127 protein-coding genes and 2 tRNA genes (1 of these 129 running past the window's edge) are annotated in these 115343 nt (G+C 28.6%); 31 read left to right on the forward strand and 98 right to left on the reverse strand.

The genetic code is table 11. The features are described from left to right. From X274_RS04685 to X274_RS04885, 41 genes are all read right to left on the reverse strand, one after another. Nucleotides 1-1445, reverse strand: a 1445-nt coding sequence (locus tag X274_RS04685; RefSeq protein ID WP_047265657.1) for a cache domain-containing protein, incomplete at its 3' end; no start/stop codon positions are given. A 24-nt stretch (nucleotides 1446-1469) separates the two neighbouring features. Beyond that, nucleotides 1470-2213, reverse strand: coding sequence for an alpha/beta fold hydrolase (locus X274_RS04690; RefSeq protein WP_047265658.1), 744 nt, complete (start codon nucleotides 2211-2213; stop codon nucleotides 1470-1472). A gap of 43 nt (nucleotides 2214-2256) precedes the next feature. Next, nucleotides 2257-3513, reverse strand: a complete 1257-nt coding sequence (gene rho / locus X274_RS04695) for a transcription termination factor Rho (protein ID WP_047265789.1) — start codon at nucleotides 3511-3513, stop codon at nucleotides 2257-2259. 363 nt (nucleotides 3514-3876) lie between these two features. Next, on the reverse strand, nucleotides 3877-4287 hold the full coding sequence (gene rplQ / locus X274_RS04700; RefSeq protein ID WP_047265659.1) for a 50S ribosomal protein L17: 411 nt from the start codon (nucleotides 4285-4287) through the stop codon (nucleotides 3877-3879). A 5-nt stretch (nucleotides 4288-4292) separates the two neighbouring features. Continuing rightward, the gene (locus tag X274_RS04705) at nucleotides 4293-5342 is read right to left on the reverse strand and encodes a DNA-directed RNA polymerase subunit alpha (protein ID WP_047265660.1); all 1050 of its coding nucleotides are present in this window, start codon (nucleotides 5340-5342) and stop codon (nucleotides 4293-4295) included. Between the two features lie 98 nt (nucleotides 5343-5440). After that, nucleotides 5441-6070: a 30S ribosomal protein S4 gene (gene rpsD / locus X274_RS04710; RefSeq protein WP_047265661.1), complete on the reverse strand. Its 630-nt coding sequence runs from the start codon at nucleotides 6068-6070 to the stop codon at nucleotides 5441-5443. A 21-nt stretch (nucleotides 6071-6091) separates the two neighbouring features. Next, on the reverse strand, nucleotides 6092-6475 hold the full coding sequence (rpsK, locus tag X274_RS04715) for a 30S ribosomal protein S11 (protein ID WP_047265662.1): 384 nt from the start codon (nucleotides 6473-6475) through the stop codon (nucleotides 6092-6094). 15 nt (nucleotides 6476-6490) lie between these two features. Beyond that, a complete protein-coding gene (rpsM, locus tag X274_RS04720; protein WP_047265663.1) occupies nucleotides 6491-6859 on the reverse strand; it encodes a 30S ribosomal protein S13 in 369 nt (122 codons plus the stop codon). 22 nt (nucleotides 6860-6881) lie between these two features. Then, nucleotides 6882-6998, reverse strand: a complete 117-nt coding sequence (gene rpmJ, locus X274_RS04725) for a 50S ribosomal protein L36 (protein ID WP_047265664.1) — start codon at nucleotides 6996-6998, stop codon at nucleotides 6882-6884. A gap of 4 nt (nucleotides 6999-7002) precedes the next feature. Continuing rightward, nucleotides 7003-7254: a translation initiation factor IF-1 gene (infA, locus tag X274_RS04730; protein WP_084822634.1), complete on the reverse strand. Its 252-nt coding sequence runs from the start codon at nucleotides 7252-7254 to the stop codon at nucleotides 7003-7005. Nucleotides 7255-7271: 17 nt separating this feature from the next. Beyond that, the gene (map, locus tag X274_RS04735; RefSeq protein ID WP_047265665.1) at nucleotides 7272-8024 is read right to left on the reverse strand and encodes a type I methionyl aminopeptidase; all 753 of its coding nucleotides are present in this window, start codon (nucleotides 8022-8024) and stop codon (nucleotides 7272-7274) included. Then, the gene (locus tag X274_RS04740; RefSeq protein ID WP_047265666.1) at nucleotides 8021-8680 is read right to left on the reverse strand and encodes an adenylate kinase; all 660 of its coding nucleotides are present in this window, start codon (nucleotides 8678-8680) and stop codon (nucleotides 8021-8023) included. The genes map and X274_RS04740 overlap by 4 nt, the downstream gene beginning before the upstream one ends. A 2-nt stretch (nucleotides 8681-8682) precedes the next feature. Then, entirely contained in the window at nucleotides 8683-9960 is a 1278-nt protein-coding gene (gene secY / locus X274_RS04745) for a preprotein translocase subunit SecY (RefSeq protein WP_047265667.1), read from the reverse strand. Then, nucleotides 9960-10415 (reverse strand): 50S ribosomal protein L15, encoded by a 456-nt coding sequence (gene rplO, locus X274_RS04750; protein ID WP_047265668.1) that lies wholly within the window; start codon nucleotides 10413-10415, stop codon nucleotides 9960-9962. Before rplO ends, secY begins: the two co-directional genes overlap by 1 nt. 13 nt (nucleotides 10416-10428) lie before the next feature. Continuing rightward, nucleotides 10429-10614: a 50S ribosomal protein L30 gene (gene rpmD / locus X274_RS04755; RefSeq protein ID WP_047265669.1), complete on the reverse strand. Its 186-nt coding sequence runs from the start codon at nucleotides 10612-10614 to the stop codon at nucleotides 10429-10431. Between the two features lie 3 nt (nucleotides 10615-10617). After that, on the reverse strand, nucleotides 10618-11151 hold the full coding sequence (gene rpsE / locus X274_RS04760; protein WP_156166138.1) for a 30S ribosomal protein S5: 534 nt from the start codon (nucleotides 11149-11151) through the stop codon (nucleotides 10618-10620). 17 nt (nucleotides 11152-11168) lie between these two features. Next, on the reverse strand, nucleotides 11169-11531 hold the full coding sequence (rplR, locus tag X274_RS04765) for a 50S ribosomal protein L18 (protein WP_047265670.1): 363 nt from the start codon (nucleotides 11529-11531) through the stop codon (nucleotides 11169-11171). Nucleotides 11532-11545: 14 nt separating this feature from the next. Then, entirely contained in the window at nucleotides 11546-12100 is a 555-nt protein-coding gene (rplF, locus tag X274_RS04770) for a 50S ribosomal protein L6 (RefSeq protein WP_047265671.1), read from the reverse strand. Between the two features lie 14 nt (nucleotides 12101-12114). Further along, nucleotides 12115-12519 carry a 30S ribosomal protein S8 gene (gene rpsH / locus X274_RS04775; RefSeq protein WP_047265672.1) on the reverse strand — a complete coding sequence of 135 codons (405 nt, stop codon included), beginning with the start codon at nucleotides 12517-12519 and terminating at the stop codon, nucleotides 12115-12117. A gap of 13 nt (nucleotides 12520-12532) precedes the next feature. After that, on the reverse strand, nucleotides 12533-12718 hold the full coding sequence (locus tag X274_RS04780; RefSeq protein WP_047265673.1) for a type Z 30S ribosomal protein S14: 186 nt from the start codon (nucleotides 12716-12718) through the stop codon (nucleotides 12533-12535). Nucleotides 12719-12732: 14 nt separating this feature from the next. After that, nucleotides 12733-13287 (reverse strand): 50S ribosomal protein L5, encoded by a 555-nt coding sequence (gene rplE, locus X274_RS04785; protein ID WP_047265674.1) that lies wholly within the window; start codon nucleotides 13285-13287, stop codon nucleotides 12733-12735. A gap of 17 nt (nucleotides 13288-13304) precedes the next feature. Next, entirely contained in the window at nucleotides 13305-13622 is a 318-nt protein-coding gene (gene rplX, locus X274_RS04790; RefSeq protein WP_047265675.1) for a 50S ribosomal protein L24, read from the reverse strand. 9 nt (nucleotides 13623-13631) lie between these two features. Continuing rightward, a complete protein-coding gene (gene rplN, locus X274_RS04795; protein ID WP_047265676.1) occupies nucleotides 13632-14000 on the reverse strand; it encodes a 50S ribosomal protein L14 in 369 nt (122 codons plus the stop codon). Beyond that, nucleotides 14000-14302 carry a 30S ribosomal protein S17 gene (gene rpsQ / locus X274_RS04800; RefSeq protein ID WP_047265677.1) on the reverse strand — a complete coding sequence of 101 codons (303 nt, stop codon included), beginning with the start codon at nucleotides 14300-14302 and terminating at the stop codon, nucleotides 14000-14002. The genes rplN and rpsQ overlap by 1 nt, the downstream gene beginning before the upstream one ends. 6 nt (nucleotides 14303-14308) lie before the next feature. Continuing rightward, nucleotides 14309-14515, reverse strand: coding sequence for a 50S ribosomal protein L29 (rpmC, locus tag X274_RS04805; RefSeq protein ID WP_047265678.1), 207 nt, complete (start codon nucleotides 14513-14515; stop codon nucleotides 14309-14311). After that, nucleotides 14512-14940: a 50S ribosomal protein L16 gene (rplP, locus tag X274_RS04810; protein WP_047265679.1), complete on the reverse strand. Its 429-nt coding sequence runs from the start codon at nucleotides 14938-14940 to the stop codon at nucleotides 14512-14514. The genes rpmC and rplP overlap by 4 nt, the downstream gene beginning before the upstream one ends. Nucleotides 14941-14962: 22 nt before the next feature. After that, the gene (gene rpsC / locus X274_RS04815; protein WP_047265680.1) at nucleotides 14963-15595 is read right to left on the reverse strand and encodes a 30S ribosomal protein S3; all 633 of its coding nucleotides are present in this window, start codon (nucleotides 15593-15595) and stop codon (nucleotides 14963-14965) included. Nucleotides 15596-15607: 12 nt separating this feature from the next. Further along, nucleotides 15608-16060 (reverse strand): 50S ribosomal protein L22, encoded by a 453-nt coding sequence (gene rplV / locus X274_RS04820; protein ID WP_047265681.1) that lies wholly within the window; start codon nucleotides 16058-16060, stop codon nucleotides 15608-15610. Nucleotides 16061-16074: 14 nt separating this feature from the next. Further along, entirely contained in the window at nucleotides 16075-16359 is a 285-nt protein-coding gene (rpsS, locus tag X274_RS04825) for a 30S ribosomal protein S19 (RefSeq protein WP_047265682.1), read from the reverse strand. 17 nt (nucleotides 16360-16376) lie between these two features. After that, complete coding sequence (gene rplB / locus X274_RS04830) at nucleotides 16377-17201, reverse strand: 50S ribosomal protein L2 (protein WP_047265683.1); 825 nt, start codon at nucleotides 17199-17201, stop codon at nucleotides 16377-16379. 16 nt (nucleotides 17202-17217) lie between these two features. Continuing rightward, a complete protein-coding gene (gene rplW, locus X274_RS04835; protein ID WP_047265684.1) occupies nucleotides 17218-17517 on the reverse strand; it encodes a 50S ribosomal protein L23 in 300 nt (99 codons plus the stop codon). Beyond that, nucleotides 17517-18194, reverse strand: coding sequence for a 50S ribosomal protein L4 (gene rplD, locus X274_RS04840; protein WP_047265685.1), 678 nt, complete (start codon nucleotides 18192-18194; stop codon nucleotides 17517-17519). Before rplD ends, rplW begins: the two co-directional genes overlap by 1 nt. 34 nt (nucleotides 18195-18228) lie before the next feature. Beyond that, nucleotides 18229-18852: a 50S ribosomal protein L3 gene (rplC, locus tag X274_RS04845; RefSeq protein ID WP_047265686.1), complete on the reverse strand. Its 624-nt coding sequence runs from the start codon at nucleotides 18850-18852 to the stop codon at nucleotides 18229-18231. Nucleotides 18853-18882: 30 nt separating this feature from the next. After that, nucleotides 18883-19191 (reverse strand): 30S ribosomal protein S10, encoded by a 309-nt coding sequence (gene rpsJ / locus X274_RS04850; RefSeq protein WP_047265687.1) that lies wholly within the window; start codon nucleotides 19189-19191, stop codon nucleotides 18883-18885. A gap of 88 nt (nucleotides 19192-19279) precedes the next feature. Continuing rightward, complete coding sequence (gene tuf, locus X274_RS04855) at nucleotides 19280-20479, reverse strand: elongation factor Tu (protein WP_047265688.1); 1200 nt, start codon at nucleotides 20477-20479, stop codon at nucleotides 19280-19282. A 33-nt stretch (nucleotides 20480-20512) separates the two neighbouring features. Further along, complete coding sequence (gene fusA / locus X274_RS04860) at nucleotides 20513-22591, reverse strand: elongation factor G (protein ID WP_047265689.1); 2079 nt, start codon at nucleotides 22589-22591, stop codon at nucleotides 20513-20515. 20 nt (nucleotides 22592-22611) lie between these two features. Continuing rightward, nucleotides 22612-23079 (reverse strand): 30S ribosomal protein S7, encoded by a 468-nt coding sequence (rpsG, locus tag X274_RS04865; RefSeq protein WP_047265690.1) that lies wholly within the window; start codon nucleotides 23077-23079, stop codon nucleotides 22612-22614. 12 nt (nucleotides 23080-23091) lie between these two features. Continuing rightward, a complete protein-coding gene (gene rpsL / locus X274_RS04870; RefSeq protein WP_047265792.1) occupies nucleotides 23092-23466 on the reverse strand; it encodes a 30S ribosomal protein S12 in 375 nt (124 codons plus the stop codon). A gap of 317 nt (nucleotides 23467-23783) precedes the next feature. Next, nucleotides 23784-24971: a vWA domain-containing protein gene (locus X274_RS04875; protein ID WP_047265691.1), complete on the reverse strand. Its 1188-nt coding sequence runs from the start codon at nucleotides 24969-24971 to the stop codon at nucleotides 23784-23786. Then, the gene (locus X274_RS04880; RefSeq protein WP_047265692.1) at nucleotides 24959-25528 is read right to left on the reverse strand and encodes a hypothetical protein; all 570 of its coding nucleotides are present in this window, start codon (nucleotides 25526-25528) and stop codon (nucleotides 24959-24961) included. The genes X274_RS04875 and X274_RS04880 overlap by 13 nt, the downstream gene beginning before the upstream one ends. Further along, nucleotides 25515-26870, reverse strand: coding sequence for an MFS transporter (locus X274_RS04885; RefSeq protein ID WP_047265693.1), 1356 nt, complete (start codon nucleotides 26868-26870; stop codon nucleotides 25515-25517). Before X274_RS04885 ends, X274_RS04880 begins: the two co-directional genes overlap by 14 nt. 263 nt (nucleotides 26871-27133) lie before the next feature. Between X274_RS04885 and pulA the strand changes: the two genes are divergently transcribed. After that, nucleotides 27134-29728 carry a type I pullulanase gene (gene pulA, locus X274_RS04890; protein ID WP_084822635.1) on the forward strand — a complete coding sequence of 865 codons (2595 nt, stop codon included), beginning with the start codon at nucleotides 27134-27136 and terminating at the stop codon, nucleotides 29726-29728. Between the two features lie 98 nt (nucleotides 29729-29826). Here the strand turns inward: pulA and X274_RS11515 are convergent, their stop codons facing one another. Beyond that, entirely contained in the window at nucleotides 29827-31218 is a 1392-nt protein-coding gene (locus X274_RS11515; protein WP_052913178.1) for an MASE3 domain-containing protein, read from the reverse strand. Between the two features lie 311 nt (nucleotides 31219-31529). Then, nucleotides 31530-31604, reverse strand: a tRNA-Gln gene (locus tag X274_RS04900). Nucleotides 31605-31712: 108 nt separating this feature from the next. On the opposite strand from X274_RS04900, the gene X274_RS04905 reads away from it, so the two are divergent. From X274_RS04905 to X274_RS04930, 6 genes are all read left to right on the forward strand, one after another. After that, a complete protein-coding gene (locus X274_RS04905) occupies nucleotides 31713-33368 on the forward strand; it encodes a nucleoside kinase (RefSeq protein ID WP_084822637.1) in 1656 nt (551 codons plus the stop codon). A gap of 44 nt (nucleotides 33369-33412) precedes the next feature. Further along, complete coding sequence (locus tag X274_RS04910) at nucleotides 33413-34660, forward strand: S41 family peptidase (RefSeq protein ID WP_084822638.1); 1248 nt, start codon at nucleotides 33413-33415, stop codon at nucleotides 34658-34660. Then, complete coding sequence (locus X274_RS04915) at nucleotides 34661-35356, forward strand: hypothetical protein (RefSeq protein WP_047265694.1); 696 nt, start codon at nucleotides 34661-34663, stop codon at nucleotides 35354-35356. After that, entirely contained in the window at nucleotides 35356-35781 is a 426-nt protein-coding gene (locus X274_RS04920; protein ID WP_047265695.1) for a hypothetical protein, read from the forward strand. Before X274_RS04915 ends, X274_RS04920 begins: the two co-directional genes overlap by 1 nt. Nucleotides 35782-35785: 4 nt before the next feature. Further along, nucleotides 35786-38146: an efflux RND transporter permease subunit gene (locus X274_RS04925; RefSeq protein WP_047265696.1), complete on the forward strand. Its 2361-nt coding sequence runs from the start codon at nucleotides 35786-35788 to the stop codon at nucleotides 38144-38146. 237 nt (nucleotides 38147-38383) lie between these two features. Continuing rightward, entirely contained in the window at nucleotides 38384-40069 is a 1686-nt protein-coding gene (locus X274_RS04930) for a hypothetical protein (RefSeq protein ID WP_047265697.1), read from the forward strand. An 8-nt stretch (nucleotides 40070-40077) separates the two neighbouring features. Here X274_RS04930 and X274_RS04935 read toward each other — a convergent pair whose 3' ends face one another. From X274_RS04935 to X274_RS05080, 30 genes are all read right to left on the reverse strand, one after another. Beyond that, nucleotides 40078-40425: a (Fe-S)-binding protein gene (locus tag X274_RS04935; protein WP_047265698.1), complete on the reverse strand. Its 348-nt coding sequence runs from the start codon at nucleotides 40423-40425 to the stop codon at nucleotides 40078-40080. A 13-nt stretch (nucleotides 40426-40438) separates the two neighbouring features. Further along, complete coding sequence (rsxA, locus tag X274_RS04940; RefSeq protein WP_047265699.1) at nucleotides 40439-41014, reverse strand: electron transport complex subunit RsxA; 576 nt, start codon at nucleotides 41012-41014, stop codon at nucleotides 40439-40441. Then, nucleotides 41011-41628, reverse strand: coding sequence for an electron transport complex subunit RsxE (rsxE, locus tag X274_RS04945; RefSeq protein ID WP_047265700.1), 618 nt, complete (start codon nucleotides 41626-41628; stop codon nucleotides 41011-41013). The genes rsxA and rsxE overlap by 4 nt, the downstream gene beginning before the upstream one ends. Then, nucleotides 41628-42335: an RnfABCDGE type electron transport complex subunit G gene (locus X274_RS04950; RefSeq protein WP_047265701.1), complete on the reverse strand. Its 708-nt coding sequence runs from the start codon at nucleotides 42333-42335 to the stop codon at nucleotides 41628-41630. Before X274_RS04950 ends, rsxE begins: the two co-directional genes overlap by 1 nt. Beyond that, nucleotides 42332-43315, reverse strand: coding sequence for an RnfABCDGE type electron transport complex subunit D (locus X274_RS04955; RefSeq protein ID WP_047265702.1), 984 nt, complete (start codon nucleotides 43313-43315; stop codon nucleotides 42332-42334). Before X274_RS04955 ends, X274_RS04950 begins: the two co-directional genes overlap by 4 nt. Continuing rightward, nucleotides 43312-44640, reverse strand: coding sequence for an electron transport complex subunit RsxC (rsxC, locus tag X274_RS04960; RefSeq protein WP_047265703.1), 1329 nt, complete (start codon nucleotides 44638-44640; stop codon nucleotides 43312-43314). The genes X274_RS04955 and rsxC overlap by 4 nt, the downstream gene beginning before the upstream one ends. A 13-nt stretch (nucleotides 44641-44653) precedes the next feature. Beyond that, nucleotides 44654-45538 (reverse strand): radical SAM protein, encoded by an 885-nt coding sequence (locus tag X274_RS04965; protein WP_047265704.1) that lies wholly within the window; start codon nucleotides 45536-45538, stop codon nucleotides 44654-44656. A gap of 1 nt (nucleotide 45539) precedes the next feature. Further along, nucleotides 45540-45803, reverse strand: a complete 264-nt coding sequence (locus X274_RS04970) for a hypothetical protein (RefSeq protein ID WP_047265705.1) — start codon at nucleotides 45801-45803, stop codon at nucleotides 45540-45542. Beyond that, nucleotides 45803-46831: a DUF4899 domain-containing protein gene (locus X274_RS04975; RefSeq protein ID WP_047265706.1), complete on the reverse strand. Its 1029-nt coding sequence runs from the start codon at nucleotides 46829-46831 to the stop codon at nucleotides 45803-45805. The genes X274_RS04970 and X274_RS04975 overlap by 1 nt, the downstream gene beginning before the upstream one ends. Nucleotides 46832-46847: 16 nt before the next feature. Continuing rightward, nucleotides 46848-48095: a glucose-1-phosphate adenylyltransferase gene (locus tag X274_RS04980; protein ID WP_047265707.1), complete on the reverse strand. Its 1248-nt coding sequence runs from the start codon at nucleotides 48093-48095 to the stop codon at nucleotides 46848-46850. A gap of 34 nt (nucleotides 48096-48129) precedes the next feature. Beyond that, nucleotides 48130-49242, reverse strand: coding sequence for a glucose-1-phosphate adenylyltransferase subunit GlgD (glgD, locus tag X274_RS04985; protein ID WP_047265708.1), 1113 nt, complete (start codon nucleotides 49240-49242; stop codon nucleotides 48130-48132). A 4-nt stretch (nucleotides 49243-49246) separates the two neighbouring features. Further along, nucleotides 49247-49897 carry a zinc dependent phospholipase C family protein gene (locus X274_RS04990; protein WP_047265709.1) on the reverse strand — a complete coding sequence of 217 codons (651 nt, stop codon included), beginning with the start codon at nucleotides 49895-49897 and terminating at the stop codon, nucleotides 49247-49249. Nucleotides 49898-49901: 4 nt separating this feature from the next. Beyond that, nucleotides 49902-51068, reverse strand: coding sequence for a class I SAM-dependent rRNA methyltransferase (locus tag X274_RS04995; protein WP_047265710.1), 1167 nt, complete (start codon nucleotides 51066-51068; stop codon nucleotides 49902-49904). Next, the gene (gene ndk / locus X274_RS05000) at nucleotides 51065-51508 is read right to left on the reverse strand and encodes a nucleoside-diphosphate kinase (RefSeq protein ID WP_047265711.1); all 444 of its coding nucleotides are present in this window, start codon (nucleotides 51506-51508) and stop codon (nucleotides 51065-51067) included. Before ndk ends, X274_RS04995 begins: the two co-directional genes overlap by 4 nt. Before the next feature lie 28 nt (nucleotides 51509-51536). Further along, the gene (locus tag X274_RS05005) at nucleotides 51537-52166 is read right to left on the reverse strand and encodes an ABC transporter ATP-binding protein (RefSeq protein ID WP_047265712.1); all 630 of its coding nucleotides are present in this window, start codon (nucleotides 52164-52166) and stop codon (nucleotides 51537-51539) included. After that, complete coding sequence (locus tag X274_RS05010) at nucleotides 52156-53229, reverse strand: ABC transporter permease (RefSeq protein WP_047265713.1); 1074 nt, start codon at nucleotides 53227-53229, stop codon at nucleotides 52156-52158. Before X274_RS05010 ends, X274_RS05005 begins: the two co-directional genes overlap by 11 nt. After that, entirely contained in the window at nucleotides 53226-54410 is a 1185-nt protein-coding gene (locus X274_RS05015) for an LCP family protein (protein ID WP_047265714.1), read from the reverse strand. Before X274_RS05015 ends, X274_RS05010 begins: the two co-directional genes overlap by 4 nt. 4 nt (nucleotides 54411-54414) lie before the next feature. Next, complete coding sequence (locus X274_RS05020; protein ID WP_047265715.1) at nucleotides 54415-55137, reverse strand: hypothetical protein; 723 nt, start codon at nucleotides 55135-55137, stop codon at nucleotides 54415-54417. Between the two features lie 23 nt (nucleotides 55138-55160). Further along, complete coding sequence (yqeK, locus tag X274_RS05025; RefSeq protein WP_047265716.1) at nucleotides 55161-55724, reverse strand: bis(5'-nucleosyl)-tetraphosphatase (symmetrical) YqeK; 564 nt, start codon at nucleotides 55722-55724, stop codon at nucleotides 55161-55163. A 12-nt stretch (nucleotides 55725-55736) separates the two neighbouring features. Beyond that, nucleotides 55737-56042 carry a DUF503 domain-containing protein gene (locus X274_RS05030; RefSeq protein WP_047265717.1) on the reverse strand — a complete coding sequence of 102 codons (306 nt, stop codon included), beginning with the start codon at nucleotides 56040-56042 and terminating at the stop codon, nucleotides 55737-55739. Then, a complete protein-coding gene (locus X274_RS05035; protein WP_047265718.1) occupies nucleotides 56023-56550 on the reverse strand; it encodes a cob(I)yrinic acid a,c-diamide adenosyltransferase in 528 nt (175 codons plus the stop codon). The genes X274_RS05030 and X274_RS05035 overlap by 20 nt, the downstream gene beginning before the upstream one ends. Nucleotides 56551-56688: 138 nt before the next feature. Next, on the reverse strand, nucleotides 56689-58773 hold the full coding sequence (gene fusA, locus X274_RS05040) for an elongation factor G (protein WP_047265719.1): 2085 nt from the start codon (nucleotides 58771-58773) through the stop codon (nucleotides 56689-56691). Nucleotides 58774-58799: 26 nt separating this feature from the next. Continuing rightward, on the reverse strand, nucleotides 58800-60623 hold the full coding sequence (locus X274_RS05045; protein WP_047265720.1) for a phosphodiester glycosidase family protein: 1824 nt from the start codon (nucleotides 60621-60623) through the stop codon (nucleotides 58800-58802). Beyond that, the gene (locus X274_RS05050; protein ID WP_047265721.1) at nucleotides 60623-61942 is read right to left on the reverse strand and encodes a pyrimidine-nucleoside phosphorylase; all 1320 of its coding nucleotides are present in this window, start codon (nucleotides 61940-61942) and stop codon (nucleotides 60623-60625) included. The genes X274_RS05045 and X274_RS05050 overlap by 1 nt, the downstream gene beginning before the upstream one ends. Then, nucleotides 61917-63143, reverse strand: a complete 1227-nt coding sequence (locus X274_RS05055; RefSeq protein ID WP_197073324.1) for a sensor histidine kinase — start codon at nucleotides 63141-63143, stop codon at nucleotides 61917-61919. The genes X274_RS05050 and X274_RS05055 overlap by 26 nt, the downstream gene beginning before the upstream one ends. 114 nt (nucleotides 63144-63257) lie before the next feature. Beyond that, nucleotides 63258-63989 (reverse strand): response regulator transcription factor, encoded by a 732-nt coding sequence (locus X274_RS05060; RefSeq protein WP_047265723.1) that lies wholly within the window; start codon nucleotides 63987-63989, stop codon nucleotides 63258-63260. A 26-nt stretch (nucleotides 63990-64015) separates the two neighbouring features. Continuing rightward, nucleotides 64016-64438, reverse strand: coding sequence for a thioesterase family protein (locus tag X274_RS05065; RefSeq protein WP_156166140.1), 423 nt, complete (start codon nucleotides 64436-64438; stop codon nucleotides 64016-64018). Continuing rightward, complete coding sequence (ftsH, locus tag X274_RS05070) at nucleotides 64413-66299, reverse strand: ATP-dependent zinc metalloprotease FtsH (RefSeq protein ID WP_047265725.1); 1887 nt, start codon at nucleotides 66297-66299, stop codon at nucleotides 64413-64415. The genes X274_RS05065 and ftsH overlap by 26 nt, the downstream gene beginning before the upstream one ends. After that, nucleotides 66286-67251, reverse strand: a complete 966-nt coding sequence (gene tilS / locus X274_RS05075) for a tRNA lysidine(34) synthetase TilS (RefSeq protein WP_047265726.1) — start codon at nucleotides 67249-67251, stop codon at nucleotides 66286-66288. Before tilS ends, ftsH begins: the two co-directional genes overlap by 14 nt. Nucleotides 67252-67443: 192 nt before the next feature. Continuing rightward, nucleotides 67444-67518, reverse strand: a tRNA-Thr gene (locus X274_RS05080). 169 nt (nucleotides 67519-67687) lie between these two features. Between X274_RS05080 and X274_RS05085 the strand changes: the two genes are divergently transcribed. Then, on the forward strand, nucleotides 67688-68578 hold the full coding sequence (locus tag X274_RS05085) for an HD-GYP domain-containing protein (RefSeq protein ID WP_052913180.1): 891 nt from the start codon (nucleotides 67688-67690) through the stop codon (nucleotides 68576-68578). A 40-nt stretch (nucleotides 68579-68618) separates the two neighbouring features. On the opposite strand, the gene miaB is transcribed toward X274_RS05085, so the two are convergent. The 15 genes from miaB to X274_RS11520 form a co-directional block, all read right to left on the reverse strand. Beyond that, nucleotides 68619-69968 (reverse strand): tRNA (N6-isopentenyl adenosine(37)-C2)-methylthiotransferase MiaB, encoded by a 1350-nt coding sequence (gene miaB, locus X274_RS05090; protein ID WP_047265727.1) that lies wholly within the window; start codon nucleotides 69966-69968, stop codon nucleotides 68619-68621. 86 nt (nucleotides 69969-70054) lie between these two features. Continuing rightward, on the reverse strand, nucleotides 70055-70861 hold the full coding sequence (gene rpsB, locus X274_RS05095) for a 30S ribosomal protein S2 (protein WP_047265728.1): 807 nt from the start codon (nucleotides 70859-70861) through the stop codon (nucleotides 70055-70057). 91 nt (nucleotides 70862-70952) lie between these two features. Next, nucleotides 70953-71312 (reverse strand): ribosome silencing factor, encoded by a 360-nt coding sequence (gene rsfS / locus X274_RS05100; protein WP_084822639.1) that lies wholly within the window; start codon nucleotides 71310-71312, stop codon nucleotides 70953-70955. Between the two features lie 15 nt (nucleotides 71313-71327). Beyond that, complete coding sequence (glmS, locus tag X274_RS05105; RefSeq protein ID WP_047265729.1) at nucleotides 71328-73154, reverse strand: glutamine--fructose-6-phosphate transaminase (isomerizing); 1827 nt, start codon at nucleotides 73152-73154, stop codon at nucleotides 71328-71330. A 12-nt stretch (nucleotides 73155-73166) separates the two neighbouring features. Next, a complete protein-coding gene (gene plsX / locus X274_RS05110) occupies nucleotides 73167-74156 on the reverse strand; it encodes a phosphate acyltransferase PlsX (protein ID WP_047265730.1) in 990 nt (329 codons plus the stop codon). A gap of 2 nt (nucleotides 74157-74158) precedes the next feature. Continuing rightward, the gene (gene rpmF / locus X274_RS05115) at nucleotides 74159-74344 is read right to left on the reverse strand and encodes a 50S ribosomal protein L32 (RefSeq protein ID WP_047265731.1); all 186 of its coding nucleotides are present in this window, start codon (nucleotides 74342-74344) and stop codon (nucleotides 74159-74161) included. A gap of 22 nt (nucleotides 74345-74366) precedes the next feature. Beyond that, nucleotides 74367-74921, reverse strand: a complete 555-nt coding sequence (locus tag X274_RS05120; protein WP_047265732.1) for a YceD family protein — start codon at nucleotides 74919-74921, stop codon at nucleotides 74367-74369. 89 nt (nucleotides 74922-75010) lie between these two features. Further along, nucleotides 75011-75925, reverse strand: a complete 915-nt coding sequence (locus X274_RS05125) for an RluA family pseudouridine synthase (protein ID WP_047265733.1) — start codon at nucleotides 75923-75925, stop codon at nucleotides 75011-75013. Continuing rightward, nucleotides 75907-76359, reverse strand: a complete 453-nt coding sequence (lspA, locus tag X274_RS05130; RefSeq protein WP_047265734.1) for a signal peptidase II — start codon at nucleotides 76357-76359, stop codon at nucleotides 75907-75909. Before lspA ends, X274_RS05125 begins: the two co-directional genes overlap by 19 nt. Nucleotide 76360: 1 nt before the next feature. Then, a complete protein-coding gene (locus tag X274_RS05135) occupies nucleotides 76361-77179 on the reverse strand; it encodes a CheR family methyltransferase (protein WP_047265735.1) in 819 nt (272 codons plus the stop codon). Between the two features lie 11 nt (nucleotides 77180-77190). Continuing rightward, complete coding sequence (locus X274_RS05140; protein ID WP_156166141.1) at nucleotides 77191-77964, reverse strand: hypothetical protein; 774 nt, start codon at nucleotides 77962-77964, stop codon at nucleotides 77191-77193. Between the two features lie 43 nt (nucleotides 77965-78007). Further along, complete coding sequence (locus X274_RS05145; protein ID WP_047265737.1) at nucleotides 78008-78760, reverse strand: YebC/PmpR family DNA-binding transcriptional regulator; 753 nt, start codon at nucleotides 78758-78760, stop codon at nucleotides 78008-78010. Between the two features lie 35 nt (nucleotides 78761-78795). Next, on the reverse strand, nucleotides 78796-80196 hold the full coding sequence (locus X274_RS05150; RefSeq protein ID WP_047265738.1) for a PP2C family protein-serine/threonine phosphatase: 1401 nt from the start codon (nucleotides 80194-80196) through the stop codon (nucleotides 78796-78798). Continuing rightward, on the reverse strand, nucleotides 80189-80557 hold the full coding sequence (locus X274_RS05155; protein ID WP_047265739.1) for a response regulator transcription factor: 369 nt from the start codon (nucleotides 80555-80557) through the stop codon (nucleotides 80189-80191). Before X274_RS05155 ends, X274_RS05150 begins: the two co-directional genes overlap by 8 nt. Before the next feature lies 1 nt (nucleotide 80558). Continuing rightward, complete coding sequence (locus X274_RS11520; RefSeq protein ID WP_052913181.1) at nucleotides 80559-81113, reverse strand: TIGR03936 family radical SAM-associated protein; 555 nt, start codon at nucleotides 81111-81113, stop codon at nucleotides 80559-80561. A gap of 105 nt (nucleotides 81114-81218) precedes the next feature. Here X274_RS11520 and X274_RS05165 point away from each other — a divergent pair, with 105 nt between their 5' ends. The 5 genes from X274_RS05165 to X274_RS05185 all read left to right on the forward strand — a co-directional run bounded on the left by X274_RS05165 (nucleotide 81219) and on the right by X274_RS05185 (nucleotide 86970). Continuing rightward, nucleotides 81219-83237, forward strand: a complete 2019-nt coding sequence (locus X274_RS05165) for a transglycosylase domain-containing protein (protein WP_047265740.1) — start codon at nucleotides 81219-81221, stop codon at nucleotides 83235-83237. Nucleotides 83238-83249: 12 nt separating this feature from the next. Beyond that, on the forward strand, nucleotides 83250-84098 hold the full coding sequence (locus tag X274_RS05170) for a cyclic nucleotide-binding domain-containing protein (protein ID WP_047265741.1): 849 nt from the start codon (nucleotides 83250-83252) through the stop codon (nucleotides 84096-84098). Beyond that, on the forward strand, nucleotides 84073-84582 hold the full coding sequence (locus X274_RS05175; protein ID WP_197073325.1) for a hypothetical protein: 510 nt from the start codon (nucleotides 84073-84075) through the stop codon (nucleotides 84580-84582). Before X274_RS05170 ends, X274_RS05175 begins: the two co-directional genes overlap by 26 nt. 154 nt (nucleotides 84583-84736) lie before the next feature. Further along, nucleotides 84737-85774, forward strand: coding sequence for an L-threonine 3-dehydrogenase (tdh, locus tag X274_RS05180; RefSeq protein ID WP_047265800.1), 1038 nt, complete (start codon nucleotides 84737-84739; stop codon nucleotides 85772-85774). A gap of 11 nt (nucleotides 85775-85785) precedes the next feature. Further along, nucleotides 85786-86970 carry a glycine C-acetyltransferase gene (locus tag X274_RS05185; RefSeq protein WP_047265743.1) on the forward strand — a complete coding sequence of 395 codons (1185 nt, stop codon included), beginning with the start codon at nucleotides 85786-85788 and terminating at the stop codon, nucleotides 86968-86970. Nucleotides 86971-87009: 39 nt separating this feature from the next. Here the strand turns inward: X274_RS05185 and X274_RS05190 are convergent, their stop codons facing one another. After that, nucleotides 87010-88185 carry an ABC transporter permease gene (locus X274_RS05190; protein ID WP_047265744.1) on the reverse strand — a complete coding sequence of 392 codons (1176 nt, stop codon included), beginning with the start codon at nucleotides 88183-88185 and terminating at the stop codon, nucleotides 87010-87012. A gap of 111 nt (nucleotides 88186-88296) precedes the next feature. On the opposite strand from X274_RS05190, the gene upp reads away from it, so the two are divergent. After that, the gene (gene upp / locus X274_RS05195) at nucleotides 88297-88932 is read left to right on the forward strand and encodes a uracil phosphoribosyltransferase (RefSeq protein ID WP_047265745.1); all 636 of its coding nucleotides are present in this window, start codon (nucleotides 88297-88299) and stop codon (nucleotides 88930-88932) included. Between the two features lie 22 nt (nucleotides 88933-88954). On the opposite strand, the gene ftsY is transcribed toward upp, so the two are convergent. Beyond that, nucleotides 88955-89860, reverse strand: coding sequence for a signal recognition particle-docking protein FtsY (ftsY, locus tag X274_RS05200; RefSeq protein ID WP_047265746.1), 906 nt, complete (start codon nucleotides 89858-89860; stop codon nucleotides 88955-88957). 417 nt (nucleotides 89861-90277) lie between these two features. Here ftsY and X274_RS05205 point away from each other — a divergent pair, with 417 nt between their 5' ends. The 8 genes from X274_RS05205 (at nucleotide 90278) to eno (ending at nucleotide 97873) form a co-directional block, all read left to right on the forward strand. Beyond that, the gene (locus X274_RS05205) at nucleotides 90278-90934 is read left to right on the forward strand and encodes a DUF2225 domain-containing protein (RefSeq protein ID WP_047265747.1); all 657 of its coding nucleotides are present in this window, start codon (nucleotides 90278-90280) and stop codon (nucleotides 90932-90934) included. Further along, complete coding sequence (locus tag X274_RS05210) at nucleotides 90934-93120, forward strand: peptidoglycan DD-metalloendopeptidase family protein (protein ID WP_047265748.1); 2187 nt, start codon at nucleotides 90934-90936, stop codon at nucleotides 93118-93120. Before X274_RS05205 ends, X274_RS05210 begins: the two co-directional genes overlap by 1 nt. A 5-nt stretch (nucleotides 93121-93125) precedes the next feature. Further along, a complete protein-coding gene (locus tag X274_RS05215; RefSeq protein WP_047265749.1) occupies nucleotides 93126-93605 on the forward strand; it encodes an RrF2 family transcriptional regulator in 480 nt (159 codons plus the stop codon). Continuing rightward, entirely contained in the window at nucleotides 93565-94650 is a 1086-nt protein-coding gene (gene mnmA, locus X274_RS05220; protein ID WP_084822643.1) for a tRNA 2-thiouridine(34) synthase MnmA, read from the forward strand. The genes X274_RS05215 and mnmA overlap by 41 nt, the downstream gene beginning before the upstream one ends. Nucleotides 94651-94668: 18 nt before the next feature. After that, on the forward strand, nucleotides 94669-95157 hold the full coding sequence (coaD, locus tag X274_RS05225) for a pantetheine-phosphate adenylyltransferase (RefSeq protein WP_047265750.1): 489 nt from the start codon (nucleotides 94669-94671) through the stop codon (nucleotides 95155-95157). A 64-nt stretch (nucleotides 95158-95221) separates the two neighbouring features. After that, nucleotides 95222-95821 (forward strand): translation elongation factor Ts, encoded by a 600-nt coding sequence (gene tsf / locus X274_RS05230; protein ID WP_047265751.1) that lies wholly within the window; start codon nucleotides 95222-95224, stop codon nucleotides 95819-95821. 46 nt (nucleotides 95822-95867) lie between these two features. Then, complete coding sequence (gene pyrH / locus X274_RS05235; RefSeq protein ID WP_047265752.1) at nucleotides 95868-96566, forward strand: UMP kinase; 699 nt, start codon at nucleotides 95868-95870, stop codon at nucleotides 96564-96566. Nucleotides 96567-96580: 14 nt separating this feature from the next. After that, complete coding sequence (gene eno, locus X274_RS05240) at nucleotides 96581-97873, forward strand: phosphopyruvate hydratase (protein ID WP_047265753.1); 1293 nt, start codon at nucleotides 96581-96583, stop codon at nucleotides 97871-97873. A 35-nt stretch (nucleotides 97874-97908) separates the two neighbouring features. Here the strand turns inward: eno and X274_RS05245 are convergent, their stop codons facing one another. Genes X274_RS05245 through X274_RS05265 form a run of 5 tightly spaced genes read right to left on the reverse strand, consistent with a single transcriptional unit; the run spans nucleotide 97909 to nucleotide 103302 of the window. Continuing rightward, the gene (locus X274_RS05245; RefSeq protein ID WP_047265754.1) at nucleotides 97909-99603 is read right to left on the reverse strand and encodes a hypothetical protein; all 1695 of its coding nucleotides are present in this window, start codon (nucleotides 99601-99603) and stop codon (nucleotides 97909-97911) included. Nucleotides 99604-99614: 11 nt separating this feature from the next. Then, nucleotides 99615-100613, reverse strand: a complete 999-nt coding sequence (locus X274_RS05250) for a M42 family metallopeptidase (protein ID WP_047265755.1) — start codon at nucleotides 100611-100613, stop codon at nucleotides 99615-99617. After that, nucleotides 100613-101650 carry a M42 family metallopeptidase gene (locus X274_RS05255; RefSeq protein WP_047265756.1) on the reverse strand — a complete coding sequence of 346 codons (1038 nt, stop codon included), beginning with the start codon at nucleotides 101648-101650 and terminating at the stop codon, nucleotides 100613-100615. The genes X274_RS05250 and X274_RS05255 overlap by 1 nt, the downstream gene beginning before the upstream one ends. Continuing rightward, nucleotides 101643-102677, reverse strand: a complete 1035-nt coding sequence (locus X274_RS05260; RefSeq protein ID WP_047265757.1) for a M20/M25/M40 family metallo-hydrolase — start codon at nucleotides 102675-102677, stop codon at nucleotides 101643-101645. The genes X274_RS05255 and X274_RS05260 overlap by 8 nt, the downstream gene beginning before the upstream one ends. Before the next feature lie 13 nt (nucleotides 102678-102690). Continuing rightward, nucleotides 102691-103302, reverse strand: coding sequence for a septum site-determining protein MinC (locus X274_RS05265; RefSeq protein WP_047265758.1), 612 nt, complete (start codon nucleotides 103300-103302; stop codon nucleotides 102691-102693). 232 nt (nucleotides 103303-103534) lie between these two features. On the opposite strand from X274_RS05265, the gene X274_RS05270 reads away from it, so the two are divergent. The 7 genes from X274_RS05270 to X274_RS05300 are packed head-to-tail and all read left to right on the forward strand — an operon-like array spanning nucleotide 103535 to nucleotide 109308. Continuing rightward, nucleotides 103535-105214, forward strand: coding sequence for an acyl-CoA mutase large subunit family protein (locus X274_RS05270; protein ID WP_047265759.1), 1680 nt, complete (start codon nucleotides 103535-103537; stop codon nucleotides 105212-105214). A 16-nt stretch (nucleotides 105215-105230) separates the two neighbouring features. Then, the gene (locus X274_RS05275) at nucleotides 105231-105629 is read left to right on the forward strand and encodes a cobalamin B12-binding domain-containing protein (RefSeq protein WP_047265760.1); all 399 of its coding nucleotides are present in this window, start codon (nucleotides 105231-105233) and stop codon (nucleotides 105627-105629) included. After that, a complete protein-coding gene (meaB, locus tag X274_RS05280; protein ID WP_052913182.1) occupies nucleotides 105607-106539 on the forward strand; it encodes a methylmalonyl Co-A mutase-associated GTPase MeaB in 933 nt (310 codons plus the stop codon). Before X274_RS05275 ends, meaB begins: the two co-directional genes overlap by 23 nt. After that, nucleotides 106526-106924: a methylmalonyl-CoA epimerase gene (mce, locus tag X274_RS05285; RefSeq protein ID WP_047265761.1), complete on the forward strand. Its 399-nt coding sequence runs from the start codon at nucleotides 106526-106528 to the stop codon at nucleotides 106922-106924. The genes meaB and mce overlap by 14 nt, the downstream gene beginning before the upstream one ends. Nucleotides 106925-106961: 37 nt before the next feature. Continuing rightward, the gene (locus X274_RS05290; RefSeq protein WP_047265762.1) at nucleotides 106962-108515 is read left to right on the forward strand and encodes an acyl-CoA carboxylase subunit beta; all 1554 of its coding nucleotides are present in this window, start codon (nucleotides 106962-106964) and stop codon (nucleotides 108513-108515) included. Nucleotides 108516-108529: 14 nt separating this feature from the next. Beyond that, nucleotides 108530-108898, forward strand: a complete 369-nt coding sequence (locus tag X274_RS05295; RefSeq protein ID WP_047265763.1) for an OadG family protein — start codon at nucleotides 108530-108532, stop codon at nucleotides 108896-108898. Continuing rightward, nucleotides 108895-109308, forward strand: a complete 414-nt coding sequence (locus X274_RS05300; protein ID WP_047265764.1) for a biotin/lipoyl-containing protein — start codon at nucleotides 108895-108897, stop codon at nucleotides 109306-109308. Before X274_RS05295 ends, X274_RS05300 begins: the two co-directional genes overlap by 4 nt. Nucleotides 109309-109358: 50 nt before the next feature. Here X274_RS05300 and X274_RS05305 read toward each other — a convergent pair whose 3' ends face one another. The 3 genes from X274_RS05305 to X274_RS05315 are packed head-to-tail and all read right to left on the reverse strand — an operon-like array spanning nucleotide 109359 to nucleotide 113027. Next, on the reverse strand, nucleotides 109359-110450 hold the full coding sequence (locus tag X274_RS05305) for an extracellular solute-binding protein (protein ID WP_047265765.1): 1092 nt from the start codon (nucleotides 110448-110450) through the stop codon (nucleotides 109359-109361). After that, nucleotides 110447-111949 (reverse strand): HD-GYP domain-containing protein, encoded by a 1503-nt coding sequence (locus X274_RS11525; protein WP_052913183.1) that lies wholly within the window; start codon nucleotides 111947-111949, stop codon nucleotides 110447-110449. The genes X274_RS05305 and X274_RS11525 overlap by 4 nt, the downstream gene beginning before the upstream one ends. After that, complete coding sequence (locus X274_RS05315; protein ID WP_047265766.1) at nucleotides 111909-113027, reverse strand: THUMP domain-containing class I SAM-dependent RNA methyltransferase; 1119 nt, start codon at nucleotides 113025-113027, stop codon at nucleotides 111909-111911. The genes X274_RS11525 and X274_RS05315 overlap by 41 nt, the downstream gene beginning before the upstream one ends. A gap of 163 nt (nucleotides 113028-113190) precedes the next feature. Here X274_RS05315 and X274_RS05320 point away from each other — a divergent pair, with 163 nt between their 5' ends. Next, nucleotides 113191-114972, forward strand: a complete 1782-nt coding sequence (locus X274_RS05320; RefSeq protein WP_047265767.1) for an ABC transporter permease subunit — start codon at nucleotides 113191-113193, stop codon at nucleotides 114970-114972. Then, nucleotides 114972-115343, forward strand: partial view of a sugar ABC transporter permease gene (locus tag X274_RS05325; protein ID WP_047265768.1) — the 5' end (the start) only. It continues 2235 nt past the right edge of the window; the window shows 372 of its 2607 coding nt (coding positions 1-372); it begins with the start codon at nucleotides 114972-114974; the stop codon falls past the right edge of the window. The genes X274_RS05320 and X274_RS05325 overlap by 1 nt, the downstream gene beginning before the upstream one ends.

Raw genomic sequence — 115343 nt, forward strand, 5'->3', positions numbered from 1 at the left:
GAGGTTAGTTCTTCTGTTGTCGCTGCTGCATTTTCTGCATTTTCTTCTATTGCTCTCGCTTTTTCCAGTGCTTCTTCGTTTGCCAGCATTGTCCTTTCCGCTACTTCTCCTAATATCTCCGATGATTCTTCTATTTTATTTCCCGCTTCTAATAACCATTTTACTGTTTCTTTCAGGTTATTTGACATGTTTTGCAATGACTTCGCTATTATCGCTGTTTCGTCTTTCCCTTTTGATTTGAATTCTACTGTAAAGTCTCCTGTTGCAAATCTGTCTACTTTTTTGCTTAATTCCATTAATGGTTTTGATATTTTTTTGGCGAATATTATTGATATTATTACCGATATTATTAATATTATTATTGAGGTTATTATCAACACTATTTTTATCTTTTCTGATGCTAAAAATGCTTCTTTTGTCGATACTTCTGATATAAATGCCCATTTTATCTCTTTGTATTTAAATGGCGCATATGCCACTATTACTTTTTCACCTTTGTAATTTTCCCCTATTTCCCATCCTGTTTCCCCTGATAATGCCTTTTCTACATAATCTGTTTCTACTTTTTGTTTTAATATCGTTTCTTCTCCTGGTAAATTGTTTCTCATTATTTTATCTTCACTTACTATGTATGTTTTTCCTGTTTCTCCCATGCCACTTTTGTCAAGAAATATATTTTCAAATGTTTCATCTAAAATTCTGACTATTAAATACCCTACATTTTCACCATCATATAATACTCTTTTTCCGGCAAAAAAGCCATGTTCTTCTTCACCAATATTATATGATTCTATATCCGAAAAATGCACATTATCATCATTAGATTGTTTTAGAATATTATATAACTTTCCTAAAACAGTATCTTTATATTTACCATTTTCTATATTTGTTCCAAAATCTTCATTTTTCTTCACAGAATACAATATATAACCATCTGGAGTTATATAATAAATATCATAATATATTGCTTTTATATTTATTAATTTTCTCAATAATGGGTTTATTTGCTCATGTATGGCATTATATTGATATATTTCATCCAATATATCTGGTGAAATTTTGTTTTGATCAAAATTATCATCATAGAAAAAATTATCTAATTTTTCCCTATTTTTATATGGGTTTTTTTCATAGTATACTATTTGTAGGTCTTTTAAATATTTATCAAATCCACCTAAACTTTTTGAGAAATCCTCTTCACCATAAAAACCATTCAAATTTTCTATTATAACCGGCATTTCAGTAAAATAGACTAAATCGCTTTTTACTTCAGATAATGTCTTTTCTAAAAACGCTTTTTTAGAATCTCTGGCAACTATTAGTTTATCAGCAAAACTTTGTTGAAGCGAATTTTGCGAATTTGTAAGACTTATATAAAAAAATATAGAAAATGATATAAAAAGTAAAGAAAAAACCAGAATGAGAATTTTAGAATTTATTTTCATATTTTCCCCTCCCTGAAATAACAACTAATTTATAAACTCTAAAATATTAGAAATATATTTATCTTTATATCGTGGTTCATTGAAAATCTCATGTTTAGCGTATTTATGCTTTTGCAGAACAGATGTTTTAAATTTTTGGAACAATTCATTGCAATTATCAACTTTAATTATTTTATCGGATTCTCCATATTGCAATAATACAGGTATATCAACATTTTCCGCTTCTTCTAAAGCTTTTTCGGCTTCTGAAAAAAGTTGCTTTGCTGTTTTAAAGGCTATCTTATTATGAACAAGTGGATCGTCTAAATATTCTTTAATTGCCTTTTCATCATGACATAAATCTTTTGGGTCTATACCATTATTTATTGATATTTTTCCCATCCATCCTATTGTTGATAATAAAATTTTATGAAATGATGTATATATTTTCCCAACTGCTGGAGAAGATAATATCAGTTTTTCCGGTTTTTTATTAGAATATTCTGTATATCTTAATGCGATTAGTCCACCCATACTATGCCCAAATAATATAAAATTTTCCGGTGTTATTTCTTCTATAAATTTGTATATTTTATAAAAACTTTTTATGTAACCTTTTGGTCCTTCACTTACTCCATGCCCTGGAAGATCAAAAGTAATCACCTGATAATCTATATCAAGAAGTATATCTATTAAAAATTTATATCTTCCAGAATGCTCGCCTAACCCGTGAATAATTACAAATGTCTTTTTCGGATTTTCAGTATTTTTATATCTTTTCAAAAACATTTTATCACCTTAATTTTTTATATTTTGTCTTAATTTATATTTTTTAATTCATAAATTTTTGTTTTTCTATTTCTTTAAATAATTTTTTATTATTGTCATATTTTCTCATTAATCTGAAAATTTCCATTAATGCTTCTTCTTTTGACAAATCATGTAACCAATTTCTTAAAATCCATGAATATCTGAGTTCTTCTTTTGTAAATAATAATTCTTCTTTTCTTGTTCCAGAAAGTTTTATATCAATTGATGGGAATATTCTTTTTGTAGCCAGTTCTCTTGATAATACCAATTCCATATTTCCCGTTCCTTTAAATTCTTCAAATATTACTTCATCCATCTTTGAACCCGTTTCAACAAGCGCTGTCGCCAATATAGTTAAACTTCCTCCCTCTCTAATTCGCCTTGCAGCACCAAAAAATTTTTTGGGAAATGTTAATGCAGAAGGATCTACACCTCCACTTAATAATTTACCACTTGGCGGAACATAAAGATTATATGCTCTTGCAAGCCTTGTCAATGAATCCATTAATATAATAACATCATGACCAAATTCAACCAATCTTTTTGCCATATTTAAAGTCATTTCAGCAACTTTTATCTGATTTTTTGGGTCCATATCAAAAGGAGCTGCTATTACTTCCGCATCAACTGTTTCTCTTATATCTGTAACCTCTTCAGGTCTTTCATCTATTAATAATACTATTCTTTTGGTCTCTGGATTATTTTTTGCTATAGAATTTGCCATGTCTTTTAATAATGTTGTTTTACCAGCTTTTGGTGGTGCAACTATAAGCCCTCTTTGCCCTTTACCAATAGGTGAAAATATGTCTATAATTCTTGAACTAACCGGGGAAGATTCATACTCCAGTTGAAGCCTTTCATTTGGATAGACTGGTGTAAGATTTTCAAAAGAAATTCTATCTCTTGCATGCTCAGGTGCCTGAGAGTTGACCGCTTCTACTCTCAATAAAGCAAAGAACTTCTCTCCTTCCTTTGGTGGTCTCACTTGACCAGCTACTACATCTCCAGTTGAAAGATTAAACCGCCTAATTTGAGACTGAGATACATATACATCATCATTTCCGTTTAATAATGAATTATGAGTATTTCTTAAAAAACCATATCCATCTGGTAATATTTCAAGAACTCCTTCATGAAAAAAATATCCAAATGATTCGGTTTGTTTGCTGAGTATTTTAAACTTCAACTCATGATCAGTCAGTACAGAATAATTTTCTATTCCATATTTTCGTGCAAGATTATATAATTGTCTTCTGGACATTTGATTTAATTTTCCCATATCTATTTCTACAGGAATTATTTCATCTTTTTTTATATCTTTATTATTTTCATTCACGCTTTCACCTCATTGAATTTATTTGTAATTGAATCTATTATATTCATTGATTATTTTTTGTAATTTCACTTCATATGTGTTATCATTAATAAGCATAATTGATATTAGCAGAATGTTAGGAGTTTATGAAGAATTATTTTTGTGGATGCTTTTTATTGTATATTATACCACATTTTTTATTATATAAAAAACTATCAACAACCTATTTCTAAAAAAAATTATATGTATTAAGGTTTGATTTTTTCTGTGTATAAAAATAGTTTTATTTACAATCTAAATAATAAAATGCCCCAATGGGGCATTTTATTATTTTTCTTCTTCGTTTTCCTTTTTCTCAATATTTTCGACTAATTGTAATAAGGATGATTCTGCAGCATCTCCTCTTCTAAAACCTATTTTTAATATTCTTGTATATCCACTGTTTCTATTTTCAAATACTGGTGCGATTTCATCTACTACTTTATTTGTAAACTTTCTGTCATTAAAATATCTATTTATCTGTCTTCTTAAAGCAACACTTCTATCTTTATTGTCTGTTGTTTTTGCTTCTTTAGCCTTTGTCAAGATTTTTTCAACTAATGGTCTTACTGCTTTAGCTTTTGCTGTTGTTGTTATTATGCTTCCATGTTCAAACACTTCTCTTGCTAAATTTTTTAATAATGCCTTCCTATGTGAAGCATATCTGCTTAATTTATTTGTTTTTACTCTATGTCTCATAGTAATCAGGCTCCTCCCTTCTGGATCTCATCATAATCCAATTGGAATTTTTCTTTTAATTCCTTTCGGATCTCATCTAAGGATTTCTTCCCAAAATTTTTGATTTTCATTAATTCATCAGGATCCTTTTTTAGAATATCTCTAACTGTATGTATTTTTTCTCTTTTTAAACAATTTTTTGCCCTTTTGCTTAAATCTAATTCATCAATTTTTGTTTCTAATATTTCAATATTTATAGTTTTAAATTCATCTTCTGCTTCTTGAGTTGCAGATTCATCCACGATACTTTCACCTATTTCAACAATAGGTTGTTCTTCTTCAGTTTCTTCCGTAATTTCTTTCCATGAAGAATATATAATATTAAAATGTTCAATTAGTATTTTGGTTGCTTTTACCAATGCATCTTTAGGATCTACTGATTTTTTTGTCCATACTTCCAGAATTAATTTGTCATAGTCAGTTCTTTTACCAACACGAACATTCTCTGTTAAATAATTTACTCTAATAACAGGACTGTAAACTCCATCTATATATATATATTCTATATCTTTTGATAAATCCATTTCTGCCGTTGAAACAAATCCTTTCCCAATAGTTGCATATAATTCCATTTCAAACTTTTTATTTGCATTCATGGTTGCAATCTTAAATTCCGGATTTGCTATTTCAATTCCAGCAGGGGTTATTATATCTCCAGCTTTTATTTCGGCTGGACCCATTTTGTCTATTCTTAAAATTATTGGTTCTTTTAAGTTAGTTATATTATCAAAATCTGTTACTTTTAGTTCCACTTTCTTTAAATTAACTGTGATTTCCAAAATATCCTCTTGAACGCCTTCTATTACATCAAATTCATGTAATTTTCCTGGAATTCTGATACTGGTAATTGCCAATCCAGGAATTGAGGATAACAATACTCTTCTCAATGCGTTACCTATTGTAACTGCATATCCTCTTTCTAAAGGCGACAAGACAAACCTGCCATATTTGTATTCTAATTCTTCTGATTCTTCTAAAGTTTCTAATATCATTTTTTCCGGTTTGATAAATTCCATTCATTACCCCCAATTTAGCTTTTCTAAATTGGAGTGCACCCCCTTTCTTTTTGTTAGGCGCGTTTTTGCGATAATTATCTGGATAATCAATGTAATTATTATTTTGAATAAAGCTCGATGATAGCCTGCAAGTCTACTGGTACTTCCATCTCATCTAATGTTGGCAATCTTAAAAATGTACCTTTGAATGCATTATAATCTACTTCTATCCAATCTAATTTTTTGTTTGCTTTTTGAGTTAATTCGATTCCCTGTTTAATAGGTAATATTGATCTGCTCTTTTCTTTCACTTCAATAACATCTCCTGGTTTTACTCTATATGATGGAATATCCACTTTTTTACCGTTCACAAGGAAATGCCCATGTCTTACTAATTGTCTTGCTGTTCTTCTGTTTACTGCATACCCCATTTGATATACAACATTGTCTAATCTTGTTTCAAGAATTCTCATTAAGTTTTCTCCTGTATTTCCTTCTTTTCTTGAAGCTTCCTCAAAGTATCTTCTAAATTGTCTTTCTAATACACCATAAATTCTTTTTAATGCCTGTTTTGATCTTAATTGTAATCCATATTGTGTTGGTTTTTTTGTTTGTTTTCCGTGTTGCCCTGGTGCATATGGTCTTCTTGCAAGAGCACATTTATCTGTATAACATCTTTCACCTTTTAAATATAATTTAAATCCTTCTCTTCTACAAAGTTTACAAAGAGATCCTATATATCTTGCCATTACATTCCCTCCTCTTAGGCCTTACATTCCTTTTCTTTTCTTTGGTCTACAACCATTATGAGGTATTGGAGTTTTATCTTTAATATTTTCAATTACCAACCCTGCAGCCTGCATTGTTCTTATTGCTGATTCTCTTCCAGCACCTGGTCCTTTTACATATACATCTAATCTCTTTACTCCATATTTCAAAGCTTCTTTTGCAACCTTGTCTGCTGCTAACTGTGAAGCATATGGAGTTCCTTTTTTTGTTCCTGAAAAACCAGCTGTTCCTCCACTTGCCCAATATAATGTATTTCCTGCTGGATCTGTTAATGTTATTATTGTATTGTTAAAAGTTGATTGGATATGTACAACTGCTTTTTCAAGAGATATTTTCTTTTTCTTTTGAGTTGTTCTCCTAGCCATAAATAAACCTCCTTATTACTTTTTCTTGCCGATTTTTGAAGGTCTTGGACCCTTTCTTGTTCTTGCGTTTGAATGTGTTTTTTGTCCCCTAACAGGTAATCCGTTTTTATGTCTGTAACCTCTGTATGAACCGATTTCAATTAATCTCGCTATACTTTTTTGAATTTCCTGTCTTAATTCTCCTTCAACGAGGTAATGTTCGTTAATATAATGTGTTATTTTACTAATTTCATCATCTGTCAAATCTTTTGCTCTTTTGTCAGGGTCTACTCCTGTTGATTCTAATATTTCCATTGCTCTATGTTTGCCTATTCCATATATATATGTAAGAGCAATGAACAACTTCTTGTTGTTTGGTACTTCAACACCCAAAATACGTGGCATTCAAATTTCCCTCCTTTAAAATTTATCCCTGTCTTTGGTTATGCTTAGGATTTTTGGAACAAACTACCCATACTCTGCCTTTTCTTCTTATAACCCTACAATGTTCACATCTTTTCTTTACTGAGGCTCTTACTTTCATTTGCTCATTCCTCCTCACTACTTGGATTTCTCTTAATTCTCTCTCTTCTTATTATTCTTCCTCTATTTAAATCATAGATAGATACTTCAACTATCACTCTATCTCCTGGTACTAATCTTATAAAATTTTTTCTCATTTTACCGGAAATATGAGCTAAAATCATATGCCCATTATCCAACTCTACTCTAAATGTAGCATTTGGCAACGATTCAACAATATGACCTTCCATTACAATAACATCATCTTTTTTTGCCACGATAATCACCTCTCGGGCTAATCTAATATAGTTAATATCTCTGGACCATTTTTAGTGATAACCAGAGTATTTTCATAGTGAGCTGCATACGATCTATCTGCTGTAATAGCAGTCCAACCATCTTCTAATACCTTTACTTTATTGGTTCCAATAGATACCATTGGTTCTATTGCAAAAGTCATTCTTTCTCTAATTAGAGGACCTTTTCCTTTTGGCCCATAATTTGGAATTTGCGGATCTTCATGTAATTTTCTTCCAACTCCATGCCCAACATAATCTTTAATTATTGAAAATCCAAATGACTCAACATATGTTTGAATAGCATTGCTGATATCGCCTATTTTGTTTCCTGGAATAGCCTGCTCTATACCTATCCAGAATGATTTTTCCGTTACTTCGACTAATTTTTTTATTTCTTCAGAAACTTCACCTATAATGAACGTCCTTGCGGCGTCCGCTATATACCCGTCTAATGTTAACCCTATATCTATTGATACTATATCTCCATTTTTGAATATTTTTCCCTTTAGTGGAAATCCATGCACAATTTCTTCGTTTACCGATATACACGTAGCGTACGGAAATCCACCATAACCTTTAAAGGTAGGAATAAAACCTTTTTCTTTCATATGGCTATTAACAAATTTTTCTACTTCATATGCATTCGAACCTTCTACTACTAAATCCTTTATTTTCTCAAAGAGTAGAGCGAGCTGTCTTCCAGCTCGCTTCATTTTATCAACTTCGGATTGCGTCTTAACTAAAATCATATTATCCCTTCCAATATATTAAACACTTCTTTTGTAACTATTTCAACCGTTCCACTACCGTCTAATGTAAAGAATTGGTTATAGTTCCTATAAAATTCTATTACAGGGTATGTTTTTTCCATATATACTTTGTATCTATCCCTCACTACTTCTTCTTTATCATCATCTCTTTGAATCAATTCTTCACCACATATATCACATTTATTTTCTATTTTTGGTTTTAATGTTATTACATTATATATTTTTCCACATTTTGGACATATTCTTCGTGAGGTTATTCTTTTTACAACTGTTTCCTCATCAACTTCAAGGTATATTATTCCAGTTATAGGATTTCCCATTTCATCTAATATTTTTTCTAAAGATTCAGCCTGAGGAATTGTCCTTGGAAATCCGTCTAATATAAAGCCTTTTTCAACATCACTTTGATTTAATCTGTTTTTTATTACTTCCAACATTATTTCGTCTGATACAAGTTGTCCACTATCTAATATTGATTTTACTTTTTTCCCTAATTCACTTCCTGAAGCAACAGCTTCTCTTAACATATCACCAGTAGAAATATGAGGTATATTATATTTTTTCGAAACTTCTTTAGCTATAGTTCCTTTTCCTGCTCCAGGAGGTCCAAAAAACAACAAGTTAAGCTTTTTCATTATTATCTCCTCCCACGGAGTTTACCTTTTTTCATAAAACCTTCATATTGTCTTGTTATCATATGAGCTTCAATCTGTTGCATTATATCTAATGAAACACCTACTGCAATAAGAGCTGAAGTTCCACCTATCCATATATTAACACCAGATGCACTTCTAATAATATAAGGCAATAAAGAAATTACTACAAGGAATATTGCCCCAATAAATGTTACTCTCATCATTGTTTTGGTTATATAATCAGATGTTGGTTTTCCAGGTCTTATACCTGGTATAAAGCCTCCGTATTTCTTTATATTTTCTGATATATCGTTTGGATCAATAACAACTGAATTATAAAAATATGCAAAGAAGAATATAAGTAATGCATATATTATTAAATAAATTGGTGTTCCATAACCAAACCATCTATTTACCCATTGAGCTCCTGTTGCGGTTGCAAGCATTGAGGGTAATGTCATAATAGCTGATGCAAAAATTATTGGTAATACCCCGCCACCATTCACTTTTATTGGAATGTATGTAGAAGCTCCTCCATATATTTTATTTCCAACAACTCTTTTTGCATATTGAACATTGATTCTTCTTTCTGATGTTTGTAAATAAACTGTTCCCACAACTACTGCAATTGCAACTATAATTAATATTATCCATTCAAAAACACTTAATCTTCCAACTAAACCACTTGCTACATATTGTGGAAATCTTGATACTATACCTGCAAAAATCAATACTGATATTCCATTACCTATACCTTTTTCTGTTATCATTTCACCTAACCATAATAAGAACATGGTTCCTGCAACTATTGATGTTGTTGATATCAATATGAATAATAAATAATTCAAATTAGGAGCTCTATATCCAGCTACTCCTAATGACAAGAAAAATCCTTGAAGCAATGCAAGACCTAATGTAACCTGTCTCGTCAATCTTCCAAATTTTTTTCTACCCTCTTCCCCTTCTTTTAACATTTCTTTCAAACTTGGAATTACTGATGCTAATAATTGTAAAATAATTGATGCGTTAATATAAGGTGTTACACTTAAAACAAAAATTGAAAACTGTTTTAAAGACCCTCCTGTAAATACATCAAAAAAACTAATTAATCCTTGTGAAGCTCCTCCTAATCCTGCTATAAAACCTTCCCATCTTACTAAATCTATACCAGGAATAGGTATATATATCCCTATTCTAAAAGCTATTAAAGCTAATAATGTAAATATAATACGATCCCGGAGTTCCGGGATCTTCCACATATTTTTAAATGCTTCTTTCATTACTGAATCACCTCGACACTTCCGCCGGCTGATTCTATTTTTTCCTGTGCTTTTTTACTAAAAGCATGAGCTTTTACTTTTAATGGTTTTGTCAATTCACCATTTCCTAATACTTTTACACCATCTTTTATTTTTTTAAGTATTCTTTTTTCTAAAAGTTTTTCTGGAGTTATTTCTTCGTTTGCTTCGAATTTACTTTCTAATACAGAAATATTTATTTCTGCATAGTCCTTTTTAAATGGTGCATTTGTAAATCCATATTTTGGAATTCTTCTAAATAAAGGTGTTTGACCACCTTCAAAACTTGGTCTAACCTTTCCTTTACCTCTGGATTTTTGACCTTTATGTCCTTTTCCACCTGTTTTTCCTAACCCAGAACTCCAACCTCTTCCTGTTCTTTTAGCTACTTTTCTTGATCCTTCGGCGGGTTTTAAGTCTGATATTTTAAGAGACATATTTGCTACCCCCTCATTCTTCAATTTCTTCAACTTTTATAAGATGTTGTACCTTTGTTATCATACCTCTTATTTCTGGTCTATCTTCTTTTATTACTTCTTGATTAGGTTTTCTTAACCCCAAGGCATCTAAGGTGGCGAGTTGTCTATAATTTTTTCCCGCTCTTCCTCTTACAAGTTTTATTTTTAATTTAGCCATTTCTTATCCCTCCTTATGGGCACCTTGAAATACCTTTTTAACACTCAAGTCTCTAAGTTCTGCATATTCTTTTGGAGATTTTAATTCTTTTAATCCATTCAATGTTGCTTTCGATAAATTTATAGCAGTTGTTGAACCCAATGCTTTCGAAAGAATATTATGTACCCCTGCTAATTCTACAACAGCACGAACCGCTGCTGAGGCAATAATACCTGTACCTGGTCCTGCAGGCTTTAATAATACCTTTGAAGCATCCTGTTTTCCTAATACTTCATGAGGTATAGTACCATTTTTTACAGGAACCTCTATCATATTTTTCTTTGCATTTTGAATTGCTTTCCTTATTGCTTGAGGAACTTCTCTTGCATTTCCACTTCCAACTCCAACTTTTCCATTCCTATTTCCTACAACAGCAACAACTCTAAAAGATATATTTTTTCCTCCTGTTGTAACCTTTGTAACCCTTCTAATTTCTATTATTCTTTCTTCAAATTCTTCAGCAGCTGCTGAAGCCATTAAATTCTTATCTAAGGCCATTTTCTGTTTACACCTCCTTAAAAGTCAAGACCTGCTTCACGTGCAGCATCAGCTAATGCTTTTATTTTCCCATGATATTTGAAGCCGCCTCTATCAAATGATACTTTGGATATTCCTTTTTCTAAAGCTCTCTTAGCAATTAATTTTCCAACTTCTTTAGCAGCTTCAATATTCCATGTTTTTTCTAAGTTTAGTCCTTTATCTACAGTAGAAGCAGCTGCTAATGTATGTCCTTTTGTATCATCTATAATTTGAACATATAAATGTTTATTGCTTTTGAAAACTGCCATTCTTGGTCTTTCAGGAGTTCCAAAAACTTTTCTTCTAACCCTTAAATGTCTTTTTCTTCTTAACTTTTTCTTTTGAATGGGTTTAATCATCTGGTCAGCCTCCCTTAAACTTTCTTACCTTGTTTTCTGATAATTACCTCACCAACGTATTTTATACCTTTTCCTGAATATACATTTGGTTTTCTGAATTTCTTAATTTTTGCTGCCACTTCACCAACTAAGTATTTATTAATACCTTTTACGATAACTTTGTTTGGTGCTGGTACTTCTATTGTTATTCCTTCAGGTGGAAGGTATTCAATTGGATGAGAATATCCCAATTGCAAAACCAATTTAGAACCCTGCATCGCAGCTCTATAACCTATACCAATTATTTCTAATTCTTTTTTAAATCCTTCAGTTACACCTTTAATCATATTTTTTACCAATGATGCATATGTTCCCTGAAACATATTAATTCTTTTTGCATCACTTTTTCTTTTCATTGATTCCTCATTGCCTTCAACTTTTATTTTATTATCTTCGATTACAAATTTAACATACGGCAAATATTCCTGAGTTAATTCGCCTTTTGGACCTTTAACTTTTATTATATTATCGTTAATTGTCACTTCTACTCCATTTGGTATATCTATTGGATTTTTTGATATACGTGACATTTATTCAGCACCTCCTACCAAACGTAACAAATTAATTCTCCACCGACTCCAAGTTCTCTTGCTTCTTTGTCGGTAAGAACACCTTTTGATGTTGAAATTATTGAAATACCCATTCCACCTTTTACTACAGGTATTTTATCTTTTGATACGTAAACTCTTCTACCTGGTTTTGAAACCCTTATAATACTATGAATTACTTTTTGTTTATTTTTTCTGTCACCTTTATATTTTAACTGTATTTTTAATATTCCCTGTTTCCCATCTTCTATAAATTTATAATCTAATATATAACCTTCTCTTTTTAATATTTCCGCTATATTCCTTTTTAAATTTGATGCTGGAATTTCTACACTTTCTTTCATAACAAGATTCGCATTTCTTATTCTTGTAAGCATATCTGCTACGGGATCACTCCACATTAAGATTCCCTCCTTACCAACTTGCCTTTTTAACGCCTGGTAATTTTCCTTCCAGGGCTAATCTTCTAAAACATACTCTACATAATCCAAATTCTCTATATACAGCTCTTGGTCTTCCACATATTATACATCTGGAATATTCTCTTGTTTTATATTTCTTTGGTTTTTTCCATCTTGCAACCATTGATTTTTTTGCCATTATTTACCTCCTCCTTAATCTCTCTTGAAAGGGAAGCCCATTAATTGAAGGAGTTTTCTTGCTTCCTCATCAGTCTTTGCAGTTGTAACAATGGTAATATCCATACCCTGAACTCTTTTAACCTGATCTGGTTTTAATTCAGGAAATACTAATTGTTCTGTTAAACCAAATGTGTAATTTCCTCTTCCATCAAAACTGTTTGGATTCATACCTCTAAAGTCTCTTAATTTTGGGAAGATTATGTTTATTAATTTAAACAAGAAATTATACATTTTTACATTTCTTAGTGTAACTTTTGCACCAATCGGCATTCCTTCTCTTAATTTAAAATTTGCAACACTTTTTTTTGCTCTTGTAACTACAGCTTTTTGACCTGTGATTAAAGATAATTCTTGAGCATGTTTTTCAACAACATCAGCGTTTCTTGCGCCCTCACCAATTCCCATATTAACAACAATTTTAACTATTTTTGGAACTTCATGAATGTTTTTATAGCCAAATTCTTTCATGAGGGCTGGAACTACTTCCTTTTCATATTGTTCTTTTAATGGAATGTATTCATATCTCATAATCTATTCCTCCCTCATTAAACCTTATCTATAATTTCATTACATTTTCTACAAATTCTTACTTTTTTACCTTCTTCTAAGAATCTGTATCCAACTCTTGTTGGTTTACCACAACTAGGACATACAATCATTACTTTACTTATATGTATTGGAGATGGTTGTTCTATAATTCCGCCTTCTCTTAATTGCTGTGTAGGTCTTTGATGCTTTTTTACTATATTTACATTTTCAACTATAACTCTATTTAATTTTGGTATTACCCTTAAGATTTTCCCTTCCTTACCTTTATCTTTTCCGGAGATTACTTTTACTAAATCACCCTTTTTTATTTTCATACTCTCACCTCACCATACTTCTTGTGCAAGAGATGCTATTTTTGTATAACCTGCTTCTCTTACTTCCCTAGCAATTGGTCCAAACACACGAGTACCTACAGGCATATTATTTTTATCTATTAAAACTGCTGCATTTTCATCAAATCTTATATGTGAACCATCTTTTCTTTTTATTTCTTTTTTTGTTCTAACAACTACAGCTTTTACTACCTGACCCTTTTTTATATCTGTGTGCGGTATTGCTTCTCTTACTGAACATACTACAACATCTCCAACTGTACCAACCGATTTATGAAAACCACCTAAAACTCTTATAACTCTTAATACCTTTGCTCCTGAATTATCTGCAGCTCTTAAATAACTTTCGGCTTGAATCATTATGCGTCACCCCCAACTTCTTCCACTGCTTCGGGTGTTTCATTATTTTTTTCCGCAAAAATATTCTTTTCAACTATTCTGACGACTTTCCATGTTTTTGTTTTTGAATATGGCTTTGTTTCTTCTATTTCAACAATATCACCTATTTCACATTCATTATTTTCATCATGAGCATGAAATTTCTTTGATTTTTTAACAAACTTTTTATATATTGGATGTTTTATTTTTCTTTCTACTTTTACAGTAATGGTTTTATCCATTTTATCACTTACAACTTCGCCTATTAACGTTTTTTTAGGCATTACTCATTACCTCCTTATACCCAATTCCCTTTGTCTGAGAATTGTTTTTATTCTTGCTATGTCTCTTCTCACCATTTTTATGGAAGCAGTATTTTTTATTTGTCCTAATTCGTGTTGAAATCTCATTTCGAATAATTTTTTCTTGGATTCTTCTAATTTTACTCTTAATTCATCATCTGTTAAATTTATTAATTCAGCTACTTGTTTTTTCATTTTGCTTCCCCCCTTATATGGTACCTGGGTACTATTTTTGTCTTTATAGGTAATTTAGTTGCTGCATATTCTAAAGCTTCTTTTGCTAATTCTTCAGAAGTTCCGGCAATTTCAAATAAAATTTTTCCTGGTTTTACTACTGCCGTCCAACCTTCAACGTCTCCTTTACCTTTACCCATTCTTGTTCCGATTCCTTTTGAAGTAATTGGTTTATCAGGGAATATTTTAATCCATATTTTTCCATTTCTTTTTAATGTTCTAACCATTGCTAATCTACAAGCTTCAATTTGTTGCGAAGTTATTAAAGCAGGTTCTAAAGCCTTTAAACCCCATTCACCAAAGTCTACCAATGTTCCTCCTTTGGCATTACCTTTCATTTTTCCTCTTTGTATTTTTCTATATTTATATCTTTTTGGCATTAACATTTACATCACGCCCTCCTTTAGTTCATAACTGAGTATCGCCTTTATATACCCAAACCTTTATTCCGATTGTTCCAGACAATGTTTGTGCTTCAGCAGTTCCGTAATCAATATCAGATCTTAATGTTTGTAAAGGTAATCTTCCTTCCATATACCATTCAGTTCTTGCGATTTCTGCACCATTTAATCTTCCTGAAACCATAATTTTAATTCCTTTTGCGCCTCTTTTTAAAGCTGCTGATATCGCTCTTTTCATAGCTCTTTTATATGAAGCTCTTTTCAATATTTGTGCCGAAATATTTTCTGCTATTAACAATGCATTTACCTGAGGATTTCTGATTTCATCAATATTTATTCTAACATTTCTATCATTAACCATTTTTTCAATTTCTTTTTTTAACGCTTGAATCTCTACACCTTTTCTTCCAATAATTATTCCAACTCTTACTGCTTTTATTGTTATGTTTATTTGTGTTGAAGATGGTCTTTCAATTAATATATCTCCTACACCAGCTTCGTAATATTTTCTCTTTATGTAATCTCTAATTTTTAAATCTTCTTTTAAAAATTCTGCATAATTATCTTCACTAAACCAATTAGCCTTCCATGGTTTTGAAATTCCTAACCTAAATCCATATGGATGTACTTTTTGACCCACGGACATTCCACCTCACTTCTGAGATTTTAACTCTTTTTCTTTTTCCCTATCTCTAACAACAACAGTAATATGCGCTAACCTTTTTTGTAATATGTCAGCTCTTCCTCTTCCTCTTGGCCATAATCTTTTCATTCTTGGCCCATCATTTACATATACTTCTGCAACGTATAAATCATCTGCATTTAAACCAAAATTATTTTCAGCATTTGCTATTGCTGATACCAATACTTTATATGTTAACCTTGCAGCTTTTTTAGGACTGAACATTAATATTTGTAATGCTTCATCTACATTTTTACCCCTTATAGCATTTACAACTGATCTTGCTTTTTTTGGGGAAATTCTTAAGTATTTTGCAGTAGCTTTTGCTTCGATTTTTGGCTGTGCTGCTTCAGCTTCTTTTCTTATTCTATGAAAAACAGATCTTTTTAATTTTTTACCATCTTGAATTCTTGATACAGCCATGGTTACGTCCCTCCTCATTTCACCTTGCCTTTTTTAGCCTTTTTGTCAGCATGACCACCAAATCTCCTTGTTGGTGCAAATTCTCCCAATCTATGCCCAATCATATGCTCTGTTATATAAACAGGTATATGTTTCATGCCATTATGTACAGCAATTGTATGTCCTATCATTTCAGGTAAAATCATAGATGCCCTACTCCATGTTTTTATTACTTTCTTTTCACCTTTTTCATTTAATTCCCTAATCTTTTTCAACAGACTTGGGTGTACATAAGGTCCTTTCTTTAACGATCTACTCACTCACAGCACCCCCTAGGTTACTTTTTTCTTCTTCTTACTATAAATTTATCTGATTTTCTCTTTCCACGTCTTGTTTTGTATCCTTTTGCAGGTGTTCCCCAAGGACTTCTTGGTATATGACCTTTACTTGCACCTTCACCACCACCCATTGGGTGATCAACTGGGTTCATAGCCATACCTCTAACATGTGGTCTCTTACCAAGCCATCTTGTTCTACCTGCTTTACCAAATACTTCGTTTATATGATCTTCATTTCCAACCATACCAATTGTAGCCATACATTTTATATGAACTTTTCTCAATTCACTTGAAGGCATTCTTAATAATGCATATTTACCTTCTTTTGCCATTAATTGTGCATATGTCCCTGCCGATCTTGCTATTTTTGCACCTTTTCCAGGTTCAAATTCTATATTATGAATAATTGTACCTACAGGTATATTTTCTAATGGTAATGCATTACCAGGCTTTATTTCTGCATTTGGTCCTGATAATATTTCTTCTCCAACTTTTATACCTTTTGGAGCAAGAATATATCTCTTTTCACCATCTGCATATACTAATAATGCTATTCTTGCACTTCTATTAGGATCATATTCTATAGATACAACCTTTGCTGGAATACCAAATTTTTCTCTTTTAAAATCTATTAATCTGTATCTTCTTTTATGTCCACCGCCTCTATGTCTCATAGTAACTCTACCATATGAGTTTCTACCACCTGTTTTCTTGAGAGGTTTAATTAAGGATTTTTCCGGGGTGGATTTTGTAATTTCCGAGAAATCTGTGATTATCATAAATCTCCTTGAAGGAGTTGTTGGCTTAAATTTTTTGAGACCCATTCTAACTCACCTCTCCTTATAAATTACCTTGAAGCTCTTTTATAACATAACCTTCAGCTAATTTAACAATTGCTTTTTTCCATGATCTTGTTTTTCCTTCAAATCTTCCCAATCTTTTTGGTTTTGGTTTCACATTCATTACATGAACTTTCTCTACTTTAACATTAAATATATCCTCAACAGCTTTCTTGATTTCTGGTTTTGTTGCATCTTTTGCAACTTCAAAAGTATATTTATTTTCACTCATCAACATATATGTTTTTTCTGTGAGGATCGGCCTGATTATTATATCATAATTAAATTGTTTTCTATCCATTAGCCGAGCACCTCCTCGATCTTTGTTACTGTATCCTTTGTAAGGATTACTTTTTCATTGTTTATTATATCAAATACATTCAAACCATCAACATTTGTTTTATTTCCATTTTTACCCTGATTTGGATTATCAGCGATTATAACTTTTACTCCAGGAATATTTCTTGCAGATAATTTTACATTTATATATTCATCTTTTTTCCATGGCAATACTATTAATGTTTTAGTATTTTCAAATCCAAAGTTCTTTAATACTTCTTTCATATCCTTTGTTTTTGGTTTTTCAAATGTCAATTCATCCACTACTATTAAATTATTTTCTTTTACTCTAACACTTAATGCAGATCTTAAAGCCAATTTTTTCATTTTTTTAGTTAATTTTTTTGACCAATCTCTTGGTTTTGGCCCAAATGTAACTCCACCATGTCTCCACAATGGTGATCTGGTAGAACCTGCTCTTGCTCTTCCAGTATGTTTTTGTGCCCACGGTTTTCTTCCGCCACCTCTTACTTCAGCTCTTGTCTTTGTTGAAGCTGTTCCTCTTCTTTTATTTGCTAACTGCATATCGACATATCTGTATAAAAGATCAATATTCGGTTCAATTGAAAAAATAGAATCTTTTGCTTCTATTGTTCCAATTTTTTCACCTTTAATTGAATAAAGGTCTAATTGAGCCATTTTTATTTACCTCCTCATTCTTCATTTTCGGGGCTTACTTTTTTATTGCTTCTCTTATTATTAATAATCCACCCCTCGCACCTGGAACTCCACCTTTAACAGCTATTAAGTTATTTTCTTTATCTATTTTTATAACTTCTGAGTTTAATACTGTAACTTTTTCATTCCCATATTGTCCGAACATTTTTTTACCTTTAAATACTTTTGCTGGTTCTGTATGATTACCCGTTGAACCCAATGCTCTATGGAATTTTGAACCATGTGTTTTTCTTCCACCACCAAAATTCCATCTCTTCATAACACCTGTATAACCTCTACCTTTTGACCAACCAGTTACGTCTATTTTTTCCCCTTCTTCAAATATTGTCACATCAATAACTTGACCAATTTCATAATTATCCACATTTTCAACTTTGAATTCCTTTAAGAATCTCATAGGTTTTACGCCAGCTTTTTTGAAAATCCCAAGTTTTGGCTTGTTTACTTTATACTCTTTAACTTCTTCAAATCCAACCTGAATAGCTGTGTATCCATCTTTTTCTTCTGTTTTTTTCTGTACTACTACACATGGTCCAGCCTTTATAACTGTGACCGGGATGGCTTTACCATCTTTATACACTCTTGTCATTCCTACTTTTCTTCCTAATATACCTTTCATGCTAATTCACCTCCAGAGCCCGATCAAATATTAAGCTTTCATATCTACTGATACACCCGATGGTAATTGTATCTTTAATAATTGTGTAACTGTTTCTTGAGTTGCATCATAAATATAAATAACTCTTTTATGTACTCTTTTCTCAAATTGTTCTCTTGAATAATTGTATTTGTGAGGAGATCTTATTACTGTATAGATTGTTTTTTCTGTTGGTAATGGTATTGGTCCTGAAACCTTTGCATTACTTTGTTTTACCGCATCAATTATTTTCTGCGCAGATTCATCTAACAATCTATGATCATAAGACTTTAATCTTATTTTGATCAATTTCTTTGCCATATAAACCCTCCTTTAAGCATTTAGCAAAGGGAGCGTGGAAGCTCCCCGATTTTATATTTTATAGTAAAAACTTTGCAAAAAGATTTTATTATTCTACTATTTCTGTAACAACTCCAGCACCAACTGTTCTTCCACCTTCACGAACAGCAAATCTCATGTTCTTTTCTAATGCTACAGGGTAGATTAATTCTACTGTTGTTACAATGTTATCACCAGGCATTACCATTTCTGCTCCGCCTTCGAATTCTAACAATGTACCTGTAACGTCAGCTGTTCTAATATAGAATTGTGGTCTGTAACCTTTTTTGAATGGTGTATGTCTTCCACCTTCTTCTTTCTTCAATACATAAATTTGTGCTTTGAATTTTTTATGTGGTGTTATTGAACCTGGTTTTGCTAATACTTGACCTCTCCATACTTCATCTTTATCAATACCTCTTAACAAACATCCAACGTTGTCACCAGCAATACCTTCATCTAATAATTTTCTGAACATTTCTACACCAGTAACTACTGTTTTTCTTATTTCATCTGTCATACCAACGATTTCTACTTCATCACCTGGATGAATTGCTCCTCTTTCAATTCTTCCTGTAACAACTGTTCCTCTACCTGTAATTGAGAATACATCTTCAACAGGCATTAGGAATGGCTGATCTACAGGTCTTTGTGGTTCTGGGAAGTAGCTGTCAACTGCATCCATTAATTCGTAAATCTTTTGTACCCATGGATCATCTTGAGAGTCTGCTTCTAATGCTTTTAATGCGGATCCTTTGATAACTGGTATTTCATCTCCTGGGAATTCGTATTGGCTTAATAATTCTCTTACTTCCATTTCTACTAATTCAATAATTTCTTCGTCATCAACCATATCTGTTTTATTTACAAACACAACAATTGCAGGAACATTAACCTGTCTTGATAATAATACGTGTTCTCTTGTTTGTGGCATAACACCATCTGTAGCTGCAACAACCAAGATAGCACCATCCATTTGTGCAGCACCTGTGATCATATTTTTGATATAGTCAGCGTGACCAGGACAGTCAATATGTGCATAGTGTCTGTTATCTGTTTCATATTCAACGTGTGCAATATTAATTGTAATACCTCTTGCTTTTTCTTCTGGAGCTTTATCGATTTGTTCAAATGGTGTAAAGTCTGCATATCCTTTCATTGCTAATGATTTTGTAATAGCTGCTGTTAATGTTGTTTTACCATGGTCAATATGTCCGATAGTACCAATATTCATATGTGGTTTGTTTCTGACAAACTTTTCTTTTGCCATTTTTTTCCCTCCTCTATGTTTTGTGATGAATTATTAACCGTTTATGATTTTCTCTGCTACTGAAGCAGGCACTTCTTCATAATGTGAGAATTGTATTGATTGTGTAGCTCTACCTTGAGATAATGATCTTAACACTGTCGCATATCCAAATAATTCTGATAATGGAACCAAAGAGTGAATTAATCTAGTATTTGTATTACCAACATTTTCAAAACCTTCTATTCTTCCTCTTCTTGAATTTAAATCTGCTATAATATCACCCATATATTCTTCCGGTGTTGTTATGTCAACCTTCATTATAGGTTCTAATAATACCGGATTTGCTTTTCTTGCAGCATCCTTTAATGCCATAGAACCAGCAATTTTAAATGCCATTTCTGAAGAGTCAACTTCGTGGTAGGAACCATCATATAATGTTGCTTTTATACCAACCATTGGATATCCAGCTAATATACCTGATTGCATTGCTTCTTTTATACCAGCTTCAACTGCAGGAATATATTCTTTCGGAATAATTCCTCCTACTATTTTATCTTCAAATTCCAATACTTTTGTATTATCTATAGGTTCAATTTTTACTTTAACATGTCCGTATTGTCCCCTACCACCAGATTGTCTGATATATTTTGTTTCAACATCTGCTGTTCCTCTAATTGTTTCCCTATAAGCAACCTGTGGCTGTCCTACTCTAACACCAACTTTAAACTCTCTTTTCAACCTATCTACAATTATTTCTAAGTGCAATTCTCCCATACCAGAAAGAATTGTTTCCCCTGTTTCATGGTCTAATTTTACATTTAAACTTGGATCTTCTTCAATTAAGGCCTGTAAAGCCTTAGATAATTTTGCTTCATCATTTTTTGTTTCTGGTTCTATTGATAGTGATATAACTGGTTCTGGGAATTCTAATTTTTCTAATACTATGCTTTCTGATTCTTCTGTTAATGTATCACCTGTTGTTGTATTTTTTAATCCTATAATAGCTACAATATCACCAGCTCTTATATAATCGACTTCTTCCCTTTGATCCGAATGCATAAACATCAGTCGTGAAACTCTTTCTTTTTTCCCTTTGGAGCTATTTTTTACATAACTACCCTTTTGTAATTTTCCAGAATAAACCCTTGCAAATGTTAATTTACCAACAAATGGATCTACCATTATTTTGAAAGCCAATGCTACAAATGGTCCATTTTCATCTGGAGTCAATTCTTTTACAAACTCTCCTGTTCTTTCATCATATGCTTTCACAGGAGGTAAATCCAATGGTGAAGGTAAATAATCAACTATCGCATCTAATACTGGTTGAACACCTTTATTTTTGAATGATGTTCCACATATAACAGGAATAAATGCTCCTTCAATAGTTCCTTTTCTAATAGCTGCTTTTATTTTATCTTCTGGAATTTCTTCGCCTTCAAAGAATAATTCCATTATTTCTTCGTCATATTCTGAAATTGCTGTAATTAAATCTTCTCTATATTGTTCTGCTTTTGAAACCAAATCCTCTGGTATATCTCTATATTCAAATTTTGTTCCGTCTTCACTAATCCAATAAACAGCTTTCATTTTTACCAAATCAACTACACCTTCAAAATCCGCTTCAGCACCAATTGGTATCTGAATGGGTAATGGATTTGTTCCCAATTTGTCTATCATTGTTTGAACCGCATTATAGAAATCTGCTCCAAGTTTGTCCATTTTATTCATATATGCAATTCTTGGAACATGATATCTATCAGCCTGTCTCCAAACTGTTTCTGATTGTGGTTCAACACCTACCTGTGCATCAAAAACCGCTACTGCTCCGTCCAATACTCTTAAAGCTCTTTCAACTTCAACGGTAAAATCAACGTGTCCGGGCGTATCAATAATATTAATCCTGTGATCTTTCCAGAAACATGTTGTTGCAGCTGAAGTTATTGTAATACCTCTTTCTTTTTCCTGTTCCATCCAATCCATTGTAGCAGTTCCATCATCAACAGAACCTAATTTATGCTTTTTACCAGTATAGAACAGGATTCTTTCTGTAGTAGTTGTTTTACCTGCATCAATATGTGCAATTATTCCTATATTTCTTGTTTTGTTTAAAGCATATAACCGCTCTTTCAAAATAATCCCTCCTCAATATATTACCAGCGGTAATGAGCAAAAGCTTTATTTGCTTCAGCCATTTTATGTACGTCATCTCTCTTTTTAACTGCTGCACCAACCCCATTATATGCATCTATTAATTCTTGAGCCAATTTTTCTTTCATTGGTCTTCCGGATTTTGAGCGAGCAGCTTTTACTATCCATCTTAAAGCTAAAGATATTGCCCTTTCTTCTGGCACTTCAAATGGAACCTGATATGTTGCTCCTCCAACCCTTCTTGGCCTTACTTCTATTAATGGTCTGACATTTTCTACTGCTTGATGGTACACTTCTAAAGGATCTTTTCCCAATTTTTCTTTTATTATATCAAACGCTCCATATACTATTGATTGTGCAACAGTTTTTTTACCGTCTTTCATTATTCTAACAACTAATTTAGAAACTAAAACATCATTATATATTGGATCAGGTGTTACCGGTCTTTTTGGTGCTCTTCTTCTTCTCATTTACTTACCTCCTTACTTCTTAGGTCTTTTTGTTCCGTATTTACTTCTACTCTGTTTTCTTCCTTCAACACCAGCTGTATCCAATGTTCCTCTAATAATTTTGTATCTAACACCTGGTAAGTCTTTTACCCTACCACCTCTTATTAATACATTCGAGTGTTCCTGAAGATTATGCCCTTCACCTGGAATATATGCTGTAACTTCTATTCCATTTGAAAGCCTTACCCTCGCAATTTTTCTTAAAGCTGAGTTTGGCTTTTTAGGTGTCATTGTTGAAACCCTTACACATACTCCTCTTTTTTGCGGGTTACTTTGTAAAGCTGGTGATTTTGATTTTTTCTTGATTTGTTTTCTTCCGTATCTTACAAGTTGATTTATAGTTGGCATAGTATTTTCTATTCCTCCTTTCAATATTTTAAAAAATACCAAGTGTATTTTACCTCAGGTCTTTTTAATTTTCAATTAAAAAGTTGTGATTTTTTTGTGAAGTTACGTTTATGTTAATCGAATTTCTATATTCATTTTTATGATTTTTATAAACATATGGAATTGATATATCAACCAAATCCTTTATATTAAATATTTTTATCAGTCATATATATTTTTTATAATTCTACTATATTCTATTCTACACGTTTTATAAAAAAAATGCTTTATTAATTTGTTACGATATAATACACGGTCCCGGGTGTTTTATTGCCTTATTACAAAACTATTACAGAATTTTCCCCATAAATATTTTCAGCATTACTTTTGAATTCACTATTGTGTTTTTCACTTAAAACGAATAATACTCTTCGTTTAACAATAGGTATATCTGTATAACCATCTGTAAATATTATTATACCTTCAGGCCTAACGTTTTCTTCTAAATAATTAATAGCCGGTTCAAAATCTGTATTACCTTTACCTTTAATTTCTATATTTTTCCAATCTCCTTTTCCATATTGTAAAACATTTTGTATATTATTATCAATTTGTACTATATATATTTTTGAATTATACATTCTAACTATTTTTTCTATTTCTGAAAAAAAAGCATTATACTCTTCTTCAATTATTGAACCACTTGTATCAAGTACTACCGCAATTTTTGGACCAAATTCAGTTCTCCAACCTGGTTGATTATCATATCGCCTATTAGGTCTCAATATTGTTCTATATTTTTCTATTATCATCGAACTTCCAAAAAATCTTCTAATTAAATCTTTCCAATTTTTTCTGGATTTTTTTATTATTAAAGATATGGGTACTTCTAATCCAGAAGGAATATCTCCTTTTGCTTTTTCATATGTTTCACTAATCACTTCACTTACAAGATCACTCACCACTTCTTCTATGAGTTCAAAATTTCCAAATTCTTCGTGTGAGTCAACTCTATAATCTTCCAATAATTCCAAATCAATTTTATTAGATTTTTCAAAATAATCTATAATATATTTATAATATTCTTCAACTGTTTTATTTATGTAATTAATCGGTGGTCCGATAAAAATATTTTCATTATCCGTTCCACAGCCTTCATCAAGCAATACGTTGAGCGGAATAGAAAACGCATCTAATTCTCTTATTTGTTGATTAACCGCTGCATCCATTGCTAAATTCCAGAGTTTTTTATCTTTTTTATCTTTTGATTTAATAAATATATGACCATGTATTATATGAAAAATTTCATGTTTTAAAAGAGATTTTGAAAATATTAAACCTTTTGCTCTTAATATTTTTGGATTATATATTATTTTAAATCTTCCAGATTTAGATATTGAAAGTTTTATTGTTCTTACATTAAAAGATGGTATATTATCAAAATACATTTTTAAATAATTATAAAATATACTTTCTTTTCCAAGTTCTATCCATGCTTTTTCTATTATATCATTTATATCTTCCATTTCAACACCTCTAATATTTCTAAAAGATTTATATTTCTGGAAATTCTATTTGCTATATTGTTATTGTAATATCTATAATCTTCCGTTACATCTTTTAATATTTTTATTTTTTCTTCTCTTAATATTTTAAAAAAATCTTCTGGTGTATATTTTTTTATTTCTTTCATTTCAATTTCCAGTAAATATTTTTCTTTTATATTATACTCTAAACCTTCTACATTTATAAATTCATCAAGCACTATTTCTGGATTTTCTTTTATTACATGCCTGATTTTTATAACCATTTTTTTATTAAATAAATGTTTAATATCTTTGGGAATATAATTTTCTTCTTTTTCTATTTTCTCGTGCGGAATTTCAGTATTGGCTTTATATGCAAAATTCCATTTCTTTATTAATTTATTGTTATCTTTTATTATTTGTAATCTAACCCTTTCTATCTCGTCTCTGGTATTTTTTATATACCATTGTATAATTCCTATTTTCTTTATAGATTTATCTTTTAATTTTATAGCTTCTTTTTCATTAATTGTATATTTTCTCTCAATTTCTAACATCATTTCCCTCCGCTTTTGCTCTTCTTTTTTTTGGTTTCAAAATTTTCAAGTATATTGGAAGATTTATTTCTCGTCTTTTAAACAATGTCGGATTTGATAATAACCAGCTTTTATATCTTATTGGTTTTTCATATGCTTCAACACTTGTCAGGTGCAATAAGGCATATATTCTCAATAAAAAACCTGCAAATAAGAGTATTTGAATTCCATGATATTTATCTCCTAATATATAAAAATTTCTTTCTTTTAATACATTACCAAAAAATCCCCCTATATTTGAAGCAATTATCGCTGAAATTCCAGAGATAAAAGCATATACACCTATATAACTTTCTGCTGGTTCTGAAACAGTTTCAAGCAATAAATTAAAAAACGTCAAATTTATAGCCGACCACGCAAATGCAGAAAATATACTATCGAGCAATAATAAACTTTTAAAATTATAATCAGTCATTACAAAATAAAGTAATGGAGCTATCGTAGCCAGAGTTATACCTATCATTAATATATTTTTATTTCCATATTTATCGCTCAATTTCCCATAAAACGGATATAATATTATTGTTATTAACCCTGATAATACGCTTAAATTTCCTAAAAACGTCGTATTAATGTGCAATATAGCTAATTGATAGTATGAAAAATATGGTCTGGTTAATTCTATTGAAAACGTCCATATGCCAACAAATACTAAAAATGTTTGAAATTTTTTATCTTGAAATGGTTTTTTTAAATTTATCTTAAAGGATTGTTCTGTAATTTCCGGAATTTGATGAAATAAAAAAAGAATTATTGTAACTATAGAAAAAAGCGCCACTAATGATGATACTATCAGTATTCCTGATTTTTTATCTGAAAAATCTAAAAAATGAGCATACATATATGTCGCTAAAATTCCTACTGCTGAAGCAAATACGTTTCTCATTCCAAAATATTTTCCCCTTTTTTCAAAAGGTACTAATTCCCTCATAGAAGTTGTCCATATGCTGCTAATAAATGTTCCAAATAATGAATATACAAGCATTATGCTTACAAAAACCCATGATTTTGTTATATTGAAAAATATTGCAACTGGAAGAAAAACTAAAGAGCCCCGTCCTATTATAGAAACAATCATTAAACTTTTTTTTCTTCCATTAAAAAGCTTATACCAAAAAGGAGTAAAGATTTGAAACATCTGTGAAAAAACAGGAAAAGATGAAACAATGGAAATCTGAAAAGGATTCGCATTGAAATATAATGCTATAGATATTATTATAAATGTTTGAGTCGCCACAAAAAAAGCATTGAAAAACATCGCTTCAATTATTGACAATTTTAAAGTTTTTGTGAGTTTAATCATTTTTTTCCTCCTTTTTACACATCATAATTATACCATATTATATGCTTTAATTATTTTATTTGCTTTAATTTTCTTTCATTATATATTTAAATTAATTTGTTATTATTAAAAGGATATTTTAACTTCTTATTGTATTTTATTGATTATAATCAATTTATATTATAATTAATTACCGTTTTTTTTATTTGTTTTAATTTTATAAACCGTTATAATAACCATGTATAAAAATATTTAATTTTAAATTTTATATAGGAGGAGATTCTATGAAAAACAGAATATTATTTTTTGCGTTATTCCTAATTTCTTCTTTAGTTTTAGCTACTTTCCCTATGTATAGTTCTGGTAAAACAGCAGAAGATTTTGGTGGAAAAACTGTTCTAATAGTTCATTATTACCGTTATGACAACAATTATGATGGTTGGAATTTATGGGTATGGCCTCATAAACCCGAGTCTTTAGAAGGACATGCATATAAATTTACCGGAAAAGATAATTTCGGACCATATGCCATTATAGTTCTGGATAAGAAATATACTGAATTAGGTTATATCATAAGATTAAACGAATGGCAGGCTAAAGATGTTGCAAAAGATAGATTTGTCAAAATACCTGAATCAGGTGTAGCCGAAATATGGGTTGTTACAAGTGTTGAAAAACCTTATTTAAATCCGAATAATATAGACATTAGTCCGAGAATTTTAAATGCTATTATGGATTCTAAAAAAGAAATTAAAGTTATTTTAACCACTCCATTTGATACAAAAAATTGGGCTGGAAAAATATCTGTTCTTGCTGAAAATAAGGAATTAAAGATTGATAAAGTTGAAAAACTAGATCCAACTGACATTTCAAAAACTACTAAAATAAAAATAATTTTAGAATCACCATTTAATGATGTCGACAAAAACGTAATAATAAAAATCAAAGGTTTTGTTGAAAAAAGTGTAATAATGAGAAATATATTAAATAATTTTTATTATAATGGCGATGATTTAGGAATTACCTATACTGATAATTATACTATTTTTAAAGTCTGGTCTCCTGTTTCAAAAAGTGCTGAGGTTTTATTATATAACGATTACAAATCACAAAAAGCTGATAAAACTTATCAAATGAAAAAAGCAAAAAATGGTGTATGGAGTATAAAGGTATCTGGCAATTTAAAAGGAAAATTTTATAAATATAGATTCTATTCTTATGGCAAATACAGAGAAACGGTAGATCCTTATTCAATAGCAGTATCCGTAAATTCCGAAAAATCTGCTATTATAGATTTAAATGATACTAATCCAAAAAATTGGGATAATGACATTAAACCTCCATTTATTAATCCTGAAGATGCTATTATTTATGAAATACATGTTAAAGATTTTACTATAAATAAAAATTCTGGTGTGGATGAAAAATATCGCGGTAAATATTTAGGATTAGTTCAGGAAAATACTCAAACTCCAGATGGTATAAAAACAGGACTATCTCATCTGAAAGAGTTAGGTGTAACTCACGTTCATATTATGCCTATACAGGATATTTATTTCATAGATGAAACTAAATTTAAAGAGCAGTATGGTTGGGGATATGACCCAAAATTATATAATGTCCCTGATGGATTTTATTCTATAAATCCATTTGACCCAAATTCGAGAATTAAAGAAGTAAAAGAAATGGTTAAAAAATTACACGAAAATGGAATAAGAGTTATATTGGATGTGGTTTATAATCATACTGCTGTTGTAGGAGAAGGTTCGGCTTTTGATCAAACTGTTCCATATTATTATTACAGAACAGATGATGCAGGACGTTATACTAACGGTTCAGGTGTAGGGAATGAAATTGCAACTGAAAGACCTATGGTAAGAAAATTTATAGTTGATTCTGTAAAATACTGGGTTAAAGAATATCATATTGACGGATTTAGATTTGATTTAATGGGATTAATTGATAAAAAAACTATGAATGAAATAAGCACTGAATTACATAAAATTGATCCTTCCATTTTACTATACGGAGAACCGTGGACTGGTGGCGGACCTTTATTATTTGGAAAAGGCGATCAAAAAAATATGCATATTGCTATGTTTAATGATGATGTAAGAAATGCTATTAGAGGAAGTGTATTCAACGCTAAAATAAAAGGATTCGGTTTGGGCTCATTAGGTAAAGAATTGAAAATAAAAAGAGGGGTTGTAGGGTCTATTGAATACGACTCTCGTATCAGATTATGGACAGATGACCCTGAAGAAACTATAAATTATGTTTCAAATCATGATAATCACACATTATGGGATAAAAACGCTTTAGCCCTTGGATATCAACCATGGAAAGAACCTCTTCCAGAAAAAATTGAAGAAAAATTAAAGAAAGCTCAAAAATTTTCAAATGCTATAATTTTAACTTCTCAGGGAATACCTTTTTTACACGGTGGAGTTGATTTTGCAAGAACCAAAATGGGAAATGATAATCCTTATAATAAAGAATTACCGAATATAATAGATTGGTCAAGAAAAGAAAAATATTATGATATTTTTGAATATTATAAAGGATTAATAGAATTAAGAAAAGCACATCCGGCTTTTAGAATGACAGATAAAAACATGATTAAAAATAATATTAAATTTTTAGAAACTCCTAAAAAAAGAATGGTTGCATTTTTAATAAAAGATAATGCAAATGGGGATGAATGGAAGAATATTCTTATTATTTACAATGCTAATTCTTCAAAAATAAAATTTAATCTTCCTTCTGGCATATGGAATGTTGTTGTAAATGATAAAAAAGCTGGAAACACTGTAATTAAAACTGTTGAAAATTCTATTACATTGCAAGCATTATCTGCTTATGTATTATATCAAAAATAATAAAAAGCCGCATAACGCGGCTTTTTATTAACATTATGTTTCTAGATCAAAGCTTAAAAAGTTGCAATAAACAAAAACTATATTAAAGTCAAGCCAATTCATTTCTTTATAGGTATTTTTATTTCAAATATTGTCCCTTTACCTTTTTTGCTATAAACCTGTAAATCTCCATCCATTTTTTTTATTAAAAAAGAAACAACTGTCAATCCTATACCTGTTCCTGGTTTTTCTCCTCTAATAAATGGTTCGAAAATTTTATCCTTTATTTCCGGATTTATTCCAATACCTGTATCAGCAACTTTTATAATCAAATAAGAATTTGTTCTCTTTATTGCTAAAAATACATGCCCTTTTTCTGTATATTTAAATGCATTGTTTAAAAGATTTGAAATTATTAAATCAATATAATTATAATAGCTATAAAATTCTATGTTTTTTTCTATTTCAATAATAAAATCTATATTTTTGTTTTTGGCAATTATTTTATAATTATGTATAATCTCCATGAATTTATCATAATCAATTTTTTCCTTTTTTATATTTTTGCATAAAGAATTATATTGCAATAAATCATATATTAAGGTGTTTATCTGATTGACAGCAGTTAATATATTTTCCAGATAAGCTTTTTTTTCTTCGACATCTTTTAATTTTTTTAATAACATTTCTGTATTTAATTTTATAATAGTTGTGGGACTTTTTAAATTATGTATTAATCCATTAAAAATATTCTTCTTTTTTTCACGCAAATCGTTTATAAACGTATTTAAAATATCTAAAGTTAAATCAAGTAATATAAAATAAGAAATAAATCTGAATAAATGCCCAAGCATATTAAAAAAACCATATACATCAACGTAAAGTGTGAAACTTAATTCTGCAGATATTGTAAATATCAACGCATAAATGTAATATTTTTTTACTTTTTGCGGAATACTCTGTTTTCCAATTAAATATATTGTAATTAATAAAATAAATACAATTATATATTCTGAAAAAATTTTAAAAGGTGTTAACCCACGACCTTCAATAAATGCATCTGGAAATACTCCAAAAAAAATCGCCATAATTCCAAAAATTCCAGAAGCATATATTATTACAGAAAATAACTTAAATATGTTCTTTTTTATATTTATAAGAAATAATCCAATAGTTTCCACCATTCTTCCCAATATCCATAATTGGGTCGGTAAATTTGCTGTAGCACCCGGAAATACGCCCATACCTTTATACGAAAGCGTATGTAATATATCTATTACAGCAACCATTGAATAAAGTATCCCTAATTTAAGCAGGAATTTATCTTTTAATATTTTATAAGAATTAACTCCTATGACAAATATAGCACCTGCTGTTATTATAGCAAATAATTCAACTATAGAATGAAAAAGTAAATAATTTTTTTTTGAAAATTGCCATAATATGATATTGATCAATATTATTGTTATGTATATATAACTTTTTTTCAAAGATAAAGAATAAATTTTCATATTTAACACCCCTATTACCATTTCATTAATATTATATCATATTTTTTTGAAATATAGGAGGTATTCTCTAAATCAAAAGAGTGTCTAAATCAATTCATTCTTAAACATTTTATGTTATCGACAAAATAGTTCTAAAAAATATAAGTAAAAAAATAGATATTGTTGTTTCCAAAACACTATAAATTTAACTTAATTTATGGTATAATTTAAATGCTTTATTGATTAAATGCTTTTTATACGCACTTATTATAAGCATTTGGATTGTATAATAGTCCCTTTTTGGTAAAAAAAAAGCCGGCTTACGCCGGCTATGGCTGGGGCGGATGGATTCGAACCACCGAATAACGGAGCCAAAATCCGCCGCCTTACCGCTTGGCCACGCCCCAATCACAGTATTTATTATATCATATTTTTCGTTTTTGTCAATACCTCTTTGTTTCTGTAAGAAAATAAGATTATTACAAAAAAATAAAGTCGCGAAAGGAGGAATAGTGTTGAGATATGAATTAAAGATAAATAATAAAATTTTTTATGCAGAAAAAGGTCAAAGATATATTGATATTATCGAAAATATCCAAAAGAATCACCCATTCCCTATTCTAGCTGTTAAACACAATAACAATATAAAGGAGTTAAATAAAGAGGTGGAGTATTCTGGAAATATTGATTTACTGGATACATCCACACTTGACGGTTTTAGAATTTATCAAAGAGGTGTTTTATTTCTTTTATATATGGCTTTAAAAGATTTATATCCAGAAGATAAGCTTTACGTTCATCACGCTATTGGAAGCGGATTATATTGTGAATTGAGAAACGGAAAACCTTCACAAAAAAAACTTGAAAATTTAAAGAAAAAAATGTTAGAATATGTTGAAAAAGATTTGCCTTTTGAAAAAACTACCATCAGCAAATTTAGAGCTATGAAAATTTTTAACAATGTTGATTTAAAGGATAAAGCTTCTTTATTTAAATACCGAAAAAAAGATAAGGTGAATATATATATATGCGATAAATATTTTAATTATTTTTACGGTTATATGCCTCCTTCAACTAAATATACTGATAAGTTCGATTTAATAAGTATAGAAGATGGTTTTGTAATAATTCATCCAACACCAGATTGTCCGGATAAACTCCCAAAATATAAGCACTATGCAAAATTGTCTTTTGCTTTCAATGAATATAAAGAATGGCTTAAGATTTTAGACGTTAGCACGGTTGGTGAATTAAACGAGTTAATTACAAAAGGTCCAAACGAAGTTATTGAATTAATAAGGGTTTCAGAAGCTTTACATGAAAAGAAATATGCTCAAATAGCTGATGAAATTATAAAGAGAAAAAATATAAAAATCGTTTTGATAGCAGGACCATCGTCTTCTGGGAAAACTACATCAGCTAAAAGGCTTGCATTGCAACTAAAGGTTAATGGGTTAAAACCAATCCCTATCTCTTTAGATGATTATTTTGTCGATAGAGAAAAAACTCCTAAAGATGAAAATGGAAATTATGATTTTGAATCAATTTATGCGTTAAATTTGGAACTTTTTAATACTCATTTGCAAAAACTTTTAAACGGTGAAGAAATAGAACTTCCTAAGTTTGATTTTGTCCACGGAAGAAGTTTGAAAAGCGGAAAAAGAATAAAAATAGATGATAATCAAATTTTAATTATAGAAGGAATACATGGGTTAAACGAAACATTAACAGAAAGTATTCCAAAAGAGTTTAAATATAAAATTTATGTTAGTGCTTTAACTCAGATGAATTTGGATTCTATGAATAGAATTACTACCACAGATACAAGATTAATAAGAAGAATTGTTAGAGATTTTAAATTCCGTGGTCATTCAGCCCTTGCAACTTTAAAAATGTGGCCCAGTGTACGTCGAGGAGAAGACAGAAATATATTTCCATATCAGGAGGAAGCTGATGTTATGTTCAATTCTAATTTAATATATGAACTTTCTGTTTTAAAAATATTTGCTGAACCATTATTGCTTTCAGTAGATAACTCTAACAAGGAGTATTCAGAAGCTAAAAGACTTTTGAAATTTTTAGATTATTTCCTACCAATTACAGAATTGGAAGAGATTCCAAAAAAATCAATTATAAGGGAATTTATAGGAAGAAGCACTTTTAAATATTAGCTTTATAAATATTAATTTAATATGTTATGAAAGGAGAGATTTTTTTGAATAGAAGATTTAAAAGTATCGTAGTGGTTTTACTCATTATATTGTCCTTTGTCTTATTATGGGCAAATACAAATCAACAAAAAGATATTGAAAAATTATTTTTAGAAAAATTCCAGAATCCAATTTATACTTTGCTTTATTATATTAACAATATTTATTATGAAAAAGATAAAGTTGATTATGATAAGGTGTTAGATTCTACGTTAAAAGGTTTAGTAGAGGGATTAAATGATCCATTCGCATGGTATTTAGATTCACAACAGGTTACGGAAAGTAAAATAGAAGAATCTGGCGAATACGGTGGTCTCGGTATTCTTGTTAGTTATGATTCTAAACTTGAGGCCATAAGGATTGTAAGTCCAATGATTGGAACTCCAGCTTATGAAGCCGGTTTACAGGCAGATGATTTAATTATAAGTGTTGATGGTTCACCTGTTTCTGAAATTGGATACATTGGTGCTGTAAATAAAATGCGAGGCGCCCCTGGAACAACTGTGCAAATAGAAGTTTTTAGAGAAGGATGGGAAGAAGCTAAGAGAATTACTTTAGTTAGAGCAAAAATAGAAACTGTTACCGCTAAATATAAAGTATTTGAAGACAATAATTTTAAAATAGGTTATATAAAACTTACAAATTTTGCTGAAAAAAGCGCTTCTGAAATGCAAAAAGCTTTAAAGGCTATAAAAAGAAAAAATGTGGATGGAATTATTCTTGATTTAAGAAATAATCCCGGTGGTTTTTTAAACGTTGCTATAGATATTGCAAGTATGTTTATTAAAGATAAAACTATAGTTACTGTAAGATATTTCGATGGTTCTGAAGAAGTTATAAAACCAAAAACTTATGAGCATTTTGATTTTCTTGATAAATTGCCCATTGTTTTGTTGGTAAATAAATCTTCCGCTTCTGCTTCAGAAATTTTAACAGGTGCATTAAAAGATAATAAGATAGCCACCGTTGTTGGAAAAACAACTTACGGTAAAGCTGCTGTTCAAAGACCTATACCTCTGGAGAATGGTGGCGAAGTATGGTTGCCAATTGGACATTATTTTACTCCTAATGGCAATGATATACATTTAAAAGGTATAAAACCAGATATTGAAGTGGATAATCCAAAAAAAGAAATCAAAAATGTTGAACAATTAGAAGCTAAAAATACCACAACATTTGAAGCAGTTATTGATTTAAATAATGATTTACAATTATTAAAAGCCATTGAAATTTTGAAGGCGGGAGGAAAATAAATGAGAATATATGGGATGGTAATAGTTTTTTCTATTACCATTCTTTTATTAAGCATTATAACGTATTTTTTATTTGGAATGAATGAAACTAAAATTATCATAAGAGAGGCTATTCCAACTTTTTCAGCAAATAATTATCACAACGAAATAAAAGATAATATCATTTCTATGATTAAAGATTCAAAAAATCTTTCAAAGATTTTCTTCATTATTAAAGATTTAGGTGTCTTTATAGGAAAAATTCATATTAATTATTCCAATAATCATGTTTTTATAGCGGTGGTTAATAACGAAATATATGATGAATTAAAGACTACTTTAAAATCCTTTGATTCTTCTTTAATGGAATATAAGGAAAATTTAAGTTTTTATGGACTTCGATTAAATAAAAAAATTTCATATTCAAAAAATTTCACTTTAATTAATTACCCAACTATAGCAATATTGGATTTATCAAAATTATCTTTAAAAGAATTGAGTTTTTTAAAGTTAAAGTATTTTGTGATGGATGAAGATACATATAAACCATATTCTTTTAAAACAGAAATATTAGAAAAATTAAAAAAAGAAAATGGTATTATTTTAGATATTAACATTCTAAATAATCCTGGTGTAAAACCTTTACTGGATGTATTTGTTGAACTGGGAATAAATGTCATTTATGATATGAAAGTCTATACTGGAGGAATTCACTGATGTTTAATAATATTTTTAAAATCATTTTTTTGCCTCATAAAATTAAAACTGTACATTATGATACTATTTTTGTTGGTATTATTATTCTATTTTATTTTTGGTTTTCTCCAATGTTTAGATATGCTTCCTTATATACTTTTTTCGTGAAAAGTATTTTTCTAATCTTTTTTATATTTATCAATAATGTTTTAAGAGCTTTTTTTTATCCTATAAAGTATTTCAGAATAATTTTTCCATATTATATGCTTTCACTTTCACCACTTTTATTACTGGGTTTTTTTTCTTTTTTTAATTATTATTTTTTAGTACCATTTTTATGGATAGAATTATTAAAAGGATATAAAGATTTTAAAAATAAAAATTATATTTCTTTATTCATTGGCACTATAATAGATACTTTTATTTACATTCTGCTATGGAGATGAAATAATGAAAAAAAGATACCTGCTAATTTCAGAATTTTTAACGAAAAACTATAAATGGATTTTATTAATATTCTTTATACTATCAATTAGTTTTATTTATAATTTAAAAAACTTAAAAATAAACTCAGATCTTTTAGAATTGCTTCCTAAAGATGACCCCGTTGTTATTTCATACAGAAATGAAGTAAAATATCAATCTGAATCCGAAGTAATGATTGTTGCATTCTATATAAATAAAAATATAGATTACAAAAAATTGGCTTTAGCCTTTTATGATAGAATGAAAAAAATACCTGAATTTAAAGATTTAGCTAAAACTGATGTATCTTTATTACTATCTTATGGTTTTCTAAATGTTTCAAATTCAAAATTAATTGATGAACTCATGAAAAATATTAAAGATACTTTTCATGCTTTTTCAGATATAAATCCTTATGATTTTAAATCTTTTGAATATATAAACAATACTATATATTTATTAAATAAATTGGATAAAAATTTTGAAAAATCAAGGGAATCTGATCCAATGCTGGGATATTATACTTTATCTCCTGACAAAAATATAATGGTTATGGGAGTAACATTTAAAGAGCCAACTTCAAACTTGCAATTTGTAAATAAAATAATACCTAAAGTAAAAAAAATTCTTTCCGATCTAAATAAAATTTATTCTATAAAAACCGGATTAACTGGGGCTTATATATATACTTATGAAGCAAATAAAACCGTATCTTTTGATTTTTCAATTACTACTTATTTATCTATTGTTTTGATTATTATAATTTTTTATATAACTTTTGGTAGTTTAATTACTACAATACTCGTTTTTATTACTTTAGTAATTTCTGTTGGTATAACTTTAGGCTTATCAGCACTTATTTTTAAAGAACTTAATATCTTAACTTCATTTGTTGCAGCGATAACTCTTGGGTTGGGGATAGATTATGGTATCCATATAACAAGTCGTTTAATTACAGAATTCAAAGAGAGAAAGAATTACATTGAAGCACTTGCTATTACATATGAAACTGTGTTAATACCTGTAATTTTTGGAGTGCTTACTACAATTTTTGTTTTTTTGTCGTTAATTTTTATGAAATTACCAGCTTTTACAGAAATGGCTTTAATTAGCAGTATTGGACTATTCGTATTTTCTCTGGTAATGGTATTTATTACACCTATTACGTTTTACCCTTTTAGAAATATTATTCTTAAAACATATAGAGAAAATAAAATCAATATATGGTTTCAAAGACTCGGCATCTGGATACCAAAAAAAAGTCGTTTGATTTTACCCATTATAACTGTATTTGTTCTATTCTTTTCAGTTTTTGGAATAATTAATTTTGCCAATTTTTCTTATACTCCTCCTGGATTAGCTCCAACGAATTCAGAAAGCACAATAGTTTTTAAGGATATAGCCAGTCATTTTGGAACATCCTTATTTAATGAAATGAAATTTATTATTGGAATTGACGAGGATTCAAAAGAAATAATTGATGAATTAAAAAAGTCTCCATATATTTCAAAAATTGAAAGTTATCTGGATATATTAAAAAAACAACTCGGGGATTTTGAAAAATTAAAAATTAAAACCAGAGAAATTTCTGAATTAGTCAATGATCCTTTTTCTGTAGCTGTATTAAAAAAATATAATATATACTCTGAAACATTAAAAATCATTGATTTAGCTTCAAAATCAAAAAATGAAAAAGATTTTATTTTAGGAATAACTGAGTTAATACCTGAAAATTTAAGAAAAAATATTCTTATCAATGAAGCTGGGAAGGATTATTTTATTATATATATAACCCCTTCTATTAATCTAAACAAAAATAATGGAATGAAATATTTCTTTGACTCATTAAATAAAAAGTATTTAAATAGATTTTTAGGAAATCAAAAAGCTATATATAAATTGATGTATATAATAGAAAATAGATTTTATTATGTCATTTTATTTTCAATTTTTACAATAGGATTTCTAACATATTTTTCAAGAAAATCATTTAAAGAAACACTTGTTGCTATTTTCGGCCTACTTTTTGCTAATCTGACTACCTTTGGAATTATTTACTTTTTTGATATTAATGCAACATTCTTAACTATAATTTCATTACCTTTAATATTTGGAATAGGTGTTGATGGCTATATACATATTTTTCATGCAATCGATGAAGATAAGGTTCATTACTGGCATACATTAAAGGCAACATCACTTTCATTTTTAACAACCATTTCATCTTTTATTACCTTTCAACTATCAAGAGGAGAACTGCTTAAACAATTCAGTTTAACTATGGTTTTAGGCATTTTTATTGTATGGATTTTAACTGTTTTATTAATACCTGCATTAAAAAAATGAAATTTACATTACTCGGCTTTTTGTTACGTTTGAAAATTCACAATTAATATTTAAGTATTGAAAAGTAACATTTATTTTTGTATACTATTGATGTAAAAAGAAAATCCCCCTATCCCCCCCTGAAATAGATGGATAGACATTTAGCGGATCCGCTGGATCCGTTTTTTTTATATTATAAGCTATTATGATATAATATAATAAAAGTTTTAATAAAAGTTTTTATGCTGGAGTGATTTAATGAAAAAATATACTATATTCTTAATACTAAATTTTTTAGCTATAATTACTACTTTTATTGTTTTTGTATTTTCTATAAAATATAATATTGAAAATTATGAGCAAATCAAAGATATTAATTATTTAAAAAATGTTATAATTGCTATTGATAATAATTTAAAAGAAAATATATTCCATTATGTAAAATATAACCATATTTTGCTTAAACCTTTTAAATTAATATTGTATAAAAACAATAAAATTGTTTTTTCCGATTTTGAAAATCCAGATAATAAAGATTTTTATTTCAATAATATTGAAATTGGAAATGATTTATACTCTTATGGTTATGATTTATCAGAATATGTAAAATATATCAATAATTTCTTCGATTCTTTAATATTTTTAGAATATAACAACAAATTTTATCCAGAGTCTTTACCTAATACCAACTATAAAAAATTGAAACTTAATGATATTTATTTTTACATTATTTTCAATAAGAATTTTACTACTCTACTTGATCAGGAATTACCCATTTTTATAACTATAAACATTTTATTATTCTCTCTATTATTATTTTTAATATATAAAATTTTTGCTCTGTCAAATAAAGAACTAAATAATTTATTTTTATTTCTTGAAAATAATGAAAATATAGAATTAAAAACCAAAGAAGGAATTTTTTTAAAAGAAAAAATCAAACATATTATTAATGAATCAAAAAACAAAAAGAAAGAAGTAGAAGAGTTAAAGACAGAAATTAAAAAAATTAATACTAATCATAATAATCTAATAAATGAATTCATTTTTTATATAAATACACCTCTTCAAACACTTATTAATTCAATTAGTTTAAATTTATCAGAAGATATTGAAAAAAAGATTATTACTAATATTATTTCAGAAATAAATATTATTATAAACAAATTTAAAACTATATTTTATCATGAATATAATGTCAGCAATCAAAATTTCTTTGAATTTTTTGATATAAATGAGTTTCACAGTAATCTAATTTATTTTTTATCCATCTATATAGATAAAAATGATATCACTGTAGAAAAAGAAATAAATACAAAAAATAAATTTGTTTTTACGAATAAAAATAAGCTATATAAAGTAATATACGAAATATTACTTTTAATTTTTATGGATAAAAGTGGTGGAAGAATAAATATTCTTTATACTTCAACTGATAATTTTTTAGAAATAAAAATTATAGATAATGATAATATATTCAATGATTATATTTTATTATTAAATAATAAATCATTGTTTGATAAATCAAATATGGAATCATATAAGATCGAATCTATATTAAAATATATTGATGATTTAAACGGAAAGATTTTTTTAACTCAAAGTGCTTCTAATTCTATTATTAAAATTGAAATCCCTATTGATATTAATGAATTCATAATAAATTTTGATTTCAATGCATTAAAATCTTTGTATTTAGCCAAATTAATTGAGAAAAAGTATACTATTAATCAGGCAGAAAAATACCTATATGAATTTTTATCAATATATGTCGATGTTTTAAAAAATCCTCAGAATGATACTTTGAACGATTTAATTGCTGTTTTAGAAAAAAATGATTTTTATTTATTAACAAATTGGTTAAAATTCATATTGAAATATCCTGATAATAAGAATATTGTACAATTCAAAAATTTATTAATAAAAAAATTGGAGAGCTTATAGCTCTCCAATTAAAATTTTTCTTTAATTTTATCTGGATCCTCATTTATTTCTTCCCAAATTTTTCTTAATTCATCATCAGACATTTTAGATAATCTGGCTAATTTTTCAGGAACTCCCTGTCTTTTCCCTGGCAAACAACCTTCTGGTTTTACATCACCATTCACAAATCCTTTAGCAAAACCAGAACATCCTGGATAACCACATGCACCACAATTTATCCCTGGTAATAAATTTTCTGCAAAAATAACTCTAACATCTTCTTTAACCTCAAACTTTTTTTCAGCAAATGCTAAAAATGTTCCAGATAAAAAGCCAAGTACTGAGAGAAGTATTATTGTATTTATAATAACAGACATTAAAATTCCTCCCTTATATTTTTATGAGACCAGAAAATCCCATAAAAGCCATTGATAATAATCCAGCAGTAATAAGAGCTATAGCCGTTCCTTTAAAAGGCTCTGGTATCTCATAATAGTCCATTCTTTCTCTGATAGCAGAGAAAATAATCAAGGCCATAGCAAAACCTAAACCTGCACCAAGTGAATTTACAATTGTTTCTATTAATGAGTAGTTATATATAACATTTAGTAATGCCAATCCTAAAATTGCACAATTAGTTGTTATTAATGGAAGATATATACCCAATGCTTCATACAAATTAGGAGAAACCTTTTTTATATAAAATTCTATAAATTGAACTAATGTTGCTATTACAAGAATAAATACAATTGTAGTCAAAAATTCTAATCCCATTTTTACAAGCAATAAATTTAGAAACCATGTTATAGTACTTGAAACTACCATAACAAAAATAACAGCCATCGACATACCTGATGCTGAACTTATCTTTTTTGATACTCCCAAAAATGGACATATTCCTAAAAATCTAGATAATACAAAATTATTTACTAATATTGCTGATAAAAATATAAAAAATAATCTCATCTTCTTTCACCAGCCTTTACTCTATTTCTTTTATAAATTCCAATTGAATTGAACATTGCTAATAATACACCTAATACTAAAAATGCTCCTGGTGGAAGAATCATTACATATAATTTCATGGCATCTCCCCAAACAGGTAATCCAAACACTGTTCCGTTCCCTAACAATTCTCTAACCGAACCTAATAACACTAAAGCACCTGTGAATCCCAAACCCATCCCCAATGCATCATATATGGAATCTAAAACACCATTTTTTGATGCAAATGATTCTGCACGACCTAAAATTATACAGTTAACAACTATTAACGGTATAAATAATCCCAATGTTTTCCATAATTCATATGTATACCCGTGCATCAATATATCAACTATTGTAACAAAAGATGCTATTACAACTATATATACAGGTATTCTTATGTTTTTAGGTACCCATTTTTTTATTGAAGAAACAACTATATTTGACATAATCAATACTGCTAATGTTGCTAATCCCATACCTAATGCATTTTCTGCATTTGTAGTTGTTGCAAGTGTAGGACACATACCCAATACCTGTACAAATATAGGATTTTGCTGAAATAATCCTACTTTTAAATTTTTTATATTAGCCATTATTGAATCACCCCTTTGGATTTGAGGTATTCGAATCCTGTATTTATTGAATCAGCAACAGCCCTTGGAGTAATTGTTGCCCCTGTCATCACATCGCTTGTCTGAACTATTCCTTCTTTTTTTCCATTTTTTATTTGTTCTGGTGTTGTTAAAAGGACCCCTGCATCTTTGTTAACTTTCACCCCGTTAACAAGGCCTTTGTAATCAATTGGATAAAATCTTTCTTTTACATTATCCTGAGAAATGTTGGCTCCTAATCCTGGTGTTTCCTGGGAATAAGAAACCACTTCCAAATTATTAAAATATAATTCTTTTTTGTCTTTTACAAAGGAAATAACTGATATTACTTCTCCACCAAACCCTACTCCTGAAACTGTCAAAATATATATTTCTTTCCCTTCACTATTTACATATTTATATGCTGGCGAATATACTTTTGTACTTGCATCTAAATATAAAACCCCTGTTTCATTAGAATCCCAAATCGAACTATTTAACTGCTTTAAACTTTTAGGTATTTCACTCTTAGAAATTAATAAATTTCCTGTTTTTGAATCAATTAAAACTTTTTTTATTGCTTTTAATTTTGCCTCTAATTCAGAATTATCTATAGCAGGTTTTGCAAAAACATACACTATAGATACTACTAATCCGGAGATTATAATAAATAACATCAATATCAATCCAGTTTTTATATATTCTTTCATTTTTTACCACCTCTTACAGTTCCAAAAATACGTGGTTTAGCATAAATATCAATCAACGGAACAAGGGAATTCATAATTAAAATAGAAAAAGAAACACCTTCTGGATATCCTCCAAAAAGTCTGATTATCATTGTTATAAAACCCAAACCTACACCGAAAATAATATGTCCTTTAACAGTCATTGGACTTGTAACCATATCTGTAGCCATGAATAATGCCCCTAACATCAATCCACCACTTAATATATGGAATAAAGGAGAAGCATATTTTGAAGGATCTATCATATAAAAAATACCAGAAATAATAAATACTGTAGAAATATATGTGATTGGAATCCAGATTTTTATTCTTTTTCTAATCACTAAATATATAAAACCTATTATTAAAGCTATAGCACTTACTTCTCCTATCGACCCCGGTACTGTTCCAATAAATAAACTTTTTAAATTAATAGCATAATCTGGATTATTATATAAAGCTTCAATTCCATGCTCTTTTAATATAGCTAATGGAGTTGCAGTTGTTATTGTATCATATTTAAAATAAAACGGTCTATACCATGTTGTCATAGCGACTGGAAACGAAATTAACATAAATACTCTTCCAACTAAAGCAGGATTAAAAATATTTTTTCCTAATCCACCATAAACATGTTTTCCTAATCCAATTGCCACTAAAACTCCTATAAATATTTGCCACCAATTCACTGCTAAACTCAAATTCATAGCTAATAAAAGACCTGTTACCGATGCACTAAAATCTGGTTTGAAATTTTTTTGTTTCCTTAAAACTTTCATTATAAATATTTCCATACCTTCTGCTAAAATCATTGTATATAACATTATCCATACAGCCCTGAATCCAAATACCCATGCTGATACTAAAAATGATGGTATGAGGGCAATTAGCACATCTAACATTACACTTCTAACATTATCTTTTGTTCTTAAATGTGGAGCTGCCGCTATGTTCAATTTCACTTTTTAGCCCTCCCTTTTAAAGCTCTTGCTACTTTTTTCCCGGTTTTAAAGTTTTTCACCAATTCTATACCTGCAGGACAGGCATATGAACATGAACCACATTCTATACAATCCATCAAACCATATTCCATTGCTTTATCATACTCTCTTTTTTCGACTTGTAATTTTAATAAATAAGGCATTAAATTTATAGGACAAACCTGTACACATTTTGAACATCTAATACATGGAAAACTTTCTTTTTTAGGCACAATGTCTTTCGTTAACACTGTTAATGCATTATTCCCTTTAAATGTTGGTAATTCAATATCAGGAAGAGGGATTCCCATCATTGGACCACCATATAATATTCTATCTATTTTTTCTTCTTCAACCAATCCAACATGATCTAATAAATCTTTAACCTTTGTTCCTATCCTATATATAAAGTTGCCAGGATTTTTTACTCCTTCACCAGTTAATGTTATTCCTCTTTCTACCAACGGTTTTCCATGCTCTACGGCTTCATATATAACATATGTTGTTGATACATTAAATACTATTACTCCAACATCTAAAGGCAATCCGCCAGAAGGTACTTCTTTTTTAGTTATTGCATAAATCAATTGTTTTTCAGCACCTTGAGGATATTTTGTTTTTAATACTTTTACCTCTATTGGCTCCCCTGACACAGCTTCTTTCATTTTTTCAATTGCTTCTGGTTTATTGCTTTCAATTCCTATATAAGCCTTTTTCACACCTGTTGCATGCATTATTATTTTTATTCCTTTTACAATTTCAGAGGATTTCTCTATCATCATTCTATTGTCTATTGTTATATAAGGTTCACATTCTGCTGCATTAATTATTAAATACTCTGCTTTTTTACCTTTTGGGATAGACATTTTTACATGTGAAGGGAACATTGCTCCACCTAACCCAACTATTCCCGCTTCTTTTACTATATTTACTATCTCTTCAGGAGTTTTTTTTGTATAATCTCCATGCTCTGGAATTAAATCCCATTCATCATCTCCAGTTCTCTGGATTACCACTACATCGTTTCTTGTTCCAGTTGCGGCATTTGTCATTTTCACTATTTCTATAACTTCTCCAGTTATAGTTGAATGAATATTTGCGGATATAAACCCATTTGCTTCACCTATTTTTTGACCTGTTTTTACCTTTTGCCCTGGTTCTACTATAATTTTCGCTGGAGTGCCAAGATGATTTGTCGTATAAATGTATACTTTTTCAGGCAATGGCAGAATTTTAATTTGTTTATGTTCTGCCAGCTCTTTTTTTTCTGGCGGATGTACTCCACCTTTAAAAGTTAATAACGCCATTTCCTTCCTCCTTTCATAAATTCCTTGTTTGTGGGATATTATACAATATCTTATTTGGTTTTTCATTATAAAATGGTCTTGTACAATAACTACATCCGCTTGTTTTAATTGCTTCATCCTCTGAAATCTTTATTTCAGGAAATTTAATTAAAGAATTATTCTCAAACATAAAGTCTTCTTTCTTTACATTAGTTTTTTCAATGATTTCTCTGGCAATCTGTATTTTTCTGTATCTTTCTATTGAAGGAGGTTGTTTATTTCCTAATTTTGTTCCCTGAATAGGTGTAAAAGCAAATAATGATACTAATATATTGTATTTTTTCATTTCAAACATTAAATCTATTAAATCTTTATCCGTTTCACCTAATCCAACAATCACATGTGTTGTAACCTTTCCAGGATATTTTTCAGCTGATTGTATTAAAATATTAAAGAGAGAGTCAAAACTCCCCCCTCTGATCTTTGTAAATAATTCTTTATTTGCTACATCTAAAGAAATCCCCAGATTGTCAATATTATAATTAAATATATTTTCAACTTCTTCAAAACTTTTTGGGCGAAACGAAATAGCTTTTAAGATATCTATATCATTTATTTCATTTAAGAAATTCTTCAAATCATAAAAATAGATTTCTGTATTAACAACCTGAATACATAATCTTTTAAATGGATTATTTTCTTTAAGTTTGCCTAAAAATTCTTTTATATCGTATTCTGGCCATTTTATTCTTGATAGATAATTTTTGTCAGATTTTGCTTCGCGAGCTTGAGCACAAAAACTACAATTATAAATACATTTTTCTCCTAACATTAAATAAGCTGTTGGCATTTCAAAATTGATTTTTCCTTTTTTTAAACCAAGCAAAACAGCTGTTGCATATGATAATTTTAACTTCATTTTATTCCTCCTGAATTCTAATACCTTCTATACCATTTTCAAAGGTTATTTTTATCAGTGTAGCTGAAGGACTGACATATATTATTTCAGAATTATATTTCCCCTCACTAAAATAGGTTTCTGTATCTGTTATTAATTTTAATTCATTTTTAAATATATTTTTTCTATATATGGAATTTTTATATATATAATTTATCATAATTAGATTAAATACAATACCAACAATTATTAAAGAAATTATTAAAATCAAAGAATATGTATTCATTAAAATACACCCAACCATATTCCTAATAATATAGCTCCTATTATTAATCCCATAGATAATCCAAAAATTATTAGAATATCACTACTTTTTACTTTATTTTCTGGCAAATTTGCTTCTCTTTTTAAACCTGCTATAGAATCTTTTAAAATATCTCCTATTATTTTATCTTCTGGTGGATTAAAATATTCTTCTCTTTTTCTATGCATTTCAGCAATTTTATTAGAATCTACCATCATTTTTAAATTTTTCGAAATAACCGCTTTCCCAATTATTCCACCACCAAGATCCATTTTTATAAAATAGTAATCGGTATCAGGAATTAATTCTTTAGCTATTAATTTTGATTCAATCGGTAAAATATTTTTTCCGGTTTCGTCAAACTTATCTGGATATTGCTCTTTCAATCTATTCAAATTTGCAGGTTCTACAGGATCTATAATTAGTGAATATATTGGGTCTCCTACATCCAGATTATTTATTGTCATTCCAGTTAAAGGATCGGACAATGGTAATACCTCTGGAGAAGATTGAACATCTACTCTATTTAAGTATGACTTTTCTTTTTCACTAAAACTTCTATGCTGTGTCATCAACCATACAAGATCTTGATACGTTAATTTTTCAGCAACTATTTTTAAATTCACTTCACCTTCCCATTCTTCAAATATTTCGGACAATATGGCTTTTACTACTGCTACATCAGAGTCTCTTACTCCCAAAAACATTTTGGCATTTATTATTTCTGGTCCATATCTTTTTATGGTTGACTGGACAAAAGCTAAAAATTGTTTATTTAAATCTAATACTGTAGAATCTTTTATTGCTTTATAATACAATTCTTCCAATTTAGATTTATACTCTATATAAGATAAATTAATATCTGGCAATTCAAATTTTGGCAATTTGGATTTTGGTATTGATAACACTTTATATTCAGGATTTCCTTTTTGTTTCCCAAACATATATCCTATTATTATTTCGGCTGTTAACGAAGATGTTGCAAAAAATTTTACAGCGTAAAAATCCATAAAGTTCACCTCCTTCTTACACTACATAACCGCCAGAAGGTATGTCTCCTGATATATCTGTTATATAGTTTCCTACTATAACATTTTTACCAATCTTTATATTTGATGGAATGGAGGTATTAAATCCTATTAATGTTATATCAGTATTATAAACTTTTTTATTATACGAACTTTCTTTAAATTCTCCAACTCCAATTTTTGAATTTTCTCCAATTTCAGAATTTTCACAAATTATAGCTTTTTCTATATATGCACCTTTTCTTATTATTGTTTTATTCATTATAACTGAATCCTTAATTATCACTCCATCCTCTACTACAACTCCTTGAAATAAAACTGAATTATGAACTTCACCATATATTTCACATCCTTCACTGATTAAAGATCCCGTTAATTTAGCCTCTGAAGATATAAATGCAGGTGGTAATTCTTCTGATTGAGTATATATTTTCCAGTTAACATCATGTATATTTAACATAGGCATAGGACCTAACAGTTCAAGATTTGACTCCCAATAAGATTGCAATGTCCCAACATCTCTCCAATATCCTTCATAATTGAATGCATACATTTTCTTTCCTTCTTCGAGCATTTTAGGTATTATATTTTTTCCAAAATCATGTTCTGAATCTGGATCCTTTGAATCGTCAAGTAATAGTTTTTTTAAAATAGACCATGTATAAACATATATTCCAAGTGATGCCAGATTTCCTCTCGGCTCTTTTGGCTTTTCTTGAAATTCTATTATTTTTCCAAATGAATCTGTAACCATAATTCCAAATCTATAAGCTTCACTTATAGGTACTTCCATACAGGCAATAGTAACATCAGCATTTCTTTCTATATGATAGTCTATCATTTCGTTATAATCCATTTTATATATATGATCTCCTGATAATATAACAACAAAATCTGGATTAAAACCATCTATATATTCAATATTTTGATATATTGCATCAGCTGTTCCTTTATACCATGATTGTTCTGTACTGCTAACATATGGAGGCAAAATAGTCAATCCTCCTGATTTTATGTCAAGGTCCCATGGCCTTCCAATTCCTAAATGTTTATTTAAAACATGTGGTCTATATTGAGTTAATACTCCTACATTATATATTCCAGAATTCACACAATTACTTAAAGCAAAATCTATAATTCTATATTTTCCACCGTATGGAACTGCTGGCTTTGCTAAATATTCTGTTATAACTCCTAATCTGGTTCCCTGACCTCCAGCTAATATTAAAGCCACAACATTCATTATTGTCCCCCCTTTTTCTGACTTGACTTATAGAAATCTATATAATCGTTCCTTTTTCTATTACCATTATTTTATTTTCGCTTATAATCTTTTTACCTTCTCTTATTTCACAATCTTTATCTATAATAACATTTTTTATAACGCTTCCTTCAGATATTATTGTATCCTGTAATATTATTGAATTTTCAACTACTGCACCAGCCTTTATTTTAACTCCACGAGAAATTATCGAATTCCTTACTGTTCCATTTATTATTGTTCCATCTGCAATGAAAGCATTATGTATATTAGCATTTATATTTATTTTTGGTGGCGCATAGTCTTTTAATTTTGTATATATTTTATTTGAATAAAATAATTCTTTCCTTACATCATCTTTTAATATATCCATGTTTGTTTCATAATATGTTTTTATTGATTTCTTTATATTTGACCAGTAGCCTCTAAAATCATATGCATACACCCTTAATTTTTTCAGATTTGGTATAATAATATCATGAACTATATCTTTACCACCATTAGGCACAGTTGTATACAATAATTCTATTAACAATGCTTTATTTATAAAATAAACTCCAAGAGATATCCTTTTTGATATTGTTTTATCAGGTTTCTCATGAAATTCAAGAATTCTTCCTTCTTCATCTGTAATTATCTGTCCATATGTATTTATAAATTCATCATCTTCTATTTCTTTTGATAGTATTGTTATATCAGCCGCATTTGATAAATGATAATGATATAATTTGTTAAAATCAAAATTATATATATGATCACCCGATCCTATAAGTACAAAATCCTCGTCTCCTCTTCTTAATAATGTCATATTTTGAAATATTGCATCGGCTGTTCCCCTGTATACAGGAATTTCTTCTTTGTTTTTAAAATATGGCTGCAATATAAACAAACCACCTGTTTTTCTATCTAAATCCCATTCTTTCCCACTACCTAAATGATCCATTAGACTTCGTGGATAATATTGGGTCAACACTCCAACTTTTTTGATTTTTGAATTAACAAAATTACTTAATGTGAAATCAATAGCTCTATATTTACCAAAAATCGGCACTGCTGCACTGGCCCTTTTCCTGGTTAATTCACCTATTCCACTTTTAGAAGAACCTGCCAGAATTAATCCTAAAACTTTCATTTTATCAATCCCCCTTGAGAATTAAAAAAAATTCTTTTTCAATTTCCAATAGTTCTTTTTTAGTTTTTTCATCCAACTTCGGATATAAATAAGTATAATCCTTTCCTAAAAATTTTAATATTTTTACAAGAATTTTCTCTTTAAAATATGGATATTTGAATAATATCTTTAAATTTTTGAGCATCTTTTTATATGCATATTTATAACTAATTTCTTTTACTCCAAATTCAATTTTCAATATTCTATCAAATTCATCTGAGATTTTTTCAATCTCTTTTATTTTCAGGATTTTCCACCATTTATGTTCTATAAAATGTATTCCAAAAAATTTTAATGAAAGTAGTTCATCAAAATTGTATTCGAATTTTGTATGAGATATTGTTTCAGAATAATATGAATTTATTAATCCATGTAATTTTTCATCCAATTCCATATGGGATATAAAACCATAATAAAAACTATCTGGAAAATTTCTAAGAATTGTTTTATAATCCATGCTGTTTAATTCATGTAATTTGCTTCCAATTTCAATATATTTTAATTCATTAGCATAAAAAAATACATCTGGTCCCTGAGCTCCTAAGTATAATGCCGGACCCCATAAATCCTTCTGAATTTTCGTTGCATATAAAATATGTGCTAATATACTGGGCATCTAATCACCTCAAAATTCTAACCCATAAACATTTCAAATATAAACTTTCTGGTATCTGTAATATCCATGGATGATCATTGGATTGAGTAATAATATCCATATTTTGTAATTTTATCCCCTCTTTTTCAACACTTCTTCTAAGAGACTCAATAAGCAATTTTATATCAGCTTGATAGGCGCAGCTACATAAACTTAATATACCAGAATCTTCTAATCTTTGAATACCCAATCTTGAAATCCTTTTGAAAATTTGAACCCCTTTAAATCTTTCTGCTTTTTTCTTAATTAAAGATGGGGGATCCAGCATCATTAAGGTAAATATATTTTCTGTTTTACTCAAAAAATTTTCTACATCGTCAAAAACCACCTCTATTTTTTCTGATAAACTATTTATTTTAGCGTTTTCTTTCAATATTTCCAATGCATATTCATCTTTATCAACAGCAATTACCCTTTTCGCTCCATATTTAGCCATATTTAAAGCAAAACCACCTGTGTAGGAATATGCATCGAGTCCTATAGCCCCTGAAGAATATTTTCTAATATAAACTCTATTCTTTCTTTGATCAAAAAAGAATCCTGTTTTTTGCCCATTTTTTATATCAACAATGTATTTTATTCCTTCTTCTTCGATAATAAAATTATCAGGTGGTTCTTCACCATATAAAACACCTGTATTCCTTTTTAAATTTTCTTTAGATGATGTCTCAAAATCACTTCTTTCGTATATCCCTTTTATTTCATCATTAAATATCTTTATTAATGCATTTATTACTTCATCCTTTTTATTCTCCAACCACACATTTCTAAACTGGATAACTAAAAAATCCTCATATTTATCTATTATTAAACCTGGGATTCCATCAGCCTCAGCATGAAAAAGTCGATATGATTTCCCAAAATTATTTCTTAATTTCAATGCTCTTATGAATTTATGATAAAAAAAGTTTTTATCTATTTCTTCATCCTTTAAAGATAATATTTTCACCATAATATTCGACGAGCTTGAAAATATTCCCTTTCCTATAAATTCAAATTCATTTGAAAAAACATTACAGATTTCTCCATCCTTTTTTTCGCCTGTTATTTCTTGAATTTCGTCTTTAAAAATCCATAAATATCCATTTTTTATTTTATTATCTTTACCTTTTTTTAATTTCACTATAATCATAAATCGTGTTGCACATCCAATCTATAACTTAAAATTTCGTCTTCTTTAAAGAATATTTTAATTTCACGTTCTGCATTTTCCAGTGAATCTGAAGCGTGAACTATGTTTTTTGTAACGCTCATACCAAATTCCCCACGAATACTTCCAGGTGAAGCTTTTAAAGGGTCTGTGTTTCCAATTATATGCCTTACCATTTCAATAACCCGTGGTCCTTCTAACACCATGACAACAACTGGTCCTGATAAAACAAATTCTATAAGATCATTATAGAATGATTTTCCTTCATGTTCTTTGTAAAGTTCCTTTGCCTGATTTTCTGTTACCCATACCATTTTCATGGCTATTATTTTTATTCCTCTTCTCTCTAATCTGCTTATTACTTCACCTACTAATCCTCTTCTTACGGTATTTGGTTTTAAAAATAAAAATTCTCTTTCCATAAAGATTCCCCCTTTTTTAACCTTTTTTTCAAACTATTTTTTTTATCAAACCATCTTCCAATAAAATTGTTTTATTACAGTATTCCATTAGTTCTTTTTCATGAGAAACAACTATTACAGTTTTATCAAACTCTATCATTTTTTCAAATAATTCAAAAACTATTCTTTTATTTTCAACGTCCAAACTCCCTGTTGGTTCATCGGCCAGTATAATTTTCACATCACCAACTACGGCTCTTAATATGCTCGCCCTTTGTTTTTCTCCACCAGAAAGCTCGTCAGGATATTTATTCAATAATTTATATATACCCAGAATTTTAGAAAATTTTTCTATTTCTTTTATATTTTCTTTTTTTGTTCTAATATATTGAGCTAATTTTGCATTTTCTAAAATTGTTAATTCATTTATTAAATTAAAGAATTGAAATACAAAACCTATGCTTTTTTTTATATTTTTAAAAGAATATAATATTTCTCCTGAAGTTGGTTTTAAAAGATCTCCTAACAGAAATAATAAAGTACTTTTTCCACTTCCAGAATATCCGTATATACCGTAATAATTGTTCTTTTGTATTGTTAAATTTATATTTTTTAAAACTTCATTTTTTCCATCATATGAAAATTTTATTTTTTTCATTTCAATTAATTTATTCTCCATGGAGCACCTCTACGGGATTAAAAGATAGTAACTTTCTTGAGGAAAACCACGAAAAAGAAAATGATAATATCAATATAAACAAAAAACTTATAAATATATCCTGTAAAGATATGTAAAATGGTATTTTTTCTATATAAAATACTCCAGATGGCAATTTTAGATTTATTCGTTGTAATATTAAAATTGTAGTTAATGAAAAAATAACTCCACTAACAAAACCGCTTATCGCTATAATTAAACTTTCAATTATAAATATAATTGAGATTTTAGTTTTATTCATACCCATTGAATATAAAATTCCTATTTCTTTTTTTCTTACAAATATGGAATACATAACTGAATTAGAAATACTAAATCCACTCATTAAGACAACAAAAAATGTTATTAGCAGTGCAAAATATGAATCTATCTCTACAGCTTTGGCAAAATTCTCATTTTGTTCTTCCCATGTCGTTGAAAAATATCCTTTTAAATACCTATCTTTTATATTTTTCGCATTCTTAGGATTATTTAAATATATACCTGTGTAATTTAATTTTTTGACATTTTCCTTTTTTACAATAAATGATGAATCTATAATATATATTCCAGAATGAAATATTCCTGTAATTTTTATGTTTTTTAATTTTATTTTGTTTTCACTATCTGTATATAGTATATTCAATGTATCTCCCGGTTTAATATTCAAATTTTTAGCCATAACACTACCTATTATACTTCCCTGAATATTACCATTTACTATGAGTTTTTTATAATAATCCAGATTATTAATTTCCCAATATGACACTCCTATTTTTTTTTTATTTTTATTAAAAAATCCCTGATACATTGAAAAATATATTTTAAACTTTTCGTCTTCTAATTTTACAGAAGTTTTATCATACACTATTATATGAGGATAGAAAGAAGTCAGTGAATCTATTAAAGCTTTATCAAATCCTTTTATTACAGAAATAACAACAATCATTCCCCATACACCAATAAAAATTGAAAGAAATGGAAATAAAAAATGTTTTTTGTTCTTTCTTAAAAAACCTTTTATTAATAATATTATATCTTTCATGAATTATCCCCCACTAACATAATCACATCAGAATTTAACGTATTATATGAATTATTGCTTAAAAATTCTATAATAGAAAAGTATAACTCAGGGTTTTTTTGTATATCTATCACTTCAAAAACGAACTTGGAATATCTGTTTTTTATTTCATTCATAATCTTTTTTTCGTATTTTTTATTTTTTATTATTAAATACGACTTGTTTCTTAATATACCTTCTATATCAGGCAATATATCAACTATTTCGATTAAATACCCATAAGAACCTTTCCATTTATTTCTCATCACAGTATAAAAACTTAGCTTAAAATCAGGCATATTGTTAATTAATGTTATCCATATTTTTTTATTTTCCTCTGGTTCTTCAAATTCTACTAAATATTTTTCCATATATTTTATTCTATCTGTATCTATTTTGACATAATTTCCCACTACTTCAATTGGAAGAGACAAAAATTTTATTTCAGATTTTTTTGATACAAGAAATAAAGAAAATAATTTTTTAAAATCAAATGAGTTTACCGTTCGATTTAAAACTTTATCTATAGAATACAATATTTTAGATAATCCGGAATTTTTTGCCGCATTCATCAATGCGAATAATACATCTTTCTGTCTTTGAATTCTACCTAAATCACCTAAAGCATCATATCTAAATCTAGCATAATACAATAATTCTTCTCCGCTTAAATAATTATATCCCTGTTTGAAATTTATATGTAAATTTTGGTGAAAATCTTCATAATACATATCTTTAGGCACATATATTTTAACAGGAGAATATATACCTCCTATTTCTTTAAATAAACCATAATCAAAAATTAAATAATCAGATATTTTTACTTTAAAAATATTTTGTATTAATTCCTGTAATTTCTCTATTCCGTATTTTACATATACTGCATTTATTCTCATAGTATTATTATCAATTGTTACTAGTAAATCTCTTGGAATGGGTAAAACCAGGACTTTATTTTTCTTTTCACTAACTCCAACCAATAATATCGAGTCTGTTCGAGATACCTTTCTATTAATATCTACTGTATCCATACCTAAAACTAAAAAATAATATGGATCGGATAATTTATCCATTTTTGTATAAGTTTCAACAAAAGGAAAAAACATAGACATTATTACTATAATAGAAAAAATAATGCCTAATATGTACATAAGGAATTTCATTTAATCACTCCAGAATTGTTTTCAATGATTCAAGAGAAGTTTTATCAACATAATTTCTTTCCATTTTCTTTTTTAAATCTGGCAAATTTATCGTCACCGGTTTTGACAATAATGTTTTTATTTCTAATTTATTATAACTTGTTATAGAGTATTTTGAAAAGCTCTGTAATAAAGCAAATGCCCCATTATAAGATAAATTTGTATTACCATACTTTCTTACTTCTTTTACAATATTATTAGCTGTCAACATATCAAATAATCCGGATTTTCTGGCTTTTAAAAAACTGAATAAATCATCTATTGAGTTTCCCTGACCTTTTAATATAGCTAAAAATGGTGAAATATCTTCACTTTTTAAAACAAAATGATATTTGATAGTTGACGGATTTATATCAAACATCTGTTCAAAATTTGTCAATGCTTCCTCAGGTTTTAACGAGTCTATATATAAATTTTTTTCAGAATAATATATATTATCCGGACTTTTAACTATGAAAATTTTTCTTGATTGATTTTTTATTCTAATAAAATATAATTCTGTTTTCTGTGGCATTTCATAGGTAATAAGATAACTTACTGCATCTGCTTTCATTTCAGTAGTATTTTTTAAATTATTATAAAAATAAAAGATAACTCCTAACCCAATCACTATTATTAATATAAACAAAAATATTAACCATTTATTTGAACCCTTTCTTTTGCCTCCAACCTGAATTCTTGTTGCCAACGCAATCCACCTCCAAAATTTATTTAATATTGTAATATGTTGTTCCATGCATCAACTGTATTATTCAATAAAAAATGGTTTTTATTTAAAGAATATATAATTTTATTTTTTAATATTTCTTTATATGCCTTATTAATATCATGAAAAGCTATCTTTCTAAAATATTCAACATTATCATAATTTCTTGTCGGTTCTATAGAATCAGAAACAAATAATATTTTACCTATTAATCCATAATATTTATAACCACCTGTATGATAATAAATAGCTTCGTAAATATCATCTGGTATATTATATTCCCTTTTAAGATATTCTGCAGCAATTTTACCATGTAATAAAATAGGATTTTTCTCTTCTGCAAAAGAAATTTTTATATTATATACTTTTGCTATTTTTAAAAATTTATACGGTTTAATATCACGAAATAAATCATGCCCAATTGCTGCTAATTTTGCTCTATTTTCTTCAATATTATACTTATTGGCTAACATCTTAGCTGTATACAATACACCCATGATATGTTTTAATCTATATTCTGATACTATTTTTTTTAATGTTTTTTTTATTTCATTTATTATTTCCTCCAAATATCATCACCTCTATAATATCTCATATTTTGAATTTATTACCATTAGACCGTGTTTGTATTCTATTTCTTCTTCTATTTTTTGAAAAAATGTTAATAAAAAATCCTTACTTTTTGAAAGAGTTGTGATTGAGATTTCGAGAATTTTCTTATTATCATTAAAATCACTCTCTATAACAGCTATATTGTATTGCTTTCTAAGGTTATTCGTTAATTTTTTTACTATACTTCTTTTTTCTTTTAATGATTTTACATTTATTAATTCAATTTGATATGTCGCTAAAATTATCCACACTATATCACCATTTTTTATATTCAATCTTATTTATTAAAAATTCTTCATATCTTGCCATTATAAATAGCAGATCAGATAATCTATTCATATATATCAATAATTCCTCAGAAACTTTATCTTCATCATTTACGCAGATTATCCTTCTTTCTGCCCTTCGAGCAATAGTTCGACATATATCTAATTTGGCAGATTCTATTGTGCTACCTGTAATAACAAATCCATTTAATTTAACCCTTTCCTCAAAATTTTTTATATATTTCGTTAATTTTTCCCCATCTTCTTTTGTTATTGGTTGAATAAATTCTTTATTTTTAGAAGCCAGTTCTCCAGCTACTTTAAATAAATCATTTTGTATTTCATTTATTATATTTTTTACTTTATATGATTTCACATAATGTTTTACTTCTCCTAAATGTGCGGATAATTCATCTATTGTACCATATGCCTCCACTCTTAAATCATTTTTAGGAACCCTTTCACCTGACCATAAACTTGTCTTACCTTTATCTCCTCCACCAGTACTTATCGACATAAAAATCCTCCTTATTTTAAAGATGATATTTATTATTCAATTTTATTATACCATTTTATATGTGAAATTTTAAGAACTTTAATAAAAAAAGCGGTCGAAACCGACCGCTTTTTTTATTATCTTTATTTTAACTATTTTTTATTCTTGTTCCGCTTTTTCTCTTTCTCTTTCCTGTATTATTTTTTGTTGTATATCAGGAGTTACTTCCTGATAAGTTGAAAATTTCATTGTAAAGTATCCTTTACCACTTGTAATTGAACTTAATCTTGGAGAAAAATCGAGCATTTCAGCAAGGGGTATTTCTGCATCTATTCTATCCATTCCCCTGCCCATCGACTGCATACCCATAGGTCTTCCACGTTTGGATGATATTTCTCCCATCACATCTCCTGTATATTCTGTCGGTGCAAATATCTCAACTTTCATTATCGGTTCCAGAATAACAGGGTTTGCATTTTTCATCCCATCTTTAAAGGCCTGCCTTGCAGCTATCTGGAAAGCAATATCAGATGAATCCACATCGTGGTACGAACCATCAAACAAAGTAACCTTTATATCCACTACCGGATATTCAGCTACAACACCCTTTTTCATTGCTTCTTTTATACCCTTATCTACAGATGGTATAAAGTTTTTAGGAATTACTCCACCAACAATTTTATCAACAAATTCATATCCTTCTCCTCTTGGCAATGGTTCTATTTCTATTTTTACATGCCCATATTGTCCATGCCCACCCGTTTGTTTTTTATGTTTATACTCAGCTATTACTTTTCTTCTAATGGTTTCTCTATAGGCTATTTTAGGTTTTCCTACTTCAACGTTCACTTTAAAAGTCTTTTTTAATCTTTCAATCATTATTTCTAAATGAGTTGTACCTAATCCAGACACTATTGTTTCTCCAGTTTCTGGATCAAATTCCCATGAAAATGTAGGGTCTGACTCTTGCAGTTTAGATAATGCATTATTCACTTTATCTATCTCATTTTTAGATGTTGGTTTTACAGATTTTGAAATCATTGGTTCAGGAAATTCTGGTATATTTATTTTAATAAGTCTTGATGAATGTGCAACTGTATCGTTTATTCTACTCTTTTTTAATTTTGGTACAACGATTATGTCTCCCACAGAAGCTTCTGGTATTTCTTCATTTTTATCAAATCTTGGTATATATATATGTGAAACTTTTTCATTTGATTCTTCCTGTACTTCTACAAATGAATCACCGGATTTTACTTTACCTGATAATACCCTTATATAAGTTAGTTTCCCAACAAATGGATCAACTGCATTTTTTATTACCAATCCAACAAATGGTTCTTCTTCTTTACCTTCTATTTCAAATTCTTTATCTTCAATTTTTCCTTTAAAAATTCTTTCTGATGGATACATTCCAACTAATCTAATCATTTCCATAAATCTATCCAATCCTATATTTTTTTCTGCAGAGCCAATTACTATAGGTACTATCTCATCATCTTCAAATGCTTGATGAAGGGCTTTAAACACATTTTCAGGATTTAGAACTTCTTCTCCTTCTTCTAAATATTTTTCCATCATTTCTTCATTTGTTTCTACAACATCTTCGATTAACTCCTGATGATAATCTTCATAATACTTTTTCGCAATTTCTGGTATTTCATTTAATTTTTTATCTTTTCCGCTTTGATCCAATTCATATTCAAATGCTTCATGTGTAATTAAATTTACCAATCCTTTAAACTCTGAACCTTCTCCAATTGGAACCTGTAAAGGCACTATTTTCACTCCATCTTCAAATGCTTCTTTTAGAGAAGATACGAGATTACCAAAATTTATTCCTTCTTTATCCATTTGATTTATAAATATGAATACAGGTTTTTTGTTAGCTCTTGCTATCTTCCAGATTCTTTCAGTAGTTACTTCAACACCAGAATTTGCATTTACCACAAGAACAACATTATCAACAGCATTTATAGCAACATCTATATCTCCTAAAAAATCTGCCATACCAGGAGTATCAACAAAATAAAATCTTGAATCGTTATAATCCACGGAAACTACATGGTTTGAAAATGTTGCTCCCTTTTCTTTTTCTATTTCTTCATCATCCAGATATCTTTGACCAATTCTATCTGCACCACTATAATTTTTTAATACGGCATCCATTAATGTGGTTTTTCCACAACCATGATGCCCAAAAAGTCCCACTATCCTTTTTTTATCTGGTTTAATAATAGCCATATACTACACCCCCACTGTTAGAATATCTATTTTTTCTTAAATACCCCCAAAAAGGCAGGAATTTTATTTCTCCAATTTTCTGATCTGTAATTTAAAATTTTTCCATTATAATAAAATATCGAAGAACTTCCTCCATCTAACATCATTGCCTGTTTAATATTCCCTATTTTTTCCAGTAACAACTGCGCTTCATCATAATTAATTCCAGGATTTGATTCCATATATCCATCTACTACTATAAATAATACCATATTATTATTATCAATTGCAACTATTGTTCTGGGTGTTTTTCGGTTAATAATACTTGATGAGTAGGCCAGTTTCTCTTCTTTTAACGCTTCTTGCATTAAATCATCTGTTACTATTAAAGGGCCTCCTTCTACCATTTCTTTTATAGATATTTTCTGATTAATGTCAATATTGAAAACAACTTCATCACCTTCAGATAAATCTGGTATATATTTGGAATATTTCCTATCAATTAGTAATAATCGTTGATCATTTATAGGTTTTTCTTTTCCAACCTTAACTATATAACTATTTTCTATTAATAAGAATATGTAATCATCTTCACTTTCTTTAATTCTTCCTTTATATTCACTTGTGTATAGCTTCACATCACCTTTCCATGCTGTATTTATTGCTTTTATCCAGAAAGGTACGTCCTTTACATATATTTTATATTCCATAACTACATCTTTTATATAAGGATTGTTATATCTATCAATTATAAAACACGGTCTTAAATAAGAAGAAATATGCTGAATCTTTCCATCTGTAATTATTTTTCCTATTGGTTCCAATGTTGAAACATCAAAATAACCACCATTTATTGCTAATAGTGGGTTTACATTATTTAGAAATGTTTCTGCATCTTCAGGTGATCCCAAATTATTGAATAAAACCTTTATTTCAAGTTCCTTTGGATTAATTCTTGCAATATGAACTGGTATAATTCTTCCATTTATATCTATCATTTTATTTTCAACTTTTAATAATTCTGTATCAAGTTTTATTTTTTCATTTTCAACATTATCATTTTTTATATTTTTATTCTGTTTCTTTATTTCATTCAACTTTTTTTCCAGATTCGACTCCAGAGACGTTGATGGATTACTGATTTCGTTTTTTATTTCTTTTCCAGAATCTGTAGTTGTAGTTTCAGAATTATTGTTTTTTTCAGATTTCTTCTGTATTTTTGTTTTATCCAGATTGAGGATAATGTTTCTTTTTGAAATTAAAATATTATAACTTTCAAAATCTTTGATTATATATTTTACAATACTATCTGAAATAATTTTAAAGTCTATATCATTAGGAACAGGATATTCATTCACCGCTGGAAAAACGATGAACCCATCTTTTTCACTTTTTATCATTTTTTCATTGATTAAATGACTTAACGTAAATATTATTTTATCAAATGAATATTCTATTTTTATTACTCTTGGGAGGCTTTTATACAGAAAAATATTATTTTCCCATCCAAATGATTTTAAATTTAAAAAATCTTTAACGGCATCTATCCAGACGTATAACTTTTCATCTTTCAAAATTACTGAAGATGAATATGACCTATTAATATTAAAATTAATCCTCGCACTTCCTTTTATTAAATCCAATTCTAATATATCGTTATTCTTAGGATTTGATAAATATATAATATTTTTAGACGGAAATTGCTGCAATTTAAAAAAATCAACAATTGCTTTTGTATTTATAAATATTTTATCTGATAATATTATATTTTCAAATTCTGTCGAATCTCTGGTAATGTCAATATAATATATATTAGAAAATATAGTAATAGAAAATACTATAATTAATATAAGAAAAATTTTCTTATACATTATTTACCTCCTATTATTTTTTCATAAATGAGTTTCATTTTTACTTCATCTGGAGGATTTTTTGATATTTCATATGATTCTTTTAATAATTGCATTGCTTCTTCAACATTACTTTTATCAGAAACATATAATTTAGCAATAATATCGCCTTTTTTCACTTTAGAACCTAATTTTTTTAATATTTTTATACCAACAGAAAAATCTATTTCATCTTCTTTTTTCTTTCTTCCTGCACCCAATACCATGGACGCAATTCCAACTTTTTCTGTATCTATATGTGAAATAAACCCGTCTTTTTCTGCTTTAAATTCTATTACTTTATCTGATATTGGCAGTATATTCTCTGGTTCATCAACAACCCTATCATCTCCACCTTGAGCTTTTATCCATTTTTTCATAATCTCTAATGCTTTACCATTATCTATATTTTCCTTTAATATCTTTCTGGCTTCTTCATATGAATATAATCCTGATAAATCTAGCATATTTGCACCTAATTCAATACATAATTCTGTAAAATCTTCAGGACCTTTTCCTTTTAATGTTTCAATAGCTTCGAGCACTTCCAAAGAATTACCAATATTATCCCCTAATGGTTGATCCATATTGGTTACCAATGCTACTATTTTTCTATTATTTAGTTCTGCTATTTCAACCATAGATTTTGCCAATTCTATGGCATCTTCTACATTTTTCATAAAAGCACCGCTTCCAGTTTTTACATCCAATACTATTCCATCTGAACCAACAGCTAATTTTTTACTCATAATGCTTGCTGAAATCAAAGATATTTCATCTACTGTTGCTGTTACATCTCTTAATGCATATATTTTTTTATCAGCCGGAGCAATATTACCAGTTTGACCTGCTACAACCATTCCAACTTCATTTGCAATTTTGAAAAATTCGTCTTTTGAGATTGCTGTTTTAAATCCTGGAATTGATTCTAATTTATCAATTGTTCCACCAGTATGCCCCAAACCTCTTCCAGATAATTTTGATACCTTTAATCCTGCAGATGCAACCAACGGACCTACTGAAAGTGTCGTTTTATCTCCAACTCCTCCTGTAGAATGTTTATCTATTTTTATTCCTTTTATTCCAGATAAATCTATTACATCTCCACTATCCCTCATAACCATTGTAAGATAATATCTCTCTTCTTTTGTCATTCCTTTAAAATATATTGCCATTAACCATGCTGAAATCTGATAATCTGGTATTTGACCATTCACATATCCATTTATCATAAATTCTATTTCTTCTTTTGTATTAACTTCACCATTTCTTTTTTTATGAATTATATCTACTGGCCTCATTTTCATTTCCTCCTTTAAAAATTATTTTTACAAGTGTTCCTTGGTTTTCTTCACTATCAACTTCTATATAAGCTCTATGTTTTTCCAAAATTTGTTTCACAATATACAAACCCAATCCCGTTCCTGGAACCTGTCTTGTTCGTGATTTATCAACCCTATAAAATAAATTAAATATTTTATTTCTCTCTCTTTCTGGGATACCGATACCTGTATCTTCTATTTCCAATATCACTTCATCATTTTCACGATATAACCTTATATATACTTCTTTTTTTTCTGAATCTTTTATATGTGTGAATTTTATTGCATTATCTAAAACATTATATATTGCCTGCATCAATCTATCTTCATCACCTATGATTGTTAAATCGTCTTCTACTTCCAATAATATATTAATATCCATTTCTTTCGTTAGAGAGTTGAAAATCATATTCATCTTTTTTAATAAATTTGAGAGATTTACTTCTTTAAACTGATATTCATAATCTTTTCTTTCCAGTCGGCTAATATCCAGCAAATCATTTATAAGTCTTGTCAACCTTGAAGACTCATCTTCTATTATATTTAAAAATCTTAATGCTTGAGAAGACAATTTTTCATCGCTCATTAATAATGTTTCAGAATACCCATGAATTACTGTTAAAGGTGTCTTTAATTCATGTGACATTATGGTTAAAAATTCCCTTCTCATTAACTCTATTTCTTTTTCTTTTGTTATGTCTCTTAAAACAACAATTCTGTAATTCTGATTGTTTTCAGATTCTAAAAAAATCTTCTTTATTTCACAATGAAAAAAAGATTTTTTAGGGCTATAAACTATAATCTCATCACTTATATTTTTATCCTGCCTATAACTTTTTAATATTATATCAATTAAATTATGATCTTCCAAAATTTCAGATAATGTTTTTCCTAAAAAATCTTCTGTAACAAACAAATTTTGAGCACTTTTATTGGCATAATCCAGTATAAGGGTATCTGATATCTCCGAATAAAACACAAGCATAATTGCTTCTGAAATATTGTTTAAAACAGAATAAATATTTTTTCTTTTCATTTTTTCAAACATCACTTTTTTATTTAAACTATTTATTTTTTCTTCTAATGAATGTATTAAATATTCTATTGCAGGATCATTAGCACTTATTGACAGAACTTTAGATACAGAAGATTTAAGTTTTTCATTTTCTTTTTTTATCACAATATAATTTGAGAAAAAAATATATATAATTATACTAAATAACAATAAAATTAATATATAAAACATTCTATCACCTATTTCAAAAAAGCGACAGATTATCTGTCGCTTTTATTTTTAGTAATCTAGTTTTTCTTTTCCAGGATCTCTAAATTTATAACCTTTTCCTCTAACTGTTATAATGTACTTTGGATTTGATGGATCCTCTTCGATTTTGGTTCTTAATCTTCTAATATGTACATCTACTGTTCTTGTATCTCCAAAGTAATCATATCCCCATAATTTATCGAGTAATACATCTCTGCTAAATACTTTACCTTCATTTTTTGCAAGGAAAGTTAATAATTCAAATTCCAAAGGAGTTAATTCTACTGGATTACCTCTGATTAAAACTTCATATCTCTCAGTATCTATCTCCAGATCCTTTGCTATAATCTTTTTTGGTCCTTCTTCTTTAATTTGCATTGCCTGCTGCTGTCTTCTAAATATGGACTTTATTCTGGCAATTAATTCTCTTACATTAAACGGTTTAGTTACATAATCATCACTTCCTAATTCTAAACCTGCAACTTTATCAGCTGGATCATCTTTAGCACTTAAAATTAATACTGGAGCACTTTTGAATTTTTCATTGCTCTTAACAGTTCTAATGAAATCAAATCCATCCATAGAACCTGGTAACATAATATCAACAATAAAGAAATCCACCTCTTTTTCTTCAATCATTTTAACCGCCTCATCTGCATCAGAAGCCAATACTACATCATAACCTTCTTTTGTTAGGTTAAAATTAAGCATTTCGGAAATAGCTGGATCATCTTCAATGATCATAATAACTTTTTTACCCATTTTTGTTCCTCCTTTCAAAATATACATTAAATTATTTTTGATGATTTCTCATTTGTTCTTCTCTTTAGAGCTATTCTATTTACTATAACCTTTTTAAATTCTGCTTCGGCAATCTTTTCCATTTCATCGTATACCTCGGCGAAAAATTTGATCTTATTTTCTTTTACATAAATTACTTTTATTTTCATAAAAACTTTAAATCCATACGGAGTTGGTGCTATATGATTTATCCTTGCCGAAGATACTACAGCCACATGATTTGGTATGTATGGTTCTAATAATTCAGTTGATGCTCTAAACAATTCCTCAAGTAACGCTGTAGTAGATAATAAATTAAAATTTTTATAATCTTCTTTTTCCGACCATAAAAAGCCTTCATCATTAACATTAAAAGAATAGTTGAATTCTTTTCCTTCAAGTTCTTTAACTTTCCCCCAGCTCACCTCCATCATTATCCGCCTCCTTAATTGAGGTATCTTCATTTTTTCCTAATAATTCATTTAGTTCGTCACCACTTAAAGTTTCTTTTTCAAGTAGTACTTTTGCTATTGAATGTAATTTATCAATATTTTCTTCTAATATTCCTTTGGCTTTTTCATATGATTCAATTATAATTCTCTTTATTTCATTATCAATTTCATTTGCGGTTTCTTCACTATAATTTTTCATTTTAGCTAATTCTTTACCAAGAAATACTTCTTCCTCTTCTGCACCCCATGCAACTGGTCCTAATCTTTCACTCATACCAAATTTTAGTATCATAATTTTTGCATATTCTGTAGCTTTTTGTAAATCATTTGCCGCTCCACTTGTTATTTGATTAAATACCAACTCTTCAGCTGCTCTTCCGCCTAAAATTCCAGTTATTCTATCAAGAATTTCATCTTTTGTCATAAGATATTTATCTTCCAGTGGCAATTGAAGTGTAAATCCCAAAGCTTGATGTCCTCTTGGAACTATTGTAACTTTATGTACTGGGTCTGCATTTGGTAATAAAGCTCCTACAATAGCATGTCCCAATTCATGATAAGCAATAATTTTTCTTGTTTTATCAGAAATAACCCTGCTTTTTCTTGCTGGTCCAGCAATTACTCTGTCTATAGCTTCTTCTAACTCATTCATATCTATAATAGTTTTTCCTTTTCTTGCAGTGAGCAAAGCTGCTTCATTTATTAAATTTTCAAGGTCTGCCCCTGAAAAACCTGGAGTCCTTCTTGCTAATACTTCAATATCAATATTTGGAGATATAGGTTTCCCACGCATATGTATTTTTAAGATTTGTTCTCGACCTTTCACATCAGGCATATCCAGAATAACTTTCTTGTCAAATCTACCAGGCCTGAGCAATGCTTTATCTAAAATATCCGGTCTATTTGTTGCTGCCATTATAATTATTCCAACACGAGGATCAAAACCATCCATTTCAACAAGCAGCTGGTTTAAGGTTTGTTCTCTTTCGTCATGTCCTCCACCTAAACCTGCACCTCTTTGCCTTCCAACTGCATCAATTTCATCTATAAATATGATGGCAGGTGCATTTGCTTTAGCCTGTGCAAATAAATCCCTTACCCTTGCAGCACCAACACCTACAAATAATTCTACAAAATCAGAACCACTAATATAGAAAAACGGAACCTTTGCTTCACCAGCAACTGCTCTTGCAATTAAGGTTTTACCTGTTCCCGGAGGACCAACCAATAATATTCCTTTTGGCATTCTTGCACCCATTTTATTAAAAACCTGTGGATTTTTTAAAAACTTTACTATATCCTGTAATTCATCTTTTACTTCATCTACACCTGCTACATCACTAAATGTAATTCTTTCTTTTTCTGGATCATATTTTCTTGCGGGACTTTTTGTGAAATTCATTCCTTGCGGTCCTCGACCGGTTAACGGCCTCAACATTATCATCCATAAAAAAATCAATATAATAAATGGAATCACATAACTTAAAATTCCATATAGCCATCCAGACGTAACATCCTGTTTGAAATCTACTTCTATATTTTTTTCTATTAACTTATTAACAAGGTCTGAATCCCTTAATACAACAGGTGCAAACAATTCATATGTTTGTCCATCAATAGTTTTTATGTTTATATTACCTGTATCTTTTACTAAAACTTTTGATACTCTACCTCTTTCTATTAAATCGATAAACTGCGTATAACTAATAGTCAAACTTGTTGTATCTACTGTCATTCCTCTAATTATAAAAAATATAATAGAGCCTATCACAAAATATACGGCAATAATTCCTATTAGTCTCTTTTTGTTATTAGAATCATTATTTTTATTTTCCGCCAAGAGCGACTACCTCCTTTGATATATAAAGCATATTTCTTATTTTTTCTATAGTTAAATTGTTAATTTTCCTTTTGCCTCTAGATTTCATAGATAAAATTTTATTTACTTCTTCTTTTGATGGTGGAAAAACTCCTAATTCTAAAAATACCATTCTTAAAATTTCTTTGTCAAAAAAATCTTTTTTTAAACTCATTTTATAAATATTCTTATTATCAATGTTCTTTTCAACAGCAACCCGCTCTGTATAAACCTTATCTAGATAATCTCGGTACTCCCAGGTTATTTCAGCAAATCTGAAAATTGCATCTTCATATTTTTCATTTATTTTTTGAAATTCCGGTAGTATGTTATGTCGAATCTTATTTCTTGAATATTTTGTATCAAAATTCGATTCATCTATAATATATTTAACATTGTTAATTGTAACATATTTTTCCAGATTTTCAAAATTTAAACTTAATATCGGTCTTGTAACATTTTTGTATACTGGCAATACACCTCCTATACCAAAAATACCTGTACCTTTAATCAATCTATACACTATAGTTTCTGACAAATCCTTTGAATAATGAGCAATAGCTATTTTGTTATACATTTTTGACTCTAATATTTCATTGAAAAATTCATATCTCAATTTCCTTGCTGCCTCTTCAATTCCAATTTTATTATCTTTCGCATAGTTTCCTACATCCATTTTTTTAGAATAAAATGGCAGACTTCTTTTTCTACATTCTCTTTTTACAAATAATTCTTCGTCATCAGCATTTTTTCTCAAAGAATGATTAAAGTGGGCAACTCCGAGAGAAATATTTAAATTATCCTTTAATTTAAATAATATGTCCATCATCACCATTGAATCCCTACCGCCAGATACACCGAGTAAAACTCTATCTCCACTTTCATACATATTATATTTCTTTATAAACTTTAACACTTCATATTCTATTTTCATTTTTTACATCTCCTATTCTCTTCTAAGTAATTATAACATATTTTTTTTAATTTATAATACGATGTCCAAAAAGTAAAGTCGCTCAAACCTTGATTGTTAATCCTCAAAAATACTCTTATATAATAATATAAAAAAACAGAGCTCTAAAGAGCTCAAATGTGCACTAATATTTTTCATTTTTTCTAATATTTCTGGAGCCGGTGAAGGGACTCGAACCCCCAACCTACTCATTACGAATGAGCCGCTCTACCGTTGAGCTACACCGGCAATTAATACCAGAGAATATTATATATTTTAATTTTAAAATTGTCAAGGGGTTTTTTTTAAAATATTATGATATAATTTAATATACTATACTCAAAATAAAGAAATATATATTATGAATTTTAAAGCAAAATAGCAAATCAAAAAGATTTTTATAGAGGAGGAATTTTTTATGCCATTTGAAAAATATAAGATTTTTGATTCTACAAATTTATCAAAAGGTTTATTAAACATTTTTTCTTTTGATTATATGGAAAATAAAGACAATGCAGAAATTATAATATCAAATAAAAAAGAAAAAATTGAAAAACCTTATATTTTATTGGATAATGAACAATTAAGTTTAATTGAAAATGGTAAAATCATTTCAATATTCGATTTTTCAATTGAAAATTTTCAAATTTTATTATTAAAATTACTATCAAAGATTTTTAAAGAAGAACCGTTTAATCTTTTGTATCTATTAGAAGAAAAAAGGAGAGAAATCGGTGAATTTATTAAAAATTTAATAGTTCTATTTGAAGTTGAAGATAAGAAAAGTAGTATGAGTCATACTCAAAGAGTTGCATTTTATTCTAAAAAATTTGCTGAATATTTGGGTAAAACAAAAGAAGATATCAATCTTATTTATGATTTAGCCATGCTTCATGATGTTGGAAGAATAGGAATAGAACAATTAATGCTTTTTTCAAAAACACGTGTGTTTGATCTTGAAGAATGGGATCTCGAGCATACTGTTGCTGGTTCTGTATTTCTGGCAAATAGAAGAGAATTATGGTATGCCATGGATGTTGTTAGATCACATCACGAACACTGGGATGGAACAGGTTATCCTGATCATTTAAAAGGAGAAGAAATTCCATATTTTGCAAGATTTATAGGCGTTATTGACTGGTTTGATTGGGCTACACATACCGCTACTTCCGAACATTTTGGTATATTATCACCAGATGAAGCTATTGATTATATAATTTTTAATTTAGGAAAAAAATTTGATCCCATTCTTGGAAAGGATTTTGCTAACTTCTTAAAGGACTTTTTATCAAAAGAAAAATTTATATAATCGACTATATATAAAAGACCGCATAGCGGTCTTTTATATATTATATGTAGTATTTTATAGTGTTAAAATCACTGTCTTTTTCAGTTGCTATAATTTCTCCATATAATGGGCCTGCTGATATTTTATTAATTTTTATTTTAACAAATTTTCCAATCATATTTTCATCACTTTTAAATATCACCACTTTATTATTTATTGTCCTTCCCAGGTATGCTCCTGATTTTATTTTATTTTCCTGAATCACCATTACTGTTTTATTTAAATATTTCTCATTTTCTTCATGATTTATTTGTTTCTGTATATTCATAAGGTATTGAAATCTCTTATTTTTAATTCTTTTAGGTATATCATCTTTGTAATATTTTGCTGATATTGTACCTTCACGCGGTGAATATTCTGCAATATTCAATCTTTCATATCTAACTTTTTTTATCAAATCCACTGTTTCCATAAAATCGGATTCTGTTTCACCGGGAAATCCTACAATAATATCTCCTGATATTGTTACATTTGGAACTCTACTTTTTATATCTTTTATTAATTCCAGATAAAATTCTTTTGTATATCTTCTATTCATCTTTTTTAGAATATTATCACTACCAGCTTGAACGGGTAAATGAAAATTTTTAGCTGCTTTTTCATTATTTGCTACCTCATTTATTAATCTATCTGTTATATCTGTAGGGTATGACGTTAGAAACCATATTCTTTTTATCGAATCAAATTTTGAAGCCTCTTTAATTAATATATCTAACTTCGGTTTTCCGTCTCCAAAATCTTTACCATAAGAATCAACATTTTGTCCTAAAAATGTAATTTCTCTATAATTTTTATCATTATAATATTCTACTTCTTTTATAATATCTTCTATAGGTCTGCTCTTTTCAAGATGCCTTGTATATGGAACTATACAGTATGTACAGTATTTATTGCACCCATATATAATATTTATCCAACCATGATGCTTACTATATGGATGTTTTGGCAAATCTGCTGTTATCTCTTCAAATTTATCACTAAAATCTGCAAATCTTTTTCCATTTTTTGCATTTAAATATAATTCCTTTATTTCCATATAATTTCTTGTTCCAAAAACAAAATCCACACCATGGAATCTTTTTAAAATTTCTGACCTCTCTTTTTCTGCAACACATCCACCTACACCAATAATAATATTTTTATTTTTTCTCTTTAATTTTTCATAGTGACCAATAGCTCCATAAAGCTTATGTTCGGCCTTTTCTCTAACAGCACAACTATTTAATATTATAAAATCTGCTTCTTGTGGATTTTCTGTCCATTCGAAGCCTTCTTTTTCTAAAATACCTGTCATAATTTCTGATTCATTCACATTCATCTGACATCCGAATGTTTTTATGTAAAATTTCACTTTTACACCTCCAAATAAACTTATGTTTTATTTTTTAAACTATTAATAAATCCCGGATTACTCCGGGATTTATTAATAATGAATTATTATTCTTCTTCTTCAACTACTTCACCATATTTTTCTTCAGCTTCTACTTTAGCTTTTGTTACTTCTTCAACTGCATCTATTACTTCTTCCTCTTCTATTTCTGGTGTTTCGTCATTTCCCATTAGACCTTCTCTACCTTCTATATAAGCATCTGCGATTTTAGATGTTATTAATTTTATAGCTCTAATTGCATCATCGTTACCCGGTATTACAATATCGATTGGATCAGGATCACAGTTTGTATCCACCAAAGCTATAACGGGAAGCCCTAACATATTTGCTTCTGCAACAGCTATTTGTTCTTTTCTTGGATCAATTAAGAATAATAAATCAGGAATTTTTTTCATTCCTCTTAAACCACCAAGGTTTTTATCAAGTTTTTCATATACTTTCTTGATTTTACTCTGCTCTTTTTTAGGTAGATTTTCAAATTCTTCTGAGTTTACAAATTCATCTAATTCCTCTAACTTTTTAATTCTCTTTTTTATTGTTGGGAAATTTGTTAATAATCCACCCAACCATCTGTTATTTACATAATAAGCTCCAGCTCTTTTTGCTTCTTCAGCAATAATTTGTTGAGCCTGTTTTTTTGTTCCAACAAATAAAATTACTTTCCCTTCTGCTGATTGTTCTCTGACAAATTCATATGCTTCTTCTACAGCTTTTAATGATTTTTGTAAATCAATAATGTAAATACCCTTTCTTTCTGTAAAAATATACGGTTTCATCTTTGGATTCCATCTTCTTGTTCTGTGTCCAAAATGTACTCCTGCTTCTAACAATTGTTTCATACTAATAACCGACATGCCAACACCTCCATATTTTGGTTTTTACCTCCACCGCATTACGTTTCCGACCCTAACGGGCACCGAGGAAACTACATAACGGTGTGTGAGGTCAATTGATTTTTATTCTTTCTACTTCGCTCCATAAATTTTCTAAATCATAAAACTCTCTTGCGTTTTCCGTAAAAATATGAACAATTATGCTTCCACCATCAACTATAAGCCATTCATAACCTTTATCTTTATCATAATACAATAATTCATGTTTTCTCTCTTTAAATTTCTCTACTACAGCATCTCTTAACGCGTTTAAATGTGTTTCAGAATTTCCTGTCACTATAACAAAATAATCAACAAGCAAAGGAGAATTTTTCATATTTAAAACTTTTATATTTATTCCATCTTTTTCATCTAATATTTTAACTATTTCTTTAGTAATTTCAAATATTTCCTCCTCTGATTTTATATCCACTAATTTTCACCTCCATTACTCTACTGTAACACTTTTCGCCAAATTTCTGGGTTTATCAGGATCTAACTTTCTTAATACCGCAACATTATAAGCAAATAATTGGATAACAGGAGCCATAACCAGAGGATATAATGCTTCATGTGTTTTTGGGACCAATATATATTCATCTGTTAAATGCTTAATCTCATCGTTTCCTTCTGTACTAATAGCTATTATATTGGCATTCCTTGCTTTTGATTCCATTAAATTTGATTTCATCTTTTCATAAAGTGAATCCTTTGGAATTATTGCAAATACTGGGAACTGTTCATCTAACAATGCTATAGGACCATGCTTTAATTCTCCTGCCTGATAGCCAGCAGCATGTATATAGCTTATTTCTTTCAATTTCAAAGCTCCCTCTAAAGCTGTAGGATATCCAAATCCTCTACCAATATACATCATATGCTGATAATTCGAATATTCTCTGGCTAATTCCTTTATTTTCTCATTTAATTTTAATACCTTTTTATATATTTCTGGCATCTCTTCTATGCCTTTTAATATTGATTCTATTTCATTATTCAATCCCTCAGTTAATTCTATTATTTTAGCTCCCAAAGCGTACAATATAGCTATTTGTGCTGTGTATGTTTTAGTAGCTGCTACTCCAATTTCAGGACCTGTATTCATATATATAGCACCATGAGATTCTCTTGGTATTGTCGATCCAAAAACATTACTTATTGTTATTACTTTTGCTCCTTTTTCTTTAGCTATTCTTATACCTTCCAATGTATCTATTGTTTCACCTGACTGAGATATTGCCAATACCAACGTGTTTTGATCTACATGAGGATTCATATATCTGAATTCAGAAGCTACTTCTATATCTACACTTATTCTGGAATATTTATTCATAAAATATTTAAATGCCATCCCCGCATGATAACTTGTACCACATGCAACTATAAATATTTTCTGTAAATCTTTTTTTATAAATTCCTTAAGATTATTTATCTCTGAGATTATAGGTTTTCCATTCTTTATTCTTCCAGTTATCGCTGATTTTAATGCTTCTGGCTGCTCATTCATTTCTTTTAGCATAAAATGCTCGTATCCACTTTTTTCTGCTGCCTGCTCATCCCAATCTATATGTGTTGGACTCTTTTCTATTTTTTCGCCATCTATATTATAAAATTCAATTTTTCCAGCTTCCAATAAAGCTATTTCATTATCATTCATAAAATATACATCTTTAGTATATTTTATCAATGGAGTTATATCAGAGGCTAATAATGCATAATCTTCATTATATGCTACAACGAGAGGACTTCCCTTTCTTACAGATACAATTTTTTTCTCATCTGTATGAATTACTCCTATCGCATAAGCACCATCTAATCTTTTTATAGCTGATAATACCGATTTAAACAAGTCTCCATTATAATACTCCTCTATTAGATGAGCAATCACTTCTGTATCTGTTTCGGATTTAAACCTATGCCCTTTTTCTATTAATTCTTTTCTTAATTCCTGAAAATTTTCAATTATCCCGTTATGAACCAATGCTATTTTTCCAGTACAATCGGTATGAGGGTGTGCATTCAAATCTGTAACTCCACCATGTGTCGCCCAACGTGTATGAGCTATACCAATGTGAATATTCGCATTTATTCTATCATTGAGTTCATCCTTTAAATTCGAAATTTTTCCTGTTGCTTTTATTAATTCTATATGTTCATTTTTTGAGAAAGCAATCCCCGCTGAATCATACCCCCTATATTCTAATTTTTGCAATCCAGAAATAATATCCTTTACCTTAACATCCTTTTTCCCAACCAATCCCACAATTCCACACATTGTTTTTACCTCCTATAATATATCTTTAATCTTATCTATTATTTTATCTTTAACAGCTTTATTTGCTACAGAAAGCGCATTAGCAATAGCCTCAGAATCTGAAGAGCCATGAGCTTTAACTAAAATACCGTTTATTCCCAAAAAAAATGTTCCCCCATATTGTCTATAATCAAGGCTTTTTTTTAATCCTTTTAAAGAACTTTTCATTAACATTGCTCCTATTTTGGTGAATATTCCTCCATTTGAAACCTCTCTTTTCAATTCCGATAGGATATAATAAGCAGTTCCTTCAATTGTTTTTAATATATTATTGCCTGTAAACCCATCCGTTACTATAACATCCACATTTTCATCAAATATATTTCTTCCTTCAATAAATCCTACATAATTTATCTTATCATCTTTTTTCAAAAACTCTGCAGCATCTTTTACTATTTTTGTCCCCTTGGTTTCTTCAGTACCTATATTCAATATATGAACTTTAGGATTTTTCTTACCCAAAAATTTAGCAAAAGCTATTCCCTCTTTTGCAAGAGATATGTAATGTGCCGGTTTAAGCTCTGCATTAGCTCCGCCATCCACAAGAACTCTCGGACCATTTTTACCAGGCAATGGTATAACCAGAGCAGGTCTATCAATTCCTTCAATACGACCTGTGACAAACGTCCCCGCTGCAAGCAATGCACCGGTATTTCCTGCACTTACAAAAGCATCCAATTGCCCTTTTTTCATCATTTCATTTCCTATATAAATAGAACTGTTTTTTAATTTTAATACCTCTGTGGGTTTTGTATGATTATCGACTGAATTTTCAGCTTTTATAAATTTTATTTTATTATGCAAATTTTCTGGAATCTTATTTCTAAGATTTTCTTCTCCCCCAATTAAATGCACTTCATCTATTAAATTATTTTTTAAAGCAAAAATCGCGCCCTCTAAATTAGACATGGGCGCGTTATCTCCACCAAATAAATCTAAGCCTATCCTGGCCTTTTCTGGCATTCTTATTCTCCTATTTCCAATATCTGTTTTCCATTATAATATCCACAGTTTAAACATACTCTATGGGGGAGTTTTGGTTCACCACAATTTGGACATTTTGAAACATTTACTTTAATTGCTCTGTATAAGTTTGCTGCTCTTCTTCTATGTGTTCTTGCTCTTGAAGTTTTTTGCTTTGGTACAGCCATTTATAATCCCTCCTAAAAGTTATTATTTTTCTTCTTTAAATAAGTCCAATAATTTTTCAAATCTTGGATCTATATATTCTTCGTCATGTTTATGATCTGGATTTTCATTTAAGTCTACTCCACAAACAGAACATAATCCTTTACAATCAACCTTACATAATGGTTTTTCTGGAATCTCCATTAATATTGACTCGATAATTCTATCTGTTATATCTATTTTTTCTTCAGAGAAAAAAATGATATTATCCAGCGTTTCCAGCCTTTCACTTTTTATATATAAACTCTCCATAGATTTAGAAATATAAAAAGCTTCTATTTCACCTTTAATTTGTTGCTCAAATTCTTTTAAACATCTGGAACATTGTAATTTGACTTTTGTCATTGCGCTACCTTTTAATAAGAAACCTTCTGAATTCTTTTCAATATTAAAATTCACATTTATTGGTGAAGTTATATCAACTATTCCTTCGGGTGTATCAATTTTTTTCCAATTTAATTCAAAAATAAAATTTTCTTTTTCTTCTATTTTATCAAGATCATATATTAATTTTTGATCTCTTAAATTATCATTCAACATAAAAAACACCTCGCGCTTTATTTTACGACAATATCTTTTAATATATAACAAGAGTATGTTAATTTTCTGTTATTTTTTCAAAAAAGATTTCATTCATCCGATAACTTCTTTAATGCTTCTTTAAAATCATGTGGAATAGGCGCTATAAATTCCATCCATTTATCTGTTCTTGGATGAAATATTCCCAGTTTCAATGCATGAAGCATTTGTCTATTTATGCCATATTTTAAATCTACACTTCCATATACTTCATCACCAAGCAATGGATGTCCAATATGTTTAAAATGTACCCTAATTTGATGTGTCCTTCCGGTTTTCAAATTTATCCAGGCAAGCGATGCATCTTTGAATTCCTTTATTACCTTATATATTGTAATAGATTCTTTTCCTCCTGGAACAACAGCCATTTTTATACGAATTTGTGGATGTCTTGCAATTGGGGCATTTATTTCTCCATATTTTTGTTTTAGAATCCCTTTTACCAAAGCTATGTATGTTTTTTTGGTTTTTCTATCTTTAAATTGAGAACTTAAAGATTGCTGAGCCAGGTCATTCTTGGCTACAATTATTACTCCAGATGTATTTTTATCCAATCTATGTACGATTCCTGGGCGAACTTCTCCACCAATTCCCTTCAAATCTTTACAATGATATAGTAATGCATTTACCAATGTTCCGCTTACTTTATTAAAAACAGGATGAACTATCATATCTGGAGGTTTATTAATAACTATAATATCTTTATCTTCATATATTACATTTAGCGGTATTTTTTCTGGTATTACTTCTATTATAGGAGGTTTATCCGGCACTTCAATTGATACAATCTCTCCAGATTTTATTTTATAAGCAGGCTTTTTTAATTCACCATTTACTATTATTTGCCCTTGTTTTATCGCTTTTTGAACATAATTTCTCGATATCCAGTCTGGAACCTTTTCAACTACAAATTTATCCAATCTCCAGCCATTTTCTCTATTCGTTACTAAAAAGTTTTCTTCCACGAATTCTTACTCCTTCGCCAATAATATATAGCTAATAAAATTCCTCCGATTGTTACAAAAGAATCTGCAACATTAAAAACAGAAAAATATTTAACACTAAACATATCTACAACATATCCAATTCTAACTCTATCATAAATATTTCCCAATGCTCCTCCTATGATAAAAGTAATTGAAATATCAAATAGCATAGATTTATTTTTCTCCAGATGTTTTTTTCTATAAATATAAATGAAAGTCACGACAAAAGTTGCTAATATTCCATGTAAAAAAGCATAACCCCGAAATATTCCAAAAGCTATACCCGTATTGGTTACATAAGATAAAGTTAAAAAATCTCCTATAATATGAATTGTCTTTCCTTTTAAAAAATCCTGTGCTAATCTTTTAGAAATCTGGTCTATTATCAATATAATTGGAATTAACCAGTCCAAATCAATCACTCACTTTTTGATAGAAAAATGGCTCTATTACTTCCAAACCTAAGGATTTATAATTAAATATTCTTTCTGTGGAACCAACAAATAATACTCCACCTTTTCTTAAAGAATTAGCAAAATTTTTATATAATTTATTTTTTGCATCCATATCAAAATAAATAACCACATTCCTGCAGGAAATAATATCCATATCTTTCTCAAAATTATCCATTAAAAGATTATGCTGTTTAAATATTACTCTATTTTTTATTAAAGGTAAAACTTCGTATGTATTATTATCCAGTTTTTTAAAATACTTTTTTCTTATATCTTCAGGGATATTTACCATGGATCTATCTGAATATATACCTCTTTTTGCCTTTTGAATAACAAATTTATCAAGATCTGTAGCTAAAACTTTTATATTTTTAGGAGCTTTTAATTCTTCAAGTATTATTGCATGTGTATATGGTTCTTCACCCGTTGAACAACCTGCACTCCATATTTTAGTTTTTGTTCCTCTTTCTTTCAATATCTTTGGAAGAATATTTTTTTTCAGATAATTCCATTTTTCTGGATTTCTAAAAAATTCTGTAACGTTAATCGTTAATTTATCAAGAAATTCATCCCATAATTTTGGATTGTTTTTCAAATCTTCAAAATACTTTTTATAACTATTATATGTATATTTTCTCATTAACATATCTATTCTTCTTCTTACTCTATGTTGCTTATAACCTCTCAAATCAAGCTGAAAGTGACTTGCAATATTGTCCAATAACCACACATACTCCTTATCATCATATGGTGATGAGTACAAACTTTTCTCGTTCATTAAAATTCCTCCTAAAATTTTAGATTAAATTTTATCCCTATTGTTTTGTTCGAATTTATTATAACATATATATTATCCCTTATTATTGGTATATTAAATTCAAAATAATTTTCTCTTTTTCTAAAAATATTACTTCTAACTATATTTTTATTACTTTTAAATTCAAAATAAATATTTATATTTTTATCTAATATTACAAAATACACTTTTTTCTTTGATATTGTTATTATACTATTAAATATAGACAGGAATGTGCCATAATCATATTCTTTATTTAACGTATCAACAAAAAAACCTATTTTTATCTTATCCCCATAATAATAACCCATCGCTGTTTGGGAAAAATCATATATATTTATCCAGTAAAAATATTTATTCGATTCCTTTTTTAAAGTTATTCCAGCCATACCATTTGAAACTACATAAGATACAGGAAAATCAAAATATGCTTTTTCAAAAGATATTATAAACGAATCATTTGACCATGTGAAATAATATGGATCATAAAAAAAATTATTTTTATATTTATAATTTATACTAAATCCCGGTTGATAAAATCTTAAATAATTTAATATTTCTTCTAAACTAGAAACATTTATAGAATTAGTACTCAATGGAGTTAAATTTACAAAAAACGAAATATTTGCAACATATAAATTCGTTGCCTCAAAATCAAAATTATAATCTATTTTTATATCTCCATTATTCATATAAGATATATATATATTATTTGAAAAAATAATAGTACTTAAAAATATCCATAATATTAATAAGTTTTTTTTCATCAACTCACCTTTAAAAACAAGGGGCATATATAGCCCCTATTAATTAAATATTTTGTGCTAATCTTTCCATTTCTGCATCATCAATTTCAAAATTCGCAAATACTTCTTGAATATCATCACTGTCTTCCAATGCATCGAGTAATTTTAATAATTTTTCCGCATCTGATCCTGCAACTTTAACTGTTGTTTTTGGAATATATGTCAAATTCGATTTCACAGAATATCCCATATCTTTTAAAGCATCTCTAACCTGAACCATATCATCTGGAGAAGCTATAACCTGAATATTTTCATCTTCTATAACGTCTTCTGCACCAGCATCCAATGCTGCCATCATAAATTCATCCAGATCTGCCACTTCTTCTTTAGGAACTACAATCATAGCTTTTCTTTCAAAATTCCAGGCAACAGCACCACTTTCAGCTAAACTCCCACCATGTTTCGAAAGAATATGTCTTACCTCCTGAGCTGCTCTATTTTTATTATCTGTTAATGCTCTCATTATAATAGCAACACCTGCTGGTCCATAACCTTCATACATTATTTCAACATATGAATCAGCATCTGTACCTCCTGCACCTTTTTTTATAGCAGCTTCAATTTTATCTTTTGGCATATTAGCTTCCTTTGCCTTTTCTATAGCTGTTCTTAATCTTGGATTTGATTCTGGATCTGCACCACCTTCTTTAGCAGCAACCGTTAATTCTCTGATTAACTTTGTAAATATTTTTGACCTTTTGGCATCTTGAGCTGCTTTCCTATGTTTTATATTTGCCCACTTGTTATGACCTGACATAATAAAATACCTCCTTTAAAAATCATTTTTTAAAATCATTTTGATTTTATTATCATCAATGTTGTATCATCATGTTGAGACGCTTTTCCTACAAATTTATCTAATTCCTTTATTATTATATCAATAATTTCTTTTGAATTTTTATCTTTATTTTTTTCAAATATATCAATTAATCTTTCAAGTTCAAATTCTTCGCTTCTTTCATTTCTTGCCTCTGTTATTCCATCTGTATATAATGCTACATATACTTTTTTATTATATGTTAAATTTTGACTTTCAAAGACAAATCCTCCCATAATACCTATTGGCATATATTCTGCATCAAAAGTCAATAATTTTTCATCTTTCAGTATTAGTGTGGGGTTATGACCACAATTTATCATTTCTATCTTTTTATTTTTATAATCCAGCATCATAAAAACTGCTGTTACAAATCTATCTTGAGGAATCTCTCTGGATATATAATTATTTAAATTAGAGACTATAGTTGCTAAATCCTTTTCTTTTTCCAATTCATGCCTTAAAATAGACCTAAATGATGTCATAATCAACGCTGCAGGAACACTTTTTCCTGAAACATCTGCCAATACAATAAATACTTTTTCTCCTAAATCTACTACATCATAATAGTCTCCACCTATATCATAAGCAGGTCTATAAAACGCTTCAATATCAATTTCTTGAAATTCAGGGATTTTTTTTGGCAATAGCGACTTTTGTATCTCAGATGCTATTCTCAGTTGTTCTCCTAATTTTTCTTGTTCTATTTTTTTATTTAGAAAATCTAAAGTATCATAACTAAATGCTATTTGCTCTGCAATAGATTCCATAATTTTTCTATTTCCAGCGGTAAATATACCATTTTCAGAGCCATAAAAAAGAAAAAAACCCCATACTTTTATCCTCGATTCTATTGGTATAAACATTATCGGTATCTCTTTGTGGGTTATTGGATGTTTTTCGAATATCATAGGCTTAATTTTTTTCTCCGCATTCAGATAATCAATAAGCTCTACGGTTTTTTCAAAATCGAGCAAATTAAAGTCGGCATGCAAAATACTAAAATCTTTTCCTGGAGGATAATCAGAAAATTCTCCAACTATAATGTCGTCAAAAGAAATTATGTCTTTTATTCTATCCAATATTTTTTCCATTGATTTTTTAGGATCAAGCGTTTCATGAAGTATTTTTCCTATATCTAATACTGCTGTTAACTCTTCATATAATTTTGATAATTCTTCAACCTGAGCCTCTAATTGTAAAGAAAATTCCTCAAGCTGTATTCTATAATTTTCACTTTCTTCAAACAATTGCTCAATTAAAAACTTCACCCGCTTGCTAATCTCTTCCAGGGTTTTAGGTTCATCAGAATAATAATTTACTCTGTCATTTAACTCATGATAAATTTCCAATCCATACTGTGTGGCTTTATCCATTTCCAGCCACCACCTGTTTTATAATATCAACAATATTTTTAGGACTAAAAGGTTTCGTAGCCACTTTAAAAGCACCTAAAGTCAGCGCAAGTTTTTCATCTTCTTCTCCACCTTTAGCTGTTAAAACCAATATTGGTAATTTTATTCCTTCTTCCTTCAATTTTTTTAATACTGTAAACCCATCCATTTTTGGCATCATAATATCGAGACACACTGCATCAGGTATCAATTCTTTTATTTTTTGTAGCCCTTCTTCTCCATCTCTGGCTTCATGAACCTCAAATCCTTCTTTTTTAAAATTAAAAGATAATATTTTCCTCAATACATCAGAATCATCTACAATTAAGATTTTCTTTCCCAATTTAATCCCCCCAAACAGCATCATAAACTATTGGATAAAATATAAAACCTTCTTTAACTTCACTAAAAACTTTCCATATGTTGTATATCTTATTATACTTCTGTTTATATTTTAACACATAAATTCCTTTTTTATTTCTATCAATATCAAGGTTCATAAACTTATTTCTAATATTTTCATCATTCAGTAATACAAAATTGAATTTTTTAAATAAATTTTCGGAAATATATATTTTAAACAAATAATATTCTATTTTCAATTTATAATTATCCTTTACTTCTTTATACTCTATTAATTTAAACCCTTCGGATACATAATTGTTAAAGTTTAAAAAGTTATATGTTTTTTTTGTGTTTAATACAACAAATAATGTTTTATTAATATATCCCAATGGCACAGCTTGAGATATGCTTAATTTGGGCTTAGAATGGTATCCTTTTGTATATTCTAAATCCATTTTCGCACGTCTAAACATTCTTTCTATCTCTTCTAACGTATCGTTATGAGAAATATATGCTGATTTCCCGAATTTTTTAAACCTTAAAAGGTATTTCATATACTCACTCCAATTATATGATATAATATTTTTGAGTTAATATTATTAAGCAAAAATTATTATATACTATTTTTATTAAAATCATTTTAAATGGGGGAATTTGCATTGAAATATTTTTTATCCGGTATTTTTACTGTTTTAATCATAGCAATCGTACTATTTATCTATACTTTTAATATTTTTGCAAATAAATCTATTTTTTCTATTAATAATAATTATAATACATATGTATTTTCAAATGGAAATGAGATATTACCTCCAAAATTTATATATACAAAATTATCAGAAACCCCAATAAATCTACTTTTTATTTTGTTATGGTCAGAAGATAGGGATTTTTTTGGACATCCTGGATTCAACTTAAAGGGAACACTTAGATCTATAATAACAAATATAAAAAGTGGTACAACTTATGGTGGAAGCACAATTACACAGCAGGTTGTAAAAAATGTTTATTTATCTCAGAAAAAACGAATTTCAAGAAAAATCTTAGAAATTTTTTTATCATTCTGGGTTGAACATTATTATACAAAAAATGACATTTTAGAGGCATATATAAATATAGCTTATCTTGGTAATGATATAAATGGATTCGGAGCTGCTGCAAAAAGATATTTTGGAAAAGACTTAAAAGATTTAAATTTAGCTGAAATATCAATTTTAGTTGGTATTATAAATGCTCCAGAATATTATAATCCATATAAATATCCATCCAGAGCTAAAGAACAGGGATTAATCATATTAAACTCATTAAAAAATAACAAATTATTATCCGACGATGAATACAAAATTTATACACAACAATTAAGCAATATTATATTTAAAAAGGTGTTTTTTGACAAAAATAATCTTCAATTATTACTCGCAATAAAAAGTGAAGAATCAAAAATAAAATTGCATGGTGGTGGTTATATTGTAAAATCCACTATAAATAGAGATTTATTTGAAACAATTAAAAATTCATGGCAGTCTTCACAAAGCGCAATTATACTTGATAATAAAACAGGAAAAGTTTTAAGCTTTTTTGGTTCTCAATATGACACTTTTTATTCAAACAGGCAGATTGGTTCAACGATTAAACCATTCTATTATCTATTAGCTTTAAATAAAGGATATAATATCAATGACCCTTTAACTGACGAGCCATTGAAAATTGGAAACTGGAGTCCAAAAAATTTTGATAAAAAATTTAGAGGTGAAGTTACACTTGAAAAGGCTTTAATTGATTCAATAAATATACCTTCAATTAATCTTTTTCGAAATTTAGAAAATACTACTCAAAAATCAATATTTGTCGTAACAGATTTTCTAAAAAAGATAGGTATAAATGGTTTTTATCCTGATGATATAACCCTGTCCCTCGGAACATTGGAAAGTAATGTATATAATATCGCAAGGGCATTTTCCATTTTTCCAAATTATGGAATAATACCAGATTTTTACATAATTGAAGAAATATATGATAAAAACGGAAATTTAATATATAAAAAAATACCTAAAATTGATAGAAAAATACAAAATATTAACAACAATTCATACAATATAATGAATAAACTATTAAAAAAAGTGGTTTTAGAAGGAACTGCTAAAACTTTATTTTCAGTAAAAAAAGAGTTTTATGGGAAAACAGGAACTGCTGAATCATCCGTATGGTTTACAGGATATGATGGGAAAATTACTATTTCTGTAAGAAAAGATGGAAAATTTTTATTGTCAACCACGCATGCAATTCCTTTAGCCAGAAAAATACTCAGTAATTACTACTCGTATAACTCTTTAGAAAAAGTTCCAATATTCAATTATTTTTTAATATCCTCTTCTAAAAATATTATTGATAATTTTATATCAGAATTTACTACTAAAGACTATTTATCTATCAGCAAAAAAAATTATATTAAATTCATACAAAATATTGAATTGTTATTTCCAGATGAATTTATAAAGGAATATGAAAACTTATCAGAAAATTTAAAAAATCTTTTTGAACTTGATACTTTAACTATTAAAAAATACATAAATTTAATGGATTTACAGGAACCATCTATTTATAATTATTTTTTTAAAGAAAAACTATTTTTAGACTATTATTTCCCTGATCTTTATAATAAAATAAAACTCTATTAAGAAGGTGTTTTTATGAAAGAATTTTTTAATCCCGGCGAAGTATTATTAAAAGAAAACGAAATATACAATTTTTGCTATTATATAATATCTGGAAAAGTACATACTTCTCTTAGAAATCATGAATTAAGTTCTGGAGAATTTATAGGAACCATGAGTTTTATAACGGGCAAACCTTTATTGGAAAGTTATATTGCTAATACAAAGGTTGAAGTATTAAAACTTGATAAAAATTCTATACAAAAAATACTTGAAGAAAAAGAATTTTCTTTATTTTTAGAACACATATCAAAATTGTACATAAATTTATTTTTTAAAAGTTTATACAATATAACTCCAAATATATATGAATTATTAATTTCAAAAGCACGAATATCCAATAGAAAAGACTTAATTGAAGATATGGAACTTGATGAGACGGATATATTATTAGCAGAATTGGATCAAATTTTAAATGTTGGTGAAATTTTCGAATCTGAACTTCCAGAAGATCCAGAAACTGCCACAGAAAATTTTAAATCAATGTTTAATAAAGATAACTTAGATTTAGCTGGAATTATTGTTTTCACAACAAATTACATAAGAAAAAATAGCGATAACCCCCAACTCTGTGAAGATTTAATTTATGGTTTTGAAAAATCAATTGAAATCGAGGATAGAGCTTTAGTTAAATATTTCTTATATTTATCCTGTATTTATTGTAATGATAAAAATCAGGTAAAGGATATTCTTGAAGAGTATTTAGAAATATTAAGGTTCTGGGGAATTCCAGCATGGGGGGAAATGTTGATTAGAGTTGAAAATTATGAAATTTTTTCCAATATGTTTGATAAAAAAAATGTTGGTGATAAAAATGAAATGTGAATTAATACAGAATCTTTCTAAAGATATTCGAGAAATCGCATATATTCAAAATGGTATAGTTATTTCAATTTTAAAATATGAAGATAAAGAAAAACTTGGACAGGTATTCTGTGATGGAGACTATTTTGGACTTGATTCTTTAGTATTTGGAATAAATATTATAGATTATTATAAGGTAGGAAAAACGCGTTTCAAAAAAGAATCATATCAGTTATTTACTGAACTTTTAAAAGATAAAGATTATTACGATAAATTTTTCTTAAATCTAAAAATAACGTTTTTAGAAATTGCTTCATTTATGCAAAAAAAAGAAGAAGAAATTTTATTGTTAAATTTAAGAAAAATATATAATAGAAGCAGCAAAATTAAAGGACTCCCAAAAGATTTTATATTTAATTATATAGATAAAGACAGGATATACAAATTAGTTGAGAAAAAACTAATTAAAGAAGATGATGAATTTTTTTATTATAATCCTGAGTAAATTGAACATATTTTAATATTATTGCCCTATAATATCTATAATAGAGAATAACCTGAAAAAAATGACATTGAAATTTTTTTCATTTTTGAGTTAAACTATTACTGAATGCAAAATATTGAATACAAAATAAGGATGGTGAAAAATTTTGAATATTATGAAAGCCATTATAAAAAAGGAACCAGGAAAAGGCTTTGTATTAGATGAAGTTGAAATTCCAAAAATCAAAAATCCAGATGATGTAAAAATTAAAGTTTTAAATGCATCTATTTGTGGAACAGATTTACATATATGGAAATGGGATGAATGGTCTCAGGAAAGGATTAAAACTCCTCAAATTGACGGACATGAATTTGTTGGTGAAGTTGTTGAAGTTGGTTCGATGGTTAAAGGCGTAAAACCTGGAGATATTGTTGCGGCAGAAACTCATATTCCATGCGGTGTTTGTAAACAATGTAAAACCGGAAATATGCATGTATGTAAAAATATGAAAATATTAGGTGTAGATAGAGATGGAGTTTTTGCTGAATATGTTGTTGTTCCAGAAATAGTATTATGGAAATTGGATCCTTCCATTCCAAAAGAATTCGCATCTGTCATGGAACCTTTAGGAAATGCCATACATACTGTAACTTCCGTGGACTTAAGAGGAAAATCTGTTTTAATAACAGGCGCTGGTCCCATTGGTGCCATTGCAATTCAAATTGCAAAGATTTCTGGCGCTGCAACTGTAATAGTTAGTGAAATTTCCGAATATAGAATTAATATGGCAAAAGAAATGGGTGCTGATTATATAATAAACCCTCTGGAAAAAGATTTAGTTAAAGAAGTTATGAATTTAACAAACAATGATGGCGTTGATGTATTACTGGAAATGTCGGGAAATCCAGATGCTTTGAATAAAGGAATTGAGTCCTTAACAAACGCAGGAGAAGTCGCTATTTTAGGTGTTTTCCCTACAAATCCTGTTCCGTTTGTTATGAATACTGCTGTATTCAAAGGAATTAAAATACACTGTATTACAGGAAGAAAAATGTTCGAAACATGGCAAATCGCTTCAGAATGGTTGAGAACAAAAAGAGTAGATCTTTCAAAATTAATCACTCATATTTTGCCAATGGAAGATTTTGAAAAAGGTTTTGAACTTATGAATTCTAAAAAAAGTGGAAAAATTATATTAAAAATTTCAGAATAAGGGGGAATTTTATGAATTTTTACGATCAATTAAATAATGAAATGAAAGAATTAAAAGAAAACGGTCTTTTTGTAACTATTAGAACTCTAAATAGTGCTCAAGGGTCATGGTTTGAGGTTGATGGCAAAAAAGTTTTAAACCTTTGTTCAAATAATTACCTCGGATTTGCAAACAACGATAGACTAAAAAAAGCTGCAATTAATGCTGTTGAAAAGTATGGCGTTGGTCCTGGTGCAGTAAGAACTATCGCAGGAACAATGGATATACATCATCAATTAGAAAAAGAGTTAGCAGAATTCAAAAAAACCGAAGCAACATTAGTTGTACAATCTGGTTTTAATGCCAATCAAGCTGTTATTCCAGCGATAACTACAGCTGAAGATGCAATTTTATCAGATGAATTGAACCATGCAAGTATTATAGATGGTGTTAGACTTTCAAAAGCAAAAAAATACGTATGGAAACATAAGGATGTTAAAGATCTTGAAGCAAAATTAAAAGAAGCTAAAGAAAATGGTGCAAGAAGGCTTTTAATTATAACTGATGGGGTTTTCAGCATGGATGGAGATTTAGCTCCATTACCAGAAATAGTTGAAGTTGCAGAAAAATATGAAGCAATTGTTATGGTAGATGATGCTCATGGTGAAGGTGTTCTTGGTGAAAACGGTAGAGGAATTGTTGATCACTTCCATTTACACTCTCGAGTCGATATAGAAGTTGGAACATTATCAAAAGCATTTGGTGTTGTTGGTGGATTTATTGCAGGAAAAAAAGTTTTAATAGATTATCTAAAACAGAAAGCACGACCATTTTTATTCAGCAGTTCTCTTTCTCCAGCTGAAGCTGGTGCAGCTTTAGAAGCTGTAAGAATATTGGTTGAAAGTGGTGAAGTGGTTGAAAAATTATGGGATAATGCTAAATATTTTAAAGATAAATTAAATGCTCTTGGATTTGATACATGGCACAGTGAAACTCCAATAACCCCTGTAATGCTTTATGATGCAAAAATTGCAAAAGACTTTAGTTTAAGGTTATTTGAAGAAGGAATTTTCGCTCAATCAATTGGATATCCTACTGTCCCTAAAGGATTGGCAAGAATCAGGGTAATGATCAGCGCTGCGCACACAAAAGAAGATCTTGATTTTGCAGTTGAAAAATTTGAAAAAATAGGAAAAGAATTAAATATAATAAAATAAAATCGCAGTTTTTACTGCGATTTTATTTTGTGGAAAAACTTATTTTTTCTCAATATATGAGAGAAATATATGACTAATTATAAATGATAATACTGTAAATAAAATTATTACAAAAATATCTCCTGATACCATAGAAAGATTATAATTCAATAATGCAACTTTTCTAAAGGAATCTATAGAATATTTTATAGGAAGAATATAAGACCATTTATACCATATAGAATCCTTTGGTATTGATATTAAAACATCCCCAAATAATATCATTGTTCCTATAAAAACCGCTAATATAAATGTTGTTGTTTTTGTCGTTTTGGATATTGCCGAAATTAATAATCCCAATGTAGTAAACATTAAGACATTTAAGATTATCAAAATTATCATTGATATTTCTCCGCCAGCAAAATTGCTTCCAAAATATTTAAAAACATAATACGTTATAATACTCGAAATCAATCCAAGAATAATATATGTAAATAATTTATATAATGAAAATTCCCATATTTTTAACCCATTTGCTCTATATATATCAAGCAATCCATTTTCTCTTGTTTGAGATACAGAAATACCAATTCCTCCCATTGAAAAAATCAAAATTAGTACCAATATAGCAGACGGTGCTAACATATCCTGAAAATCAAGAGATGCATTTTTTATATTTGTTAAACTACCATCTTTTATATTCGGAATTTGTATTTCAATTTCTGGTGGTTTTCTATCTTTATCCACTGATATTCCACCTTTTAATAAAAATTGAGTTGTTGAGCCAACAGAAATCTCCGGAATACCAGATAATTCATTAAATAATGCCTTTACAACTGTATAAATTGCAACACTACTATCAAGGTCATTGGGATTAGGTACTAAAATAAGTTTTGTTTCTTTATAATTTTTCAAATCACTCATAAATCCTTTAGGTATTATCAATATGGAATCATATTCATTACTTTTTATAGCTTCAATTAATTCTGATTTTGTTGTTATTTGAACGGCATCTTTCCATTTGAAAAATTGGCTTAAAAAAAGAAATCCAAATTTTCCCAAAAAACTATTATCTTCATTATATACAGCTATTTTATAGTCTGACAACATATTTTCTGGAAATAGATTCGATCCTAAATAAGACAATAAAAATGGTACTAAAATCAATGTCACTAAAAAACCTTTATTTCTAAAAATTTTAATGAGTTCATATTTCATCAACGACAATATTTTCATTAAATCACCTCGTTTTTTCTAAATCTTTATATATTCTATCAAAAAATTTAAATTGTTCCAAGTATTTTTATGGTATAATTGTTAAAAGAAGATAAAAAAGGAGGTACAAAAATGAATTTTTCTAATCTCACAGTTGTAGAACACCCTTTAATTAAACATAAACTTACTATTATGAGAAACAAAGAAACCGGACCAAAAGAATTTAGAGAACTTTTAAAAGAAATTACACAATTACTAACTTATGAAGCTACAAGAAATCTACCTACAGTAAATATAAATATTGAAACTCCTATTCAACAAACAATCGGTGAGATGGTAGAAGACAAAAAGATAACTATAGTTCCTATTTTAAGAGCCGGTCTTGGTATGATGGATGGAATTTTAAGTCTTGTTCCAAATGCAAGTATAGGTTTTTTAGGAATTTATCGTGATCCCGAATCTTTAAAACCTATAGAATATTATTTAAAATTCCCACCATTTAGTGAAAATCACTATGTATTCATTGTTGATCCTATGTTAGCAACAGGCTTTTCAATTAGATACGCCATAAAAAAGGTTAAAGAATTTGGTGTTAAAAATATTATTGTTATGTCATTATTAGCGGCTCCAGAAGGCGTTAAAAATATTGAAAAAGATTATCCGGATGTTAAAATTTTTACTGCTGCTCTCGATGAAAAATTAAATGATCATGCTTATATTATTCCTGGTCTTGGTGATGCTGGAGATAGATTATTCAGAACAAAATAACCGATGCAATGCATCGGTTATTTTATTCTTCTATACCCAATAATGCGTTACAATAGCTTTCAGGATCAAAAAGCTGCAGATCATCTTCCTTCTCACCAACTCCAATCAGCTTAATTGGTATATTCAACTTTTTATTAATTGCAAAGGCTATTCCACCCTTTGCGGTACCATCTAACTTTGTGATTACTATTCCACTTAAATCAATTGCTTCTTTAAATACCTGTGCCTGTATTATACCATTTTGCCCTGTTGTTCCATCCAATACTAAAAGCGTTTCATGTGGTGCATCTGGAATCACTTTTTGAATTACTCTCTTTATTTTTTTCAATTCTTCCATTAAATTGCTTTTTGTATGCAACCTTCCTGCAGTATCAATTATAACTATATCTTTATTCTTTGATAACGCATGATTTAATGCATCATATGCAACTGCCGCAGCATCCGAACCATGAGAATGTGCAATTACATTTATATTCAGTCTTTTTCCCCATTCTTTTAATTGCTCAATTGCTGCTGCCCTGAATGTATCTCCTGCAGCAAATACTACATCATTACCATTTTCTTTAAAAATCTTCCCAAGTTTTGCTATGGTTGTTGTTTTACCAGTTCCATTTACTCCAACTACCAGAATAACATATGGTTTTTTTTCTGGAGATAAATTAATAGGCTCATTATCGAGATGTTCTACCATTATATTCCTTAATAAAATTAACGGATCTTCACTCTTTTCTTTTTTATACCTTTCCTTTAATTTCTCAACAATATCTTTTGTACTTTCAACACCAACATCTGATAAAATCATTATTTCTTCTAATTCTTCCAAAACTTCTTCATCTAATTTTCTACCGGAAAATAATGTTTTAATATTTCCAAAAAATTTTTCTCTTGTTTTTTTTAATCCCTGAGCTATCTTATTAAAAAATCCCATAATCAACCTCCTGATTATAATTTTATATCCAGAGTATATTTTATCATTAATTTTTCTCATTTCAAAACATATCATAAAAAATTAATACTTAATTATCGGGAACAATCTAATAAATAACTAAATTAGTGTGTCTAAAAAGTCAAATTCACTCAGGCAGCTCGATTGCTTATCCTTAAAATTATTCATTCTCAGCCGTCGCATCGATTTTTCATCCATGAAAAAGCTTCACTCAAAAAAAACATCCTGTTTTTTTGACGGCTTTCATTCATAATTTTAAGGGCAATCTTCGAGCCTTCGTTTCATTTGAGATTTTTTAGACATTCTAAATAACTAAATATTAATTTATTATATTTGGAATTTTTGCAATGAAATGGTAAAATATTTTTAGTATTATATGATAAGAATGAGGTGTATAAAATGGGAGATTTCTGGGAAGATTCTACTACCTGCCCTTTGTGTGGGAGAGCTTTTAATTTTACTAAAATTAAATATGATAGTATAAGAATTGAAAAATATGAAGATGATTTAAAACCTACATTTAAGGGGCCAAATCCTCTTAATTTTTCTATCTTAACCTGTCCAAAGTGCGGATTTACATATTTTTCTGAAGATTCTGATGTTTTAAGAAAAACTTCTAAAGAGACAAAAAAAGAACTAAAAAACTATTTAAAAAGAACTCGAGACAAACTTGGAAAAATCAACAATTCAAAAGATAAGTCGATTGATTTCTTGAAAAAACAATATGCTCTTGCAGGAATTGTTTATCGCATTTTAAATCGTCCAGGAAATGTTGCAAAAAGTCTTATCAGACTTGCATGGATTTTCAGGGATGAAAACAAAACCATGGAAGAATTAAAATTATTAATTTCTGCAGTAAATATTCTTGAAGAGAATTTTAAAGACCTAAATTCTGACGAAGAACTTATATTATATTATTTTTTTAAAGGTTATACAAATTTGCGTATAGGGAAAAAAAAGGAAGCCAAAGAATTTTTCAATAAACTTATTGGAAGATATAAAAAATCAAGAAATCCTTATGTAAAAAAAGCTGAATTTTTGAAAGGTGATATATGATGAAAAGATATATATTTATTTTGATAATTGTAATTTTGCTTTTTAATTCATGTTCCTTATTTCAACAGACAAAAAACAACACAGAAGATAGATTAAATAATATTGAAAATGAAATATCACTTTTAAAACTCTCTATAAATAACTATGAGAATTCTTTAAAACAAATAAACGAAAATATTATCGTTTTTAATGAAAAAGTAAATAGTCTCTCTGATACTATTATTGTATTGAAAAAAGATATAAATAGTATATATTCTACAATTGATGCTTCCAATACAAATATACAAAAAATTTTGAAAAAATATGATTCCGAATTAAATACCCTCCATAATTCACTGAAAAATTTAAAAACAGATGTTTCAAATTTAGCAAATAGAAAAGACGAAACATATTATAATGAAATTATAACGGCTTTAGATAATAGACTTCAAGAAATTTCGAATAAATTAAACGACTTAAATAAAAATACAATAAAAAAGGATGAATTCGATACTTTAACCAAAAAATATATAACTAAAGATTCAACTATATTTGAAAATAATAAAATATATGTGGATTCAAAATTCGATTTGTTGAATAAACAATTTAAAGATACAATAAAATCTTTAAACAAAGATATAACTACTCTAAATTCAAGCATAACAAATATTAATATTTCCATGTATAGCAAATATAGCGAACTATTAAACTATATAAATTATAATAAAAATAATTTTTCATCTATAGAAAAAAATATTAATAATTTAGATAAGCGTCTTACTTATTTAGAAAAAATTAGTAAACGTTTAGATAACAATTTGACCGATTTAGAGAAAAACATTTATAATATTACACTTAGTTCCACAGAAATAAAAAATTCTATTGATATTTCAGTAAAAGAACACATTGATAACCTATTAAAAACTGTAAATTCACTGGATAAAATATGGCAAATAAATTTTGAAACACTTGAAAAAGATTTAGATTCCCTAAAAAACGATTACTCAACATTTAAAAATAAAACCGTTAATTTAATAAATGAAGAAAACTTAAAAAAATATGTTTATTCTTCTGTTGAAGCCGAAACTCAAAGAGAAGTTGCCAAATTATTTTATAAAACTAAAAGTGAAGAATTACTTAAAATAAAAAATCTGGAAGAAAAATTTGCAGTTTTAGATAACACCATTGAAGATTTACAAAATTCATTTGAATTATTATCTTCAAGACCTTTAAATACTTTTGATGAAAAGTTTAAAACAAAATTAGATGAATTAGAACGCGAATTGACAAATGCTTTGATTTCCTTTTCTAATGCTGAAATAAAAGAACTTTTTGGAAGTAATGATCAGATAATTTATAAAATAAAATCCGGCGATACATTAAGCCAAATTGCTTTAGCATTTGGATTGGGATATAACGGTGTTGATTTAATAAAAGTAGTTAATAATATTGATGATCCAAGAACTATTAGAGTTGGACAAAAAATTATTATTCCTGTAAAAAATATAGAGAAATTTTTGACCTGGCCATTAAGTTATACTTTACCTTCAAATTATGAACGTATTGTTATAAGATTTGGTGATCGAATATCTACTGGAGTATCTATAGGCCTTGGAATACTGCCGTTAAAAAATGAATATATTAAACCAGCCTTACCTGGAAAAATAGTAGATGCTGGAAAAATGAAGAATAATTCATATTATATTAAAATAGATCATGGTAATGGAGTTCTAACTGTTTATTCAAACCTCCTTTCCATAAAAGTTAAAAATGGACAATGGGTTGATAATAGTACAATAATAGGAACAGTAAAAAAAGATAAATTATTTAATTTTGAAATATGGAAAAATGGTGAGCCTAAAGATCCTATGAGATTATTTTTTAAATATATTGGTGATTTCAAAGCTACATTTTATACAGAATGGGATGATAAAATCATATACTACCCGGCATTTAGATTAACAAAATCACAAAAGGTCCCAAGGCCCTGGGTAACTGTAGCAGCTGATCCAGATTTTTTACCCTTAGGTACTGTTATATATATTCCAGAATTCAGAAATTCACCTAATTATGGTTTTTTTGAAATTGAAGATATAGGTTCAAAAATAATTGGAAATAAATTGGACATATATGTTAATGACGTCAGATTTGCTCAAAATACAAAAAATGTAAATGTATATGTCGTTGGTAAAAAAAGCAGGAGGTAAAAATTATGGGATTAACAGTTAAAAGTAGTTATGCTTTAAGAGCTTTATATGAATTAGCTATATTTCATAAAAACGGCATAAAAAGAGTTTCTATAAACGAATTATCTTCTAAACAAAAAATACCAAAAGATTTTTTGGAGAAAATCTTCAGTGAATTAAGAGAATATGGCATTGTTGATTCCGTAAGAGGTCGATACGGTGGCTACGCTTTAAGTAAAGAACCTCAAGATTTAAAATTAAGTGAAGTAATTTATATACTCGACAAACCTTTCCAGTCATATGAATGTGTTGTAACAGGAAAATGTGAAACTCTTGGTTCTGAGTGTGCTGTAGGATACATATGGAAAAAAATCAATACTATTTTAATGCAAGAACTTTCTAAAATAACTCTTGCTGATTTAGTAGTTTTAGGTGAAAAATTTGAATTAATGGGAGGAAACACTGTTGAAGAAAAAATTAATAATGTTGATGAGCGGGGGAGTTGATAGCTCCGTTGCGGCTTTTTTAGCAAAACAAAATGGATATGATATTATAGGTATTCATTTCAAAACAATGCCTGATGATATATTTATCAAAATTCCTGAAAAGAAAAAGATTTGCTGTAGTCCTTCTGATACATATGACGCAATGAGAATAGCTGATAAACTTGGCTTTGAATTAAAAATTATTAAAATCTATGAAAAATTCAGAGAAAAAATTATCGATTATTTTATAAATGATTATAAAAATGGGGTTACTCCAAATCCATGTATGTTATGTAATAAATATTTTAAGTTTGGTCTTGCTATTGATTTATTAAAAGAATACAATGCAGATTATGTTGCTTCCGGACATTATGCAATAAGAGAGTTTTCAGAAAAATACAATACACATGTAATTAAAAAAGGCGTTGATAAATCAAAGGATCAATCATATTTTCTTGCATATATTGATAAAAAAGCAATTCCGAAAATCCTTTTCCCTAATGGTTATTATACCAAAGACGAAATAAGAAAAATTGCAAAGCAGTTGGATATAAATATAGCTAAAAAGGTTGATAGTCAAGAGTTGTGTTTTATACCAGATAATGATTATAGAAGATTTTTAAAAGAAAATAAAGTTATTATTTCAAAAGGCGAAGTACTGGATTTAGATGGAAATGTTATAGGCGAACATAGCGGATATACTAATTACACTATTGGGCAAAGAACAGGAATTAAATATTTCAAAAATCCAAATATGAAAATGCATGTTTATAAGATAATACCTGAAACTAATCAAATCGTTGTTGCTCCTACTGAGAAAGTTTATTTTAAAGGATTAATTGCAGAAGATTTTAATTTCATTGTAGATTTTGAAAAAATTGAGGCAAAATGCAGAATTAGAAAGAGAAATGAAGAAAAGGATGCCTACATAAAAAAAATAGATTCTGATAAAATAGAAGTAATTTTTAAAGAACCTATTTTTGCAGTTACTCCAGGCCAATTTGCCGTTGTTTATGATAATGATGGAGTTATATTAGGGTCTGGAAAAATTAAAACATACTTATAATACTCACGGAGGTTTGAGATGACAAGAGCTATATATCCTGGTAGTTTTGACCCTATAACCTTTGGTCATTTAAATATAATTAACCGTGCTTCTAAAATATTTGATGAATTATATGTTGTAGTTTTGCATAATGTTAATAAAAGATATTTTTTTACAAAAGAAGAAAGAATTAAAATCACAAAAGATTCGTTAAAAGATTTCCCAAATATACATGTTGAAAGTTATGAAGGGCTACTGGTAGATTATGCAGAAGAAAAAAAAATAAATGTTGTTATAAGAGGGTTAAGAGCTGTTTCGGATTTTGAATACGAACTTCAACTTGCCAATGCAAATAGGTCATTAAATAAAAATGTGGAAATCTTATTTCTGATGACAGATACAGAATTTTCTTTTATTTCTTCCACAATAGTAAAAGAGGTAGCGAAGTTTGGCGGAAATATATCCCAATGGGTTCCAGAAAATGTGGAGAAAGCGATAATTAAAAAAATTAGTAATAACACTGTTTAGAAAAAGAAAAGTAATTATGTTAAAATATTTGTGAATTTAAAGAAATTATTAGGAGGGAATTGAAATGGCTATAACTGCTGCAGATGTTAAAAAGTTAAGAGATGCTACCGGTGCTGGAATGATGGATTGTAAAAAAGCTTTAGTAGAAGCTGAAGGTGATTTCGACAAAGCGGTTGAAATTTTAAGAATAAAGGGAGCTGCTAAAGCTGCTAAAAAAGCAAGCAGAAGTACTGGTGAAGGTATTATTTATTCATATATTCACCATAATGAAAAAATTGGTGTTTTATTAGAATTAAATTGTGAAACAGATTTTGTTGCAAGAACTGAAGAATTCCATGAATTGGCAAAACAAATTTCTTTACAAATAGCTTCAATGAGACCAAAATGGATAAAGAGGGAAGATGTTCCTGAAGAAGTTATTGCTAAAGAAAGAGAAATCTATAAAGAAGAAATGAAAGAATCTGGAAAACCAGAACATATTATCGAAAAAATAGTTGAAAATAAAGTTAACAAATTTTATGAAGATAACTGTTTATTAGAACAGGAATTTGTGTTTGCAGAAGAAAAAGGTCAAAAAATTAAGGATCTTATTACAAACGCAATTGCTAAAATAGGAGAAAATATTCAGGTTTCAAGATTTTCAAGATTTGAAATAGGTGAATAGGGTGGTCTTTGTCCACCCTTTTTTTTAAGGAAAAGGGGGAGAGTTTATGTATAAACGAATACTATTAAAGCTCAGCGGAGAAGTTCTTTCTGGAGAAGATAAAAAAGGTTTTGATGAAAAATCTCTTGAATATCTTTCCAATGAAATAAAAGAAGTTGTAAAAAATGGAATTAAGCTTGGCATGGTTATTGGCGCCGGTAATTTATTCAGAGGACGCGAATTACAGGATGTTACAAATAGCATTGGGGATCACATAGGAATGCTTGGGACTGTAATTAACGCTCTTTACTTAAAGGATTACTTTGAGAAAAAAGGCATTAAAACAGTTGTTGTATCTCAAATTGTTAACCTACCCTCTGTAAGAATTATACATTATGATGATATAGAATTATATTTTAATGCTGGATATGTCGTTATTTTTGCTGGTGGAACGTCGAATCCTTTCTTTACTACAGATACTGCAGCTGCCTTACGCGCTGTTGAAATGAAAGCAGATGTTTTAATTAAAGCAACAAAAGTAGATGGAATATATAATAAAGATCCAAAAAAATTTGAAGATGCTAAAAAATATGATAAAATATCATATGATGAAGCAATAAATTTAGGTTTGAAAATTATGGATACAGAAGCTTTTTCAATATGTAAAAGATATAAAATGCCTATTATTGTTTTAAATTTCTTTAAAAAAGGAAATTTAATGAATTCCTTATTCGATTCAAAAATAGGAACTTTTGTTAAACCTTAGGGAGGTGGAATTTTATGTGGTATGATGAAATTGTAGCTGTAAATGCAAGAGAAGTTTTAGATTCAAGGGGCAATCCAACAGTTGAAGCTGTTGTTGAATTAGTTAGTGGCGCAACAGGTAAGGCTATTGTTCCATCTGGAGCATCAACAGGAAAATTTGAAGCTTTAGAATTAAGAGATGGCGATAAATCAAGATTTAAAGGTAAAGGTGTATTAACTGCTGTCAAAAATATAAATGAAATTATCGCAAAAGAATTAGTAGGTCTTAATGTTTTTGATCAGCCACTTATTGATAAAGTTATGTTAGAACTCGATGGCACAGAAAACAAATCAAAATTAGGCGCAAATGCTATTTTGGCAGTTTCTATGGCTGTTGCAAGAGCTGCAGCAGATTCCTTAGGATTACCTTTATATAAATATTTAGGCGGACCAAACGCAAAGGTTTTACCTGTACCTTTAATGAATATTATAAATGGCGGTGAACACGCTGATAATAATTTAGACATTCAGGAATTTATGATTGTTCCTGCAGGATTTGATAAATTTTCTGATGCATTACGAGCAGGCGCTGAAGTATTTCATTCATTAAAATCATTATTAAAAAAGGAAGGTCATGTTACAGCAGTTGGTGATGAAGGTGGTTTTGCACCAAATCTTAATTCAAATGAAGAGGCTATCCAATTTATTATAAAAGCTATCGAAGATGCTGGATATAAAGCAGGTGAACATGTATTTATCGCTTTAGATTGTGCTGCTTCAGAATATTATGACGAAGAAAAGAAGGTATATAATATTGATGGAAAAGAATTAACAGCGGAAGAAGCTATGGAATATTATGAAATGTTAGTTGATAAATATCCAATTGTTTCTATTGAAGATCCATTTGACCAGGAAGATTGGGAAGCTTATAAGAAATTCACCGAAAAAGTTGGTAACAAGGTACAAATAGTTGGTGACGATTTATACGTAACAAATGTAAAAAGATTACAAAAGGGTATCGACATGAAAGCTTCAAACTCTATTTTAATCAAATTAAATCAAATAGGATCGGTTACAGAAACATTGGATACTATGGAATTAGCCATGAAATCAAACATGACAAATGTCGTTTCTCATAGATCAGGCGAAAGTGAAGATACGTTTATTGCAGATTTAACAGTTGCTATGAATGCTGGATTCATCAAAACAGGTTCATTATCAAGAAGTGAAAGAATTGCAAAATATAATCAATTATTAAGAATAGAAGAAGAACTTGGTGAAATTGCAGAATTTAGAGGATTAAAAGCTTTCTATTCAATAAAAAAATAAATAAAAGTTAAAAGGCGCTAAAGCGCCTTTTAACTTTACCAGTATGAACTTTCCACATTTTCCCATTTCATATCTAATATCTTTTCTATTTCTTTCAATAGTTTCTTTCTTTTACTACTATATTTGGGTATTTGAAAGTTTATAAATTTAACATGTTTATTTTCAAACTCACTTAATACCTCAATATATTCAATAATTTCCTGATTTAAATTATATCGAAACGTATTTAAAAAAATTAAATTATTTTTGTATTTAAAAACATTGCTCTTATATATATCTATATTTTTTAATGAAATCGTACTTTCGGTAAACTTGGCTATTAAAACATTCTTAAACTTTTTCTCAAAAAACATTTTTTTAAATTCATCTATATCTCTAATATCATTTATTTTTATGTATAAGTTGTTTAGCATATATTTTACACCATTAAAAAAAAGGTCTTTTTCCAAATCGCTAAATTTTTCCTCTTTTATAAGTAAAAAACCATCAAAGTCCAAAATTCTTTTTCCAAATGAATATATATAAAATTCTTTTGTTGTCTTTAATATTTCTAAATATTCTTTTGTTATATTGTAATTTTCAGAAACATATATATTATATGAAAAATAATCTATTTCATTAATTCTTTTTTTGTAAAAAGATATATAAATAATATCTTCATAAACTCTTATTGCATCGATTATATTATTTTCTATATCTTCAAATGTTTCTACATCACGAAAAATAACTTTATTTATGTGTTTCAGTTTTTTTATACTTGTTTTTATTAAGTTCTTATCCTCTATTCCAAGATTATAAGAAATCCTGAATAATTCTTTAGAAATATTATTTTCATGCTTAAAATATCTTCTCATCCAGAAGATTAATATTCCGGAAAAAAAGAATGTTATCATAGAAAAAAATACTATTGAAAATTTCGATAGATTCTTACTTTCAAAAATAGAAAGAACATAAACACTATCTCCAAAATCTGTTTTATTTATTGTATATAATTTTCCATTAAAATAAAATTTTTTTATCTTTTCTTTAGATAAAAAAATTTTAGAATATATAAAATAAGGCAAAGATACTTTAGGCCAGATTAATTTCGTCCTATTATCCACTATATAAAATTTAATATCATCTGTTGAAAAACTTTTTAAATGATTAAATTTTACCTTTATTTCAAAAGAAATATAAGCTATTGGTATCTGATCAATATCAAAAATAAATGTAGTCAAATAAAAATAATTTTCATTATTAAATGAAAAAACAGGAGAACTTTTTATTAAATTCGTGCTGTTTTCTAATTCTTTCAAATTATTTTCAAATATCGTATAATTTAAAAAATTAATTTTTTTCGGATATATAATATTTCCACTAAAATCACTTATAATTATTTTTCCATTGAACAACACAACATCTTTTTTTTCATTAATATATTCATCTAATCTATTATATGTATTATTAAAAATTATGTTATTTGATACGTGATTCCCGGAAGAAAATATAATAAGTGATTTTACATATGAATTAATTCTAATATCGTTGCTAAAAATTTGAGAAAAATTAATATATCTCGCATTATAGTCATTAATTATATTAACAACAGAAACAGAAGAACGGTCTACTATTTCTTCAACCGTTCTTTCAACATACATCATATTTACAATAATCAAAATTAAATATAATAATATAAATATAACTAAACTAAAAACAAAAAAATCTTTAAAAACTTCATGTTTTTTCATTTCATCACCAATTAATTATTTGATAATGCCACCACAAATTTTACAGTTTCTTCAACATCTGCTATTGAAACCATTTCATGAGGCGTATGTATATATCTTGTAGGTATTGATATTGTTCCTGAAGGTATTCCTGACTTTGTCGTCTGATATCCTCCCGCATTAGTTCCGCCAAATAATAAAACTTCCATCTGATATTTTATATTATTTTTTTCAGCTACTTCTTTTAATGTATCTACAACAAATTTATCACTTACAGTATATCCATCTTTTATCTTTATACACGGGCCCTCATTTAATTTCATAGACATCCTTTTAAAAGCCTTTGGAGTATCTGCAGAAGCCGTAACATCAAGCGCTATTGCCATATCTATGTCATAATTATAACCAGCTACCGATGCACCTATTAATCCTACTTCTTCCTGAACAGTAAAAGCGAAAATGATTGTATTTTTAGGCGTGTCTATTATCTTTATTGCCTCAATCATAATAGCACAACCTATTCTATCATCGAGTGCTTTTGAGATAACTTTATCTCCTAAATCATTAAATTGTGCATAGTAGGTTCCAAATGTCCCTATAGGTGCTATCTTTTCTGCTTCTTCTTTTGAAGAAACTCCTATATCAACAAATAATACATCAAAACTTAAATTATTCATGTTTTTAGAATATTCTTCCATGGTTTCGCCTTCAAACCCAATTACACCAATATGCCCATTAAATTGAACCTTAGCCCCTATTAAAATCTTTGGGTTAACACCACCAACAGGCTCTACTCTTAAAAAGCCACTATCTGTGATATGTGTAACTACAAGTCCTATTTCATCCATGTGTGCATCAAACAATATCGTCTTTTCTCCTGAACCCTTTTTTATAGCAATTAAATTCCCAAGCTTATCCACTTTATATTCATCAACATATTCCTTTATTTCGTCTATAATAATTTCTCTAATTTTCTTTTCTCTACCACTTGGAGAATTGATTTCTGTTAATTTTTTTATTAAATCTTTCATTATTTTAATATCCTCCCTTCAAGAACTAATAATTCTAATAATTTATATCCGTTGATATAATCATTAATGTCTATAATTGTATTAGGTGAATGAATATAACGTGATGGTACTGCCAATATTCCAGATGGAATACCATCTAATGTTGTTGCAAGCCTTCTGGCATCTGTTCCTCCTGCAGTTCTCATTTTAAACTGCAATTTTATGTTATTTTCCTTTGCCACTGATATAATTTTATCAAAAATTTCTTTTGATAATACCACACCCGAATGCATAAAAAACGTAGCAGGTCCATTACCAAGATGTGTTGCCCATTTATCTTTATCCAATAAAGGATAATCTCCTGCTGTAGTTCCCTCTAAAACCAGAGCTACATTAGGTTTAATATAATTCGCAGCTACACCACTTCCACGCAATCCAACCTCTTCCTGTACAACAAAAGCAAAATAAGTATCATATTCTGGCTTATATCCTTCATAAATTTTATCTATTAAATTCATCATCCACGAACAACCTGCTCTGTCATCGAAAGCTTTTGAAACTGCTCTATCACCACTCATATAAAATTTTATATCAAATGTTACCATATCTCCCAATTTTATTTTTTTCTTTAATTCTGTTTTTTCATAACCTGTATAAACTTTAAAAGATGTATAATCCGGTTTTGACTTTCTTTCATTAGCATTTAATAAGTGTATGGGTTTAATTTGTATTATAGATAAAATTTCTCCTTTAACTTTAAGCCTTTGAGCAAAAACCACACGAGGATCAACTCCACCTACTGGAGAAATATGAAAGGTTCCATCATCATTTACTTTAGTCACCATAAACCCTACTTCATCCATATGTGCAAGCAACATGACCTTTTTTGATGAATCTTTCCCTTTTATTTTTGCTATTAAATTTCCCATAACATCTACATGATATTCATCCACTTTATTTTTTATTTTTTCAAGAATATATTCTCTAACCTTTTCTTCTTTACCAGAAATTCCAGGTAACTCTGTAAGTTCTGGCAAATATTTTAAAAGCTCATTCATCATTTTCACCTTCTTTGTTATAATCTACAATAAATTGCGCTATTAATCTTGCTGCATTGTCTACATCAGAAGGATCAACAACTTCTACAGAAGAATGCATATTTAAAATTGGTATAGATATACCTATTGTTTTAATACCTTCTCTAACTATCTGAACAATGTCTGCTTCAGTTCCGCTTCTTATAGGTAATGGCTCAATTTGATGCTTTATATTATATTCTTCTGCTATTTTTATTATTTTTTCTGTTACTTCATTATTCATAGTGGGTCCTATCGCTATTGCCGGCCCTTTTCCCATTTCTATTTTTTCAAAATGTGGTGGTGTATCACTCCCAAAAGTGACATCTACAATTATTCCGATTTCTGGATTTACCTCATAACTAGTTCTTTTTGCACCTTTTAATCCTATTTCTTCACCCTGGTTAAATAAAAAATAAATGCTTTTATCTTCAATTTTATATTTCTCTAAATATTCGAGAGTTTTTAATAAAACAGCACATCCCGCTCTATCATCAAGAGCTTTACCTGTTATTTTATTATTCAATTCTTCTGATTTTACATCTACAACGCCAATATCACCAACTTCAATATCTTCTGTTCCACCATCAATAGAAAAATCTACATATAGGTTATCGAAATCTGGTGCAGTATTTCTATGTTCCTGCTTTTGAAGATGTGGTGCGAGCATTCCTACAATTCCTAATTTAAATCCCTGTTTCGTTTTAAACTTAACCCTTTTTGAAATCAATGTTCTTGGATCAACTCCGCCTATAGTATGAACCATTGCAAATTGTTCATCAATTATTTTTGAAACAACTAACCCTATTTCATCCATATGAGCAAACAGTCCTATTTTATTACTTCCATTTCCATATTTTATTCCTAAAGATCCTTTTCCTGCATCAAAAATCTCTATATTATTTGAAATTTTAATCACCAGATCTTTAATTGTCTCTTTCACTTCATTTTCATACATTGAAACACCTATAGCATCGCTTAATTTTTTCAGAATTTCTGTTGTTTTCATCTTATAACCTCCATCATAATTCTATAGGTTCAACATTTATCTGATCATTATCATAATGTATTGATACTGGCCCTTTTGGCCATGCGTAATTATTTAAGACTATTCCGCATATTTCCACAAGAGGTGATTCCATTTCTGCTGCTACTATAAATGTATTTTTATGCTGCGTCATTCCAACTCTAACTGTACCCTTTATTTTACCAAATACTATCACACTCCCTCCAGCTCTTATTTCTGAACCCTGATTCACATTACCAAAAATAATTATATCTCCTGGATTATCAAGTATCTGACCAGAGCGCACATGTTTCTTATATATATTAGTACCACTTAATCTAAATTCTTTCTTCTTTTTTTTGATTTCTGGAAGATCTTCAAAATATGCTCCTGATAAATATAATTTTTTCTCCTTTGCCAGCTTTCCTATTTTGGGTACAATTGAATACATTTCTGGATTTTTTATCAAAACATAGAACCCATCACCTTCTGAAAAAAAGTTATTCAGCTTATCTAAATTTTCAGAAAGTTTTTCCAAAAGTTGCTTTTGTGTAACGTTTTTCTCAAGAAAAAAAATGATGTCTCCATCAATAAATTTAGGATATACAATATCTTTTTCCGAAGCCATACAAAAAACCTCCTGTAATTTTCAATTAATATCTATATAATATAATAGCATATAATTATCGTTAATACCAATTTATTATTCTTATCATATCTAAGATAATCCTTAATTATCAGCTGAAATTATCTTTTATTGCAGATTTTTTCATTAGCAAAAAAGAAAAAAATATTGTAAAATATAATCGTGTCGTGAAATATTTAACCCAAAAAAATCCAGAAATCTGCGGAGGTGCTTTATGTATCAGGATAAAAAATTAATTGAAATTTCAGAGAAGAAGAAAAAATGGGAAGAAACAACCTTAAAAAAGACACTCGAAAGATTTCCAGAAAGAAAAAAACATTTTAAAACTACTTATAATGAAGAGGTAAAGCGTTTATACACACCTGAAGACATTAAAAATATTGATTATTTAGAAGACATAGGATTTCCAGGGGAATATCCTTTTACTCGTGGCGTTCAACCTACAATGTATAGAGGAAGATTCTGGACAATGAGGCAATATGCTGGTTTTGCTTCTGCTGAAGAATCCAATAAACGATATAAATATTTATTAGAACAGGGACAAACAGGTCTTTCAGTTGCTTTTGATTTACCTACTCAAATTGGATATGATTCAGACCATTCAATGTCAGAAGGTGAAGTAGGAAAAGTAGGCGTTGCTATAGACTCTTTAAAAGATATGGAAATACTTTTTGATGGCATACCTCTTGATAAAGTAAGTGTTTCTATGACTATTAATTCTACAGCTTCAATATTGCTCTCAATGTTAATAGCTGTTGCTGAAAAACAAGGAGTAGAACAAGAAAAGTTGAGAGGAACTATACAAAACGATATATTAAAAGAATATATAGCAAGAGGCACATATGTATTTCCTCCAGAACCTTCAATGAAAGTAATTGTAGATATATTTGAATACGGTTCCAAAAATCTCCCTAAATTTAATTTAATAAGTATAAGCGGATATCATATAAGAGAAGCTGGTGCAAATGCCGTTCAAGAAGTCGCATTTACATTAGCTGACGGATTGGCATATGTTGAAGCTGCTGTTAAAGCAGGATTAGATCCAAATATATTTGGAAAAAATTTATCCTTTTTCTTCAATGCCCATAACAATTTTATTGAAGAAATTGCAAAATTCAGAGCTGCAAGAAAATTATGGGCTAAGCTAATGAAAAATAAATTTAATGTCACAAACCCTGCTGCATTAAGATTAAAATTTCATACTCAAACTGCAGGTTCCACATTAACTGCTCAACAACCTTTAAACAATATAATAAGAGTTACATTACAGGCTTTAGCTGCTGTTTTAGGCGGAACTCAATCACTACATACAAATTCTTATGACGAAGCTCTTGGATTGCCTACAGAATTATCTGCTACAATTGCTTTAAGAACACAACAAATAATAGCATATGAATCAGGTGTTACTGAAACAATAGATCCTTTTGCTGGATCATATGTTATAGAATCTTTAACAAAAGACATTGAGGAAAAAGCTATGAAATATATAGAAAAAATTGAAGAAATGGGAGGAATGGTAAGGGCAATTGAAAATGGGTATGTTCAAAAAGAGATATTAAATTCCGCTTATGAAACACAACTATCTATAGAAAATTCCGAACAGATTATTGTAGGCTTAAATAAATTTACAGTAGAAGAAGAACATAACGGAACCATTTTAAAAGTGGATCCTATCGTTGAAGAAAAACAAAAAGAAAAATTAAAAAGTCTAAGAAAAGAAAGAAATAACGACGAAGTAAAGAAAAATCTGTTAAAATTGGAAAATGCTGCAAAAAACAATGAAAATATTATGCCGTATATTTTAGACGCAGTGAAATCATATGCTACATTGGGTGAAATCACAAATGTTTTAAGAGACGTTTTTGGCGAATACCACGAAGCTGTAATATTATAACAAGGGAGGATTAATAATGAATAAAATAAGGGTATTGGTAGGAAAACCCGGTTTAGATGGTCATGATAGAGGAGCTAAGGTCGTTGCAAGAGCATTAAGAGACGCTGGAATGGAAGTTATATATACAGGAATAAGACAAACTCCAGAAGATATTGTAAATACAGCTTTAGAAGAAGATGTAAATATTATAGGATTATCAATATTATCAGGAGCACATATGAAATTATGCGAAAAAGTATTGAAATTATTAAAAGAAAAAGATGCAGATATTCCCGTATTTTTAGGTGGAATTATACCAGAAGATGACATACCAACTTTAAAAGAAATGGGGATTGTAGAAGTCTTTGGCCCTGGAACTCCACTTGAAACAATAATCAGCAAGGTGAAAGAAATTGTATATTCAAAAAAAGCTTGAAAATATAATAGAAAAGTTCAAAAATGGTGAAAAATATGCTTTAGCACAGGTAATATCCCTTGTAGAAAACAATATAAATTATGCCTGGGATATAATAAAACAACTTCCAAACCCAGAAAAAGATACACAAATAATAGGAATAACCGGAAGTCCTGGTGCTGGAAAAAGTACATTTTTATCAAAAGCTGTTAATGAATGGAGCAAAAATAATTTAAAAATAGGTATTATAGCTGTTGACCCATCAAGCCCATTTTCCGGTGGCGCTTTTCTTGGAGATAGAATACGTATGAGAAATTTGTCCGGTAAAAACAATGTTTACATAAGAAGTATAGCTTCTCGAGGCAGCGTTGGTGGTTTATGCGATTCAATATATGATATTGTAGATGTTATGAAATCGTTTGGATTTGATAAAATAATTATAGAAACTGTTGGTGCAGGACAATCTGAAATAGAAGTAATATTTGTTGCAGATACTGTGCTCCTTGTTTTATCTCCAAATACCGGTGATGAAATACAGATGTTTAAAGCTGGAATAATGGAAATAGCTGATGCCTATATAATAAACAAAATGGATTTACCAGAAGCTGATAAATTTATTTTACAATTGAAAAACACATTATCTCTGGAAAATGAATATAAATCAAAAATCATATTACCTGTTAGCGCTATACAAAACAAAGGTATTATAGAAAGCATAAATTGGATTGATACACATTTTAATGAATTAAAAAATTCAGGCGAATATGAATATAGAAAAAAAAGAAGAATAAAAAGAAGAGTTAGAAGCTCTATTATGAGAAATATAGATAATATAATAGATGACTCAAATATAGAATTTGAAAATGTAAAAGATTACAAAGAAAAAATAATGAAATATATATGTGAGGAGGAAAAAAATGAAAAAGATTGATCATATTGGAATTGCAGTAAAATCCATTGATAAAGCTTTAAATTTATATAAAAATTTATTAAATTTAGAAATAACAGGAGAAGAAATTCTTGAAAATAGAGGATTAAAGGTCGTTTTTATAAAAGCTGGTGATACAAGAATAGAATTATTAGAGCCTTTGCATGAAAATTCTGAAATTTCTGGATTTTTAAATAAAAAAGGCGAAGGAATACATCATATAGCATACGAAGTGGAAAATGCCAGTGAAATGATAAAGAAATCAAAAGAATTGGGAATAAAACCTTTAAGTGACGAACCAAAAGATGGTGCTCATAACACAAAAGTTGTTTTTTTACATCCAAAAACAACAAATGGCGTATTAGTTGAATTAGTTGAACATAAATAGTATAATAAATATAATACTCTTGAAGGGAGTGTAATAAATGGATGAGAAGTTTCAAGAAATATACGAAGAATTCTTAAAAAGAAAAGAAAAGTTATATGAAGGTGGCGGAGAAACAAAAATAGAAAAACAACACAAACTCGGCAAGTTAACTGCAAGGGAAAGAATCGAATTATTGGTGGATAAAGGGTCATTTGTTGAAACGGATTTATTTGTAAAACACAGAAGCACAAACTTTGGTCTTGACAAAAAAATATTTCCATATGATGGAGTAATAACAGGCATCGGAACAATTAATGGTCAGAAAATTGCAATATATTCTCAGGATTTTACCGTTCAAGGTGGTTCTCTTGGAGAGATGCATGCAAAAAAAATTATGAAAATTCAGGATATGGCTATGAAATATGGAATTCCAATTATTGGAATTAATGATTCTGGAGGTGCAAGAATACAGGAAGGCGTCGACTCACTATACGGATATGGTGGAATATTTTATAGAAACACCTTAGCATCTGGAGTTATTCCACAAATCACAATAATTGCAGGACCTTGTGCTGGTGGTGCTGTATATTCTCCAGCAATCACCGATTTTATTATAATGGTCGACAATACATCGCAAATGTTCATAACTGGACCTCAGGTAATAAAAGCTGTTACAGGTGAAAATGTTGATAAAAACCAACTTGGCGGCGCTATGGCTCATAATGCAAAAAGCGGTGTTGCTCATTTTATTGCAGAATCAGATGAGGATGCTATGAATATAGCCAAAAAACTCTTATCATACATTCCTTCTAACAATTTAGAGACTCCAGAAGATTTTGATTTTGATAATAATTTTGATTTACCTGAAAAGATTTATGAAATAGTATCTCCAAATCCAAAAAAAGGATATGATATTAGAGATATTTTAAATCTGGTGTTAGATAAAAATTCTTTCTTTGAAGTGCATAAATACTATGCCACAAATATAGTTGTGGGATTTGGTAGATTAGGAGGAAAAAGTGTTGGAATAATTGCTAACCAACCAAAGGTATTAGCTGGAGCTTTAGACATAAATTCTTCAGATAAAGCTGCAAGATTTATAAGATTCTGTGATGCGTTTAATATTCCTATTATTACATTTGTGGATACTCCGGGATTCTTACCAGGTGTTGGTCAGGAACATGGAGGAATAATCAGACATGGAGCTAAATTATTATATTCATATAGTGAAGCAACTGTACCAAAATTGACCGTGATTTTAAGAAAAGCTTACGGAGGCGCTTATATAGCCATGGCATCTCAACATATAGGATCTGATTTTGTATTTGCATGGCCGACTGCAGAAATTGCTGTTATGGGATCAGAAGGAGCAGCGAATATTATATTCAGAAAAGATATACAAAATTCGGAAAATCCAGAAAAAACAAGAATGGAAAAAATTGAAGAATATAAAAAAGAATTTGCAAATCCTTATGTTGCAGCTGGAAGAGGTTATATAGAAGATGTTATAGATCCAAAAGAAACCAGAAAAGTTTTAATTCAAACATTATATATATCTGAATCAAAAGCTGAACCAAGACCAAATAAAAAACATGGAAATATTCCATTATAAATGGTGGTGTTATTATGAATAATGTTTTGTCAATTACTCTTGTTGGAATAGTTATAGTTTTTCTTGTATTGTTTATATTAAGTATGTTTTTTATATTTTTCAAATTTTTATCTCCATCAAATGAAAGAAAAGTAAAAAAGGAAATAAACATGCCTCATACAAACCCAAAACCTGTTGAAGATAAAAATATTATCAACATTAATGATGATGAAGAAATAGTTGCTGCTATAATGGGAGCAATATCGATGATTATGGAAAACAAAAAATTTAAGATAAAAAGCATTCAAGAAACTACATTATCACAAAGAAAAAATAAAAGCATGTGGGGAGTATTACCATCTGCTATTACCTGGAGAGCAAAAAGATTAGGAGGGAGAAAATGATAAGAAAGTTTAATGTTAAGGTAAATGGAAAAAATTATGCAGTGGAAGTAGAAGAATTAGAAAATAACAGTACCGCATCTCAACCTGCACCACAACCTGTTGCTCAGCCACCTGTACAATCTGCACCAATATCAAGGCCAGCACCAGAGCCTACACCTGTTATGCAAAAACAAAAACATACATCTGTATCTGACGGAAAAAATGTTGTAAAAGCTCCATTACCTGGTGTTGTTGTAGATATAAATATCGCTGAAGGTAATAGAGTATCAAAAGGGCAAAAATTATTGGTAATAGAAGCTATGAAAATGGAAAACGAAATATTAAGTGATTATGATGGCGTTGTTGAAAAAATACTTGTTAAGAAAGGTGACAGTATAGAAGGGGATCAAGATTTAATTATAATTTCATAATAAATCAGAATGTTACCACAAATAATAAAAAGGAGAATTTATTCTCCTTTTTATTTTACCATTTTCAGCCATCTATTATATAATTCTTCTGAATCCATCTTATCATTTAAATACATTATAAAATCAGTACTGAAAAATTTAAATAATATATAATCTGTTTTTTTATCAATTTTTATTGCTGTTTTCAATTGTTTTGCAACTATATCTTCTTTTTTATCTAATTCTTCTAAAAATTTTTCATCTGGCATAATCGTATTATTATATTTATAAAATTTTTTAGCCACTTCTGTTTTTGATAAATATTCCATTACTTTTTCAGCTTCACTTGATTTATTTAACAACACCCATTGTTGTCCACCCATTGGAGAAAAACTCCCATCAATTCCAAAAGGGATAATTGAAACTCCAAAATCAAAACCTTTTTCCTTGTATGTAGAAAAACTCCATGGGCCATTGAATATTATATCCACTTCCCCACGGACAAACATATTTATCATATCATCATAAAAATTTTCTGTAATTTTTGGAATTAAATTATTCTTATATAAAAATTTTATTTTTTCCGCTATATTAATAAATCTTTTCTTATTGACATTTGAAGTTAAAAAATTTTTATCTTCACTTAAAAAGATAGCGCTCATCCACCATCCTGAATTATATGGCATATAAAATACATAGTCTTCAATTTTATTTTTATCAAATGTTGGAGAATTAATATTATTTCCATATATATCTTTTATATTATTTTCTATATAATCCCATAATTCGTTTAATGTTCGTGGTGGTTTTTTTATATGTTTTTTATTATATAACATAACAAGGCAATCTACTGATTGTAATATTGGTTTATCTTTTATATATGATTCAAACCATTCAGGCATTTTTATATCTACTCTTGCAATATCAATTTTATGATTTAAATCAAGCAGTTGCTTTATCCTTGAAAAATGCCCCGAAAATGGGATTCTCTCAATATTAAACTTGACCATATGAAATAATTTATATGAGTTTAAAATTTTTTCCAATCCTTTTGTTTCACTTTCAGACATTTGTGTTACTATATTTATATTTTTTCTGGGAAATATAGCATATATGCTGATTAAAACTACAATGAAAATTATCAGCACTACTTTAAATTTCATTTTTTCATCTCCCTATATATCCCTTTTATTTCTTCTATATTTTCCAGAAAAATTTCTACAATTTCTGGATCAAAATGTTTCCCTTTCTCTTCTATTATTATTTCTATAGATTTTTCAATGGAAAATGCTTTTTTATAAGGTCTTTCTGAAACAAGAGCATCAAAAACATCACATATCGCTACTATTCTTCCCTCTATAGGAATTTCTTTACCTTTTAATCCATATGGATATCCACTTCCATCATATTTTTCATGATGATATAAGGCTATCCTTGAAGCGAGATCAAAAAAACCATCATCTATTTTTTTTAGAATTTTATAACCTATTTCCGCATGTTTTTTCATATATTTATATTCTTCATCAGTTAATTTTTCTGGTTTTAATAGAATTGAATCAGGTATTCCTATTTTTCCAATATCATGCATTTGCGCTGCATAATAGTAATCCTCAATTAAATTTTTGTCTTTTAATATTTTTGAAGCTATTATTTTTGATATTTTACCAACTCTAATTATATGATTTCCCGTTATTTCATCTCTAAATTCTGAAATATTACCAAGAAGACTTATTATTTCTTGTATCAACCTTTTATTTTTAGATATATAATCTATATTATTTTTAAACATTTTATCCAGAGTTTTTCCTATTCGATCTATCTCTTTTATATAAGTTTTAGAAATATGATAATCAATTTTTTCTCCATTTAAAATATTCTCTCCTATACTTTCAACTTCACTGGAAAAATCTTCTATTGCATATTGTATTCTTAAATAAAATTTTTTATCTATAATATAAGAAATTAGAAATATTAAAATTATTAATACAGACCATTGAATTGATTTATTTAACATATAGCTCTTTAAATCCATACTAATATCAAATAGAACGTATATTGGATATACCCCGTAAGTGCTATCGTTAAATCTTACATAATAATATTTTTTCCCTATTTTTATAATATTATTATTAATCAATTTTATTTCCTTTATATTTTCTTCTACTTCCACATTTGATACTATTATATTTCTATTAAATCCCATTACAATATAATTACTATCCAGATTAATTTTTCTAATTGTATTTTTTACAATTGGTGGAAGATATATTATCCTTAAATATAATTTATTTTTTTTATAATAATAATTATATAATTCTTTATTTTCAATGACTGAATATCCATTAAATGCTCCAACCTCTTTTAAAGCATTTAATACTTTCTCCGAAGCCTTTATTATATTATAACTTTTTGCTTTTTCTAATTCATTGTCTATTTCCTTTGTTAATTCTGAAAAGAATATATTGGTAATTTTATTAAACATTCCTTTTTTATACTTTATTTCTTCCTTTATATCAAAATATATTGTTGTCGGAAACAAAAAAACAAATATTAAAATAAGCAAAAGAAAACTTTGCTTATTAAATATTTTTTTTATTGAATATTCTTTCATTTTATCACCTTTAGCTTTTATATTCATAAATATATAATATTTGTTTTCCATTTATAATCTTTTTTTTCTTATTAGCTTTCTTTCCAAAAAATGCTTCAAAATTTTCATGTGAAGTTATAATAGAATAGTTGAAATATGGAAATGTTTTCCTCAGATATCTCATTTGTTCGTAAATTTTTTCTGCATGAGCCTTATCCTTCAACCTTTCACCATATGGAGGATTTGTTATTATATATCCTTCACTATAATCTAATTTTATGCTCTCCATATTTCTTTTTTCAAAACGTATAAATTTATTTAGTTTAAATATCTCAGCATTTTTTCGTGCTATCTCTATCATCTTGAAATTTTTATCAAAACCAAAAAGTTTAAGCTCCCCATATTTAATAATTTCCAGAGATTCTTTTTTATATTCTACAAACTTTTTTTCATCAAAATTAGACCACGTTTCAAATGAAAATCTCCTATATATTCCAGGATCCATATTTATCCCATACATTGCTGCCTCTATTGGAATGGTTCCTGAACCACAAAAAGGATCTATCAATACATACTTTCTTTTCCAACCTGCTTTCAAAACCATTGCCGCTGCAATAGTTTCGCGAAGAGGTGCCTCACTTACGAGTTTTCTATACCCGCGTCTATGTAATCCTTCGCCAGTTGTATCCAATGTTAAAGTTACTATATTATTCTTTACATATACACGCAATTTGTATATTCCGGTTTCTTCATTATATATATTTATTTTATATTCTTTTTTTAATTTTTCTATTATAGCTTTCTTTATAATTGATTGAATTACTGATTGATTATATAAAATAGATTTTGAAGTTCTTACCTTATCAACTATTATTTTACCATTTTTAGGAAAATAATATGACAAATCCAAATTCATTATACCATCATATAAATCATCAAAACTTTCCGCATTAAATTCTGCAATTTTTATAAAAATTCTTTCTGCTGTTCTCAATTTTAAATTCAACTTATAATAATCATAAACTTTACCAGAAAATTCTACCATACCATTATTTGCATTTTCTATTTTGTAATTCAGCCTTTTTAATTCATTTGACAATATTTTTTCTAAACCTATTGAACATAATGCTATATAATTCAACTTTCTCACTTCCCAATATTTAAATATTCTTATTTTAATTATACCACCTATTTTTTAACATAATATTTTATTTTCAAATTGATAAAAAAGCTAATTTTATGTTATAATATTTGAGTATTACTGTTTATAGTAAAAAATCAAAATTTTTCATACATTTTAAGGGAGGGACACCATGAAAACTCTTGGCAAATTTGTACTGTACTCTATAATCGCTCTCATGAATGCCGGATTAATATGGTCTATATTTATATTATCCGGTCTTGGAAATTACGGACTTTCAGTTGTTATCGGCGCATTTGTAATACTTGCTAATATCGCTATTTTTTCAAAAAAAGGATATCCATATAGATACACCTTGCCCGCAATGTTCTTTCTTTTTATTTTAACTGTATATCCAATATATTACACTGTTAAGACAGCTTTTACAAATTATGGAACAGGACATTTATTTACAAGAGATCAGGCTATTCAAATTCTGCTTAATGACCCAAATTATTTATATGAACCCGAAAACGGAAATAGCTATAATTTTAAGATTTTCATAAAACTTAAAAATTTCAAACCAACTGAAGATTTTATTATAGTCTTATATAATGATAAGGAGATATTATTATCAGAAAAACCACAGGAAATTACTTATAATTCAAAAGGCAATCCTAAAAATGCTTTTTCTGAATTAAAACCAATAAATGAAGATTATATGAATATTACAATTAATGGTAAAACTTACTCTGCCTTTTTAAAAAGAAAATTAGATGATACATTTAGAGCTCTTTCTATTAATGAAAAAATGAATAATGTTCTTGGTTTTGAAGATAATAAAGGTACAAAATATGTTTATTTTTATTCTCCAACTGACCCAGGAACATTTAAAAATGCCTCATTTTATAACTCAGTATTAAGAAAAAAATATCTGGGTGTTCTAGAACTTAAAAATTATGATGGAAAACGTTATAGACTTTCTTCCAGATTCATATACAAAAAATTCTCTGAAGCATATAGAATATATGAATTAAGAGTAAAACCCGTTTTCGTAAACAATAAAAAAACTTATAAAACTATAATTTTTAACACAAGAACAAATAAAGAACTAATTGACAGAGATAGTGCATTCTGGGATTATAACGAAAATGGAGATTTAATCAGATTAATAGGGTATTCATCTTTTGTAGGAACTTATCAATTTGACAGAATTAGAAAAGATCCTAAAATATCCGGACCTTTTTTCAAAATTTTTACATGGACATTTACATATGCCGCTCTAAGTGTTTTATTTAGTTTTATTATTGGTATGATTTTAGCTCTTATGCTCAATGATAAGTTTATGAAAGGTAGAATATTATACAGAACTCTACTTATTATTCCATGGGCTGTTCCTGCATTCATTTCTGTTTTAATATGGAGAAATGGTTTTTTCAATGAAACTTATGGTATTATTAATAGATTTATTATTACAAATCTGGGATTAGACCCAATAAAATGGTTAAATGATCCTTTTTGGGCAAAGGTTGCTGTTTTAATGGTAAATACGTGGCTTGGCTTCCCATACATGATGACAATTACATTAGGAGCATTACAAAGTATTCCTGACGAACTATATGAGGCTTCTTCAATTGATGGAGCTACGCGATGGACTCAGTTTAGAAAAATTACACTACCATTATTGATGGTATCATTAACCCCCCTTCTTGTTAGCAGTTTTGCATTTAATTTCAATAATTTCGTGAATATCTATTTATTAACTGGAGGCGGACCTGCCATGCCCGGTGCTACAACACCTGCAGGTTCAACAGATATTTTAATTTCATATACTTATAAATTAGCTTTTGAGGGTTCTCGTGGTCAAGATTTTGGTTTTGCAAGCGCAATTTCCATATTGATCTTTGCAATTGTATCTGGTATTAGTTATTTCAACTTTAAATTATCAGGAGCTTTTGAAGAGGTGAGCAGATAATGATGATTCAGAAAAAAAATTATATATTAAGACATATTTTTTTGATAATAGTTATAATTCTCGTACTTTTCCCTCTTGTCTGGGTCGTTACAACATCAATAAGAAGAGATAATGCAGCATTTTCACCTAAACTTTTTTCCTCAAGAATTACATTAAATTATTATAGGGATTTACTATTCCCAAAAGCCACTGTCCCTGAATTAATAAAAGATATAAATGGAACGGCACATTTTATAGGTGAAAATTCTAAATTAACCTTTGATGAAGCAAACAAGAAACTCTTTAATGAATTAAAAGATTTTGAAATATATATAGATGAAACTAATGAATATTTAAATAATATCCAGAAAAGATTTATCGATATGCAAAAA

Origin of the sequence: Marinitoga sp. 1155, assembly GCF_001021175.1 — a bacterium.
Lineage (GTDB): Bacteria > Thermotogota > Thermotogae > Petrotogales > Petrotogaceae > Marinitoga.

Excerpts from the sequence above, each read along its gene's own strand:
- X274_RS04690 (WP_047265658.1), bottom strand. The coding sequence starts at position 2,213 with ATGTTTTTGAAAAGATATAAAAATACTGAAAATCCGAAAAAGACATTT.
- rho (WP_047265789.1), bottom strand. The coding sequence starts at position 3,513 with ATGGGAAAATTAAATCAAATGTCCAGAAGACAATTATATAATCTTGCA.
- rplQ (WP_047265659.1), bottom strand. The coding sequence starts at position 4,287 with ATGAGACATAGAGTAAAAACAAATAAATTAAGCAGATATGCTTCACAT.
- X274_RS04705 (WP_047265660.1), bottom strand. The coding sequence starts at position 5,342 with ATGGAATTTATCAAACCGGAAAAAATGATATTAGAAACTTTAGAAGAA.
- rpsD (WP_047265661.1), bottom strand. The coding sequence starts at position 6,070 with ATGGCAAGATATATAGGATCTCTTTGTAAACTTTGTAGAAGAGAAGGA.
- rpsK (WP_047265662.1), bottom strand. The coding sequence starts at position 6,475 with ATGGCTAGGAGAACAACTCAAAAGAAAAAGAAAATATCTCTTGAAAAA.
- rpsM (WP_047265663.1), bottom strand. The coding sequence starts at position 6,859 with ATGCCACGTATTTTGGGTGTTGAAGTACCAAACAACAAGAAGTTGTTC.
- rpmJ (WP_047265664.1), bottom strand. The coding sequence starts at position 6,998 with ATGAAAGTAAGAGCCTCAGTAAAGAAAAGATGTGAACATTGTAGGGTT.
- map (WP_047265665.1), bottom strand. The coding sequence starts at position 8,024 with ATGATTTTAGTTAAGACGCAATCCGAAGTTGATAAAATGAAGCGAGCT.
- X274_RS04740 (WP_047265666.1), bottom strand. The coding sequence starts at position 8,680 with ATGAAAAAGCTTAACTTGTTGTTTTTTGGACCTCCTGGAGCAGGAAAA.
- secY (WP_047265667.1), bottom strand. The coding sequence starts at position 9,960 with ATGAAAGAAGCATTTAAAAATATGTGGAAGATCCCGGAACTCCGGGAT.
- rplO (WP_047265668.1), bottom strand. The coding sequence starts at position 10,415 with ATGTCTCTTAAAATATCAGACTTAAAACCCGCCGAAGGATCAAGAAAA.
- rpmD (WP_047265669.1), bottom strand. The coding sequence starts at position 10,614 with ATGGCTAAATTAAAAATAAAACTTGTAAGAGGAAGAGCGGGAAAAAAT.
- rpsE (WP_156166138.1), bottom strand. The coding sequence starts at position 11,151 with ATGGCCTTAGATAAGAATTTAATGGCTTCAGCAGCTGCTGAAGAATTT.
- rplR (WP_047265670.1), bottom strand. The coding sequence starts at position 11,531 with ATGATTAAACCCATTCAAAAGAAAAAGTTAAGAAGAAAAAGACATTTA.
- rplF (WP_047265671.1), bottom strand. The coding sequence starts at position 12,100 with ATGTCACGTATATCAAAAAATCCAATAGATATACCAAATGGAGTAGAA.
- rpsH (WP_047265672.1), bottom strand. The coding sequence starts at position 12,519 with ATGTGGAGTGATCCCGTAGCAGATATGCTTACAAGAATAAGAAATGCG.
- X274_RS04780 (WP_047265673.1), bottom strand. The coding sequence starts at position 12,718 with ATGGCAAAAAAATCAATGGTTGCAAGATGGAAAAAACCAAAGAAATAT.
- rplE (WP_047265674.1), bottom strand. The coding sequence starts at position 13,287 with ATGAGATATGAATACATTCCATTAAAAGAACAATATGAAAAGGAAGTA.
- rplX (WP_047265675.1), bottom strand. The coding sequence starts at position 13,622 with ATGAAAATAAAAAAGGGTGATTTAGTAAAAGTAATCTCCGGAAAAGAT.
- rplN (WP_047265676.1), bottom strand. The coding sequence starts at position 14,000 with ATGATTCAAGCCGAAAGTTATTTAAGAGCTGCAGATAATTCAGGAGCA.
- rpsQ (WP_047265677.1), bottom strand. The coding sequence starts at position 14,302 with ATGCCTAAAAAAACGTTAATAGGCGAAGTTGTAAGTGATAAAATGGAT.
- rpmC (WP_047265678.1), bottom strand. The coding sequence starts at position 14,515 with ATGAAAAAACAAGTAGCTGAATTAATAAATTTAACAGATGATGAATTA.
- rplP (WP_047265679.1), bottom strand. The coding sequence starts at position 14,940 with ATGTTAATGCCAAAAAGATATAAATATAGAAAAATACAAAGAGGAAAA.
- rplV (WP_047265681.1), bottom strand. The coding sequence starts at position 16,060 with ATGGCTGTATCAAGAATTCAAGATGGTAAAAAATTAAAAAGATCTGTT.
- rplB (WP_047265683.1), bottom strand. The coding sequence starts at position 17,201 with ATGGGTCTCAAAAAATTTAAGCCAACAACTCCTTCAAGGAGATTTATG.
- rplW (WP_047265684.1), bottom strand. The coding sequence starts at position 17,517 with ATGGATAGAAAACAATTTAATTATGATATAATAATCAGGCCGATCCTC.
- rplD (WP_047265685.1), bottom strand. The coding sequence starts at position 18,194 with ATGGCTCAATTAGACCTTTATTCAATTAAAGGTGAAAAAATTGGAACA.
- rplC (WP_047265686.1), bottom strand. The coding sequence starts at position 18,852 with ATGAAAGGTATATTAGGAAGAAAAGTAGGAATGACAAGAGTGTATAAA.
- rpsJ (WP_047265687.1), bottom strand. The coding sequence starts at position 19,191 with ATGGCAAAGAAATTGATCAAAATAAGATTAAAGTCTTATGATCATAGA.
- tuf (WP_047265688.1), bottom strand. The coding sequence starts at position 20,479 with ATGGCAAAAGAAAAGTTTGTCAGAAACAAACCACATATGAATATTGGT.
- rpsG (WP_047265690.1), bottom strand. The coding sequence starts at position 23,079 with ATGAGAAGAAGAAGAGCACCAAAAAGACCGGTAACACCTGATCCAATA.
- rpsL (WP_047265792.1), bottom strand. The coding sequence starts at position 23,466 with ATGCCAACTATAAATCAACTTGTAAGATACGGAAGAAAACAAATCAAG.
- X274_RS04875 (WP_047265691.1), bottom strand. The coding sequence starts at position 24,971 with ATGGAAGATATAAATGATATAATAGAAAAAGCATGGATAGAACTTGGA.
- X274_RS04880 (WP_047265692.1), bottom strand. The coding sequence starts at position 25,528 with ATGTTAGAAATTGAGAGAAAATATACAATTAATGAAAAAGAAGCTATA.
- X274_RS04885 (WP_047265693.1), bottom strand. The coding sequence starts at position 26,870 with ATGATTAAACTCACAAAAACTTTAAAATTGTCAATAATTGAAGCGATG.
- pulA (WP_084822635.1), top strand. The coding sequence starts at position 27,134 with ATGAAAAACAGAATATTATTTTTTGCGTTATTCCTAATTTCTTCTTTA.
- X274_RS11515 (WP_052913178.1), bottom strand. The coding sequence starts at position 31,218 with ATGAAAATTTATTCTTTATCTTTGAAAAAAAGTTATATATACATAACA.
- X274_RS04915 (WP_047265694.1), top strand. The coding sequence starts at position 34,661 with ATGAGAATATATGGGATGGTAATAGTTTTTTCTATTACCATTCTTTTA.
- X274_RS04920 (WP_047265695.1), top strand. The coding sequence starts at position 35,356 with ATGTTTAATAATATTTTTAAAATCATTTTTTTGCCTCATAAAATTAAA.
- X274_RS04925 (WP_047265696.1), top strand. The coding sequence starts at position 35,786 with ATGAAAAAAAGATACCTGCTAATTTCAGAATTTTTAACGAAAAACTAT.
- X274_RS04930 (WP_047265697.1), top strand. The coding sequence starts at position 38,384 with ATGAAAAAATATACTATATTCTTAATACTAAATTTTTTAGCTATAATT.
- X274_RS04935 (WP_047265698.1), bottom strand. The coding sequence starts at position 40,425 with ATGTCTGTTATTATAAATACAATAATACTTCTCTCAGTACTTGGCTTT.
- rsxA (WP_047265699.1), bottom strand. The coding sequence starts at position 41,014 with ATGAGATTATTTTTTATATTTTTATCAGCAATATTAGTAAATAATTTT.
- rsxE (WP_047265700.1), bottom strand. The coding sequence starts at position 41,628 with ATGGCTAATATAAAAAATTTAAAAGTAGGATTATTTCAGCAAAATCCT.
- X274_RS04950 (WP_047265701.1), bottom strand. The coding sequence starts at position 42,335 with ATGAAAGAATATATAAAAACTGGATTGATATTGATGTTATTTATTATA.
- rsxC (WP_047265703.1), bottom strand. The coding sequence starts at position 44,640 with ATGGCGTTATTAACTTTTAAAGGTGGAGTACATCCGCCAGAAAAAAAA.
- X274_RS04965 (WP_047265704.1), bottom strand. The coding sequence starts at position 45,538 with ATGAAGTTAAAATTATCATATGCAACAGCTGTTTTGCTTGGTTTAAAA.
- X274_RS04970 (WP_047265705.1), bottom strand. The coding sequence starts at position 45,803 with ATGAATACATATTCTTTGATTTTAATAATTTCTTTAATAATTGTTGGT.
- X274_RS04975 (WP_047265706.1), bottom strand. The coding sequence starts at position 46,831 with ATGGATTTTTACGCTGTAAAATTTTTTGCAACATCTTCGTTAACAGCC.
- glgD (WP_047265708.1), bottom strand. The coding sequence starts at position 49,242 with ATGAAAGTTTTAGGATTAATTCTGGCAGGTTCTTCTAAAAGTGGAATA.
- X274_RS04990 (WP_047265709.1), bottom strand. The coding sequence starts at position 49,897 with ATGCCCAGTATATTAGCACATATTTTATATGCAACGAAAATTCAGAAG.
- X274_RS04995 (WP_047265710.1), bottom strand. The coding sequence starts at position 51,068 with ATGATTATAGTGAAATTAAAAAAAGGTAAAGATAATAAAATAAAAAAT.
- ndk (WP_047265711.1), bottom strand. The coding sequence starts at position 51,508 with ATGGAAAGAGAATTTTTATTTTTAAAACCAAATACCGTAAGAAGAGGA.
- X274_RS05005 (WP_047265712.1), bottom strand. The coding sequence starts at position 52,166 with ATGGAGAATAAATTAATTGAAATGAAAAAAATAAAATTTTCATATGAT.
- X274_RS05010 (WP_047265713.1), bottom strand. The coding sequence starts at position 53,229 with ATGAAAGATATAATATTATTAATAAAAGGTTTTTTAAGAAAGAACAAA.
- X274_RS05015 (WP_047265714.1), bottom strand. The coding sequence starts at position 54,410 with ATGAAATTCCTTATGTACATATTAGGCATTATTTTTTCTATTATAGTA.
- X274_RS05035 (WP_047265718.1), bottom strand. The coding sequence starts at position 56,550 with ATGTCGATAAGTACTGGTGGAGGAGATAAAGGTAAGACAAGTTTATGG.
- fusA (WP_047265719.1), bottom strand. The coding sequence starts at position 58,773 with ATGGCTATTATTAAACCAGATAAAAAAAGGATAGTGGGACTTTTTGGG.
- X274_RS05045 (WP_047265720.1), bottom strand. The coding sequence starts at position 60,623 with ATGTATAAGAAAATTTTTCTTATATTAATTATAGTATTTTCTATTACT.
- X274_RS05050 (WP_047265721.1), bottom strand. The coding sequence starts at position 61,942 with ATGAGGCCAGTAGATATAATTCATAAAAAAAGAAATGGTGAAGTTAAT.
- X274_RS05060 (WP_047265723.1), bottom strand. The coding sequence starts at position 63,989 with ATGGGTAAAAAAGTTATTATGATCATTGAAGATGATCCAGCTATTTCC.
- X274_RS05065 (WP_156166140.1), bottom strand. The coding sequence starts at position 64,438 with ATGGAGGTGAGCTGGGGGAAAGTTAAAGAACTTGAAGGAAAAGAATTC.
- tilS (WP_047265726.1), bottom strand. The coding sequence starts at position 67,251 with ATGAAAATAGAATATGAAGTGTTAAAGTTTATAAAGAAATATAATATG.
- X274_RS05085 (WP_052913180.1), top strand. The coding sequence starts at position 67,688 with ATGCCATTTGAAAAATATAAGATTTTTGATTCTACAAATTTATCAAAA.
- rpsB (WP_047265728.1), bottom strand. The coding sequence starts at position 70,861 with ATGTCGGTTATTAGTATGAAACAATTGTTAGAAGCAGGAGTACATTTT.
- glmS (WP_047265729.1), bottom strand. The coding sequence starts at position 73,154 with ATGTGTGGAATTGTGGGATTGGTTGGGAAAAAGGATGTTAAGGTAAAG.
- plsX (WP_047265730.1), bottom strand. The coding sequence starts at position 74,156 with ATGCCAGAAAAGGCCAGGATAGGCTTAGATTTATTTGGTGGAGATAAC.
- rpmF (WP_047265731.1), bottom strand. The coding sequence starts at position 74,344 with ATGGCTGTACCAAAGCAAAAAACTTCAAGAGCAAGAACACATAGAAGA.
- X274_RS05120 (WP_047265732.1), bottom strand. The coding sequence starts at position 74,921 with ATGTTGAATGATAATTTAAGAGATCAAAAATTAATATATGATCTTGAT.
- X274_RS05135 (WP_047265735.1), bottom strand. The coding sequence starts at position 77,179 with ATGAACGAGAAAAGTTTGTACTCATCACCATATGATGATAAGGAGTAT.
- X274_RS05140 (WP_156166141.1), bottom strand. The coding sequence starts at position 77,964 with ATGAAAAAAAACTTATTAATATTATGGATATTTTTAAGTACTATTATT.
- X274_RS05145 (WP_047265737.1), bottom strand. The coding sequence starts at position 78,760 with ATGTCAGGTCATAACAAGTGGGCAAATATAAAACATAGGAAAGCAGCT.
- X274_RS05150 (WP_047265738.1), bottom strand. The coding sequence starts at position 80,196 with ATGGATAAAGCCACACAGTATGGATTGGAAATTTATCATGAGTTAAAT.
- X274_RS11520 (WP_052913181.1), bottom strand. The coding sequence starts at position 81,113 with ATGAAATACCTTTTAAGGTTTAAAAAATTCGGGAAATCAGCATATATT.
- X274_RS05170 (WP_047265741.1), top strand. The coding sequence starts at position 83,250 with ATGAAAGAATTTTTTAATCCCGGCGAAGTATTATTAAAAGAAAACGAA.
- X274_RS05175 (WP_197073325.1), top strand. The coding sequence starts at position 84,073 with ATGTTGGTGATAAAAATGAAATGTGAATTAATACAGAATCTTTCTAAA.
- tdh (WP_047265800.1), top strand. The coding sequence starts at position 84,737 with ATGAAAGCCATTATAAAAAAGGAACCAGGAAAAGGCTTTGTATTAGAT.
- X274_RS05185 (WP_047265743.1), top strand. The coding sequence starts at position 85,786 with ATGAATTTTTACGATCAATTAAATAATGAAATGAAAGAATTAAAAGAA.
- X274_RS05190 (WP_047265744.1), bottom strand. The coding sequence starts at position 88,185 with ATGAAAATATTGTCGTTGATGAAATATGAACTCATTAAAATTTTTAGA.
- upp (WP_047265745.1), top strand. The coding sequence starts at position 88,297 with ATGAATTTTTCTAATCTCACAGTTGTAGAACACCCTTTAATTAAACAT.
- ftsY (WP_047265746.1), bottom strand. The coding sequence starts at position 89,860 with ATGGGATTTTTTAATAAGATAGCTCAGGGATTAAAAAAAACAAGAGAA.
- X274_RS05205 (WP_047265747.1), top strand. The coding sequence starts at position 90,278 with ATGGGAGATTTCTGGGAAGATTCTACTACCTGCCCTTTGTGTGGGAGA.
- X274_RS05210 (WP_047265748.1), top strand. The coding sequence starts at position 90,934 with ATGAAAAGATATATATTTATTTTGATAATTGTAATTTTGCTTTTTAAT.
- X274_RS05215 (WP_047265749.1), top strand. The coding sequence starts at position 93,126 with ATGGGATTAACAGTTAAAAGTAGTTATGCTTTAAGAGCTTTATATGAA.
- coaD (WP_047265750.1), top strand. The coding sequence starts at position 94,669 with ATGACAAGAGCTATATATCCTGGTAGTTTTGACCCTATAACCTTTGGT.
- tsf (WP_047265751.1), top strand. The coding sequence starts at position 95,222 with ATGGCTATAACTGCTGCAGATGTTAAAAAGTTAAGAGATGCTACCGGT.
- pyrH (WP_047265752.1), top strand. The coding sequence starts at position 95,868 with ATGTATAAACGAATACTATTAAAGCTCAGCGGAGAAGTTCTTTCTGGA.
- eno (WP_047265753.1), top strand. The coding sequence starts at position 96,581 with ATGTGGTATGATGAAATTGTAGCTGTAAATGCAAGAGAAGTTTTAGAT.
- X274_RS05245 (WP_047265754.1), bottom strand. The coding sequence starts at position 99,603 with ATGAAAAAACATGAAGTTTTTAAAGATTTTTTTGTTTTTAGTTTAGTT.
- X274_RS05250 (WP_047265755.1), bottom strand. The coding sequence starts at position 100,613 with ATGAAAGATTTAATAAAAAAATTAACAGAAATCAATTCTCCAAGTGGT.
- X274_RS05255 (WP_047265756.1), bottom strand. The coding sequence starts at position 101,650 with ATGAATGAGCTTTTAAAATATTTGCCAGAACTTACAGAGTTACCTGGA.
- X274_RS05260 (WP_047265757.1), bottom strand. The coding sequence starts at position 102,677 with ATGAAAACAACAGAAATTCTGAAAAAATTAAGCGATGCTATAGGTGTT.
- X274_RS05265 (WP_047265758.1), bottom strand. The coding sequence starts at position 103,302 with ATGGCTTCGGAAAAAGATATTGTATATCCTAAATTTATTGATGGAGAC.
- X274_RS05270 (WP_047265759.1), top strand. The coding sequence starts at position 103,535 with ATGTATCAGGATAAAAAATTAATTGAAATTTCAGAGAAGAAGAAAAAA.
- X274_RS05275 (WP_047265760.1), top strand. The coding sequence starts at position 105,231 with ATGAATAAAATAAGGGTATTGGTAGGAAAACCCGGTTTAGATGGTCAT.
- mce (WP_047265761.1), top strand. The coding sequence starts at position 106,526 with ATGAAAAAGATTGATCATATTGGAATTGCAGTAAAATCCATTGATAAA.
- X274_RS05290 (WP_047265762.1), top strand. The coding sequence starts at position 106,962 with ATGGATGAGAAGTTTCAAGAAATATACGAAGAATTCTTAAAAAGAAAA.
- X274_RS05295 (WP_047265763.1), top strand. The coding sequence starts at position 108,530 with ATGAATAATGTTTTGTCAATTACTCTTGTTGGAATAGTTATAGTTTTT.
- X274_RS05300 (WP_047265764.1), top strand. The coding sequence starts at position 108,895 with ATGATAAGAAAGTTTAATGTTAAGGTAAATGGAAAAAATTATGCAGTG.
- X274_RS05305 (WP_047265765.1), bottom strand. The coding sequence starts at position 110,450 with ATGAAATTTAAAGTAGTGCTGATAATTTTCATTGTAGTTTTAATCAGC.
- X274_RS11525 (WP_052913183.1), bottom strand. The coding sequence starts at position 111,949 with ATGGAAAACAAATATTATATATTTATGAATATAAAAGCTAAAGGTGAT.
- X274_RS05320 (WP_047265767.1), top strand. The coding sequence starts at position 113,191 with ATGAAAACTCTTGGCAAATTTGTACTGTACTCTATAATCGCTCTCATG.